Here is a 115,343-nt window from a genome sequence, read left to right as displayed (position 1 = left end):
ATCACAAAACGCTGATCAATACCCACCAGAAAGCGCTCATTGCCGAAGCTGCCGTAAAATTTATCCAGGACGGTGATTCCATCATTCTGGATGCAGGCAGTACCGTCCTGCAGATGATCCCGTTGCTCAGCCGCTTTAACAACATCACGGTGATGACCAACAGCCTGCACATCGTCAACGCCCTGTCGGAGTTCGACAGCGAGCAGACCATCCTGATGCCCGGCGGCACCTTCCGCAAAAAATCGGCGTCGTTTCACGGCCAGCTGGCGGAGAATGCCTTCGACCACTTCAGCTTTGATAAACTCTTTATGGGCACCGACGGCATCGACCTGAACGCGGGCGTTACGACGTTCAACGAGGTGTTCAGCGTCAGTAAAGCGATGTGCAACGCCGCGCGGGAAGTGATTTTGATGGCAGACTCGTCGAAGTTTGGCCGCAAAAGCCCCAACATTGTCTGTAGCCTTGAAAGCGTTGATAAGCTGATTACCGACGCGGGTATCGACCCGGCGTTCAAGAAAGCGCTGGAAGAGAAAGGAATCGACGTGATCGTAACCGGAGAAAGAGATGAGTGATTTTCTGTTAGAAACGGGCCGCCAGACGCTGATGCTGGAACTGCAGGAAGCCAGCCGCCTGCCGGAACGTCTGGGCGAGGATTTTGTCCGCGCGGCCAACACCATTATCCACTGCGAAGGCAAAGTGATCGTGGCGGGCATCGGTAAATCTGGCCATATCGGCAAAAAGATTGCCGCGACGCTCGCCAGCACCGGCACCCCGGCGTTCTTTGTGCATCCGGCAGAAGCGCTGCATGGCGATCTCGGGATGATTGAAAGCCGCGACGTGATGCTGTTTATCTCCTACTCCGGTTCGGCCAAAGAGCTGGACCTGATTATTCCACGCCTGCAGGAAAAATCGGTCGCCTTGCTGGCGATGACCGGGAAATCCCGTTCGCCGCTGGCGCTGGCCGCCAAAGCGACGCTGGATATTTCCGTTGAGCGTGAAGCCTGTCCGATGCACCTCGCCCCGACCTCCAGCACCGTTAACACCCTGATGATGGGCGACGCGCTGGCCATGGCGGTGATGCAGGCGCGCGGCTTTAACGAAGAAGATTTCGCCCGTTCGCATCCGGCAGGTGCGCTCGGCGCACGCCTGCTCAACAAGGTTCACCACCTGATGCGCACCGACGATGCCATTCCGCAGGTCAAACTCGATACCAGCGTCATGGACGCGATGCTGGAGCTCAGCCGCACCGGTCTGGGGCTGGTTGCGGTCTGCGATGACAACGGGAGCGTCAAGGGCGTGTTCACCGACGGCGACCTGCGCCGCTGGCTGGTGGGCGGCGGCAGGCTGGAAACAAAAGTGTCGGACGCCATGACCAAAGGCGGACTGACGCTCAACGCCGAGAGCCGCGCCATTGAAGCCAAAGAGGTGCTGATGAAGCGCAAAATCACCGCCGCTCCGGTGGTGGATGATGCCGGCAGGCTGTGCGGTGCTATCAACCTGCAGGATTTTTATCAGGCCGGAATTATCTAGCCCTTCAGTCCCAGACGCTTCGCCAGCCTGTGCAGGTTGGCGACGTCCATCTCCAGCGCCCGCGCGCACGCCGCCCAGCTGCGGTTATTCTGGTCCAGCGCGCGGGTAATCATCTGACGCTGAAACGCCTCCGTGGCTTCACGCAGATTTTCATTCGCTATCTCTGGTGCCGCCTGCGCGACAGCCGGTGCGGTTTCATCCTGAAACGCAAAATGCCGCGCGTGGATCACTACCTCGTCACCCGAGCGCGTCGCCCGCGCCAGCACCACCGCGCGGTGGATCGCATGCTCCAGCTCGCGTACGTTGCCTGGCCAGCCGTAGCTCAGCAGATGCGACCTCGCCCCCGGGCTCAGCACCACGCGGGAAAGCCCCATCCTGAGACGGCACTGCTCGCAGAAAAAGCCCGCCAGCAGCACCACGTCGTCCCCGCGCTCGCGCAGCGGCGGCACCGTAAGCGGGAACACGCTCAGGCGGTGGAACAGGTCAGCGCGGAAGTTCCCGGCCAGTACCTCTTCACGCAGGTCGCGGTTGGTGGCCGCCAGCACGCGCACGTCCACTCTGTGACTGCGATCATCCCCCACGCGCTGGATGTCGCCGTACTGCAGGACGCGCAGCAGCTTGGCCTGCAGCGACAGCGACAGCTCGCCAATTTCATCCAGAAACAGCGTGCCGTTATCGGCCATTTCGAACTTGCCGCTGCGGTTGCTGATGGCCCCGGTAAACGCCCCTTTTACGTGACCAAACAGCTCGCTTTCCGCCACGCTTTCCGGCAGCGCGGCACAGTTGAGGTACACCAGCGGGTTCACCGCGCGCGGCGAGGCTTCGTGAATAGACTTCGCCACCAGCTCCTTACCGGTGCCGGTTTCCCCGAAGATCAGCACGTTTAAATCTGAGGCGGCAACAATCTCAATCTCTTTTTTGAGCTGCGCCATGCCCGGAGAAAGGCCGATCATCTCCGTGTGCGTTACCTGTTCAAACGCCGCCGGGCTGCCGGGAAGAATGTTCTGGCTCTCCAGCTGTTCAATCAGCAGGGCATTGTTCAGCGCCCCAGCGGCCAGGGCGGCAATCAGGCGCAGCTCTTCGTCGCTAAAGGTGTCGAACTGGTCCGGCGACAGGCCGTCGAGGGTCAGTGCTCCGATCAGATTTTGTCCGGCAAACAGCGGCAGGCCGATACAGGCGTGCACCTTCAGGCTCTCCTGTCCGGGAATAAGCCCGTCGTACGGGTCGGGCAAGTCGCTGTCCGCCGGGAAGCGCACCACGTCACCCGCGCGGGCGATAGTTTCCAGACGCGGATGGCCTTCAAGGGTAAAACGCCGTCCGAGCACGTCCTTCGCCAGCCCGTCGATAGCCAGCGGAATAAACTGCCGCCCTTCATAGCGCAGCAGCGCCGAGGCGTCACACGCCAGCACGTGGCGCAGCGTGGAGATCAGCCGCTGAAAGCGGTCCTGATGGCCGATACCGGTTTGCAGCTCAATGGCGATCTTCGCCAGCACGTCGACGGAAAAGCTCATAGTGACCTCGCTGTCATTTTGACAATACATGTTGTCATATTGACACTGATTTTAATAGTCATAATGACTACCCTTTACGGATTATAAGAATTTTTATCAAACAAAATCAATATATTAAAAGTTGGCACGCAACTTGATATAGGCAAACCATCTTATTTGAAAATGCTGTATTACGTAGAGGTTGCTATGTCTATTCTGGTTAAAAATAACATTCATTGGGTCGGTCAACGTGACTGGGAAGTGCGCGATTTCCACGGGACGGAATACAAAACGCTGCGCGGCAGCAGCTACAACAGCTATCTCATCCGCGAAGGAAAAAACGTGCTGATCGATACCGTCGATCACAAGTTCAGCCGCGAGTTCGTGCAGAACCTGCGCAGTGAAATCGACCTGGACGCCATCGACTACATCATCATCAATCATGCGGAAGAAGATCACGCCGGCGCGCTGACCGAGCTGATGTCTTACATTCCGAACACGCCGATCTACTGCACCACCAACGCCATCGACTCGATCAACGGCCACCACCACCATCCGGAGTGGAACTTCCATACCGTGAAAACCGGCGACGCGCTGGATATCGGCAACGGCAAACAGCTGATCTTCGTGGAAACCCCGATGCTGCACTGGCCGGACAGCATGATGACCTACATGACCGGCGACGCGGTGCTGTTCAGCAACGACGCCTTCGGCCAGCACTACTGCGACGAGCGCCTGTTCAACGACGAAGTGGACCAGACCGAGCTGTTCGAGCAGTGCCAACGCTACTACGCCAACATCCTGACGCCGTTCAGCCGCCTGGTGACGCCAAAAATTAGCGAAATCCTCGGCTTTAACCTGCCGGTGGACATGATTGCCACCTCCCACGGCGTGGTGTGGCGTGAGAACCCGACCCAGATCGTCGAGCTGTACCTGAAGTGGGCGGCGGACTATCAGGAAGACCGCATCACGATCTTCTACGACACCATGTCCAACAACACCCGCATGATGGCGGACGCCATTGCCCAGGGCATCAACGAAGTTGACCCGAACGTGGCGGTGAAAATCTTCAACGTGGCGCGCAGCGATAAGAACGAGGTGTTGACCAACGTGTTCCGCTCTAAGGGCGTGCTGGTGGGCACCTCCACCATGAACAACGTAATGATGCCGAAAATTGCCGGCCTTGTGGAAGAGATGACCGGCCTGCGTTTTCGCAACAAGCGCGCCAGCGCCTTTGGCTCCCACGGCTGGAGCGGCGGCGCGGTAGACCGTCTGTCTACGCGTCTGCAGGATGCCGGTTTCGAAATGTCCCTGAGCCTGAAGGCGAAATGGCGTCCGGATATCGACGCCCTGGAGATCTGTCGCCAACATGGCCGCGACATTGCCCGTCAGTGGGCGCTCGCTCCGCTGCCGGAAGAGACGGCAAAACCAACCGAACAGCAGGAAGCCTGCGCCTGTGCCGCCGCGGCAGCCGCCGATCTCGGCCCGCGCATGCAGTGCAGCGTCTGCCAGTGGATTTACGATCCTGAACTGGGCGAACCGCTGCAGGATGTTGCCCCGGGCACGCCGTGGCGAGACGTGCCGGACAACTTCCTCTGCCCGGAATGTTCACTCGGTAAGGACGTCTTTGACGAACTGGGTACGGAGGCAAAATGAGCAACGGTATCGTCATCATCGGCTCGGGCTTTGCCGCCCGCCAGCTGGTGAAAAACATCCGCAAGCAGGATGCCAGCGTGCCGCTGACGGTGATTGCCGCCGACAGCATGGACGAGTACAACAAGCCTGATTTAAGCCACGTCATTAGCCAGAATCAGCGCGCCGAAGACCTCACCCGCCAGACGGCGGGGGAGTTCGCAGAGCAGTTTAACCTGCGTCTGTTCCCGTACACCTGGGTCACCGATATCGACGCCGATGCCCGCGTAGTGAAAGCAAAAGAGAAAACCTGGCAGTACGACAAGCTGGTGCTGGCCACAGGTGCCTCTGCCTTTGTGCCGCCGATTGAAGGCCGCGAGCTGATGATCACCCTCAACAGCCAGCAGGAGTACCAGGCCAGCGAAACGGGGCTTCGCGACGCTCAGCGGGTAATGATTGTCGGCGGCGGGCTGATCGGCACCGAGCTGGCGATGGATTTCTGCCGGGCGGGCAAATCCGTCACCCTGGTTGACCACGCGGCGAGCATTCTGTCGGCGCTGATGCCCGCAGAAGTAAGCAGTCGCTTGCAGCATCGCCTGACCGACATGGGCGTGCATCTGCTGTTGAAATCGCAGCTGCACAGCCTGAGCAAAACCGAAGGCGGCATTCGTGCCACGCTCGACCGCAGCCGCAGCGTTGAGGTGGACGTGGTTATTGCGGCGACGGGCCTGCGCCCGGAAACCTCGCTGGCGCATCGTGCAGGGGCAGAAACAGGCCGTGGTGTGAAGGTAAATAGCTATCTGCAGACCACGCAGCCGGATATTTACGCCCTGGGCGACTGCGCTGAAATTAACGGTCAGGTGCTGCCTTTTTTACAGCCAATTCAATTAAGCGCGATGTATCTGGCGAAAAACCTGCTCGGCGGCAGCGCGCCGCTGAAATTACCTGCCATGCTGATTAAAGTCAAAACGCCGGAATTACCGCTGCACCTTGCCGGTGAAACGCAGCGTCAGGATCTGAACTGGCAAATTACCCTCGAACCGCAGGGAATGGTCGCACGCGGTGCCGATAATGAGGGTCAACTACGCGCTTTTGTCGTCAGTGAAGACCGAATGAAGGAGGCTTTCGCTCTGCTGAAACTGTTACCTACCTGACCCTCTTTTTGCCGGGTGGCGCTTCGCTTACCCGGCCTACAGCATGACCACGCTTACTTAACCTTTGGATTTAATTATCCACCACCCCGATGTCCCGGGGCTTTTTTTTACGCATTCTATTCATCAAATAAATGCAAAGCAGGTATATCATCGCTATCAATCCCTTATTTATTATTTCCATTAATACTTAAATGCGGAACAGGTGAAAAACATCACCCTGTTTTATTATTCGCCGCTGGACTAGTCTGATAATTAATTAATCAGGCGGAGACAAATCATGGCGACTTTTAATACCGAACTCAAATATCTTTCTCGTTATTTCAAAGAAGCGAAGCATGCTGAGCACATTTTATTTCGCTGGCTTTATTTGAGCCCGGAGGCGCGCATTGAGCGTCTGCGCGAGCTGATGATGCCGGTCAGTGAACCTGAGCGGTGATTGCCGGGCAAAACCGGAACACTTTACGTATACCAGCACTTTTTCTTCCGCAAAAAAAACCTACACTCTCAGCATCCCTTTTTCACCGGTATGCCGCTATGCGCCAGCTTCAGAAAATCCGTCAGTATCAACGGCTTTATCAGCACTACGGCGCAGCGCCAGCGTCCACGACTATCGCGGAAGTCGCGGAGGTTGCGCTGTGCAGCGAACGTCATGCGCGCACCCTGCTGCGCCAGCTCGCGCAAAGCGGCTGGCTAAGCTGGGACGCGCAGCCGGGGCGCGGGCACCGTGCCACCCTGCACTGCCTGACAACCACCAGCGAACTGAGCGCGCCGCTGATGCACGCCTGTCTGGAAAAAGGCGATTACCAGAGCGCGCTGCAGCTGGCCGACGGCGATCCGGCCAGCCTGCACCACATCATCACCCCGTTTTTAGGCGGCAAATGGCTTAAGCACCAGCCGACGCTGCGCATTCCGTGGTATCGCCCGCTGACCTCGCTGCATCCTGCCCTTCAGCGTCGCCGCGCCGAACAGCATATTATCTGCGCGGTTCACGCCGGTCTGACACGCTATGCACCCGGTAACGCGCAGCCGGTAGCAGATTTAGCCCATCACTGGGATGCCTCCGAAGACACGCTTCGCTGGCGCTTTTACCTGCGCAGCGGCGCGCACTGGCATAACGGTCAGGCCATCAGCGACGAAGATATTCTCAGCGCGATGCAGCAGGTGCTGGACGATCCGGCGCGCAGCGCGGGGCTCGCGCACGTTCAAACGGTGTCGCTTGTCGCTCCCTGGTGCCTGGAGATTGCGCTGAACGTGCCCGATGCCATGCTGGCGCATCGTCTCGCGCATCACGCCTGTCGTCTGCCGCACCCGCAGCAGCCTGATATCGGCGCGGGCCCTTTTGCGATTGCCCATCACCACTCGCATTACCTGCGCCTTGAGCGTCAGCCCTGGTACTTTGCCGCGCACCCGCTGCTGCACGCGATTGAGTTCTGGCGCACCCGCAGCGAGGCGGAAAAAACCGCGTGGATCACCGTGGGTAAAGGCGACAATGCCCGGGAGGCCGTCACCTCCACCAGCGGCGGGTTTGCCTGGCTGATGCTGAACGCCGGGCTGCCGCAGCCGCTGGCCGCGTGGCTGCGTCAGGAGATTCAGCACATTAACCAGCAGCACCTCCGCCGGGAGGATGTCGATACCCGCACGGAGATCCTGCCCGGCATCACAACGCCCGCGTTTGCGGATGCCCCCGACGTGGCGCTCCCCGCGGCCCTTTCTCTGATCTGTTACGACACGCCGGGGCTGTGCGATCTGGCCAGCATGCTGCAAACGCGCCTGAAAAAGCGCGGCTGTGACGTTAACATCCAGCGGAAAGACCGCGAGGCGTGGCATGCGCCCGACGCGCTGGCGCAGGGAGATATCTTGCTGGGGGATTATCTGGCGGGTGAAGTACCGGTATTTGCACTGGCAGAGTGGTTTACTGAAGAGCCAGCGTGGGCCGCCGCGCTGGGGCAGACCGCCTGGCAAAAAGAAAAGCAGACACTGATGACATACTGCGAAAGCGAGGAGACGCTAAAATCACACCTGCCCGCTTTCTTTCAGCACCTGCTGGAAAGCGGCGCCTGCACGCCGCTGTTCCACTACCGCTATCGTCTTAACACCCTCGAAAACGTGCAGGACATTGTGCTGACCGCCAGCGGCTGGCTTGATTTTACCCGCGCCTGGCTGCCGCCGGTTCAGGAACGCACGACCAGCGCGTCGTAGCCGCGCCAGCGGTAGTTGACCATGGAGATCAGCCAGCAGGCAACGAAAAGCCCGACCACCACAAACCCGGCGTTGCCCAGATTATCGTTTACCGCACCAATCAGATCCCAGACGCCGCCGCTGAGGGCGAATTTGTCCATCAGCAGGCCCAGCGCTTCCAGCCCGCCGATAAACAGCGCCACCACCACGGAGGTGCCGGTGATGGTCATGTTGTAGTAGAGCTTGCGCTGCGGCTTGTTAAACGCCCAGCCGTAGGCACCGACCATCAGCAGGTTGTCGAGGGTATCCACCAGCGCCATGCCGCTGGCGAAGAGCGCCGGGAAGATCATGATTGACCACACCGACATCCCGCTGGAGGCGCTGGCAGCAGAGATCCCCAGCACGCCAATCTCGGTGGCCGTGTCAAAGCCGAGGCCAAACAGGAAACCAACCAGGTACATCTGCCAGCTTTTATTCACCAGGCGGAAGGTTTTGCCGAACAGCCAGTTCATAACGCCGCCCTGGGCAGGTAGCGTGATATCGCCCTGCACTGGCCTGCCGTGTTTCAGCGCCTGAAAACTGCGCCAGACGCCGCGCAGGATCACCATGTTCACCAGCGCCATCGCCAGCAGGAAGGTCGCCGACACCGCCGTGCCAATCAGGCTGCCAGTTTCGTGGAACCATTCCATGTTTTTCTGAAACGCCGTCGCGGTAGCGGCGATGGCAATCGAGGCCAGCACCACGATGGTGGAGTGCCCCAGCGAGAACCACGCCCCGACGCCGGACGGGCGTTTACCCTGCTGCATCATCTTACGCGTCACGGTATCAATGGCCGCGATGTGGTCGGCGTCCACCGCGTGACGCAGCCCGTAGCACCACGCCAGCAGGCTGGCGGCCATCAGCGCCGTGCTGCCGCTAAAGGCGTGCCATGCCCATCCCCAGGCCAGCAGGTTTGCCATTACCAGAGCCAGCAGCAGAAGCGCGGCGCGAGGTTCATTGCGTAAGAGTCGTAACATTTTAAGTCCTTTGTGAACATGACCGGGCGGCGGCGACCACCGCCTGCCCGAAGGAGATCGCTCCGTCACCTGCGGGCAGGTGCGAAGGAAAAAGAAGCGTAAAGTCAGAAAGATAATGACGCAGGCGCGCGCGCAGCAGACGGTTGTGCACCACGCCGCCGCTGAGGCAGATTGTCGACAGCGATAAGCGTCGGGCATGGAACGCGGCGAGTTCTGCCAACCCTTTTGCCAGCGTGTCGTGAAACGCCCAGGCGCGCGCGCTGGGCTCAGCCTGCCAGGCCAGCCACTGCCGCCAGAAAAGCGCGAGGTTGTCGACAGATAGGGTCACCGGATGGTCGACACCCGCGCACTGCGAGGCCAGCGCTTCCAGCCTGCAGGCGGCTTCCCCCTCCCAGGACTGCGCGTCGATACCGAGCGCGCAGGCGACCGCATCAAACAGGCGACCACATGACGAGGCCTGCGGCGCGTTGATGCCGCGCCCGATCGCCGTCGCCAGCAGCGGCCAGTTCTTGCGCTGCACCGCGCGCGTTTCCGGATACTGCTGCCAGTCAGGGACAAATGCCAGACAGTGGGCGAGTAAATTGCGCCACGGCTGCCGCGCCGCCAGATCGCCGCCCGGCAGCGCAACGGCAGGCAGCCCGCCCAGATGCTCGCACGCGAGATAGTTCACCCGCAGGCACTCCCCGCCCCACAGCGCACCGTTCTCGCCCATGCCGATCCCGTCCAGCGTGAGGGCGATAACGTCTCCGCCCTCACGCGGCCAGCCGTTTTCCGCCAGGCACGCCGCCGCGTGGGCGTGATGGTGCAGTACGGTTTCGACCGGCAGCGCCTGCGCTTGCGCCCATTGTTGCGTGTGATAGCCCGGATGGGCGTCGCACACCACACGCTCCGGCTGGAAGGCGTAGATGTCCTGCATCGTCGAGAGCGCGCCGCGCCACTGCGCTTCGACACCCTCGTCGCCGAGATCGCCAAAATGCTGGCTCAGCACCGCCTGGTTGCCACGCACCAGGCAGAAGGTGTTTTTCATCTCCGCACCGGTGCATAACATGGCGGGGATATTCTCAAAACCCGCAGGCAACGTGATGGCATCTGGTACAAAACCGCGCGCCCGGCGCAGCATCGCACCGTCCCGATCCATCACCGAATCGTCCATCCGCTGAAGAATATCGCGATTGTGCATCAGGAAGCCGTCCGCCATGTTGCCCAGTTCATCCAGCGCCTGTTGATTACTGATGGCAGGCGGCCTGCCGCTGAGGTTGCCGGAGGTCATCACCAGCGGGCGCTGGCAGTCCATCATCAGCAAATGTTGCAGCGGGTTTGCGGGAAGCATGATGCCCACGCTATCCAGACCCGGCGCGATTGCCTCGGGGAACACCGGCAGCCAGGCTTTTGGCGTGAGCACGACAGGTGCAGCGGGTGAGCGCAGCAGCGTCTGAATCGACTCAGGCAGCTTATCCGCCTGCGGGATCATCACCGCCAGCGGCTTCGACGGACGCAGCTTGCGTGACCGCAATGTCATTATCGCCTGCGGGTTGAGCGCGTCGCAGACGAGGTGAAAACCGCCCAGCCCTTTAACCGCGACGATACCGCCGTCCTCGAGTGTCGCCACCGCCGCACGCAGTGCCGCTTCGCGGGTGGCAACAACGTCGCCCGCACGCCATTCCAGCGCTGGCCCGCAGTCCGGGCACGCCACCGGCTGGGCGTGAAAACGTCGGTCGGCAGGATTGCGGTACTCCGTCTCACAGGGTGCGCACAGGGAAAATGCGGCCATCGACGTGGCCGGACGGTCATAGGGCATGGCGCGAATAATGGTAAACCGCGGCCCGCAGTGTGTGCAGTTGATAAACGGGTAGCGATAACGGCGCTCGCCAGGGTCGCGCATTTCAGCCAGACACGCCGGACAGGTGGCGGCATCCGGCACAATCTGGGTGTCCATCGCGCCGCCCGCACTGTGGCGGATAACAAACGCGTGCGGCAGGTTCGTCCAGGTGAACGGCTGCGTTTCAACGTGGTCAATGCGTGCCAGCGGTGGGCAGTCCTGATGCAGCCTCGCGGTAAAGGCCCCCCCATTACCCGCGAGGCGCACCAGCACGCCCTCTCCGTCGTTGCAGACATCGCCCGTTAGCTGAAGCTGATGCGCAAGCTGCCAGACGAAGGGCCGAAACCCCACGCCCTGCACCTTGCCGCGCACGCGCAGCTGTACGCCGTTACTGCTCATGGCGGATCAGAACAGCAGTGATGCTGACGTATCGAACGCCGCACGACGGCGCTTTTCGGCGCTCATCTGCTCAAGCTTGTCGCGATCCACGCAGACCAGCGCGTGCGTTGGGCAGGCTTCCATGCAGGCCGGGCCAGCGTCGCGGTGGTAGCACAGGTCACATTTGTTGGCTTCGGCTTTCTCCGCCCGCACGCTCAGCCCCAGACCGCTGTTGCGCACGACCGGACGGACAACCACCTCCATCGCGCCGTACGGGCAGGCGACCACGCAGGTTTTGCAGCCAATACAGCGTTCCTGCATCACGTGCACAAAGCCTTTCTCGCGTTTAATCGCCCCGTTCGGACAGACGTTCGCGCACGGCGCGTCTTCGCACTGGCGACAGATGGCGGCGGTAGAAATATTCACGCCTTTAATGACGTGGATGCGCGGCAGGAACGTGTCAGGCGTCAGTGACGCGCAGTCCTGCTCCGCCTGATGGGAAACCACGCACGCCACTTCACAGGTACGGCAACCTATGCACTTACTGGCATCGGCCATAATAAAACGGTTCATATGCTTCTCCAGCATTACAGTTATGCGCGGAGATATTCATAAACCGTGCCAATAATTAACTCTATGATTTTTAATGATTTTAAAAATGAGCGTGGTGCTGTCATCGTCACTTATGACGATAACAGCTGTCGACGTCACCGATGCGGACCGTCGATCACTGAGTCGCGCAGGATAAGCTCACCGGAGAAGGTTTGCTGGTATTTGAACTCACCGCCGTCAAGCATGAAGATGAGGCGGCTGATGGTCTCCTTGATCATCTCCGTCACCGGAATGCGCACGCTGGAGAGCGACGGCACCATATACGGCGCGATGGCCACATCGTCGAAACCAATCACCGACACCGCGTCCGGCGTGGCGACACCGCTGTCGTGCAGCTGCTTCATGGCACCAATCGCCATATCGTCATTACTCGCCACCAGCGCCGTAAAGCGTTCGCCCCGGGATAACAGCTCCACCACTGCCGCCGCACCGCTGGCCGGGTTCCATTTCCCCTGCGCAATCAGCTCCTGGCGCAGGGGAATGCCGTGCTGCATCAGTGCTGCCCGGTAACCGGAAAGACGCTCAACGCCGGTCGGGGAATCGAGTGAGCCGGTGATAAACGCAATATCCCGGTGGCCTTTCGCAATCAGCTTCGACACCGCATCCTGGCAGGAGGCGTTATGATCGGACCAGACGCTGTGGCTGCTGTTTTTCCGCAGTCGTCGGTTGAGCACCATAATCGGCTGCTCGCACTTTTCGACGATCTCGTCCATCTCCTCGACGCTCAGGAAACGCGGATAGATGATCACCGCGTCGCAGCGCATGTCGAGCAGATATTGAATTGCCTCGCGCTCCTCGTCGGCACTGTGCTTACCGTCCGCGAGGATCAGCTGCCGCCCTTTTTCTTCCGTCATGCGCGCGGCGTGGAACAGCAGTTCGCTAAAGTAAACTCCGTGGTAAAGGGTGTTCGTCACCACCAGCCCCAGCGTCTGGGTACGCCTGGTCGCCAGGTTGCGCGCCAGCAAATTCGGACGATAGCCGCTCTCTTCAATGGCCTGAAACACCCGGTCTTTGGTCTCCTGGCTAACGTAGCCATTTCCCGACAGCACCCGGGAGACCGTCGCTTTCGAAACGCCTGCCCGCTTCGCCACTTCCAGCATCGTGGTCATGTTGTTATTCCGTTTGAAACTGATGAGCGCAGTGTACTGCACTGCAAAAAAATTGTCGCAGCGGCGAAATCACGCTTTGACTGACGATAGGTGATCGTCATCACGAATGTGAAAAATGTACAAAAAGCGATCTTGTTTCATTCAAAGAAACTCATGATGATTATGTGAAACCGGTTTCCTACATTTCTCACAACGATAACAGGATCACATCCGATGGCCAAAAATTACGCCGCGCTGGCGAACGACGTTGTCAGCGCGCTGGGCGGCAAAGAGAACATTGTCGCCGTCACCCACTGCATGACGCGTCTACGCTTCGCCCTGAAAGACGAAAGCCTTACCGATGCCGCGCGCCTGAAAAGCATCAGCGGCGTGCTCGGCGTGGTACGCAATGACAACCAGTGTCAGGTCATTATTGGCAACACCGTTTCTCAGGCGTACCGCGAAGTGCTGAGCCTGCTGCCAGGCAGCCTGCAGCCTGCCGTACCGGAAGGCCCGCAGAAACTGACATTACGCCGCATCGGCGCCGGGATCCTCGACGCGCTGATCGGTACCATGTCCCCGCTGATCCCGGCGATCATTGGCGGCTCGATGGTCAAGCTGCTGGCAATGATCCTCGAGATGACCGGCGTGCTGGGCAAGGGCGATCCCACGCTGACCATCCTGACGGTCATTGGCGACGGCGCGTTCTTCTTCCTGCCGCTGATGGTGGCAGCCTCGGCGGCGGTGAAGTTCAAAACTAACATGTCGCTGGCGATTGCCATTGCGGGCGTGCTGGTGCACCCGAGCTTTATCGAGCTGATGGCGAAAGCCGCGCAGGGCGAGCACGTTGAGTTCGCCTTTATCCCGGTGACGGCGGTGAAATACACTTACACCGTCATCCCGGCTCTGGTCATGACCTGGTGCCTGTCATACATCGAACGCTGGGTGGATCGCATTACCCCGGCGGTCACCAAAAACTTCCTCAAGCCGATGCTGATCGTGCTGATTGCCGCTCCGCTCGCCATCGTGTTGATTGGCCCGCTGGGCATCTGGATCGGTAGCGCCATCTCTGCGCTGGTCTACACCATTCACGGCTATCTGGGCTGGCTCTCCGTCGCCATTATGGGCGCGCTGTGGCCGCTGCTGGTGATGACCGGGATGCACCGCGTGTTTACGCCGACCATCATTCAGACCATTGCCGAGACGGGCAAGGAAGGGATGGTGATGCCGTCGGAAATCGGCGCCAACCTGTCGCTCGGCGGCTCGTCGCTGGCGGTGGCGTGGAAAACGAAAAACCCGGAGCTGCGCCAGACTGCGCTAGCGGCGGCGGCCTCCGCCATCATGGCGGGGATCTCTGAACCGGCGCTGTACGGCGTGGCGGTGCGTCTGAAACGTCCGCTGATTGCGAGCCTGATCAGCGGCTTTATCTGCGGCGCGGTGGCGGGCATGGCTGGTCTTGCCAGCCATTCGATGGCGGCACCGGGGCTGTTCACCAGCGTGCAGTTCTTCGACCCGGCCAACCCGATGAGCATCGTATGGGTGTTTGGCGTGATGGGGCTGGCAGTGGTGCTGTCGTTTGTTCTGACTCTGATACTCGGCTTTGAGGATATCCCGGTCGAAGACGAGGCTGAAAAAGCGCGCGCCCTGCAGACCGCACCGGTTCAGAACAAAGCAGCAGAAGCATAAATTGAAAGCGAGGTAAGAATGTCTGTTTTTCCACAAGGATTTTTATGGGGCGGCGCGCTTGCCGCCAACCAGAGTGAAGGGGCTTACCGTGAAGGCGGCAAAGGGCTAACCACGGTCGATATGATCCCGCACGGCGCGAATCGCCTGGCGGTGAAGGTCGGTAAGGAAAAGCGTTTCTCGCTGCGTGACGACGAGTTCTACCCGAGCCACGAGGCGATTGATTTTTACCATCGCTATAAAGAAGACATCGCCCTGATGGCGGAGATGGGCTTTACGGTGTTCCGCACCTCGATTGCCTGGAGCCGCCTCTACCCGAACGGCGACGAGCCGCTGCCGAACAAAGAGGGTATTACCTTCTACCGCGCGGTGTTCGAGGAGTGCAAAAAGTACAACATTGAGCCGCTGGTGACCCTGTGCCACTTCGACGTGCCGATGCACCTGGTAACGGAGTACGGCTCCTGGCGCAACCGCAAGATGGTCGATTTCTTCGCCCGCTACGCCCGCACCTGCTTTGAAGAATTTAACGGGCTGGTGAAATACTGGCTGACCTTCAACGAAATCAACATCATGCTGCACAGCCCGTTCTCCGGCGCGGGGCTGGTGTTTGAGGAAGGTGAAAACGAGGACCAGGTGAAGTACCAGGCCGCGCACCACGAGCTGGTGGCGAGCGCGCTGGCGACCAAAATCGCCCACGAGGTGAACCCGGAAAACCAGGTCGGCTGCATGCTGGCGGGCGGCAATTTCTACCCGTACTCTTGCAAGCCGGAAGACGTGTGGATGGCGCTGGAGAAAGACCGCGAGAACCTGTTCTTTATCGACGTGCAGGCGCGCGGCAGTTACCCGGCCTACTCCGCCCGCGTGTTCCGCGAAAAAGGTGTGGTGATTGTGAAAGACCCGGGCGACGACGACCTGCTGAAAAACACCGTCGACTTTGTCTCGTTCAGCTATTACGCCTCGCGCTGCGCGTCGGCGGACATGAACGCGGGCAATACCAGCGCGGCGAACATCGTGAAGTCCCTGCGTAACCCGCATATTCAGGTGAGCGAATGGGGCTGGGGCATTGACCCGCTCGGCCTGCGCATCACCATGAACATGATGTACGACCGCTACCAGAAGCCGCTGTTCCTGGTGGAAAACGGGCTCGGGGCGAAGGACGAGATCGACGCGAATGGCGAGATTAACGACGACTACCGCATCAGCTACCTGCGCGAGCATATCCGCGCGATGGGCGACGCGATTGAGGACGGCGTGCCGCTGATGGGCTACACCACCTGGGGCTGCATCGACCTTGTGGCCGCCTCAACGGGCGAGATGAGCAAGCGCTACGGATTTGTGTACGTTGACCGGGACGACGCCGGAAACGGCACGCTGGACCGCAAGCGCAAGAAATCGTTCGGATGGTACAAGAAGGTGATTGCGAGTAACGGGGCGGATCTGGAGTAGCCTGTTGCCCTCACCCCAGCCCTCTCCCACAGGGAGAGGGAGATGGGTTTGGTAGGCCGGGTAAGGCGAAGCCGCCACCCGGCACTGCTCAGAGCCGGGAGAAATCCCCGTCCCCAACCCACTCCGCAAGCCGTGAATAGACCACGTCCACCGCCTCTTTCACCGGCGGCGTCATCGGGTAATAAAACCCAACGATGTCCGGCTGAATGCCTAAAAACAGCACCTCGCCCACGTCGTCTTTAATCTGATCTACCAGGTAGTTCAGCGGCATATTGTGCGTCGTCATCATAAACATCTCGGCGATGTCGTCCGGGTCAATCAGGCGGATCTCACCGGGGTTGAGCCCCATATCGGTGGCATCGACGATTAACAGCCTGTCAGGACGCAGTTCGCGAATGGCGACCACGTCGTTTTCCGGCGCGCTGCCGCCGTCAATCACTACCCAGCCGCCCTGCGGTTTCGCGGCGCACATCTCTGCCAGCAGCGGACCCGCGCCGTCGTCGCCCATCATGCTATTGCCGACACACAGTAAAACGTCAGTCACGTAATCTCCTCACCATCAGGTAGATGGCGCTCTCCTGATGAATATCGTGCAGCATGCTAAGTAGCGTTTTGCTCCACGCCTGCTGCTCGGGGGTTTGCCTGCTCAGCGCCGCGTCAAAGGCGTTGGCGAGCATCGCAATGTGGTTGGCGTCGATGACGATCTCGCCGTACTTCGGCACGCCCTCCATTTTGCGCCGCGCCGTGCTGCCCTCCTCCAGCGTGGCGATCCACGTCAGGTACTCGGGCCACGGGCAGCTTAACGCCGCCTCCAGGCAGTCGATCACCCCGAGGTGGTGCCCAATCGCCAGGCTGTAATAGACCACCTGCTGCGCCGCATCCGGGGTGGCATCGTTCTCATCAATAAACTTACGGCTCAGCTGGCTGAACACCACCGTTTCACTCATCGGATACGCGCCTCATCCACGATGCTGTTCAGGTTTGCCACGATCTCATTGAGACGCGGATCGTTTTCCGCCTCCAGCCAGCGCGCCACCTGATGGTCGCCCTGGCTCAGCAGGCGCAGATAATCGTCGGCAATCTGACGCCCGTAACGGTAGCCAGCCAGCCTGCGCGCCGTGCGGTCCACTTTCACCCGCAGCGGCTGCACCATGTCCGGGTGCAGGATGGCCGCAGGTTGGTTGTCCAGCTCGCCCGGCTCACGGGCGTGGATTTTTTGCTCCAGCAGGCCGAGCGCCATGGCAAATCCGTACAGCGTCGCGGCGGGCGTTGGCGGACAGCCCGGAATGTAGACGTCAACCGGCACGATTTTGTCGGTGCCACCCCAGACGCAGTAAAGATCGTGGAAGATGCCGCCGCTGTTGCCGCAGGCCCCGTAGGAGATGCAGATTTTCGGGTCCGGCGCAGACTGCCAGGCGCGCAGCGCGGGGGAGCGCATGGCGCGGGTGACGGCCCCGGTAAACAGCAGAATGTCCGCATGACGCGGAGACGGCACCACCTTGATGCCGAAGCGCTCGGCATCAAACAGCGGTGACAGGGTGGCGAAGATCTCAATCTCGCAGCCGTTGCAGCCGCCGCAGTCCACGCGGTAGACGTAGGCCGAGCGTTTGATTTTTTTTAGCAGCGACGCCTTCATGCTGGCGATGGATTCGTCCACCGTCATCGGCACCGGAATGCCGTTTGCGTCGCGCGGGCCGAGTAAATTGTCCATCAGCTGGCCTCTCTCATATGGCGGGTAATATCAATGCGGTCGGACGGCAGCAGGCACTTCTGCCGCTTGCACTCCGGGCAGGTTTCAAAGCTTTCACGATGATGCTCCGCGCGGGCGTCGCCGTTGTGCTGCAGCAGCGCGATGGCGTAGTCGATCTCTTTCTGCACGGCGAACGGGCGTCTACAGACGCGGCAGCTGCACAGGTCAAAGCGCGACTGCTGGAGGAAATCCTCTTTCTTCCACACCGCCAGCTCGTACTCCTGAGACAGGCGAATGGCGACCGTCGGGCAGACCTCCTCGCAGCGGCCGCAGAAGATGCAACGTCCGAGGTTAAACTGCCAGGCCAGCTCGCCGGTTTTGAGATCCGTTTCCACCGTTAAGGCATTCGACGGGCAGGCGTTGACGCAGGCCGCGCAGCCGATGCACTGCTGCGGATTGTGCTCCGGCTTGCCGCGAAAGTTTTTATCCACCGGCATCGGCTCCAGCGGATAGCTGCTGGTCTGCGTGCCGGTTTTGATCACTTTTTTGATAAAGGTAAACATGGCGAGTCCTTATTTCAGCGGCGAGTTCTTACGCTCGATGCTGTAGCGCTCAAGCTCTTTGTACGGCACCACCTGGCTTTTCTTATTGCGCACGTCCACGACGGTCATGCGGTCGGTGCAGGAGTAGCACGGGTCGAGGCTGCCGATGATCAGCGGCGCATCGGAAACCGTGTTGCCGCGCAGCATGTAGCGCAGGGTTGGCCAGTTGGCGTAGGTGGCCGCGCGGCAGCGCCAGCGGTAGAGCTTCTGATTGTCGCCGGTCATGCTCCAGTGAATGTCGTCCCCGCGCGGCGCTTCGGCAAAGCCGAGGGCAAAGCGGTTCGGGATGTAGGTGAAGCCCTCCACCATCAGCGGGCCGCCCGGCAGGTTATCGAGGCCGAAGTCGATCATATTCAGGGCGGTGAATACCTCGTTGATACGCACCTTGAGGCGCGAAATAACGTCGCAGCCCTGCTCGCTGTGCACGGTCATCGGCAATAAGCCGTAGCCGACAAACGGGTGATCGGCGCGGGTATCGCGGGCGTGACCGCTGGCGCGCACCATCGGGCCGACGTTGCTGAAGTCGCGGGCGATTTCCGGGTCAAGACGGCCGATGCCCACGGTGCGCTGCTCGATGTTTGGCGTGCTGAGCAGCATGTCCACCAGCTCCTGCACGTCGCGGCGCATCTGCTGCGCCAGCAGGCGGGTCTGGATCATGTCGTCCTTCAGCAGGTCGCGGCGGATCCCGCCAATCAGGTTCAGACCGTAGGTTTTACGCGCCCCGGTGAGGATCTCCGCCATCTTCATCGACGCCTCGCGCACGCGGAAGAACTGCATAAACCCGGAGTCAAAACCGACGAAGTGGCAAGCCAGGCCGAGGTTCAGCAGGTGCGAGTGCAGGCGCTCCACCTCCAGCAGAATGGCGCGGATCATCTGCGCGCGTTCGGGCACCACGATCCCCATGCCGTTCTCCACCGAGGTGGTGTAGGCGGTGCTGTGGGCGAAGCCGCAGATGCCGCACACGCGGTCAGAAAGAAACGTCACTTCGTTGTAGCCCATGCGGGTTTCCGCCAGCTTTTCCATGCCGCGATGGACGTAGAACAGGCGGTAGTCGGCGTCGATAATGTTTTCGCCGTCGACGAACAGGCGGAAGTGGCCCGGTTCGTCGGAGGTGACGTGCAGCGGGCCAATCGGCACCACGTTGTTCTTCTTGCTGCCCAGCTCGTTGATGAACTCGTAGGTTTCGCTGTCGGTGGTCGGCGCCGGACGCTGGCGGTAGTCCATGCTGTCTTTGCGCAGCGGGTAGAGTTCGTCCGGCCAGTCGTCCGGCAGCACCAGGCGGCGCTCGTCCGGCAGGCCGACCGGCACCAGGCCGTACATGTCGCGCACTTCGCGCTCGCCCCAGACGGCGGCAGGCACGCGCGGCGTGACGGACGGATATTCCGGCTTATTTGGGTCAACTTCGACGCGCACAGTGAGCCAGCACTTTTCGCCCTGCTCCATCGACATCACGTAGTACACGGCGTAATTGCCGCACAGCTGACGCTCGTCGTTGCCGAACAGCACCGACAGCCAGCCGCCCTGCTGGTAATAGAGGAACTCCACCACTTCCGGCAGGTAGTTCACCTTAATGGTGACGGTTATCTGGTCTTTGGTTTGCCAGGACTCCTCCAGCACTACGCCGGGGAAGGCCTGATGCAACGCGGCGAGATACTGCTGACCTTTCTTTTCTTCAGACATAAAAACTCTCTTTAATCACGCCACCAGCAAGGAGACGAACGCTAAAAATGCAAAACCAAAACCGGCCCAGGTGATGCGCGACGTTTCGACAAAACGCAGGCGCGCCATGCTGTTTTCAAACAGGGCAATCACCAGCACGCCGACCAGCAGCTTGAGGGCGGCAATCACGATGGCCAGCACCAGACCGCCCGCGGAGAAGTGCGTCATCTGCCCCCACGGGAAGAAGACGCCGACAAACATCTGCAGCACCACCAGCTGTTTGAGGCTGATGCCCCACTTCAGCACCGCAAAGCCGTAGCCGCTGTATTCGGTGAGCGGCCCTTCCTGCAGCTCCTGCTCCGCTTCTGCCAGATCGAACGGCAGTTTGCCCATCTCAATAAAGGTGGCGAACGCGCAGGCGCAGAGCGCCAGCACCAGCGGGATCGAGCGCGCCACAGGCCAGTGATAAACGGTGTCGGTGATAAAACTGATATGGGTTGAACCCGCGACCTGCGCGGCAACCCACAGCCCCAGCAGCAGGATGGGCTCAACCAGCACGCCCAGCATTGCCTCGCGGCTGGCACCGATGCCGGTAAATGGGCTCCCGGTGTCCAGGCCCGCAATCGCAAAGAAGAAGCGGGCGATGGCGAAGAGGTAGATAAGCGTAATCAGATCGCCAAGCACGGGCAGCGGCGACGCCACCGTGACCACCGGCAGCGCGGTGGCGATGGTCAGCATCACGCCCACCATCACGAACGGCGTCAGGCGGAAGACCCAGCCTGCGGCATCCGGGGCCACGCTCTGACGAGAAAGTAGTTTGAAGAGATCGCGATACTCCTGGAGCACCCCGGGCCCGCGACGGTTATGCATTCGGGCGCGTGCCACGCGCGTGATGCCCGACAGCAGCGGCGCAGCGGCGAACAGCACCAGCGCCTGAAGAATGGCCAGTAACAAACTCATGTCAGGCTCCTCGTGAAATCACAATGATCACCAGCACCGCCAGTTCGATCAGCGCCAGACGACGGAACAGCGCGGGCGCGGCGGCACTCTGCCAGCCCGGCACCCAACCCTTCGGGTTCAGCCAGTGGCGCAGCTTCAGCACGACGGCGAAGTTCTCCTTCACCGGCATGGCGAAACCGTGGGCGGTGATGACCATCGACTGTTCGTGTTCGTAGCCGCAGGCCCACGCCGCCCCGCGAGAGCGGGAGGCAAGGCGGTCGCGCCTGAAGAACAGCATCAGCACGAACGGCAGCAGCGGCGCGGCAATCAGCAACAGCGCCATCATCGGCTGGGATACGACGGTATGTGCCGTCGCGAGCGGCAGTGGAATGGCGTTACCCAGCAGCGGCAGCAGCCACGGTGCGGCGACCCCGCCCGCGATGCAGCACAGCGCCAGCGCGACCACGCTTACGCCCATCAGTACCGGTGCGCAGCAGGCGTTTTCCGCTTCGCGGGTGCGCGGCGCACCGAGGAAGGTCACGCCGTAGACTTTCGCCATACACATCACCGCCAGCGCCCCGGTAATCGCCAGCCCGACCGCCAGCAGCGGGCCGAGCAGGCGTGCGATAAAGACATCGCTCTGCCCGAGCGCGAAGAAGGACTGATAGATCACCCACTCCCCGGCAAAGCCGTTCAGCGGCGGCAGCGCGGCCATTGCCATCAGCCCGACCAGCATCGCCAGTGAAATCACCGGCATCTTTTTGCCAATCCCACCGAGCTTTTCGATATCCCGATGGCCGGTGCGGAACCAGACGCTTCCCGCGCCGAGGAACAGGGTGCTTTTAAACAGGCTGTGGTTGACGAGGTGATAAAGACCGCCGATAAACCCGGCCGCGATCAGCGCAGGATGATTGAGTACCAGCCCGGTCACGCCCGCGCCCATTCCGAGCAGGATGATGCCGATGTTTTCCAGCGTGTGGTACGCCAGCAGGCGCTGGATGTTGTGCTCCATCAGCGCGTACAGCCCGCCGACGAACGCGGTGATCATACCGGCAATCAGCAGCACGACACCCCACCACAGCGGCGGCTGGCCGCCAGCCAGCGTGATGCTCAGAATACCGAACAGTCCTACCTTCATGACGACGGTGGAAAACAATGCAGCGGCAGGTGCAGAGGCATTTGCATGCGCCTGCGGCACCCAGCCGTGCAGCGGGATGATCCCGGCCAGCAGGCCAAAGCCCACCACGCCCAGCAGCCAGACGTCGTTTCCCAGTGGCTGACCGTTAAGCGCAGCGAAGTCCAGCGTGCCGAAACGTTGCCACACCCGCCAGCAGGCCAGCGCCAGCAGCAGCGTGCCGAGGCGACCGAGCGCAAACCACAGCTTGCCGGAGGCGCTGCAGCCCGTCAGGAACACGCCGCACAGCGCCATGATCTCCGCCATCACCACCAGCGCGCCGAGGTTGCTGGCGATAACGGTACAGACCGCCGTTGCCATCAGCAGGTTAACCAGCAGGCCGTTGGCTTTGGCGTGCGCATGGCGGTGCCAGTCGATATTGAACAGGCTGATAAACAGTCCGCACAGGCCAAAGGTCACCAGCCAGATGGCATTCAGCGGAGTAATAGCCACGGTATGACGAATCAGCGGCATGAGTGTTTCCACAGATTGCCCGCCGATCAGAACGACACCGCCCGCAGCGAGCGTCATCACGCTACCGACCGCCCCGCCGATCCCGGCAATCCCGCCGCTCAGGGTTTTATGGAAAGAGAACACCAGCGCCAGCACGGCGGCGGCAGTGAAGCACGCCACGGCGCTGTTAATCATGAATATCGCGTTCATTTCGCCCCCTCGTTAAGCGCCTGCAAAAGCGAAAGATCGCCAAAATCGCTGTTGATGGTCAGCTCGCGCTTGCGCTTGCTGGTGCGGGCGATGTCGCGAATGTTGACCAGAATCAGCGCCCTGGTCGGGCAGGTGCGCACGCAGGCCGGACCCTGTTCGTCAAAGCTGCACAGATCGCATTTCACCGCGACGGCGCGGATGCCGGGCACCCAGTCCAATAGCGTGCTCACCTTCGCCGGTGCGGGTGGCGCGGGCGGGGCTTTCGGGGTATTTGCGTTTGCCGGAATATGCAGTGGGCGGCTACCGGAAAATTCAATCGCACCGAACGGGCAGGCAATGCCGCACAGTTTGCAACTTACGCACAGGCTTTCGTTGAGCTGGACAGCGCCATCAACGCGGGTGATGGCATTCACCGGGCAGACACCCGCGCAGGGGGCATCTTCACAGTGGTGGCAGAGCTGCGGAGCAGACTCTTTTTCATTACGCATGACGCGCAGACGCGGCATGGACTGCAGCCCGTGCAGGCGGTGGGTTTCCGAACACGCCGCCTCACAGGTTCGACAGCCAATACAGACCGTCGAGTCAGCAATTACAAAACGGTTCACCGGGCAATCCTCAGGTGATGGTCATTTTTGACGAAGAAAAACTGTCTTATCGACACTTTCGACACTTGGTGATCAGGCAACGTTTGCGGAGGCATTTCCCGCCGTCAGCTGTTTCAGATCGACCGGCAGGTCGTGCTCAACCGCGGTATAAAGCCCGTTATAAACCGGCGCGATTTTCTCCAGATAGTGCTCGAGCACCTGCTGGCGATCGCGGTTGCTGACGTAGCCATCGACCATGCCGTCAGCCATCAACTGCGCTTGCGCAATACATTGTTTTTCACCCTCTTTGTTCTCAACAAAGTACTCAATGGTGTGGCTGTTAAAGCTGTCCGCCAGGGTGACAAAGACCGTGAAGTGGCCAAAAAGGACAAAGCGCATATCGCCCTGCGCCGCGCAGCTCATCGCATGGTGCAGACGAGCTTTTGACAGGGTGATCCCCTGAACCAGAGAGTTGCAGTAGAGGTGCCACTGATCCTGGAGCTGCTGATGACGCTGCGCGATGTAATCCGCTTTTTCGCTGATTTCCCAAATAGTCATAAAAGGTATCCGGTTAATGGAGATAGCGGCTGTTAAGCAGATTCCATGCCAATTTTTAAGTTTATGATTTATATGATTTTTAACTCTTATCACACTGTCAACCGGGCGGTGTCGACGTGTCATTTCGACAGTGTTGACACCGTCACGCCCTAACAAAAATCAAGCTGGCACCGTTATTGCATTCAATGGCGCAATTCATTGAGGAGGCGTCATGCACGAAATCACCCTCTGCCAGCGGGCTCTGGAGCTTATCGAACAGCAGGCAGTGCAAAACCACGCGAAGCGCGTCACCGGCGTCTGGCTGAAGATCGGGGCGTTTTCCTGCGTCGAGACCAGCGCCCTGGCCTTCTGTTTTGAGCTGGTGTGTCGCGGCACGCTGGCAGAAGGCTGCGAGCTTCATATTGAAGAGCAGCAGGCGGAGTGCTGGTGTGAGCAGTGTCAGCAGTACGTAACCCTGCTGTCATCAAAGGTTCAGCGCTGCCCGCAGTGCCAGAATACCGGCCTGCGGATCGTGGCGGATGACGGTATGCAGATCCAACGCCTCGAAATTGAGAAGGAGTAATGTATGTGTAGCACCTGCGGTTGCGCCGAAGGCAACCTGTATATCGAAGGGGATGAACATCGTCCTCATTCCGCGTTTCGCTCCGCGCCCTTTTCACCGGCCCCGCGTCCTGCGGCGACGCTGACGGGTATCGCCTTTGCGCCGCAGCAATCCTCTGCGGGCGATCTGCACTACGGCCACGGCGAAGCGGGTACCCACGCGCCGGGCATCAGCCAGCGCCAGATGCTGGAGGTGGAAATCAACGTGCTGGACAAAAATAACCAGATTGCCGCCCGCAACCGCGCCCGCTTTGCCGCCCGTCAACAGCTGGTGCTGAACCTGGTCTCCAGCCCCGGCTCCGGCAAAACCACGCTGCTGACCGAAACCCTCAAACGCCTGAACGAACGCGTTTCCTGCGCCGTCATTGAAGGCGACCAGCAAACCGTTAACGACGCGGCGCGCATTCGCGAAACCGGCACGCCAGCAATTCAGGTCAACACCGGCAAAGGCTGCCATCTGGATGCGCAGATGATTGCCGACGCCACGCCGCGTCTGCCGCTGGCGGATAACGGCATCCTGTTCATTGAAAACGTCGGTAACCTGGTCTGTCCAGCGAGCTTTGACCTTGGCGAACAGCATAAAGTCGCGGTGCTCTCCGTCACCGAAGGGGAAGACAAACCGCTGAAGTACCCACATATGTTTGCCGCCGCCTCCATCATGCTGCTGAACAAAGTTGATCTGCTGCCGTACCTGAATTTCGACGTGGATAAATGCCTGTCCTGCGCCCGGGAAGTGAACCCGGACATTACGATCCTGCTGGTCTCCGCCACGCGCGGCGACGGGATGGATGCATGGCTGAACTGGCTGGAGAGCGAACGATGTGCATAGGCGTCCCCGGACAAATTCACACCATCGACGGTAACCAGGCCAAAGTTGAAGTCTGCGGTATCCTGCGCGATGTCGATCTCACGCTGGTGGGCAGCAGCGATGAAACGGGCGCATCGCGTCTCGGCCAGTGGGTGCTGGTCCACGTTGGGTTTGCCATGAGCGTGATTAACGAAGCGGAAGCCCGCGACACGCTCGACGCCCTGCAAAACATGTTCGACGTGGAGCCTGACGTGGGCGCGCTCCTGTACGGCGAGGAGCGATAGCACATGCGTTACGTTGATGAATACCGCGCGCCGGAACAGGTGATGCAGCTTATCGGGCACCTGAAAATGCGCGCGGCGCTGCTGGACTACACCAAAGAAAGACCGCTGCGGATCATGGAGGTGTGCGGCGGACACACGCACGCCATCTTCAAATTTGGCCTCGACCAGCTGCTGCCGGAAAACATCGAGTTTATCCACGGCCCCGGCTGCCCGGTCTGCGTTTTACCGATGGGGCGTATCGACAGCTGCATCGAGATTGCCAGCCAGCCCGACGTTATTTTCTGCACCTTTGGCGACGCGATGCGCGTGCCGGGGAAAAATGGCTCGCTGCTGCAGGCGAAAGCGCGCGGGGCCGACATCCGGATCGTCTATTCGCCGATGGATGCCCTGACGCTGGCAGCGGATAACCCCGCGCGCAAGGTCGTGTTTTTTGGCCTGGGGTTTGAAACCACCATGCCCGCCACCGCCATCACACTGCAGCAGGCTAAAGCGCGCAGCGTCGAGAACTTTTTCTTTTTCTGCCAGCACATCACGCTCATACCCACGCTGCGCAGCCTGCTGGAGGAGCCGGAAAACGGCATTGACGCCTTTCTGGCACCGGGCCACGTCAGCATGGTGATTGGCACAGACGCCTATGGTTTTATCGCTGAACAGTACAATCGTCCGTTAGTGGTGGCTGGTTTCGAACCGCTTGATCTACTGCAAGGCGTAACCATGCTGGTTGAGCAGAAAATAGCGGCTCTGAGCGCGGTGGAAAATCAGTATCGCCGCGTGGTGCCCGATACGGGTAATGAACGAGCGCAGCAGGCGATAGCCGACGTGTTTAGCGTTGAGGGCGACAGCGAATGGCGCGGTCTGGGGGTGATTGCCGAATCCGGCGTGCGCCTGACGCCCGCGTATCAATCCTTCGACGCAGAGGCGCATTTTCGCCCGCAGCCGCAGCAGGTGTGTGACGATCCGCGCGCGCGCTGCGGTGAGGTACTCACCGGCAAATGCAAACCTCATCATTGCCCGTTATATGGCAACACCTGTAACCCGCAAACCGCGTTTGGCGCGCTGATGGTCTCCTCCGAAGGAGCCTGCGCCGCGTGGTATCAGTTCCGCAATCAGGAGTGTGAAGCATGAACACGGTTGAAATGGCGCACGGCAGCGGTGGTCAGGCGATGCAGCAGCTCATTAATCAGCTGTTTATGGAAGCATTCAACAACCCCTGGCTGGCCGAACAGGAAGACCAGGCGCGCATTGACCTGTCAACGCTCACCGCTCACGGTGACAGACTGGCGTTCTCGACCGACAGCTACGTCATCGACCCGCTGTTCTTTCCCGGCGGTGATATCGGCAAGCTCGCCATTTGCGGTACGGCCAATGATATCGCCGTCAGCGGCGCGGTTCCGCGCTACCTCTCCTGCGGGTTTATTCTCGAAGAGGGTTTACCGATGGCAACGCTTAACGCGGTGGTCAGCAGCATGGCGCAGACCGCACGCGAAGCGGGCATTGCTATCGTCACCGGTGATACCAAAGTGGTCCAGCGCGGCGCGGCGGATAAACTTTTCATCAATACTGCAGGAATGGGGGCAATACCGGCCGATATTCACTGGGGCGCGCAGCAGCTTGGCGCAGGCGACGTGCTGATCGTGACCGGAACGCTGGGCTGCCACGGGGCAACCATTCTTAACCTGCGCGAAGGCTTAGGTCTGGACGGCGAACTGCGCAGCGACTGCGCGGTACTCACACCGCTGATTCAAACCCTGCGTACCCTTCCGGGCGTAAAAGCCCTGCGGGACGCCACCCGAGGCGGCGTGAATGCCGTCGTGCACGAGTTTGCGGCAAGCTGCGGATGCGGCATTGAGCTGACCGAGCGCGATCTGCCCGTCAAGCCTGCCGTGCGCGGACTGTGCGAACTGCTGGGACTTGATCCGCTTAACTTTGCAAACGAAGGTAAACTGGTGATCGGCGTGGAACGTACCGCTGCAGAAGCGGTGCTGGAACAGCTTCGCGCCCATCCCTCAGGAAAAAACGCCGCTATCATTGGCGAAGTGGTTAAGCGCAAAGGGGTGCGCCTGGCGGGGCTGTATGGCGTTAAACGCACGCTGGATCTGCCGCACGCGGAACCCTTACCCCGAATTTGCTAGAACCGCGCCATAAGCGGTCAGCACTGAATCTCTTTTTTTGCCAGTTTCTATTGGAAAGCAATATGCCGTATACACCGATGAGCGATCTTGGACAGCAGGGCCTGTTTGACATCACGCGCACACTTTTACAGCAGCCCGATCTCGGCGCGCTGAGCGATGCCCTGACCCGGCTGGTCAGGCAATCTGCGCTGGCGGACAGCGCCGCGATTGTGCTGTGGCATAGCGGAACGCATCGCGCGAGCTACTACTCAACGCGTGATAACGGCAAAGCGTTTGAGTATGAGGACGAAACGTACCTCGCGCATGGCCCGGTGCGCCGTATACTCTCCCGGCCTGAAGTGCTGCACTGCAATTTTGCGGAGTTCAGGATGGCGTGGCCAAGGCTGGCGGAGAGCAATCTCTATCAGCCTTTCGGGCATTACTGCATGTTGCCGCTGGCGGCAGAGGGCCAGATTTTTGGCGGCTGCGAGTTTATCCGCACGACCGACCAGCCCTGGAGCGAGGCGGAATACGAGCGCCTGCACACCTTTACCCAGATAGTGGCCGTGGTGGCTGAGCAGATCCAGAGCCGCGTCACCAACAACGTAGATTACGACCTGCTGAGCCGCGAGCGCGACAACTTCCGCATTCTGGTCGCCATCACCAACGCTGTGCTGTCGCGCCTCGACATGGATGAGCTGGTCAGCGAAGTCTCGAAAGAGATCCACCACTATTTCAAAATCGATGCCATCAGCATTGCGCTTCGCGGCCATCGCAAGGGCAAGCTGAACATCTACTCCACCCACTATCTTGATGAGGCCAATCCGGCACACGAGCAGAGCGAAGTCGATGAGGCCGGTACGCTCTCCGAGCGGGTGTTTAAAAGCAAAGAGATCCTGCTACTCAACCTGAACGAACAGGATCCGGTGGCCCCTTACGAGCGAATGCTGTTCAACACCTGGGGCAACAAAATTCAGACTCTGTGCTTGCTGCCGCTGATGTCCGGCAACACCATGCTGGGCGTGCTGAAGCTGGCGCAGTGTGAGGAAGGCGTATTCACCACCGCCAACCTGAAGCTGCTGCGCCAGATTGCCGAGCGTATCTCCATCGCGCTGGATAACGCCCTCGCCTACCAGGAGATCCACCGCCTGAAAGAGCGGCTGGTGGACGAAAACCTCGCCCTGACCGAACAGCTCAATAACGTGGACAGCGAGTTTGGCGAAATCATCGGGCGCAGCGATGCCATGTACAGCGTGCTCAAGCAGGTTGAGATGGTGGCGCAGAGCGACAGCACGGTGCTGATCCTCGGCGAAACCGGTACGGGTAAAGAGCTGATTGCCCGCGCTATCCATAACCTGAGCAACCGCAACAGCCGCCGGATGGTGAAGATGAACTGCGCCGCGATGCCTGCGGGACTGCTGGAAAGCGATCTGTTCGGCCACGAACGCGGGGCCTTTACCGGGGCCAGCAGCCAGCGGCTGGGCCGTTTTGAGCTGGCGGACAAAAGCTCGCTGTTCCTCGATGAAGTGGGCGATATGCCGCTGGAGCTGCAGCCGAAGCTGTTGCGAGTCCTGCAGGAGCAAGAGTTTGAGCGGCTTGGCAGCAACAAGCTGATTCAGACCGACGTGCGGCTGATTGCCGCCACCAACCGTGACCTGAAAAAAATGGTCGCCGATCGCGAATTTCGCAGCGATCTCTATTACCGCCTGAACGTCTTCCCGATCTGCCTGCCACCGCTGCGTGAACGCCCGGAAGATATCCCGCTGCTGGTCAAAGCGTTTACCGCAAAGATTGCGCGGCGGATGGGGAGAAATATCGACAGCATCCCAGCCGAGACGTTACGCACCCTCTCGTCAATGGAGTGGCCGGGCAACGTGCGAGAACTGGAAAACGTTATCGAGCGCGCGGTGCTGCTGACGCGCGGGAACGTGCTGCAGCTTTCTCTGCCCGAAATCTCCCTGCCGGACGAAACCCTCGTTGCGGCAGAAGTGGCGCAGAACGGCGAAGATGAGTATCAGCTGATTATGCGCGTGCTGAAAGAGACCAACGGCGTGGTAGCCGGGCCTAAAGGTGCCGCCCAGCGCCTGGGGTTAAAACGCACTACCCTGCTGTCGCGCATGAAGCGGCTTGGGATTGATAAAGAGAGCCTGGTTTAAGTCCGCATTCCGGCGGTGTTTTCTGACACCGCCTTTCGTTACCCTGCGCAATTGTCCCTCATTGACACCAAATCGTTTCCTCTGTATAAAATTCCGCCTTAATAATGAGTTTCATTTGCAACAACAATAATATTAATGAAGGGTAGCGTTTAATGAAAAAGGTCATCTGCGCGTTAGGCCTGGCGATTGCGTCGGTCGGTTCTGCTCTGGCAACCACATATCCCCTGACGATTGAAAACTGTGGCTATAAAGAGACGTTCACCAAAGCGCCGGAACGCGTCGTGGCCCTGGGTCAGAACACCGTCGAAATTTTGCTCCTGCTGGGCCTGGAAGATAAGGTGAAGGCCAGCGCCTTCTGGCCGACAAAAGTGCTGCCGCAGCTGGCTGAAAAGAATGCAAAAATCAAAACCCTGACGGTAGAAGTCCCGACGCTGGAATCCATCCTTTCGCAAAATCCCGATTTTGTTCCAGCCCAGCTTCCTCTGCTGCTCGGGCCGGAAAGTAAGGTCGCAAAACGTGAAGATCTGGCCACCGTCGGCGTGAACAGCTATTTATCACCAGGCATGTGCGCCACCAAAAAGGCCGCAGGCGATATGTACGGCAGCCGCCAGACGCTGTGGGATATGACGTACCTTTATAAAGAGATTGAAGATTTCGCGAAGATTTTCAACGTTGAAGCGCGCGGCCAGGCCGTCATTGCCGATTTCAAAAAACGCGAGGCCGACCTGCGTCAGGAATTTGGTAAAAACAAACAAGATCTCTCGTTTGTCTTCTGGTTCTCAAGCGCCTCGCCTTCGGCGGATGCCTATGTCGGCGGGAAAAACAGCGCCTCCGGTTTTATTGCCAACGTGCTGGGCGGCCATAACGCCATTACCGCTGAGACCGAATGGCCAACCGTTGGCTGGGAAAGCATTATCGCCGCGAACCCGGACGTGATTGTTGTCTCCAGCCTGGATCGTAACCGCTGGGCGCTGGATAACGCGGAAGAGAAAATCAAATTCCTGAAAAGCGATCCCGCCGTCAGCCAGCTGGACGCGGTGAAGAAAGGCCATATCGTGGTGATGGACGGCCAGGCCATGAACCCGACAATCCGCACGATTTACGGCGCTGAACAGGTGGGCGAGCAGCTCAGAAAGCTGGGGCTGAACTGATGACGGCAGCCGTACTTCAGGCCCGACAGGGCCTGTTCCTGACCACCTCTGCTCTGCTTGCCGTCGTCCTGCTGTTGCTGGTGATCGCCCTCGGCGTCAGCGTCGGCGAGCTGTCGATTCCGCTGTCCAACGTCTTTTACGCTATTGGCAATAAGCTGGGGCTGACCGACGTTCCGCTCAACCGCATCTATGAGAGCGTGATCTGGGACTTTCGCCTGAGCCGCGCGCTGGTGGCGGCCTGCTGCGGCGCGGGGCTAGCCATCTGCGGCGCCGTGCTGCAAAGCCTGCTGAAGAACGCGCTGGCGGAACCTTACGTGCTCGGCGTGTCGGCGGGTGCGTCAACCGGTGCGGTGTCGGTCGTCGTATTAGGAATGGGTACCGGCGCGGTGTCGCTCTCTGCGGGCGCGTTTGCCGGGGCGTTTGCCGCCTTTGCGTTTGTCGCCTTCCTGACGAACGGCGCGCGCGGCGGCAATGAACGCACTATTCTGGCGGGCGTAGCCGCCTCACAGCTGTTCAACGCCATTACCGCCTATACCATCAGCACCTCCGCCAGCGCGCAGCAGGCGCGCGACGTGATGTTCTGGCTGCTGGGCAGCTTCAGCGGCGTACGCTGGCCGGAATTCCAGCTGGCGCTGGTGGTCGTGCTGGCGGGCCTGGCCGTCTGTCTTTACTATTCCCGGGCGCTGGATGCGTTCACCTTCGGTGACGATGCCGCCGCCTCTTTAGGCATTGCCGTACCCTGGGTGCGTCTTGCCTTGTTCACCACCACCGCACTGATTACCGCGACCATCGTCAGCATGGCGGGCTCAATTGGCTTTGTGGGTCTGGTGGTGCCGCACGTCATGCGCTTCCTGTTCGGGCCGCTGCACCGCACGCTGCTGATTGCCAGCGCGCTGGCGGGCGCGATCCTGATGGTGCTGGCCGATATCGCCTCGCGCATGCTGATTGCCCCACAGAGCCTGCCCGTCGGCGTAGTCACCGCGCTGGTGGGCGTGCCGTTCTTTGCCGTAATTATCTACCGTTCAAGGAATAAGTGATGAGTATCTGCGCTGCAAATATTACCTGGAAGGTAGGCAAAAAGGTCATCGTCAACGGCGTCTCGCTGAAGGTTTCACGCGGCGAAACGGTAGGACTGCTCGGCCCTAACGGCTGCGGAAAATCGTCGCTTTTGCGCATTCTGGCAGGCCTGCGTCGCCCGGACAGCGGCAGCGTTACCCTGGACGGTCAGGACATCTCCCGCATCGCCAAAAAGCAGCTGGCGCGCCGCGTGGCGTTCGTTGAGCAGCACGGCATGACCGATGCCAACATGCGCGTGCGCGACGTGGTGAAGCTCGGGCGCATTCCGCACCACTCCCCTTTTTCGAACTGGAGCGCGCAGGATGACGAAACCGTCACTGCCGCCTTGCAGCGTGTCGATATGCTGGACCGCAGCGAGCAGGGCTGGATGAGCCTGTCCGGAGGAGAACGGCAGCGGGTGCATATCGCCCGCGCGCTGGCGCAAACACCAACCGAAATCCTGCTGGATGAACCCACCAACCACCTGGACATTCACCATCAGATGCAGCTGATGCATCTCATCAGCGAGCTGCCGGTGACCAGCATCGTCGCCATCCACGATCTTAACCACGCATCGATGTTCTGCGATTCGCTGATCGTTATGCAAAAAGGGCAGATCGTCGCAACCGGCACCCCGCAGGCGATCCTGTCGGAGAAGCTGCTATGGGACGTTTTCAGAGTGAAAACCAAAATTGAGATCTCGCCGTACCATGGTAAAAAGCACATTCACTTTATTGTGTAGAGCCGAGTAAACAGCATGCCATTGCGCCCTGCCGCCACCCTCTGGCCGCCCGTTCTGCTGGGCAGCCAATTTGTTTTCAACATTGGCTTTTATGCCGTTGTGCCCTTCCTGGCGATATTCCTGCGCGATGACCTGCTGCTCTCCGGCGGGCTGATCGGGCTGGTGCTTGGTCTGCGCACGTTTTCGCAGCAGGGGATGTTTATCGTTGGCGGCGCGCTGTCGGACCGCTACGGCGCGAAAATCGTTATCCTGAGCGGCTGCGTCATCCGCGTAGCGGGTTATCTGCTGCTGGCCTTCGGGCAATCGCTGTGGCCTATTATTCTCGGGGCGTGTCTGACCGGCATCGGCGGCGCGCTCTTCTCGCCCGCCATTGAAGCGCTGCTGGCGAAAGCGGGAACACAAAGTGAGGCAAAAGGTAAACGGAGCCGCGCAGAATGGTTTGCGCTCTTTGCCGTTTGCGGGGAACTGGGCGCGGTGCTGGGCCCGATTGCGGGTGCCCTGCTGACGGGGCTTGGCTTTCGTCAGGTTGCGCTGGCTGGCGCCGGCGTGTTTGTCGTCGCGCTCGCGGTGCTCTTCTTCTGCCTGCCGGCTGCCCGCCATAGCCAGCGTCCGCTCGCTATACAGCCCTGGTGGACAACATTTCGCCAGACGCGATTCGTCGCCTTTATCATCGCCTACAGCTCGTGGCTGTTGAGCTATAACCAGCTCTACCTGGCGCTACCGGTGGAGATCCAGCGCTCCGGAGGCAGCGAGAAAGATCTGGGCCCACTGTTTATGCTGGCCTCGGTGCTGATCGTCGCGTTTCAACTCCCCCTTGCGCGTGTTGCAAGGCGGATCGGCGCGGTCAGAATTTTGCCCGTGGGCTTTTTGCTGCTCTCCGCGGCCTTTGCCAGCGTGGCGCTGTTTGCCGCAAAGGAGCCGCCGGAAGGCTGGCTGCGGCTGTTGCCCTCTGCGAGCATGGTCACGCTGTTAACGCTGGGGCAGATGCTGCTGGTGCCGTCTGCAAAAGATCTCATCCCCCGCTTCGCCGAGGAATCGACGCTTGGGGCCCACTATGGCGCACTCTCAACCGCCGGGGGCATTGCGGTACTGGCAGGAAACCTGCTGTTTGGCAGCCTGCTGGATCGCGCGCTGGTGCCCTCGCTGGAGGCCGTTTATCCCTGGCTGCTGCTGGCCATTTTCCCACTCTGCAGCGCTGTCGCCTTGAATATTATCTGTCGACCGCTTCGGTAATAAATACGTTACGTTTTCGGACGATACTTTTGCGGCAACGCCGGTACTGGACGACGATCGTCAATCAGATGACGAAGAGTCAGAATCGGATGACGCCACAGCATTCTCGGCCCCGCCCAGCGCATCACCTGCTTCATCTCTTCTCGCTTCGCGGGCTGGTAGCAGTGAATGGGACACTGTTTACAGGCCGGCTTTTCTTCCCCAAACGCACATTTATCGAGACGCTTATCGGCATAGGCCCTAAGCGCCTGATAATGCCCCTCCTCTGTTGAAGCCTGAGGACATTTTTTCTCATATAAGGCGATCATTTTGGCGATCGTCACTTTTTCTCTTGCGATGCGTTTACCGGACATGGGAGATCACCCTCTCATAAATTGCATTCATGATACTCCTTTACACAGTGATTTTCAGTCGTTGCATTCCGCTTTCTGAAGACGCCTTCCGCTATTAAGCCAGCGCGAAGCCAGGGTTACTGGTATTTTATACAGCCAATACGTTCCCCTGTTAGCCAGCCAAGAGGAGTGCCTATGCAAGCGATTACCGCTACAAAAACGTACCGTCATTTAAAAGTCGGCTATTTTAGAAAGCGCCATGAAGATCGTAAAACCAAGATCCCGCGCCGCTATAGCATGCATGCCGCCCTGAGCCTGAAAGGTGATTGGCTAGAGAAAGCGGGCTTTACAACCCATTCGCGGGTCAGAGTGGGCGTCGAACAGGGGAAAATCATCATTGAGCTGGTGGAAGAAGACGGGAAATGACCATGCCGCCGTGCAGGCGGCGACATCACCTATTCCCGGCCAGTCAGCGCGAGCAGAAGAATATTGGGCGCTTACCCACGGAGAACATAAACCCCTTAGGCCCTTGTTTTGTAATTGAATAATTTAATTTTTTATTGGGGTAAACAAAGAAGTCAGGCAGAACATCGCTGATAACGTCATTGGGTAGTGATTCATCATCGTTCACATGAAGGATATTGAGCGACGTAAAGTGGAAGGAGTCCTTATTTTCCGTCCAGACGTAGGAGACATCCCTGCGGATAACGCCTGCCACTTTATCGTTCTTATAATACGTACCACTTACCGCAACGATGCCGGTTTGCGTCTTCATCGTGTACATGAAGTCGAGCGTAATGTGAGCGCGGGCATCCTCGTGATAAACCACGATTGACGCTGAGCAGGCCTCTGTGTTTTCCCGCTTTTCCAGACGTAAATGATACAGCCAGGAAATCAGCGCGCCCGCGGCAAAAAACATCAGGCACAGTAACACTATCGTCCGTTTCTTCATTGCATATACCCCCTGAAATACAATGCCGTGCATTCTGCATTGGGTTCTGCTTCATAAGGCTTTCTGCAGGCGAGCACGGACAGGGCAGGCGCATTGCTGGAAGAAGAGAAATAAATCCACGGATACTTTTTACAATCAAGCCCGGTTTTCATGATAATTTTAATAAAGCGCGAGAAATTACCAATACTTTTAATATCATCACTTTGCGAGAAATAGTGGCAACCGTTTTCGGTTCGGTTAATGGTGTAATTCTGGAAAAAATCTTTATCCGGATTATCTCGGAAGATGTGATGCAGCATGAAATAGCCCAGTGCAAAGGAGATAATCATTAAGAGCACAGGAAAAAACAGGCGACGTAATTTACGCGGCGATTTTTTTTCGACCAGCACCTGAGACGTATTCACCGCCGGTTGTTCGACAGGCACCGTCAGAGGCGCTTCGGGCAACGAAACCTCTGCTGGTTCTTCTGTATCCACCCCATCCGTTTCAACGCGGGTGACCTTTACGCTTTTATGAATCTGGAAACCTTTTCTCGGCACCGTCGCAACCAGCGTGTCGCTCGTTTCTCCAGCCGAACGCAAACCGCGCCGGATAATAGAGATATTCTGATAAAGCGTATTTGCCGGGACGATCATTCCGTCCTCGCCCCACACTTTATCGAAGAATTCTTTCTGGTTCACCACCTCTGGCGAGGATTCCAGTAAAAGCGCGAGACAACGACTTGCAGGCGTTGTCAGAATTACGCTTAATTCAGGTTTATTCAACGAGACAAGGACGTTTTTGTCAGGACAAAATTTAATATTATCGTTAATTATCCAAAACATACGCTACTCGCTCGACAGCAAACAGAATCGGGAAACTATTGATATGAATGATAATTATACGCCGCGGCTATTTCTTGTCAAAGCAAGAAGTTACGGTATAAGTGAGCGAAAGAATGCGTTCCTGAATGAATGAATAATATAACGAGTGCTCTTATGCGGAAGGTACGTGCAAAAAGCCCCGTTTTCGCATAGATGGAATCCGGTACGCACTTTAGTCGAAAGAGCCTTCTCCTTCTGTTTTCCTGCCCTACAGACTCCGTTATCATGGTCACCAAACATTGCATGATAAGACGCTCAGGATTTCATGAGTTCCAATGAGACAGGAAGACACCTGACAATAAAAACAAAAGCCAACTCATTGAAAGTTAATAAAATGGACACGATACGCTAATGAGTACACTAGAGAATTTCGACGCACATACCCCCATGATGCAGCAGTATCTGAAGCTGAAAGCACAGCATCCGGAAATTCTGCTGTTTTACCGTATGGGCGACTTTTACGAGCTCTTTTATGACGATGCTAAACGTGCGTCGCAGTTGCTCGACATCTCCCTGACCAAACGCGGCGCATCGGCAGGTGAGCCCATCCCTATGGCCGGTATCCCGCATCATGCGGTGGAAAACTATCTGGCGAAACTGGTGAATCAGGGAGAATCCGTCGCCATTTGCGAGCAGATTGGCGACCCCGCCACGTCAAAAGGCCCGGTTGAGCGCAAAGTCGTGCGCATCGTCACGCCCGGCACCATCAGCGACGAAGCGCTGCTGCAAGAACGCCAGGATAACCTGCTGGCCGCACTCTGGCAGGATATTAAAGGATTTGGCTATGCGACGCTGGATATCAGCTCCGGGCGTTTTCGCCTGAGTGAACCGGCTGACCGTGAGACGATGGCTGCCGAATTGCAGCGTACTAACCCGGCAGAGCTGCTCTACGCCGAAGATTTCGCTGAAATGGCGCTGATTGAAGGTCGTCGTGGTCTGCGTCGTCGTCCGCTGTGGGAATTCGAAATTGATACTGCGCGCCAGCAGCTCAACCTGCAGTTTGGCACGCGCGACCTGATTGGCTTTGGCGTGGAAAACGCCCCGCGCGGACTGTGTGCGGCAGGCTGTCTGCTGCAATATGTAAAAGATACCCAGCGTACTGCCCTGCCGCATATCCGCTCTATCACCATGGAGCGTCAGCAGGACAGCATCATCATGGACGCCGCCACGCGCCGTAACCTGGAGATAACCCAGAATCTGGCGGGCGGCGTTGAAAACACCCTGGCTTCCGTCCTCGACAGTACCGTTACGCCGATGGGCAGCCGCATGCTTAAGCGCTGGCTGCATATGCCGATTCGCGACACCAATACGCTTATCGGCCGCCAGCAAACCATCGCCGCATTGCAGGACAGTTACACCGAATTACAGCCGGTACTGCGTCAGGTAGGCGATCTGGAGCGTATCCTCGCCCGCCTGGCTCTGCGTACGGCACGCCCGCGCGACCTCGCACGTATGCGCCATGCCTTCCAGCAGCTGCCGGAACTGCGCGCTCAGTTGGGCAACGTCGACAGCGCACCGGTGCAAAAATTGCGTGAAACGATGGGCGAGTTCACCGAGCTCCGCGAACTGCTTGAGCGCGCCATCATCGATGCGCCTCCAGTACTGGTGCGCGATGGCGGCGTGATTGCCCCCGGATATAACGAAGAGCTGGACGAGTGGCGCGCGCTGGCAGACGGCGCAACGGACTACCTTGATAAGCTCGAGATCCGTGAACGCGAGCGTCTGGGTCTTGATACCCTGAAAGTGGGCTATAACGCGGTCCACGGCTACTACATTCAGATCAGCCGCGGGCAGAGTCACCTGGCGCCGATTCACTACGTGCGCCGCCAGACGCTGAAAAACGCTGAGCGCTACATTATTCCCGAGCTGAAAGAGTACGAGGACAAAGTCCTCACCTCGAAAGGAAAAGCGCTGGCGCTGGAAAAGCAGCTGTATGACGAGCTGTTCGACATGCTGATGCCGCACCTGGCCGATCTGCAGCTAAGCGCCGCCGCGTTGGCCGAACTGGACGTGCTGGTCAACCTTGCTGAACGCGCTGAAACGCTGAACTATACCTGCCCGACCTTTACCGACAAGCCCGGCATTCGCATTACCGAAGGGCGTCATCCGGTGGTGGAACGCGTACTGAACGAACCGTTCATCGCTAACCCGCTCAGCCTGTCGCCGCAGAGACGCATGCTGATCATTACCGGACCGAACATGGGCGGTAAGAGTACCTATATGCGTCAGACGGCGCTGATTGCGCTGCTCGCGTATATCGGCAGTTACGTCCCGGCGCAAAACGTGGAGATTGGCCCAATCGACCGCATCTTTACCCGCGTCGGGGCTGCGGACGATCTGGCGAGCGGTCGTTCAACCTTCATGGTCGAGATGACCGAAACGGCCAACATTCTGCATAACGCCACCGAGCACAGCCTGGTGCTGATGGACGAAGTCGGGCGCGGAACATCAACCTATGATGGTTTGTCCCTGGCGTGGGCCTGCGCGGAAAGCCTCGCGAATAAAATCAAGGCTATGACGCTGTTTGCGACCCATTACTTCGAACTGACGCAGCTGCCGGAGAAAATGGAAGGAGTGGCGAACGTGCATCTTGATGCACTGGAGCACGGCGACACCATCGCCTTTATGCACACGGTGCAGGATGGCGCGGCAAGCAAGAGCTATGGGCTGGCTGTAGCGGCGCTGGCAGGTGTACCGAAAGAGGTGATCAAGCGCGCACGTCAGAAACTGCGCGAACTGGAAAGCCTGTCGCCGAACGCGGCGGCGACGCAGATAGATGGTACGCAGATGTCGCTGCTGGTGCCTGCGGAAGAGACGTCGCCAGCCGTGGAAGCGCTGGAGAATCTCGACCCGGATTCACTGACGCCGCGTCAGGCGCTGGAGTGGATTTATCGGTTGAAGAGTCTGGTTTAGTTTTCTGCGGTCTTTTGCCCGGTGGCGCTACGCTTACCGGGCCTACGGGCTTTGTAGGCCGGGTAAGGCGAAGCCGCCACCCGGCAAAACAGACCGCACGATGTTATCCCCGGTAAGCGCAGCGCCACCGGGCTTTTTTTTACAGCAACGGTGGGATCGTCGGCACCTGCGGTGCCTCGTCAATATCCTTCTGCGTCATGCGAAACGCTTCAGGGTAGTGCTCGCGGCTGGTACGGCGCAGCGGTTCGGTATCGCGCCAGGTATACAAACAATGCTGGCACTGGTAAACGGTCCAGACCCCTTTCACCGGTGACGTCGCCATCACTTCAATATGCTCATCGGCACAACGTGGACAAATCATCTTTTCCTCCTTATTGGCGTGCTGCCAGCATCGCGGTCAATTTTTCAGCCCAGGCTTTGGTTTCAGGCAGATCCTGTACCGGCTGGCTGTAGTGGCCACGGGTGTCCGGTGCAACTGGCGTGGTGGCATCAATAATCAGCTTGTCGGTAATGCCCGCCGGGCTGGAACCTGGGTCAAGTTCAAGGACCGACATGTTCGGCAGCTGTACCAGATCCCCTGCCGGGTTCACTTTCGACGACAGCGCCCACATCACCTGCGGGAGGTTGAACGGATCGACATCTTCATCCACCATGATTACCATCTTCACGTAGCCCAGACCGTGCGGCGTGGTCATAGCACGTAAACCGACCGCACGGGCAAAACCGCCGTAGCGTTTTTTGGTGGAGATAATCGCCAGCAGGCCGTGGGTGTACATCGCGTTCACCGCCTGCACTTCCGGGAATTCTGCTTTTAGCTGCTGGTAAAGCGGCACGCAGGTTGCCGGTCCCATCAGATAATCAATCTCGGTCCACGGCATGCCGAGGTAGAGCGACTCAAAAATCGGTTTGGTGCGGTAAGAGACTTTGTCGATACGTACAACCGTCATGTTACGTCCACCGGAATAGTGTCCGGTAAACTCGCCGAACGGCCCTTCGATTTCACGCTTGCGGCCTTCGATGACCCCTTCAAGGATCACTTCAGAACCCCAGGGCACATCGAAGCCGGTCAGCGGCGCAGTGGCAATCGGGTACGGGCTTTCACGCAGTGCGCCCGCCATTTCATACTCGGACTGATCGTATTTCAGCGGCGTCGCGCCCATCAGCGTGATGATCGGATCGTTGCCGAGGGTAATCGCAATCGGCAGATCTTCACCACGCTCTTCCGCTTTATGCAGATGCAGAGCGATATCGTGCATCGGAACCGGCTGCAGGCCGAGCTTGCGCTTGCCCTTCACTTCCATGCGGTAGATGCCGACGTTCTGCTTGCCGAAGTGGTCCGGGTCGAGCGGATCGCGCGAGACGACGCACGCTTTATCGAGATAAAAACCGCCGTCACCGTCGTTCAGGCGAAATAGCGGCAGAATGTCGAACAGGTTGATCTCTTCACCGTCCACCGTATTCTGCGCCCAGGCGGGGTTAGCGCGGCGCTCTGGCGTAACGGGGAATTTATCCCAGCGGCGAATAAACTCGTCGATCTGTTTTTTAACCGGGGTGTTCGCAGGCAACCCCATCGAAATGGCGTGGTTCTGCCAGGAGCCGATGGTGTTCATCACCACGCGGGCATCGGTAAAGCCGCGAATGTTGTCGAACCACAGCGCGGGCGCGCCGTCGCCAATGCGGCCGGTCGCGTTAGCGGCCGCCGCCAGGTCCGGCTCGGCGTTCACCTCTTCCTCAATTTTCAGCAGTTGCCCTTGCTCATCGAGCGCCTGCAGGAAGCTTCTCAAATCATCAAATGCCATCTTTAGTCTCCTGTGAAAAATGTTTCGCCTCGCGCAATCCGTTCCAGCGGCGCGCCTTTTTATGCTCCAGACCGAACTGGTCGAGCACGCGGGTCACAATATGCTGGGTGATGTCATCAGCGGTTTGCGGGTGGTTGTAATAGGCAGGCATGGGCGGCACCATCGCCACGCCCATGCGGGAAAGTGCAAGCATGTTCTCCAGATGAATAGTGCTGAGCGGCGTTTCACGGGGGACTAGCACCAGCTTCCGCCCCTCTTTCAGCACCACATCCGCCGCACGCCCCACCAGCCCCTCGGCGTAGCCCGCGCGGATACCCGCCAGCGTTTTCATGCTGCAGGGAATGACGATCATGCCGTCGGTGCGAAACGAGCCGGAGGAGATGGTGGCGGCCTGGTCAGCCGGGCTGTGAACAACGTCAGCCAGTGCGGCAACGTCCTGCGCGGTGTAAGGCGTTTCCAGCTCAATGGTGGTTTTTGCCCACTTCGACATCACCAGATGGGTTTCCACCTCCGGCATGTCTCGCAGTGCCTGCAATAAAGCCACACCCAGCGGCGCGCCCGTTGCTCCCGTCATTCCTACTATCAATCTCATTCAGTACCTCAATCAATTTGTTCGTGCACGAACATATTGAGTAACCTACTCCTGGAACCTGTTCATGACAAGATCGTTCGCATACGATCACACTAAATGCTAAAAACTCCCGCGTTATAATCCAGGGCGTTAGCGGCTATCATAGAGAGTGATTTTTTTCGTCGGAGTGTTCATGGAACTAAGACAAGAAGCGTTCCACCTGTTGCGCCAGCTTTTTCAACAACATACTGCGCAATGGCAGCATGCTTTGCCGGAGCTGACCAAGCCGCAATATGCAGTTCTGCGCTCAATTGCCGAACATCCGGGTATCGAACAGGTGGCATTGACAGAAGTGGCAGTCAGCACGAAAGCGACGCTGGCAGAGATGCTCAGCCGCATGGAGGCGCGTGGGTTGGTAAAACGCGAGCACGATCCCGCAGATAAGCGCCGCCGGTTTGTCTTCCTGACGCCAGAAGGTGAAGCCCTGCTTGCAGGCTGTAGACCGGTCGGCAATGACGTGGATGAGGCGTTTTTAGGACGCCTGAGCAAGGCCGAACGCGAGCAATTTTCTGCGCTCATCAAAAAGATGATGCACGACTAATTCACCCTCGCACGCATAAAATCGATAAACTTTCGGACTTTCGCGGGCACGTGTTGGGCATCGGGATAAACCGCATAGATGCCCTGCTGTGCAAAGGTGTAGCCCGGTAATACCGACGCCAGTTGCCCGGCATCCAGCGCATTTCGCACCAGCCATTCAGGCAGTAACGCCACGCCGCTTCCGGCACGTGCGAAAGCCATCAGCGCCTGAGCACTGTCAGCATACAGACGCGGGGCTTTCGTGATTTCAAACGAGACAAGCTCTCCGCTGCTCGCTTTCACCTGCCAGCGCAGTGGAGAGGGCAAACGCTCGTGAATGATCCAGTCGGCTTTCGCCAGCTGTTCAAGGGTCTCTACCGGATGGTTAGCCAGCCAGTCCGGCGCTGCCACCGGCAATATGGCGAAAGAGGTAATCATCGCGGCGTGGTAGCGTGAATCGGCGAGCGTTCCCAGCCGGATGGCGACGTCAAAGCGCTCAGAGATAAGGTCGGCATGCAAAGAGGACGAAACGTGGCGCACGCGAAGTTCCGGGTGCTGCTGATTAAATTCCGCCAGCAAAGGCACCACAACCTGCGAGCCGTACTCAGGCGTGGTGGTTATCCGCAATTCTCCGGAGAGTCCCGCATGATTCGCGCGGACATCGTCCTGCAGCTGTTCTGCCTCCTTCAGAAGCGCGACGCTTCGCTGATGAAAAAGCGCGCCTGCCTCGGTTAACGTCAGACGGCGGGTTGACCGCAGCAGCAGTGTAACGCCCAGCTCGTCTTCAAGCTGGCGAATGTTGAAACTCACCACGGCTTTTGTCAGGCCCATTGCCTCTGCCGCGGCGGTGAAGCTGCCCGCCTCCGCGACTGCGATAAACATTGCCGTACGCTGTAGAGTAAACATCGTTAACCTTTATCACTGTCAAAAATATTTTGACAGTATATCGCTGTTTGTCGCGTTTATCCGTAGCTTGCGGGCCGATACGATACGCCACCTCACCGGAGGATCCACCATGACGTATCGCAGCAAAGTCGCCGTTGTCTATCTGCTCGGCTTTTTCCTTGATTTGATAAATATGTTTATTGCCAGCGTCGCCTTTCCGGCCATGGCGCGCGCGTTCAACACTACTCCCTCAGCACTTGCCTGGGTCAGTAACGGGTACATTGCCGGTCTGACGCTAGCGATCCCTTTCGGCAGCGCGCTGACGCGCCGCATCGGGCCAAAGCGCGTCATCCTCCTCTCTCTGGCTCTCTTTAGCGCGACCTCCGCTGCTGCGGGACTGTCTTCCTCGCTGGAAAGCCTGATTGCCTGGCGTGCACTGCAAGGGATTGGCGGTGGCTTGCTGATCCCGGTAGGACAGGCGCTGACCTGGCAACAGTTTAAGCCTCACGAACGCGCCAGGCTCTCCTCGGCGGTGATGCTGGTCGCGCTGCTTGCCCCTGCCTGCTCCCCTGCTATCGGGGGACTGCTGGTGCAGACGCTAAGCTGGCGCTGGATCTTTTTTGCGACGTTGCCCGTCGCCATCGTCACCTTTGTTTTAGCCTGCGTATGGCTTAACGCTGAAATGCCGCCGAAGAAAACAGCCAGGCTGTTAAACCTCTCCTTGCTGACCGATCCACTTTTGCGTTTTTCCATGCTTGTCTACGTGTGCGTGCCCGGCATCTTTATCGGGGTAAACGTAACGGGCATATATTATCTTCAGAGCGAAGCCAGCATGACGCCCGCCGCAACGGGCATGCTTATGCTGCCATGGTCCGCGGCATCGTTTATGGCCGTTATGGTAACAGGACGCTATTTTAACCGCGTCGGTCCCCGGCCTCTGGTGGTGATCGGGTGCCTTTTGCAGGCGACGGGCATTCTGCTTTTACTGAACGTCAGTTCGGCATCGCCAGCGCTGTTATCTGTCGCGGCCTTTGTGTTGATGGGGGCCGGAGGCAGTCTTTGCAGCAGCACGGCGCAGAGCAGCGCGTTTCTGACGACAGCCCGGGACGATATGCCTGACGCCAGCGCCCTGTGGAATCTTAATCGTCAGCTAAGCTTTTTTGCGGGAACACTGCTACTGGCGCAGGCGCTGAGCATTGCGCAGGTTTATCTTGCGCCGCTCGTCGCCTGGCACGGGATGTTTATTTTTGCCGCAGGCATCACTTTAGTGCCTGTATTGTACGTTTCTCGTCTTAACACGATGCAGGTGCTCAGCCAGCTGCGACAGGAGAATTCATGACGCTTTTTGAACACGACATTATCGACCTCCACATTGCGCTTGAAAACTGGTTAGGCAAAGGTGAAGGTGAGGCTGAAACCTTGCTCACCCGCTTTCGACCGGATTTTCTGATGATACCACCGGGCGGCGCACATCTTGACTATCACGCCCTTGCCCATTTTCTCGACACCCAGCGCGGAAGCCGACCCGGCCTGAAAATCGTCATTGATGAACTCGCCACGATAGAAGCCTGGGATAACGGCGCAGTACTTCACTATCGCGAGACACAAACCCGCCCCGATATACCGGTAAACGTGCGCTGGTCGACGGCGGTGCTGAATCAGGAAGGCGACAGAATTACGTGGCGTCTGCTGCACGAAACAGCACAGCCGTAGCACCAAAGAAAAATGGCCCGTCTTACGACGAGCCATTTTTTGACGAAAGGTTGCTTATTCGCGGAACAGCGCTTCGATATTCAGACCTTGCCCCTGCAGGATTTCACGCAGGCGACGCAGACCTTCAACCTGAATCTGACGAACACGTTCGCGGGTCAGGCCAATTTCGCGGCCGACGTCTTCCAGTGTCGCAGCTTCATACCCCAGTAAACCGAAACGACGTGCCAGCACTTCACGCTGTTTGGCGTTCAGTTCGAACAGCCATTTGACGATGCTCTGTTTCATGTCATCGTCCTGCGTGGTGTCTTCCGGGCCGTTGTCTTTTTCGTCGGCCAGGATGTCCAGCAGCGCTTTTTCGGAGTCGCCACCCAGCGGGGTGTCAACCGAGGTAATGCGCTCGTTGAGACGCAGCATACGGCTTACGTCATCAACCGGTTTATCAAGCTGTTCGGCAATCTCTTCCGCACTCGGTTCGTGGTCCAGTTTATGGGACAACTCACGCGCGGTACGCAGATAGACGTTCAGCTCTTTGACGATGTGGATCGGCAGTCGAATCGTACGGGTTTGGTTCATAATTGCCCGTTCGATGGTCTGACGAATCCACCAGGTCGCGTAGGTTGAGAAGCGGAACCCGCGTTCCGGGTCAAATTTCTCAACTGCGCGGATGAGCCCTAAGTTGCCCTCTTCAATCAGGTCCAGCAGAGCCAGACCACGATTGCCGTAACGGCGAGCAATTTTCACGACCAGTCGCAGGTTACTTTCAATCATGCGACGGCGCGAGGCAACATCACCACGCAAAGCACGACGTGCGAAATAGACTTCTTCTTCGGCCGTTAACAGTGGGGAGTAACCGATCTCCCCAAGGTAAAGCTGAGTCGCGTCCAGTACACGCTGTGTGGCGCCCTGCGATAACAGCTCTTCTTCAGCCAAATCGTTATCACTGGGTTCCTCTTCTACTAAGGCTTTTTCGTCAAAAGCCTCTGCTCCGTTCTCATCAAATTCCGCATCTTCATTTAAATCATGAACTTTCAGCGTATTCTGACTCATAAGGTGGCTCCTACCCGTGATCCCTGAACGAGACACCCTGGCTGGCATGCCCCGTCAAATTATCGCTGCGGCAGATACTGCAGCGGGTTTACGGATTTCCCCTTGTAACGAATTTCAAAATGCAAGCGTGTAGAACTGGTTCCGGTGCTACCCATGGTAGCGATTTTTTGCCCCGCCTTAACTTCTTGTTGTTCCCGGACCAGCATTGTGTCGTTATGGGCGTAGGCACTCAGGTAATCATCGTTATGTTTGATGATAATAAGATTACCGTAACCGCGCAGAGCGTTACCGGCATAGACAACGCGTCCGTCTGAGGTCGCGATGATAGCCTGTCCCTTACTCCCTGCGATATCGATCCCTTTATTTCCTCCCTCGGAGGAAGAGAAGTTTTCGATAACCTTGCCATCAGTCGGCCAGCGCCATGCAGAGATAGGCGAACTGGTGGAGGTACTGCTGGCAGTCGGTTCAGTAGAGCTAACCACAGGTGCCGTAACCGGTGCTGTGACAGCAGTCGCAGTCCCTTTATTATTCGGCAACATTTTGTTAGCACTCTGATCACCTGAATCCTCAGAATACGTAATTACAGGTTGTGAAGCAACCACCATGGTGGATTTTTGTGCAGGCATAACGCTGTTATTTTGCGCGGTCACATCCGCCGCAGAAACTGTGTTCCCCGGCGTGAGTGGCGTACCCGTCGCGTTGCCCACCTGGAGCGTTTGGCCGACTTCCAGTCCATACGGGGCCTGCACGTTATTGCGTTGTGCCAGGTCACGGAAATCGTTCCCGGTGATCCAGGCGATATAGAACAGCGTGTCGCCGCGCTTCACGGTGTAGGTGCTGCCGCCGGTATAGCTCCCTTTCGGAATGTTCCCATACTTGCGGTTGTATACTATGCGGCCATTTTCCGTCTGAACAGGTTGTTCAACTGGCTGAATCTGTGTTGGCTGCGTGGTTGGACGCTGAACCGGCTGGATCTGCGGAGTTTGCTGCGCCGTAGAGGTGCCCATTTTCGGCGGAGGAGTGATCAACATTCCGCTGGACGTGTTACCCGAGCCGCTGTTCCCGCCGACGGAGCTTACAGGCGCAGGTGCGTTATTCGAACTTGTACAGCCTGCCAGCCAGAGCGAAACCAGTGATAATGCCGCAACACGGCTGATGGTGAATTTTGGGCTTCCCGCGCTCATTTATCCCCCAGGAATGTGTTAACTACCAGTGACTTAAAAATAACCGTGATGGCACGAACCTTTTGCGCCACACAATACGCTGAATTTGCCTTAATAACCCTGGATAAATCCGAGTCTCAGGCCAGCTCTCCCTTAACCAGAGGCACAAAGCGTACGGCTTCTACGGTATCGATAATAAACTCGCCGCCACGCCGACGAACACGCTTCAGAAGCTGGTGTTCATCGCCCACGGGCAAGACGAGAATGCCGCCTTCATCCAGCTGCGACAAGAGTGCTGCAGGGATCTCCAGCGGTGCGGCCGTGACGATAATGGCATCAAACGGGGCGCGAGCCTGCCAACCCTGCCATCCATCACCGTGACGTGTTGAAACATTATGTAAATCAAGTTGTTTCAGGCGACGACGCGCCTGCCACTGTAAACCTTTGATGCGTTCGACGGAACAAACATGGCGAACAAGATGCGCGAGGATCGCGGTTTGATACCCTGACCCGGTGCCAATCTCCAGCACGCGGGACTCCGGTGTTAACTCCAGCAGTTCCGTCATGCGCGCCACCATGTAGGGCTGAGAAATGGTCTGGCCTTGCCCAATAGGCAGCGCCACGTTTTCCCACGCTTTGTGCTCAAACGCCTCGTCTACAAACTTCTCGCGCGGAACCTGGGCAAGCGCATCCAGCACCTCCTCGTTGGTGATCCCCTGAGCGCGAAGTTGTTCCAGAAGAGTTTGTACACGTTTGCTTACCATTGCACGTTCACCCCGACCCGATCTAACCAGTCCGACACCACATCATGCGCGCTATACGCGGTTAAATCTACGTGCAGTGGCGTAACGGAAACATACCCTTCATCTACAGCAGCGAAGTCCGTATCTGGACCGGCATCGCATTTTTCGCCCGGAGGCCCAATCCAGTAGAGGGTATTGCCGCGCGGATCCTGCTGCGGAATAACCTGGTCAGCAGGATGACGGCTGCCACAGCGCGTCACGCGGATCCCCTTGATCTCATTGAGCGGGAGGTCGGGTACGTTGATATTCAGGATACGGCCCGTACGCAGGGGTTCACGCCCCAGCGCGCGAAGAATCGAACAGGTGACCGACGCCGCCGTGTCGTAATGCGTATGGCCGTTAAGCGAAACCGCCAGCGCCGGGAAGCCCAGATGACGGCCTTCCATCGCTGCCGCCACGGTACCGGAGTAGATCACGTCATCGCCGAGATTCGGTCCGGCATTGATACCTGACACCACAATGTCCGGGCGCGGGCGCATCAGCGCATTCACGCCGAGGAACACGCAGTCGGTCGGCGTGCCCATCTGTACGGCGATATCGCCATTTTCAAAGGTAAAGGTGCGAAGCGACGACTCCAGCGTCAGTGAGTTAGACGCTCCACTGCGGTTACGATCGGGAGCCACAACCTGCACATCCGCAAATTCGCGAAGGTGTTTCGCCAGGGTCTGTATACCTGGCGCGTGGATCCCGTCATCGTTACTCAGCAATATTCGCATAATCACCCGAGGTGTTGATAAGTTCCCTGACAACACTGGTGGCAAAGCTACCTGCAGGTAGCCAGAAGCGTAACTCAACGGTCACGTCATCCCACCAGTTCCAGCTTAACTGCTGCGGGTAGAGCAACATCGCGCGGCGTGCTGCTTCGACTTTTTCCCGCACCAGCAGTGATTGTAATTCTGGCGCGTCCGCGACGGCTGACTGCTCGGCAGCGAGCGCGTCGCCCTGCGTGCCCCAGTCTCCCGTTCCGGGCAGCGCGGCCGTAATCATCAGCGCTTTGGCGTCCACACGAGACTGGACATCGGCCATTTCCTCGGCCGTTGCCACAAACCAGCTTCCGCGTCCCGCTAATTGTAGCGCATCGCCGACAACAACTTGATTAGCGTCCGATTTTTTCAGACGCTCGCTCACAATCTGATTAAACAACGCACTGCGGGCCGCAGACAACCAAAAACTGCGTTTATTCCTGTCGCGTACCGGTGCATCGCTTTGCGCCCAGCGCAGTGCGCCCTGCAGGTTGCTGCCACCGATACCAAAACGCTGTGCGCCAAAGTAGTTCGGTACGCCGCGTTCGTTTATCGCCTGTAGGCGTTTTTCAACGTCTTCGCGGTCAGTCACTTCACGCAGCACCAGCGTAAAGGCGTTGCCCTTCAACGCGCCCAAGCGCAGTTTGCGCTTGTGACGGGCGTACTCCAGCACCTTACAGCCTTCAAGCTCAAACTGGCTTAAATCCGGCATCGTATTGCCCGGCACGCGCGCGCAGATCCACTGTTCAGTGACCGCATGTTTATCTTTCTGTCCGGCAAAGCTCACTTCGCGGGCATGAATTTTCAGGAATTTTGCCAGCGCGTCGGCCACAAACCGTGTGTTGCAGCCGTTTTTCAGAATGCGCACCAGAATGTGCTCGCCTTCGCCATCCGGCTCAAAGCCCAGATCTTCCACCACGAGGAAATCTTCCGGGCTGGCTTTCAGCACCCCGTTCCCCTGCGGTTTACCGTGCAGGTATGTCAGGTTGTCAAAGTCTGTCATTTGCTCGCCTTCACCAGAAGCGCCACGGCTTCACAGGCAATGCCTTCACCACGGCCCGTGAAGCCCAGCTTCTCGGTGGTGGTCGCTTTGACGTTGACGTCGTCCATATGGCAGCCCAGATCTTCCGCGATAAACACACGCATCTGCGGAATGTGCGGCAGCATTTTAGGTGCCTGAGCGATGATGGTCACATCGACGTTACCCAGGGTGTAGCCTTTAGCCTGAATGCGGCGCCACGCTTCGCGCAGCAGTTCGCGGCTGTCTGCCCCTTTAAATGCCGGGTCGGTGTCCGGGAACAGCTTGCCGATATCCCCCAGCGCGGCAGCGCCCAGCAGCGCGTCGGTTAGCGCATGCAGCGCCACGTCGCCATCAGAATGCGCCAGCAGTCCTTTTTCGTAAGGAATACGCACGCCGCCAATGATAATTGGGCCTTCTCCGCCAAAGGCGTGTACATCAAAACCGTGTCCAATTCGCATTATGCCTTCTCCTGATGGGTCGAACGGGTAAGATAAAATTCCGCGAGCTGCAAATCTTCCGGGCGCGTCACTTTTATATTATCAGCGCGCCCTTCAACAAGCTCAGGGTGAAAACCGCAATACTCCAGCGCTGAGGCTTCGTCCGTGATGGTCGCACCATCTTTAAGCGCACGCGTCAGGCAGTCGTGGAGCAGTTCGCGGGGGAAAAATTGTGGCGTCAGCGCGTGCCATAAATCAACGCGCTCAACGGTATGGGCGATAGCCTGTTTGCCCGGCTCGGCGCGTTTCATGGTGTCACGCACGGGGGCAGCCAGAATCCCGCCGACCTTGCTTGTTTCTCTCAGGGCCAGCAGACGCGCAAGATCGTCCTGATGCAGACACGGACGCGCCGCGTCATGTACCAGTACCCACGAGGCGTTTCCGGCAGCCTGAATGCCCGCCAGCACGGAATCGGCGCGCTCGGCGCCACCGTCAACGACGGTAATCTGTGGGTGGTTTGCCAGCGGGAGCTGCGCGAAGCGCGCATCGCCTGGGCTGATGGCGATGACCACGTGCGTCACCCTCGGGTGCGCCAGCAGCGCCGCCACGGCGTGCTCAAGGATCGTTTTATCGCCAATTGAAAGGTACTGCTTGGGACATTCTGTCTGCATGCGCCGGCCAAAACCTGCGGCCGGCACCACGGCACAGACGTCCGAAAAAGTTGCTGCCATGTCGTAATCCTGGGCCTGATTATCGATTGTTTTGTGCTGAGCCCTGATTGCGTTTAGACGCATCCGGAACCAGACGATAAAAAGTTTCGCCCGGCTTAGTCATACTGAGTTCATTGCGTGCGCGTTCCTCAATCGCCTCTTGCCCGCCATTGAGGTCATCAATTTCAGCAAAGAGTTGATCGTTTCGCGCCTTGAGTTTGGCGTTTGTTGCCTGCTGAGCCGCGACGTCATCGCTTACCCGGCTATAGTCGTGCAGTCCGTTCTTACCGAACCACAACGAATATTGCAGCCAGACCAGCAAAGCCAGCAACAGCAGCGTTAGTTTACCCATCCTGCCCCCTGAAAAAACGGCATCATCATCCCATAACTTTCCGTTCGACTCTACTCCGGGGTTTTAATTATGTCGCAAGTTAGCCCATCAGCCATAAAAACAGCAGGCCAAACATCACCACAACGGTCACAATCGTGATAACCGTACTATACAGGAGTCGGCCATTGAAGAGGGAGTGCAGCGCAATACCCACCACGACCGCCACAGGCATCAGCGCCAGGAAGAAAGGCCAGGTATAGAGGAAGAAGAACAGCGTGTTACCGCCGTAAATGAGAAACGGGATGCCCAGCGCCAGTAACCACGAGATAAAGCCGACAATGGCCCCAGGGAAGGACCAGGTCGTCTCGTCGTCGGTCGTTAACGGCTCCGACCCGGTGGTGATAATGTAGTTTTCACTGTTGCGCATAGCTGATCCTGTGACCATGACTCATCGTTCGGGAAGACAGCTCCCGAACGATACCGTCTCAGGATCTGATAATATCGTCCCGTCTGAGCAGGTCTAATAATTGGCTTACTAAATTTGTTACCAATTGTTGACCTTCCAGGTGAATCTCTGGCGATTCAGGCGCTTCGTAGACCGCGTCAATGCCGGTGAAATTACGCAGTTCTCCGGCACGGGCTTTTTTGTACAGCCCTTTCGGGTCGCGCGCTTCGCAAATCTCCAGCGGCGTATCGACAAACACCTCAATAAAGCGATCCTGACCCACGCGTTCGCGCACCATCTGGCGCTCGGCGCGGTGCGGTGAGATAAACGCGGTCAGCACCACCAGCCCGGCATCCGCCATCAGGCTGGCGACTTCGCCCACCCGGCGGATGTTCTCTTTGCGGTCATCGTCGCTAAACCCCAAATCGCTGCACAGCCCGTGGCGCACGTTGTCGCCGTCCAACAGGTACGTGCTTACGCCCTGCTGATGCAACGCCTCTTCCAGCGCGCCCGCCACCGTGGATTTACCTGAGCCGGACAGCCCGGTAAACCACAGTACAACCCCACGGTGGCCGTGGAGCTGTTCGCGCTGGGCGACGGTGACCGGATGAGGATGCCAGACGACGTTCTCATCATGGGCGGCCATTACTTGCCTCCCAGCAGATCGCGTGCGCCCCAGTGCGGGAAGTGCTTACGCACCAGCGCGTTCAATTCCAGCTCGAAGGCGCTGAATTCAGACGCCACGGCAGCCTGTTCTTTAGGCTCGCGCACCATACCGGCCCCGACGGTCACGTTGGTCAGCCTGTCGATAAAGATCAGCCCGCCCGTAACCGGATTCTGCTGATACGGATCCAGCACCAGCGGTTCGTCAAAGGTCAAATCGACCAGACCAATGCCGTTCAGCGGCAGTTCGGTGACGTCACGATGGGTCAGGTTGTTGATATCCACCTGGAACTGAATACCGTCCACGCGGGCGCGGGTTTTCTTACCGGCAATTTTGATGTCATAGCTTTGGCCTGCGGTCAGCGGCTGTTCGGCCATCCACACCACATCCACGGACGCGCCCTGCACTGCCGCCAGCGTTTCGTGGGCATCCACCAGCAGATCGCCCCGGCTGATATCAATTTCGTCTTTCAGCACCAGCGTTACTGCTTCACCGGCGCCCGCTTCCTGCAGGTCACCGTCGAAGGTGACAATGCGGGCGATGGTGGATTCCACGCCGGATGGCAGCACCTTAACGCGCTGGCCAACCTTCACGAAGCCTGACGCGAGGGTGCCGGAGAAGCCGCGGAAATCGAGGTTAGGACGGTTCACGTACTGTACCGGGAAGCGCATCGGCTGGGTGTCGACCACGCGCTGAATTTCAACGGTTTCCAGCACTTCCAGCAGCGTCGGGCCGCTGTACCACGGCATGTTTGTGCTCTGGGAGGCGACGTTATCTCCTTCCAGCGCCGAAAGCGGTACAAAGCGAATATCCAGGTTGCCCGGCAGCTGTTCGGCAAAGGTCAGGTAGCTCTGGCGGATCTCCTCGAACTTCTCTTCGCTGAAGTTCACCAGATCCATCTTGTTGACCGCCACCACCAGGTGTTTGATCCCCAGCAGCGTCGAGATAAAGCTGTGACGACGGGTCTGATCCAGCACGCCTTTACGCGCGTCCATCAGCAGGATCGCCAGGTCGCAGGTAGACGCTCCGGTCGCCATGTTACGGGTGTACTGCTCGTGCCCCGGGGTGTCGGCAATAATAAATTTGCGCTTCTCGGTGGAGAAGTAGCGGTAGGCCACGTCAATGGTGATGCCCTGCTCGCGCTCCGCCTGCAGGCCGTCCACCAGCAGGGCCAGGTCGAGTTTTTCACCCTGGGTGCCGTGACGCTTACTGTCGTTATGCAGGGAAGAGAGCTGATCTTCGTAAATCTGGCGCGTATCGTGCAGCAGGCGGCCAATCAGGGTACTTTTCCCGTCATCCACGCTGCCGCAGGTCAGAAAACGCAGCAGGCTTTTATGTTGTTGCGCGTGCAGATACGCTTCCACGCCGCCTTCGTTGGCAATTTGTTGAGCAATAGTGGTATTCATGGCGGCTCCTTAGAAATAACCCTGACGTTTCTTCAGCTCCATGGAGCCTGCCTGGTCGCGGTCAATCACGCGCCCCTGTCGCTCGCTGATGGTGGACACCAGCATCTCTTCGATGATCTCCGGCAGCGTCTGCGCGCTGGATTCCACCGCGCCGGTCAGCGGCCAGCAGCCGAGGGTACGGAAACGCACCATCTGTTGTTTGATTACCTCGCCCGGCTGCAGGTCGATGCGATCGTCGTCGATCATCATCAGCATGCCGTCGCGCTCCAGCACCGGGCGCTCAGCGGCCAGATACAGCGGAACGATTTCGATGTTTTCCAGGTAGATGTACTGCCAGATATCCAGCTCGGTCCAGTTGGAGAGCGGGAAGACGCGAATGCTTTCGCCTTTGTTGATCTGACCGTTATAGTTGTGCCACAGCTCCGGGCGCTGGTTTTTTGGGTCCCAGCGGTGGAAGCGGTCGCGGAAGGAGTAGATACGCTCTTTGGCGCGGGACTTCTCCTCGTCGCGGCGCGCGCCGCCGAAGGCCGCGTCAAAACCGTATTTGTTCAGCGCCTGCTTCAGCCCTTCGGTTTTCATGATGTCGGTATGTTTGGCGCTACCGTGCACGAACGGGTTAATGCCCATCGCCACCCCTTCCGGGTTTTTATGCACCAGCAGCTCGCAGCCGTAGGCTTTCGCGGTACGGTCGCGGAACTCGTACATTTCGCGGAATTTCCAGCCGGTATCCACGTGCAGCAGCGGGAACGGCAGCGTACCCGGATAAAACGCTTTACGCGCCAGATGCAGCATGACGCTGGAATCTTTACCGATGGAGTACATCATCACCGGGTTAGAAAACTCGGCGGCCACTTCGCGGATAATATGGATACTCTCCGCTTCAAGCTGCCGCAGGTGTGTAAGACGTTTTTGGTCCATAACCGTTCCTTAAGCCAAATTTACGACAGAAGAACCAAAGCCTTCTGTATCGGTTGTGTTCTGAAACCAGGCGAGCGTGCTGTGCAACTGCACCACTTCCCCCACCACGATCAGGGCGGGCATCGGGGCGTCTTTCGCCAGGGTTGCAAGATGTTCCAGGGTGCCCGTCGCAACGTGCTGATCGACGCGCGTGCCGCGAGAAATCACGGCAACGGGCGTCGTCGCCTCGCGACCGTGCTGAATAAGTTGTTCGCTGATGTCTGCCGCTTTCATCGTGCCCATGTAGATCGCCAGCGTCTGGCGGCTCTGGGCGAGATGCGACCAGTCAAACGGCGTGCTGTCGGCCTTGTAGTGTCCGGTCACAAAGGTCACGCTCTGGGCGTAATCGCGATGGGTTAGCGGGATACCGGCGTAGGCCGTCACCGCAGAGGCCGCCGTGATGCCGGGCACCACCTGGAACGGTACGCCCGCTTCGGCTGCCGCCTGCAGCTCTTCGCCGCCGCGACCGAAAATAAACGGATCGCCCCCTTTCAGGCGCACCACGGTTTTACCCGCTTTGGCGGCGTCAACCAGCATCTGGTTAGTGTCGTGCTGCGGCACCGAGTGCTCGCCAGCCCGTTTGCCGACGCAGATTTGCTCCGCGTCGCGACGGATCAGCTCGCGCACGCCGTCGGTGACCAGATGGTCGTAGAACACCACGTCCGCGTCCTGCAGCACCTGCAGGCCACGCAGCGTCAGCAGACCGGCATCTCCCGGCCCAGCCCCCACAAGAATGATCTCCCCGCTCGTGCTGCCGGGGTTATCCAGTTCGTCCTCGAGGATTTTCTGCGCCGCCGTCTCATTACCGGTATGCATCAGGCTGGCAAAGCGGCCGCGAAACACGCGCTCCCAGAAGCGACGACGTTCCGCCACGCTGGTCAGGCGAGTTTTCAGGTGGTTACGCCAGAAGCTGGCTTTTTCCGCCATGCGCCCGAGGCTGGTCGGCAACAGCGCTTCGATTTTTTCCCGCAGCACGCGCGCCAGCACCGGCGCGGTGCCGCCGGAGGAGATCGCCACCAGCAGCGGCGAGCGGTCAACAATCGACGGGAAGATAAACGAGCACAAAGGCTGGTCGTCCACCACGTTCACCAGGCGGTAACGGGCTTGCGCCGCGTCAGAAATTCGACGATTGAGTTCACGATTTTCGGTGGCCGCAATCACCAGCACCACGCTGTCGATTTGCGACTCCTCGAAATCCGCCTCTTCGACTACCCGTACCTGCGCGCCTGCCCGTTGCAGGAACGCGATTTTGCGATCGGCAATGTCACCCGTACCAACAACCAGCACCGGTCTCTCTTTAATTGCGGCAAATAAGGGCAGATAGTCCACAGGCAACAACTCACTAACAACAGGAATAGTGGGACTATAGGGGGCGACTTAGACCGAATGAAATTACGAATTGGAATGAGTAGTTACTCAATGGAATAACGCCCTGGAAAAGCAAATATCAAAAAGTGCTTAACACGCGAAATTTCGGGCATTTAAGAGCAATTCAAATTGTGTATGCACGATCACAGTTTCATACTAAGCGGGTTAAAAATTTGCTCTGTTTTTAAGGACTCACTATGTTTTCCGCAACGCGCCACCGTATTGCTGCCCTGGCGCTCGGCGTTTGCTTCATCCTTCCGGTTCAGGCAAAAAACCAACCTTATGGTGAAATCGCCAATATGCAGGCGCGGCATATTGCCACGGTCTTCCCTGGACGCATGACCGGCACACCGGCCGAGATGCTCTCCGCAGACTATATTCGTCAGCAGTTTGCCGATATGGGCTACCAGAGCGATATCCGCTCGTTTCACAGCCGCTACATCTATACCTCACGTAATAAAACAAAAAACTGGCACAACGTGACGGGCAGTACGGTCATTGCCGCACACGAAGGGAAAGCGGCTGAGCAGATCATCATCATGGCGCATCTCGATACCTTCGCCCCGATGAGCGACGCCGACACCGACAATAACCTCGGCGGTTTGACGTTGCAGGGGTTGGACGACAACGCGGCGGGTCTGGGCGTCATGCTTGAACTGGCCGAGCGAATGAAAAATATCCCAACGAAATACGGGATTCGCTTTATTGCCACCAGCGGAGAAGAAGAAGGAAAGCTTGGCGCTGAGAATCTCCTTAAACGCATGAGCAATGAGGAGAAAAAAAATACGCTGCTGGTGATCAATCTCGATAATTTGATCGTCGGCGATAAGCTCTATTTTAATAGTGGGCAGAGCACCCCCAGCAGCGTGCGTAAATTAACGCGCGACCGGGCATTAGCCATCGCCCGTAGCCACGGTGTGTATGCCACCACCAATCCCGGCGGCAACCCGGATTATCCGAAAGGAACGGGCTGTTGTAACGACGGCGAAGTGTTTGATAAAGCGGGCATTCCGGTGTTGTACGTTGAGGCGACGAACTGGGGTCTGGGCAAGAAAGATGGGTATCAACAGCGGGCGAAAACGAAAGCGTTCCCGGAGGGGACAAGCTGGCATAACGTGATGCTGGACAATCAGCAGCACATTGACCGCGCGCTGCCTCAACGAATTGAGCACCGCAGCCGTGATGTGGTGAAGGTGATGCTGCCGCTGGTGAAGGAGCTGGCGAAAGCCGGGAAAGCCTGAGGTTTTTAAGTATATCGAGGCCTGATGCCCTCACCCCACCCCTCTCCCACAGGGAGAGGGAGTAAATGGGATTTACCCTTCGTGCAGCCCGCACTCGCGCTTCAGCCCAAAGAATCGCGTCTCTTCTTCCGCCATTCCTGGTTCCCATTTACGCGTGGTGTGGGTATCCCCCACCGACAAATAGCCCTGGTCCCACAGCGGATGGTACTTCAGCCCGTGTTTTTGCAGGTACTGGTACACGGTGCGGTTATCCCAGTCGATGATCGGCAGCACTTTGAACACGCCGCGTTGAACCGCCAGCACCGGTAGCGTAGCGCGGCTTCCCGACTGCTCGCGGCGCAGACCCGCAAACCAGGTCTGAGCCTTCAGCTCTTTCAGCGCGCGGTTCATCGGCTCGACTTTGTTGATCTCATTGTATTTCTCAATGCCCTCAACGCCCTGCTCCCACAGCTTGCCGTAGCGTGCCTCCTGCCAGGCCGCACTTTCCGTCGCGCGGTAGACTTTCAGGTTCAGCTTGAGCTTGTCCGTGAGCTCATCGATAAACTGGTAGGTTTCCGGGAACAGGTAGCCGGTATCGGTGAGGATCACCGGAATGTCCGGGCTGATCTGATTCACCAGATGCAAGCTGACCGCCGCCTGAATACCAAAGCTCGACGACAGCACATAGTCTCCCGGCAGGTTTTCCAGCGCCCACGCCACGCGCCCTTCGGCGTCCAGTTTTTCCAGCTGAGCGTTGGTTTCTGCCAGCGCCAGAATGCGTTCGACTTTTGGCAGGTCATTAAGGGCGTTTAGATCGAGTACGGACATAATTACCTCTCGTGGTTACTCCCAGAAATCCCGTGCGGGATCGAGTACCGGGCGAATGATGCCCGCACGCACCGTAAAGTCGCCGAAGCCTTCACCCGCTTCGCGCTCTTTCGCCCAGCGCCCGACAAGCTCGTCGATGGAATCGAGAATTTCCGGTTCCGTAATATTTTCACGGTACATACGCGGAATGCGCGTCCCCATACGATTGCCGCCAAGGTGCACGTTGTAACGACCCGGCGCTTTGCCAACCAGTCCCAGCTCGGCCAGCATTGCACGTCCGCAGCCGTTCGGGCAGCCGGTGACGCGCATCACGATATGCTCGTCCGGAATACCGTGTTTTTCCAGAATCGCTTCTACCTTGTCAGTAAATGACGGCAGGAAACGTTCCGCTTCGGCCATCGCCAGCGGGCAGGTCGGGAACGACACGCAGGCCATCGAGTTTTCACGCTGCGGTTTAACCGCATTCATCAACCCATGATCACGCGCCAGCTTCTCGATTTTAGCCTTCTGGCTCTCCGGCACGCCGGCAATGATGAGATTCTGGTTGGCGGTAATGCGGAACTCACCTTTATGGATCTTAGCAATTTCCAGCAGACCGGTTTTCAACGGGCGGCCCGGATAATCCAGAATACGACCGTTTTCAATAAACAGCGTCAGGTGCCATTTATTGTCGATACCTTTCACCCAGCCAATGCGATCGCCGCGACCGGTGAATTCGTAAGGGCGGATCGGCTCAAATTTGATGCCTGCGCGACGCTCCACTTCCTCTTTGAACGTCTCTACGCCCACGCGCTCCAGGGTGTATTTGGTTTTCGCGTTTTTACGGTCGGTACGGTTACCCCAGTCGCGCTGAGTAGTCACTACCGCTTCCGCCACGGCCAGCGTGTGCTCCAGCGGCAGGAAGCCGAACTCGCTCGCGGTGCGGGCATAGGTTTTCTTGTTACCGTGCTCAATGGACAGGCCGCCGCCCACCAGCAGGTTAAAGCCAATCAGCTTGCCGTTTTCGGCAATTGCCACGAAGTTCATGTCGTTGGCGTGCAGGTCGATATCGTTCTGCGGCGGGATCACGACAGTAGTTTTAAACTTACGCGGCAGATAGGTCTGGCCAAGGATCGGTTCTTCGTCCGTGGTCGCGACTTTTTCCTGATCGAGCCAAATCTCTGCGTAGGCGCGCGTGCGCGGCAGCAGGTGCTCAGAGATCTTCTTCGCCCACTCATACGCTTCGGCGTGCAGCTCGGACTCATACGGGTTCGAGGTGCAAAGCACGTTACGGTTCATGTCGTTGGCGGTTGCCAGCGCGTCCAGCCCGACCGAGTGCAGCATCTGATGCACCGGCTTTACGTTCTTCTTCAGAATGCCGTGGAACTGGAAGGTCTGGCGGTTGGTCAGGCGGATGCTGCCGTAAATCGTGTTTTCACCCGCGAACTTGTCGATGGCCTGCCACTGTTTGGTGGTGATCACCCCGCCCGGCAGACGGCAGCGCAGCAGCATCGCGTGACGCGGCTCCAGCTTCTGTTCTGCACGCTCGGCGCGGATGTCGCGGTCGTCCTGCTGATACATACCGTGGAAGCGGATCAGCAGGAAGTTGTCGCCTTTGAAACCGCCGGTCAGACCGTCATTTAAATCTTCGGCAATGGTACCGCGCAGGTAGTTGCTCTCTACCTTCATGCGCTCGGCATCAGTCAGTTTGCCTTCGACCACCAGTGGGCCGGGATGTTTTTCGCTCATTAGTAGACATCTCGCTGATAACGGCGCTCTACGCGCAGCTCACTTAAAAATTCATCCGCCGTTTCGGCATCCATACCGCCGAATTCGGCAATCACTTCCAGCAGTGCCTGCTCAACGTCCTTCGCCATGCGATTGGCGTCGCCGCAGACATAAATGTGGGCACCGTCATTGATCCAGCGCCACAGCTCTGCGCCCTGTTCGCGCAGTTTGTCTTGTACGTATACTTTTTCTTTCTGGTCGCGGGACCAGGCCAGATCGATGCGGGTCAGTACGCCTTCTTTCACATAGCGCTGCCATTCAACCTGATAGAGGAAATCTTCGGTAAAGTGCGGGTTGCCGAAGAACAGCCAGTTTTTACCCGGCGCTTCATCTGCCGCGCGCTGCTGCATAAAGGCGCGGAACGGCGCAATGCCGGTGCCTGGGCCAATCATGATGACCGGCGTTTCCGGGTTCGCAGGCAGGCGGAAGTTGTCATTGTGCTCAATGAAGACGCGCACTTCGCCCTCTTCTTCCACGCGGTCCGCCAGGAAACTTGATGCCCCACCCGCGCGGGCGCGGCCTTCGATGTCGTAGCGCACCACGCCGACGGTAACATGCACTTCGCTCTCCACTTCAGCCTGCGAAGAGGCGATGGAGTACAGGCGCGGGGTCAGCGGACGCAGCAGGCCAATCAGCGCATCGGCATCCAGTTGAGCCGGAGAGAAACGCACCATATCGACAATTGGCGTCGTCGCGGCGTAATGCTGCAGTTTCGCTTTGTCGCCCACCAGCGGCAGCAAGGATTCGCTGCGCGTTAGGGTGGCATAATTTTCGACGATATTCGGGGTGTTCACCGTCAGCTCGAAATGCCACTGCAGCGCGTCTGAAAGCGGCTGGGTTTTGCCGTCAACGGTGACAGGCTCGTCACCCTTCAGCCACAGCAGCTCAACCAGCTCTTTCACCAGCGCCGGATCGTTCTGATACCAGACGCCCAGCGCATCGCCCGGCTGATAGCGCAGGCCAGAATCACCGAGATCGATCTCGATATGGCGCACGTCTTTTTCGGAGTCGCGGCCGGTAATTTTCTGATTCACCGACAGGCTTGCCGTCAGCGGTGCCTCTTTGGTGTACGGGCTGGTGTGAATGTCGTTGACGGCACCCGTTGCGGTGAAGGCGGCCTGCGCCGACGTCTCTTTCGGCACGCGCGCTTTCAGCACCTCAACAATGCGGGCACGCCATTCCGCGGCGGCGGTCTGGTACTCGACGTCCGCGTCAACGCGGTCCAGCAGGCGCTCCGCGCCCAGCTCCGCCAGCTTGCTGTCGAAGTCTTTACCGGACTGGCAGAAGAATTCATAGGAAGTATCGCCAAGGCCGAACACGGCAAAAGCCGTGCCGTCCAGCTTCGGCGCTTTTTTCGAGAACAGGAACTTGTGCAGCGCCACCGCTTCTTCAGCGGGTTCACCTTCGCCCTGCGTTGAGGCCACAACCACCAGCAGTTTTTCTGACGCGATTTGTTTAAATTTATAATCCCCGGCATTGACCAGGTTCACGTTCAGTTTAGCGGCGAGCAGGTCATCACGCAGCGCTTCGGCCACGCGGCGGGCGTTACCCGTTTGCGAGGCGGAAATGAGCGTAATGGCAGGAATTTCAACGGCCGTTGCCGGTACACCCGCCACAGCGCCAGGCTGCTGATTGAGCATTCCCCAGAAATAACCGGAGACCCAGGCAAGCTGAGTGGGAGAAAAATCAGAGGTGGCAGCCTGAAGGCGCGCCAGTTGCTCCGGGTTCAGGGGAAGCAAATTTGAAGGTGGGGCCTGTGTTGTCATGCGTCGTTATGTTCCAGTAGCCAAGCGGACTTTAAGCGAATAAATCCAAACTGAAGATAAGGTTAACGGCGAGGATAATAACAATTAAAGAAGGGATGGAAATAATAAATAACCAAATGGACTAACCTGTTTTACTTATCGTTCTTAACAGTAAAAACGATTAATTAACCCATTGAAATATAATACGAAAACTAACAAAAAAAGGGCATATCGCGCTTCAGTACCTATTGAGCCGTTTTAGTTAATGCTAAAAATTGTGCTTTCCGGTACTATGCGGCGGTTTTTTCCGCATTACTGAGAGCGATCATGTCCACCACACTGTTTAAAGATTTCACCTTCGAAGCCGCCCACCACCTTCCGCATGTCCCTGAAGGGCATAAATGTGGCCGCCTGCACGGACACTCGTTTATGGTGCGTCTTGAGATCACCGGTGAAGTCGATCCGCATACCGGTTGGATCATGGATTTTGCCGAGCTGAAGGCCGCGTTTAAGCCGACCTACGATCGTCTGGATCACTACTATCTGAATGATATTCCTGGCCTTGAAAACCCGACCAGCGAAGTGCTGGCAAAATGGATTTGGGATCAGATGAAGCCGCTGGTGCCGTTGCTGAGCGCGGTAATGATCAAAGAGACCTGCACGGCAGGCTGCGTGTATCGCGGGGAGTGATGCTTGCCGGGTGGCGCTGACGCTTACCCGGCCTACAAGAGCCTCGAACCCTAGGCCCGGTTAGCGCTAGCGCCACCGGGCTTTTTTTATGCAATATTCAGGTACTTGTGCGTTTGCATCGACAGGCGCCAGTTACGCGCAATACAGGTTTCAATGCACAGGCGCGTCGCGTCGTCTTTCTGACTGATCGGCTGTAGCGCAATGACGCGCTGCTTTTCATCGGTCAGCGTTGCCAGCAGTTCATCCAGCGCTTCGATATCACGTACGCGCCCTACCGGGTGTTTGATCTCATCAGCACGCTCAAGTGCCTGAGACAGCACGTCATACCCGCCGCGCATATTCACTTTTGGCGATACCGTCACCCAGGTGGTGTGTGAACAGCGCACTTCATGGGTGCCGCTGGTTTCAATCTGGCAGCTGTAGCCGTTCTTTTCGAGCAGCTCGGTCAGCGGCGTCAGATCGTGGATGCAGGGTTCACCGCCGGTGATCACCACGTGGCGCGCCGTCCAGCCCTGACGACCAATAATGGCCAGCAGATCTTCTGGACTGCCCGCGCCCCACTTATCGCTCTCTTTGGTTTTCGCCAGTATGCTAAACAGCGACACTTCCCGATCTGCGAGCTTATCCCACGTATGTTTGGTATCACACCAGGCACAGCCAACCGGGCATCCCTGTAAACGAATGAAAATAGCGGGAACGCCGGTAAAGTAACCCTCGCCTTGCAGGGTCTGGAACATCTCGTTAATCGGGTACTGCATAGTCATCTCAGTAAAGGGGATAAACGATAAGTATCGCAGATCCCCGCCGGATGGTCATGCTCCATCGGTGCTTTACGCGCCAATCGCCGCCATAAAACGCTCGGTAATTTGCTGTGGACGGGTGATTGCGCCGCCGACAACAACCGTATGCGCGCCCAGCGCCAGGCATCTGGCCGCGCGTTCAGGGGTATCCACGTTGCCTTCGGCAACCACGGGAACTGTCACGGCAGCCAGCACTGCCTTCAGGAACTCGCAGTCATTCTCAGGAAGCGAATGACCCGCCGTTTCCGCCGTATAGCCGTAAAGCGTGGTGCCGACGCAGTCAAAGCCAAGCGCCTGCGCCGTCACGGCTTCACCCACGGTGGCGATATCCGCCATCAGCAGTACCGCGGGATACCGTGAGCGGATGCGCGTGACCAGCGTTTCCAGGGATTCCCCACCGGGGCGCTCCCGCGCCGTCGCATCAAGCGCTATGATTTCCGGCGAGACGGTCATCAGCTCATCCACCTCTTTCATCGTGGCGGTGATAAACACCTCGCTTTCCGGGTAATCCCGTTTGATGATGCCGATAACAGGCAAAGAGACCTGCTGCTTAATGGCCTCAATATCTACTACGCTGTTGGCACGAATGGCGGCGGCCCCGCCCTGCGCCGCCGCCAGCGCCATCCGCGACATAATAAACGGGCTGTGCAGCGGTTCATTCTCAAGCGCCTGACAGGAGACGACCAGTTTTCCCTTCAGGTTATCCAGTACAGTTTTCATTACGATAAGATCTCTTCCACTTCGTTTTTGATAATCGTGACGTGCGGGCCATAAATGACCTGAACACCGTTACCGCGCACGATAACGCCGCGCGCGCCGGTGGCTTTCAGCGCCGCGTCATTCACTTTGCTGCCGTCCTTCACCGTGACGCGAAGACGCGTAGCGCAGCAGTCCACCTCTTCCAGATTCTCTTTTCCGCCTAATCCAGCGATCACCGCAACGGCGCGCTCGCTCTGCGAAAAAGTCACTTCATTGGCCATCGCCTCCTTTTCCCGACCCGGCGTGGCAAAATCAAAGCGGTTAATCAGGTAGCGGAAGGTGAAGTAGTAAAGGAAGAACCACGGCACGCCGACCAGCGGAACGAACATCCAGTTGGTTTTGGCCTCCCCCTGCAAAATGCCGAACAGCACGAAGTCAATAAAACCGCCGGAGAAGGTTTGTCCGATGGTGATATGCAGCATGTGTGCGAGCATGAACGCCAGCCCGTCAAACAGTGCATGAATGACGTAAAGTACCGGCGCAATAAACAGGAAGGAGAACTCGATAGGCTCGGTAATCCCGGTCAGGAACGAGGTTAACGCCGCAGAGAGCAGCAGCCCGGCAACGCGCTTTTTATTTCTGGTTTTGCCGTGTGGTACATCGCCAGACAGGCGCCGAGCAGGCCAAACATCATCGTAATAAAGCGCCCGGACATGAAACGTGACGTGCCTTCGTAAAACTGACGCGTGGTGGGATCGGCCAGCTGGGCGAAGAAGATCCGCTGTGTGCCCTCAACCAGGTGACCGTTGACAATCTCACTGCCGCCGAGGGCGGTGGTCCAGAACGGCAGATAGAAGATATGGTGCAAACCAAACGGGCCCAGCATGCGTAAAATGAAGCCGTACAGCAGAGTGCCCAGATAGCCGGTGGCATCCACCAGCCCGCCGAGACCAAAAATCAGTTTCTGGAAATGCGGCCAAACCACGGTCATGAGCGCGCCGACGAGTATCGCCGCCAGCGAGCTGATTATGGGGACAAAGCGCGAGCCGCCAAAGAACCCGAGGAACTGCGGAAGCGCAATTTTATTAAACCGATGATGGAGCGTGCAGGTCACCAGACCAATCACCACGCCGCTAAACACGCCGGTTTCCAGCGTCTGAATCCCCAGCGTCATGCCCTGCCCCACAGCGCCCGGGTTCGCGTGCGCCAGTTTGCCGGTGAGGATCAGCAGCGCGTTGATGGTGGCATTCATCACCAGAAACGCGAGAAGCGCCGCCAGCCCAGCCGTGCCCTTATCGCTTTTTGCCAACCCGACGGCAACCCCAACCGCAAACAACACCGAGAGGTTCGCAAAGACGATTGAACCTGCGCTGCTCATGATAGTGAAAATGGCCTGAAGCCAGCCGACATCTAAAAACGGATAAGCCGCCAGCGTATTCGGATTCGATAACGCACCGCCTATCCCCAGCAGCAGACCCGCCGCGGGCAACACGGCTATGGGCAACATAAAGGACTTACCAAAGCGCTGCGCTTTTTCAAACCATCCCCCCGAAGAAGCGCCACTGAACATTTGCATCATTTTTCTCATCTCCCCATTAAACGATGAAAATTTTTACCATATAAATATTATTTAGTGAAAATTACCATCAAAAACCAGGAAGCCGATCATACTTTTTCAAAATGACTGGCATCTTTCCCCCGCTTTCCGCCACACTAGGCGCAGAGAAACACATTAAGGACCTGGCATGTCGGACCATGAAAACCTGCTGCTGAAGCTCCGCCAGGAGGCTTCCGGATACAGCCCAACGCAACAAAAACTCGGCGAGTTTGTCCTCAACGATCCTGCCCGGGTGCTCTACCTGACGATCACGGAACTGGCGCGCGAGAGCCACACCAGCGAGGCCAGCGTAACGCGTCTTTGCCGCACGCTGGGCTGCAAGGGCTATAACGAATTCAAAATGGCGCTTGCGCTGGATATTCAGCAGGGCCAGCCCGCGCGTCAGTCGGGGGATGACATTGATAACGTCGTGGATGAGTCGGTGCAGGCTTTGCAGGATACCGCCAGACTCCTCGACCGCGGGCTGCTTGAAAAGGCCGCGCTGGCGCTGCATCAGGCGCAGTCCGTACAGATTTACGGTGTCGCGGCCAGCGCGATCCTCGGGGAGTATCTGCACTACAAGCTGCTGCGGCTGGGAAAACCCGCGCAGCTGTTTAGCGATATGCACCGCGCGGCCATGAATGCGACAACGCTTTCGAAAGAGACGCTGGTTGTGGCCATCTCCAGTTCGGGTTCAACGCGGGATTTACTCCACGTGGTGAAACTTGCCCGCAAGCGCGGCGTTAAGGTTCTGGCACTCAGCAATACACCCCGCAGCCCGCTGGCGTCTCTGAGCGACATGCAGCTGGTTGCCGCCAAACCAGAGGGTCCCCTTAGCGCAGGCGCACTCAATGCTAAAGTTGGGGTGATGCTGCTGGTCGAGCTGCTGACCACGTCCATGATTGCGCTGGATGGTCATTACGGCGACGTTAGCCAACAAACGGCAAGCGCCACGCTGCCGCTTCTGCTTTAGAAAATAAAAAACCCGCCGAAGCGGGTTTTTTCATAAGAACGAAAGTTCAGGCTTATGCCTGGCCTTTGATCTCTTTCAGACCGTTGTATGGTGCTTTTTCGCCCAGCGCTTCTTCGATACGAATCAGCTGGTTGTATTTAGCAACACGGTCAGAACGGCTCATAGAACCGGTTTTGATCTGGCCTGCAGCGGTACCCACAGCCAGGTCGGCAATGGTAGCGTCTTCAGTTTCGCCAGAACGGTGAGAGATAACAGCGGTGTAACCAGCGTCTTTCGCCATTTTGATCGCAGCCAGAGTTTCGGTCAGAGAACCGATCTGGTTGAATTTGATCAGGATGGAGTTAACGATGCCTTTCTCGATGCCTTCTTTCAGGATCTTGGTGTTGGTTACGAACAGATCGTCACCAACCAGCTGGATTTTGTCGCCCAGTACTTTGGTCTGGTATGCGAAGCCAGCCCAGTCAGACTCGTCCAGACCGTCTTCGATAGACACGATTGGGTACTGTTTGGTCAGGTCTTCCAGGAAGTGAGTGAACTCTTCGGAGGTGAATGCTTTGTTGCCTTCGCCAGCCAGAACGTATTTACCGTCTTTGTAGAATTCAGATGCTGCACAGTCCATCGCCAGGGTGATGTCTTTGCCCAGCTCGTAGCCTGCTGCTTTAACTGCTTCAGCGATTACAGCCAGAGCTTCTGCGTTAGAACCCAGGTTTGGCGCATAGCCACCTTCGTCACCAACAGCAGTGTTCATACCTTTAGCTTTCAGAACTTTAGCCAGGTTGTGGAACACTTCAGAACCCATACGTACTGCTTCTTTCAGGGATTTCGCGCCAACTGGCTGAATCATGAATTCCTGAATATCAACGTTGTTGTCTGCGTGCTCACCACCGTTGATGATGTTCATCATTGGTACAGGCATGGAGTATTTGCCTGGGGTGCCGTTCAGTTCAGCGATGTGCTCGAACAGTGGCTGGCCTTTCGCTGCTGCTGCTGCTTTGGCGTTAGCCAGGGAAACAGCCAGGATTGCGTTCGCACCGAAGTTAGATTTGTTTTCAGTACCGTCCAGATCGATCATGATCTTGTCGATGCCAGCCTGGTCTTTGGCGTCTTTGCCAAGGATTGCCTGAGCAATAGGACCGTTTACAGCGCCAACCGCTTTCAGTACGCCTTTGCCCAGGAAGCGGGATTTGTCGCCATCGCGCAGTTCCAGCGCTTCGCGGGAACCAGTAGAAGCACCTGATGGAGCAGCAGCCATACCAACGAAACCACCTTCCAGGTGAACTTCCGCTTCAACGGTCGGGTTACCACGGGAGTCGATGATTTCACGACCGATGACTTTAACGATTTTGGACATTAGATTTTCCTCAGTACAAGTTAAACTAAAACTCCAGACAAACAACGCGTACCAGAGGTACGCGTTGCCGTTCTAACTTTTTTTACTTCGCCTGACGCTTCTGGTAGTCGCTGGCGGCCTTCACGAAGCCTGCAAACAGCGGATGCCCGTCGCGCGGCGTAGAAGTAAATTCCGGGTGGAATTGGCAGGCAACGAACCATGGATGGTTAGGCACCTCGATGATCTCGACTAACTGATCATCCCCGGAACGGCCCGCAACACGCAGACCCGCAGCTTCAATCGGTTTCAACAACATGTTGTTGACTTCATAGCGGTGACGATGGCGCTCGGTGATGGTTGGCTCGCCATACAGCTTGCGAACCACGCTATCGTCGGACAGCTGGCAGGCCTGTGCGCCAAGACGCATAGTGCCACCCAGATCGCTCTTCTCGGTACGGACTTCGACGTTACCTTCTTCGTCGCGCCATTCAGTGATAAGCGCCACTACAGGGTACTTACAGTCTGGCACAAATTCCGTAGAGTTCGCGTTTTCCATTCCCGCTACGTTGCGCGCAAATTCGATCAGCGCAACCTGCATACCCAGGCAGATGCCGAGGTATGGAATATTGTTTTCACGCGCATAGCGCGCGGTGGCGATCTTGCCTTCTACACCACGGTAGCCGAAGCCGCCAGGGATGAGAATCGCATCCAGATCTTTCAGAATTTCGACGCCACGCGTTTCAACATCCTGCGAATCAATCAGCTTGATGTTCACGGAGACGCGGTTCTTCAGACCACCGTGCTTCAGCGCTTCGATGACTGACTTATAGGCGTCCGGCAGTTCAATGTACTTGCCGACCATACCGATAGTCACTTCACCAGCCGGATTGGCTTCTTCGTAAATAACCTGTTCCCATTCAGACAGGTTAGCTTCCGGACAGTTCAAGCTGAATCGTTTACAAATATAATCGTCCAGGCCCTGTGATTTCAACAGGCCCGGGATTTTATAAATGGAATCGACGTCTTTCATTGAAATAACGGCTTTTTCAGGCACGTTACAGAACAATGCAATTTTCGCACGTTCGTTCGCTGGAACCGCGCGATCGGAGCGGCAAACCAGGATGTCTGGCTGAATACCGATGGAGAGCAGTTCTTTTACTGAGTGCTGAGTCGGCTTGGTTTTCACTTCACCTGCGGCGGCCATGTACGGCACCAGGGTCAGGTGCATGAACAGCGCGTGCTCACGACCAATATCGACAGCCAGCTGACGAATCGCTTCAAGGAATGGCAGGGATTCGATATCACCTACGGTTCCGCCGATTTCGACCAGCACCACGTCGTGCCCTTCGCCGCCCGCAACGATGCGTTCTTTGATTGCGTTAGTGATGTGCGGGATAACCTGAACAGTTGCCCCCAGGTAGTCACCGCGGCGCTCTTTACGCAGAACGTCTGAGTAGATGCGGCCAGTCGTGAAGTTGTTACGACGGGTCATTTTGGTGCGGATGAAACGCTCGTAGTGGCCAAGATCCAGATCGGTTTCAGCGCCGTCTTCAGTAACGAACACTTCCCCGTGTTGGATTGGGCTCATGGTGCCCGGATCGACGTTGATGTACGGATCCAGTTTCATCATGGTCACATTGAGGCCACGGGCTTCAAGAATGGCTGCGAGGGAGGCTGCGGCAATGCCTTTACCCAGAGAGGATACGACCCCGCCGGTCACAAAAATATAGTTCGTTGTCATGCTGAACCTGAGAAGTTAGGGTGAAACGATGGAATAACCAGGACGGGAAAGTAGTATACCCGAACACGGCGAGCGCCACAAACTTTCATTCTCCGTCTCCATTCCAAGCCATGACAAACATAAGGAGTGAGAAAATAGCCCCTTTTGGGTAAATGTTTTTGACGCAAATCAAGCGCTTGTCATTTAAAAAATCACACAAATTGCGCTTGATCGCAAAATCTCGTTAGAGATCATGTTCCTGGCGTTTTACTTCCTGCCAGACTTCTTCCATGGCTTCGAGGTCGATTCCGGTCATTTCCAGGCCGCGTGAGGCCACAATCCGCTCAACTTCGCGAAAGCGTCGCTCGAACTTAATGTTGGCTTTTTGCAGGGCGGTTTCCGCTTTTACACCCAAATGGCGCGAAAGATTTACGGTCGCGAAAAGCAGGTCTCCCATCTCCTCTTCCAGCTTTGCTTCATCCACAACCGCCTGCTGCGCTTCATGCATCACTTCGTCGATCTCTTCATGCACTTTATCCAGCACCGGCCCCAAGGAGTCCCAGTCAAAACCCACGGCGGAGCAGCGTTTCTGGATTTTATGCGCGCGCATCAGCGCGGGCAGACTTAGCGGAATATCATCTAGCGCCGAGTGCTGGGATTTTTCGGCCCGCTCGGCGCTTTTTATCTGCTCCCAGCGAGCCAGCACTTCCGCGCTGTTGCCTGCGGTGGCATCGCCAAAAATATGCGGATGGCGGCGCTCCAGCTTCTCGCTGATGGCAGCGCAGATGTCGTCAAAGTTAAAGCGCCCTTCTTCCTGTGCCATCTGCGCATAGAACACCACCTGGAATAACAGGTCGCCCAGCTCGCCGCGCAGGTCGTCAAAATCCTCGCGTGAAATGGCGTCCAGCACTTCATAGGTTTCTTCGAGGGTGTACGGGGCGATGGTGGCGAAAGTCTGCTCCTTGTCCCACGGGCAACCGTTCTCCGGGTCGCGCAGGCGTTTCATGATGCCGAGCAGGCGGTCGATTTGAGTCATAATCTGTTCCATTAAAAAACAAGCCGGGTGGCGGCAAAGCCTTACCCGGCCTACATAAGAAAGTGCAGTTAACCGCCGTGCAGACGACGCGCGTCTATCACATCCGGCACCTGGTTCAGTTTGCCGAGCACACGGCCCAGCACCTGCAGGTTGTAAATTTCGATGGTCATATCAATGGTGGCAAGCTGCTCGCGGGTATCGCTGCGGCTGGCAACGCCCAGCACGTTAACCTTCTCGTTGGCGAGAATGGTCGTGATGTCGCGCAGCAGGCCGCTGCGGTCATTGGCGGTGACGCGCACCACCAGCGAGTAGCCTGCAGAGTAGCTTTCGCCCCAGACCGCTTCCACGATACGCTCCGGCGCATGTGACTGCAGCTCTGCAAGCTGGTCACAGTCTGAACGGTGGATCGAAATCCCGCGCCCCTGAGTGATAAAGCCAACGATATCATCACCTGGAATAGGCTGGCAGCAGCGGGCAATGTGGTGCATCAGATTGCCCACGCCTTCCACGACCACCCGGCCGTTATCTTTGCTGCGCTGCTGCGGCGCATGGGTTTTCTGCTGCAGCTGCTTCAGCGCCGCCGCATCCTGCTCCGCCGCACTTGGCTTGTTGAACTGCGCCTGCAGGAAGTTCACCATCTGATTCAGACGGATATCTCCGCCGCCAATGGCCGCTAACAGTTCGTCAAGCTCGTTGAAGTTGTAGCGTGGCAGCAGGAATTTCTCCGCCTCTTTCAGGCTGATCCCCACATGCTCCAGTTCGTCATCGAGGATCTGGCGACCGGCAAGGATGTTTTTATCGCGATCCTGCTTGCGGAACCAGGCGTGGATCTTGGAGCGCCCGCGGCTGGTGGTGACATAGCCCAGGTTCGGGTTCAGCCAGTCGCGGCTCGGGTTGGGCTGCTTCTGGGTGATGATCTCAATCTGATCACCCATCTGCAGCTGATAGGTGAATGGCACGATTCGTCCGCCGATTTTCGCCCCGATGCAGCGGTGCCCCACATCGCTGTGGATGTGGTAGGCGAAGTCGAGCGGCGTGGAGCCCGCGGGCAGGTCGACAACGTCCCCTTTCGGGGTAAAGACGTAGACCCGGTCGTCAAAGACCTGGCTGCGCACTTCATCGAGCATTTCGCCGGAATCAGCCATCTCTTCCTGCCACGCAATCAGCTTACGCAGCCAGGCGATGCGGTCTTCGTGGCCAGAACGCGCGCCGCCGGACGTACCCTCTTTGTATTTCCAGTGCGCGGCCACGCCCAACTCGGCGTCTTCGTGCATCTGTTTGGTGCGGATCTGGATCTCAACCGTTTTGCCGCCGGGGCCAAGCACCACGGTATGAATAGACTGGTAGCCGTTCGGTTTCGGGTTCGCCACATAGTCGTCGAACTCGTCCGGCAGGTGGCGGAAGTGAGTATGTACTATCCCCAGCGCGGCGTAGCAGTCCTGCAAACGCTCCGCCACAATACGCACGGCGCGCACGTCAAACAGCTCGTCAAAGGCGAGGTGTTTCTTCTGCATTTTGCGCCAGATGCTATAGATGTGCTTAGGTCGACCGTAGACTTCGGCGCGCACGTTCTCTTCTTTCATTGACTGACGCAGCCCGCTGACAAACTCGTCGATGTAGTGTTCACGATCGATACGGCGTTCATGCAGAAGTTTGGCAATGCGCTTGTATTCCGCCGGGTGCAGATAGCGGAAGCAGTAATCTTCAAGCTCCCATTTCAGCTGACCGATACCTAAGCGGTTCGCCAGCGGCGCATAGATATTTGTACACTCCTTGGCGGCAAGGACGCGCTCGTCTTCCGGCGCATCCTTCACTTCGCGCAGGTGCGCAATACGTTCGGCAAGCTTGATGACCACGCAGCGGAAGTCATCCACCATGGCTAGCAGCATTCGCCGGACGTTATCAACCTGTTCTGAGGAGACGGAATCGGTATGGGCAGCTTTAAGCTGGCGGATGGCCGCCATATCGCGCACGCCGTGGATCAGCGCGACGACGGAGGTTCCGACGCTGTCACGCAGCACGTCTTCGCTGACCACGTCAGCATCGGCAAGCGGGAACAGAAGCGCGGCCTGCAGCGTTTCGATATCCATGTTCAGCATGGAGAGAATTTCGACCATTTCGATGCCGCGCCACAGCAGCAGCTCGGCGTCAGGATGTCCCTGCGTGGTGCGCAGACAATAGGCCCAGGTTTCGGTTAAGCGTTCACACGACTGCTGGCTGGAAATCCCCAGACTTGCGATCCATTTTTGAGGGTCAAACTCACCAGCTTTATTAAGATGTGCACTTCTTACCGCAACCATCGTCCTCTCCTTTAGGGACCAGGGCCTGTCGAAGTCGACAAGCCAAACAAATTAGATGTGCTCAAACAACGCCATCGATTCCAGATGTCCAGTGTGCGGGAACATGTCCAGCATTGCCAGACGCTGAATCTGGTAACCCGCACTGATTAATGCCTCGCTGTCCCGGGCAAGCGTCGCCGGATTACAGGAAACATAGACCACACGCTTCGGCGCGAGTTTAATAATATGTGCCATTACGCCCGGAGCACCGGCACGTGCCGGGTCGAGCAAAATTTTATCAAAGCCCTGTTTTGCCCACAGCTGTTGAGTCACATCTTCCTCAAGGTTTTGATGAAAAAATGTCACATTTTGCAAGCCATTCTGTAGAGCGTTTTCCTGTCCTTTGGCGACCAGCGCCTCAACGCCTTCCACACCCACCACGTTTGCCGCTTTCTGCGCCAGGGGCAGCGTGAAATTACCCATACCGCAGAAGAGATCGAGCACCCGGTCGGTCGGCTGGATATCGAGCCAGTCCAGCGCTTTTTCAATCATCTGCTGATTCACGCCGTCATTGACCTGGATGAAATCCCGCGGGCTGAACGTTAAGCGTAGCCCGTTTGACGCATACCAGGGAGCCTCTCCCGTAACCTGCTCAAGTATCTCGCTTTGTGGTGCCAGGAAAAGCGCAAGCTTGTGGGAATGCGAAAAGCGTTCCAGTTTTTCGCGATCTTTTTCGGACAGCGGCGCAGTATGGCGCAGCACCATCAGCGGGCCGTTGTTAGCCAGAACCAGCTCCACGTGCCCGAGATGGCGAACACCTTCGAGCCCGGACAGACACTGGTGCACATCAGGGAGCAATGCCTCAAGTTGGGGCACCAAAACAGGGCACTGCTTTATATCCACGATATCGCTGGCGCTGGATTTACGAAATCCCATCTCCAGCCGCTCGGTTTTTAGCTGATAACTGAGGCTCAGGCGCGCGCGCCGACGGTAGCCCCAGGGCTGCCCGGCGATAATCTCGTTAACCTCATGCTTAAGCTGACGCGCCAGCGCGCTGCTTTTACTTTTTTGCTGTAAAACTACGCTGGCATGCTGTTGCTGGCAGCCCCCGCAGACGCCAAAATGGGGGCAGCGAGGCACTTCGCGTTCCGGGCTATCGCTCAGTCGGCGCTTTACCTGGCCGCGCGCGTACTGGCGTTTATCTTCCGTCAGCGTAATTTCTGCTCGTTCTGATGGCAGCAAACCTGTTATAAACAGTGTCTTACCGTTGTGCCGCGCCACACCCTGCCCAAAGGGATCGAGGTCCGTGGCTTCAACAGTTATGATCTGACGCGTCGTCACGCGTCGCTTTGCAGAGTAGAATTGCGCCATCGCTGAGATTTTTCTCACATATAAACATAATTGTCCTAATTGTCCCATAACGGAACGCCATGACCAACTACAGCCTGCGTGCACGCATGATGATTTTGATCCTCGCCCCCACCGTATTGATCGGTTTGCTGCTGAGTATCTTCTTTGTGGTGCATCGCTATAACGATTTGCAGCGACAGCTGGAAGACGCCGGAGCCAGCATTATCGAACCGCTGGCGGTCTCCAGCGAGTACGGGATGAACCTGCAAAACCGGGAATCCATTGGTCAGTTAATTAGCGTCCTGCATCGTCGTCATTCGGACATCGTGCGGGCTATCTCCGTTTATGATGAAAACAACCGTCTGTTTGTTACCTCGAATTTTCACCTTGACCCGACGTCCCTGAAAATTCCTGACGGCACGCCGTTCCCGCGCCATCTCACCGTATTGCGGCGAGGGGATATTATGATCCTGCGCACGCCAATCATCTCCGAGAGCTATTCTCCAGATGAATCCGCTCAGTCTGAAGCCAAATCCAGCAACAACATGCTGGGATATGTGGCGCTGGAGTTGGATCTCAAGTCAGTCCGGCTGCAGCAGTACAAAGAAATATTTATCTCCGGCGTGATGATGCTCTTCTGTATCGGCATTGCGCTGATTTTCGGCTGGCGACTGATGCGTGATGTGACGGGGCCGATTCGAAACATGGTCAACACCGTTGACCGTATCCGTCGCGGCCAGCTCGACAGCCGCGTGGAAGGGTTTATGTTGGGCGAGCTGGATATGCTGAAAAACGGCATCAACTCAATGGCGATGTCGCTGGCGGCGTATCATGAAGAGATGCAGCACAACGTTGACCAGGCCACTTCCGACCTGCGCGAAACGCTGGAGCAAATGGAGATTCAGAACGTCGAGCTGGATCTGGCCAAAAAACGCGCCCAGGAAGCCGCGCGCATTAAATCCGAATTCCTTGCCAATATGTCACACGAGCTGAGAACCCCGCTGAACGGCGTAATCGGCTTTACCCGTCTGACGCTGAAAAGCGAGCTTAACCCCACCCAGCGCGACCACCTGCATACTATCGAACGTTCGGCCAACAACCTGCTGGCGATCATTAACGACGTGCTGGACTTCTCGAAGCTGGAGGCGGGCAAGCTGATCCTCGAGAGTATTCCGTTCCCGCTGCGCGGCACGCTGGATGAGGTGGTGACGCTGCTTGCGCATTCGTCACACGATAAGGGGCTGGAGTTGACGCTCAATATCAAAAACGATGTGCCGGATAACGTCATTGGTGACCCGCTGCGTCTGCAGCAGGTCATAACCAATCTGGTGGGTAACGCGATCAAGTTTACCGAGAGCGGCAATATCGACATTCTTGTCGAAAAGCGGGCGCTCAGTAATAACAAGGTACAGATTGAGGTGCAGATCCGCGATACCGGTATCGGCATACCGGAGCGCGATCAGTCGCGTCTGTTCCAGGCATTCCGTCAGGCGGACGCCAGTATTTCCCGCCGCCACGGGGGGACCGGCCTGGGGCTGGTGATCACCCAAAAACTGGTAAAAGAGATGGGCGGCGATATCTCCTTCCACAGCCAGCCTAACCGGGGTTCAACCTTCTGGTTCCATATCAATCTCGATCTCAACCCGAACGTCATGACCGATGGGCCAGTGACTGACTGCCTGAAAGGGATGCGTCTGGCCTACGTTGAGCCAAATGCCGCAGCGGCACAGTGCACGCTGGACGTGTTAAGCACCACGCCGCTGGAGGTTGTGTACAGCCCGACCTTCTCTGCGCTTGCCGTTGAGCACTACGATATCCTGCTGATGGGGATCCCGGTCACCTTTACGGGCGAACTGACCATGCAGCAGGAGCGCCTGGCGAAAGCGGCATCAATGACTGACTACCTGCTGCTGGCTCTGCCTTGCCATGCACAAATTAACGCCGAAGAGCTGAAAAACGATGGGGCCGCCGCCTGTCTGCTCAAACCGCTCACGGCCACACGCCTGCTGCCTGCACTCACCGAATACTGTCGTCTAAGCCAGCACGCGCTGCCGCTCGTCAGCGACGAGCAAAAGCTGCCGATGAGCGTGATGGCGGTGGACGATAACCCGGCAAACCTGAAGCTGATTGGCGTGCTGCTGGAGGATCAGGTTCAGCATGTGGAACTGTGTACTAGCGGTGCGCAGGCAGTGGAACAGGCTAAACAGATGCAGTTCGATTTGATTCTGATGGATATTCAGATGCCGGGTATGGACGGAATTCGCGCCTGCGAGCTTATCCGCCAGCTCCCGCATCAGCAGCAAACGCCGGTTATTGCGGTGACCGCGCACGCCATGGCCGGACAGAAAGAAAAATTGCTGAGCGCCGGGATGAATGATTATCTGGCCAAGCCTATCGACGAAGAGAAACTGCATAGCCTGCTGGTGCGCTACAAACCGGGGCATATTGGCGGGACGTACATGGTTGCAACAGAATCGCCGGAGATTAGCGTCAACCAGAATGCCACCTTCGACTGGTCGCTGGCGCTGCGCCAGGCGGCAGGGAAAACCGATTTAGCCCGCGACATGTTGCAAATGCTGGTCGCCTTCCTGCCGGAAATCCGTAATAAAGTTGAAGAACAACTGGTGGGAGAAAACCCCGAAGAACTGCTGGAAGCCATCCACAAGCTGCACGGCAGCTGCGGCTACAGCGGGGTGCCGCGGTTGAAGAACCTTTGTCAGTTGCTGGAGCAACAGTTACGCGCCGGTACGCCAGAATCCGAGCTTGAACCCGAGTTTCTGGAGCTGCTGGATGAAATGGATAACGTGACGCGGGAAGCGATGAAGGTGTTAGGGAGCTGATATAAAAGCCCGGTGGCGCTACGCTTACCGGGCCTACAATTGCGGGTGCGGCCTGATGCCCTCCCACAGGGAGAGGGAAAACTACATTCCCTGCCCCACTTTCAGCGCCGCCGCGATATTCCTTGCGGCCATCCTGACATTCTCGCTGGCATTTTCCAGCGCATCCTCCAGTGAACAGATGGTGTAAATCACGCTAAACACGGCGTCGATACCGTGCTCATGCACCACACCGACATCCGCCGTCAGGCTGCCCGCAATCCCGATAACCGGTTTGTTAAAGCGTTTTGCGACTTTCGCCACTCCAACGGGCACTTTACCGTGGATAGTCTGACTGTCGATGCGGCCTTCGCCGGTGATCACTAAATCAGCATCGGCGACCTGATCCGCGAGATGCAAGGCATCGGTGACGATCTCAATCCCCTGACGCAGCTGAGCGCCGCAAAAGGCGTATAACGCGGCCCCCATCCCGCCCGCCGCACCGCCGCCGGACAGGTTCAGAACGTCGATATCCAGATCGCGGGCGATAACCTGCGCATAATGGGCAAGCGCGTTGTCCAGGGTGACAATCATCTCTGGCGTCGCCCCTTTCTGCGGGCCAAACACCGCAGTGGCTCCCTCCTCCCCCGTTAACGGGTTGGTGACATCGCAGGCAACCTCAATCCGGCACGCTTTCAGCCGTTTATCGAGACCGGTAAGGTCAATATGTGCCAGCGTGGCAAGTTCGCCGCCCCCGAGTCCGACAGGCTTCTGAGCGGCATCCAGCAATTTCGCGCCCAGCGCCTGGACCATGCCCGCGCCGCCGTCGTTGGTGGCACTGCCGCCAATGCCGATAATGATATGCTTAACGCCCGCGTCCAGCGCATGACGGATGAGCTCGCCGGTTCCCCACGAGGTCGTTTTCAGCGGGTTGCGCTGCGAGGGTGGCACAAGCTCCAGACCGCTCGCCGCCGCCATTTCAATAAACGCGCTTTGATCGTCACCGGATAACCCGTAGAACCCTTCAACAGGCTCCCCCAGCGGACCTGTCACCGGGACATGAATGATTCGCCCCTGAGTGGCCGCAACCATCGCCTCGACGGTGCCTTCGCCCCCATCGGCAACCGGTAATTTTACGTAGTTAGCCGAGGGAAAAATCTCGCGAAAGCCGCGTTCTATCGCTGTCGCTACCTCAAGAGCACTCAAACTTTCCTTATACGAGTCCGGTGCGATAACAATTTTCATAAGCCATCCTTACGCATAGTCATTACGTTAAGCATACACCACGTAAACGACCGCTCATGGGAGCGGTCCCAATGCGTTTATCGTACCATGCACGGACGTTTATTGTCGAATGTCCAGTCCGGGATCAAATACTGCATGGCTATCGCATCGTCGCGCGCGCCCAGACCGTGTTTCAGGTACAGTTCGTGGGCTTTCATCACCTGGTCCATATCCAGCTCAACGCCCAGGCCCGGCGTGGTTGGCACCTGCACCATGCCGCCTTTGATTTCAAACGGCTGCTTAGTAAGACGCTGATTGCCCTCCTGCCAGATCCAGTGGGTATCTATGGCGGTGATCGTGCCCGGCGCGGCAGCGGCAACGTGAGTGAACATTGCCAGCGACACGTCGAAGTGATTGTTGGAGTGCGAGCCCCAGGTCAGGCCGAACTCGTGGCACATCTGCGCCACGCGAACTGAACCCTGCATCGTCCAGAAATGCGGGTCCGCCAGAGGAATATCGACGGACTGAAGGGATAAGGTATGCCCCATCTGGCGCCAGTCGGTGGCGATCATATTGGTTGCCGTTGGCAAACCGGTGGCGCGGCGAAACTCGGCCATCACCTCGCGCCCGGAGAAGCCCTGCTCGGCCCCACACGGATCTTCCGCGTAGGCCAGCACGCCTTTAAGCTGCTTACCAATTTTAATCGCTTCATCAAGCGACCATGCGCCGTTCGGATCCAGCGTGACGCGCGCCTGCGGGAAACGTTTTGCCAGCGCGGTAATGGCCTCCGCCTCTTCTTCCCCTGCCAGTACGCCGCCCTTCAGTTTGAAGTCGTTGAAGCCATATTTTTCGTAAGCGGCTTCGGCCAGACGCACCACCGCGTCAGGAGTCATCGCTTCATCGTGGCGAACGCGGTACCAGTCGCAGTGCTCATCCGGCTGGCTCTGGTACGGCAGTGGCGTCAGCTTACGGTTGCCGACAAAGAACAGATAGCCCAGCATTTCCACTTCGGTGCGCTGCTGACCCTCGCCCAGCAGGGACGCAACGTTCACGCCAAGATGCTGACCAAGCAGATCCAGCATTGCCGCCTCAATACCGGTGACCACGTGGATAGTCGTACGCAGGTCGAAGGTTTGCAGCCCGCGCCCGCCCGCATCGCGGTCCGCAAAGGTGCTACGCACGCCATTGAGAACATTTTTGTATTCGCCGAGGGTTTTCCCCACCACCAGCGGAATGGCGTCCTCCAGCGTTTTGCGGATCTTTTCCCCGCCCGGAATTTCGCCCACGCCCGTATGGCCGGAATTGTCTTTGATAATCACGATATTGCGGGTAAAGAACGGCGCATGCGCGCCGCTCAAATTCATCAGCATGCTGTCATGGCCCGCAACCGGAACGATCTGCATGGAAGTGACTACAGGGGTAGAAAATGTGCTCATGGTTCAATCCTTTTATCAGTGACGTCCAAAAACAGGGCGCTTACGGTCAAATGTCCAGCCGGGGATCAGGTACTGCATCGGGCCCGCGTCGTTACGCGCGCCGCCTGGTAACCTCTTATACGCCTCGTGCGCTTTGTGGATCTGATCCCAGTCAAGCTCCACGCCCAGCCCCGGCGCATCCGGTACGGCAATGCTGCCGTTTTTGATCTCCAGCGGATTTTTCGTCAGTCGGGCTTCCCCCTCCTGCCAAATCCAGTGGGTGTCGATGGCGGTCGGGTTACCCGGCGCCGCCGCGCCAACGTGGGTAAACATCGCCAGCGAAATGTCGAAATGGTTGTTGGAGTGACAGCCCCAGGTCAGCCCCCAGTCGTCGCACAGCTGCGCCACGCGCACCGCACCGGACAGCGTCCAGAAGTGCGGGTCAGCCAGCGGAATATCCACCGAATTGAGCATGACCGCATGGCCCATTTCACGCCAGTTGGTGGCGATCATGTTAGTGGCGACCGGCAGCCCGGTGGCGCGTCGGAACTCGGCCATCACTTCCCGACCAGAGAAACCCTGTTCGGCACCGCACGGATCTTCCGCGTAGGTCAGTACATCGCCCAGACCTTTACACAGCGAGATGGCTTCATCCAGTAACCATGCACCGTTCGGATCCACGGTGATCCGCGCATCGGGGAAACGCTTTTTCAGCGCGCGGGCAGTTTCAATTTCCTGCTCGCCGGGCAGCACACCGCCTTTCAGTTTGAAATCCTTAAAGCCGTAGCGGTCCTGTGCGGCTTCCGCCAGACGCACCACCGCCTCGCCGGTCAGCGCCTCCTGATGGCGCAGGTGATACCACTCATGGTTGCCCGGCGAACGGTCCAGATAAGGCAGATCGGTTTTATTACGGTCGCCTACGTAGAACAGGTAGCCCAGCACCGTTACCGCATCGCGCTGTTTGCCTGGGCCCAGCAGTTCGCAGACCGGGACATTCAGCGCCTTACCGAGCAAATCGAGCAGAGCGGCTTCCAGCGCGGCAACCGCGTTGACGCGCAGTTCAAACGTCCAGGCACCTTTTCCGAAGGTATCAAAGTCAGCAGACTGGTTACCCTTATGCACCCGCTGAACCACTTTGTTCAGACGGGCCACTTCCTGGCCCTCCACCTGTGGAATGGCATCAACCAGCGTCTGGTAAATCACCTCTCCGCCCGGCGCTTCGCCAACGCCGGTATTCCCCGCGCTGTCGGTTAGTACTACGATATTGCGGGTAAACCAGGCGTTATGCGCGCCGCCAATATTGAGCAGCATGCTGTCCTGTCCGGCCACCGGGATGACCTTCATCTCAGTGACGACAGGGCTTGATTGCGTTGTCATCATCCACGCTCCCCTACAGGTTTAAGTTCGACGCGTTTGATATCGCCGACCAGCACCAGGTAACTCAGCACCGCCACCAGCGCATGCACCCCTACGTAAATCAGCGCACCGTTAAAGGAGCCGGTGGTGCCGACGATGTAGCCGATAGCGATTGGCGTAACAATCCCCGAAATATTGCCGAACATATTGAACAGACCGCCGCTCAGGCCGCTGATCTCCTTCGGTGCCGTATCCGCCATCACCGCCCAGCCCAGCGCGCCAATGCCTTTGCCGAAGAAGGCCATCGCCATAAAGCCGATAATCATCCACTCAGCGCTCACGTAGTTACAGAACACCATGGTCATGGAGAGCAGCATCCCGAGCACGATAGGCGTTTTACGCGCGATATTGAGAGAGCCGGTGCGGCGCATCAGCCAGTCGGAAATCACCCCGCCGAGCACGCCGCCCACGAAGCCGCAGATGGCCGGGATCGAGGCAACAAACCCCGCTTTCAGAATCGACATACCGCGCGCCTGTACCAGGTAAACCGGGAACCAGGTGATGAAGAAGTAGGTTAAGGCGTTGATGCAGTACTGGCCCAGATAGATACCGATCATCATGCGCGAGCCAACGAGCTGTTTGATCTGCGCCCATTTCTGGCTGAACGGAACTTTTGCTTTTGCGGATTTCTGATCCATGTTGATCAGCGCCCCGCCCTCTGCGATGTACTCCAGCTCCTTCTTGTTCACGCCCGGGTGTTGATTGGGTTCATGGATCACTTTCAGCCAGATAAAGCTGATGACGATCCCAAGCCCACCCATGAAGAAGAAGACGTGTGACCAGCCCACCTCATGCGTCAGCCAGCCCATGATTGGCGCGAAGATCACCGTGGCGAAGTATTGTGCGGAGTTGAAAATCGCGACCGCGGTTCCCCTCTCCTGTGCCGGGAACCAGGCTGCGACAATGCGGCTGTTCCCCGGGAAGGAAGGCGCTTCCGCTAAGCCAACCAGGAAGCGCAGCGTGAAGAGCGCAACGATAATGCCGAAGCCGCTGAAGATATCGACGAACCCCTGCAGCAGGGTAAACATCGACCAGATAAAGATGGACCAGAAATAGACCCGTTTTGAGCCAAAGCGGTCAAGCAGCCAGCCGCCAGGAATTTGGCCGATGACATAGGCCCATGAAAACGCCGAGAAAACGTAACCCATGCCGACCGGATCAAGTCCGATATCTTTTGCCATCTCAGAACCAGCAATCGACAGCGTGGCGCGGTCACCGTAGTTGAAGGATGTGACGATAAACAGCATCACCACTATCCAGTAGCGAGCGTTAGTGCGCTTCTCTGCGCTGCTCGCCGCCTGGCTTAATGAACTCATAGTTGCACTCCTGAATCATAGCTTTCGCCTGGTTCATTCTGTACAGCACCTGTAGGGTAATCAGAATGAGAGATAAGTGTTCGGCAGTTTTGGTACGGCTGAAGGCCGTTTTATGGTGAAGCGCTGCCTTATTGGGTAACTGACGGGAAAAGTATATGAAGGAGTGGCGCTCTTCCTCACCGTGCATCGACACAACATTGAAGGGGGAGTGAGACGTGGTTTGGGGCATAAGCCCAAAGCAGTGGAAGATGGTTCACGGAATTGAGGTTTTCGGGCGGCTTTGTTGCCGGGTGGCGGCTTCACCTGACCCGGCCAACAAACTATAAAACTAGTTAAGCAGCGTTGCCCAGTGCTCAACCCACGGGTTTGATTCGCTTTCTGGCTCCGGGTGTTCGCCTGCGTCAATCAGCAGCATCTCGCCGACGCGCTGGGCGCTCTGCTCCTGCAAAAGGGCATCGAACTGTTTACCGCCGCCACAGAAGTTGGCGTAAGAGCTGTCGCCCAGGGCAATGATGCCGTAGTGCACGTTCGGCTGATAGCCAAGCTGGTCTTTAATGCCCTGGAACAGCGGCACGATGCTGTCCGGCAGATCGCCCTGCCCGGTCGTGGAGGTCACCACCAGAATGTATTTATCTTGATACTTTTCCCAGTCTGCCAGTTCCGGGTCTTCATAGACCGTGGCTTTATGGCCCTGGCTGGCGAGTATTGCCTCAGCTTCTTCCGCTACCAGCAGCGAGTTGCCGTACATTGTGCCGACAAAAATGCCTACTTCAGCCATGCTTTGCTCCCTTAATTATTGCGCTTGCTGTTCATCCTGAACGTTGCCTGATACAAACTCAACCCTTTCATTTTCGGGGAGTTGCCCCAGCCAGCCAAATTGTGACAGCGCCTGCATCCAGACGTCGTCCAGCCCCGCGCGGATAGTCAGCGGTTCGCCGGTGAACGGGTGCGTCAGGCTCAGCTCGCTGGCGTGCAGCATCAGGCGATGACAGCCAAAATGCTCGGCCGCGCTGCGGTTCTGGCGCAAATCACCGTGCTTGCTGTCGCCAATAATCGGATGGCGCAGATGCGCAAGGTGGCGGCGAAGCTGGTGCTTGCGCCCGGTTTTAGGCAAAAGCTCAACCAGGCTGTAGCGTGTGGTCGGAAACTTACTGGTCGCCACCGGCATTTCGGTCGTCGCCATGCCACGATAATCCGTCACCGCTGGCTGCGGACCTTTATCATCACGGGCAAATTTATCGGCGATTTTATCCAGTTCTTCCACCAGCGGATAATCGAGCGTGGCGGCTTCCGTCAGCCAGCCGCGCACAATCGCATGGTAGCGCTTTTGCATCTGATGCTGTTCAAACTGCTGCGAAAGCAGACGTCCCGCCTCGCTGGAAAGCCCCATCAGCAGTACGCCGGAGGTTGGACGGTCCAGACGATGGACGGTAAATACATGCTGACCAATCTGGTCGCGAACGGTCTGCATCACCACCACTTTTTCATCGCGATCGAGCCAGCTGCGGTGCACCAGCCAGCCTGACGGCTTGTTGACTGCCACCAGCCACTCATCCTGATAGAGGATCTCAAGCGTCATGCATCGTCACCGGCAAAGAGCGCATCTAGGCGTTCTAACTCAACCAGCATAACCTCGCGGGCGGGATGGGTCGCTTCCAGCGCCATTTCATAATAGGGAGAGACAGCAAATGCCTGCGGCAGCGGATGACCACCGTCCAGCAGAGCGTGCATGCGCGGAATTAATACCCATTGCAGCCACTCAAAGGGAGCCAGCTTATCCAGGCAGAATGGCTGGGTACTTGCGAATGCTTCTGGCTGCGGCGCGATCTCCTGCCACAGCTGATGTTGGCGCAAAAGTGCTTCGATGGCGTGCAACTGGGCACGAACGCTATCGTGTTGCGTCATAGTCACCTCAACTGAAAAACTGAACGGCGCGCAGCATAGCATTGCAGAACGCAGAAATAAAAAAAGGGAGCACTGTAAAAACAGTGCTCCCGGTTCGTTCCGCAGCATTCCAGCTACAATTCGTGCTCCCTGCTCATCCGTGACAACTTTTCCTGAAGCCCGAAGGCCCGGTCATCCGTCTACCTTTCGCATCCTGCTCACATCATCCTGACGTGATTGTTTCATCCTGAAACGTCCTGGCCGTCCTGACCCACCGACCATCCTGACCGGCTCTCGTTCTCCTTCCTGGAGGTGTCCTTTACGCATCCTGCGCGATCCAATTTGCTTCATCCTGAAGCCTTCCTGCAGCGCCATCCTGACGAGTCCTGAGTAAGAAACGCCATCATCCTGATGTTCGTTTCTCGTGTCGGCTTCCTGTCGACGGAGATAGAATCCGCTATTCCGCTTCGTCTTACAACCCACCCCGTGAGCGCAGTAAGACGTCAGAAATCCCTAATAACGATACGATGAACAAGTAATCCATTGAAAAACAGCGTAATATTAATCTTAACTAAATGAGGTAATACTGAATGATCCAGCGATCTCTCACAAACCTTGTAAGAGATCTCTCACACGCGCCGTAGCATCATGGATTACAGAAGTGGCTCAAGTTGGGTGAGGAAATCCGCAAGAGAGGGGGCGAGAGTCTCGCGATTGCGGGTACCGATTGTCTCTTTAACCACTTCACCGGACAGGTTGCAGACGGAGATAACATCCAGTTCGCTGTCCAGCGTGGCAATAAAGAGCGTCGGAGAAAGCTTAAGGCGCTTTTGCGTGACCAGGTGACCAATCAGGTTTTCCTGTACACGCTGCAGATCGTCTTCGCTCCAGGTCTGCAACAGCGTCAGCGGAATATCGGCAAAGCGCGCAGGCATATCCCCTGCAAACTGCGCGGTATAAAACGCGTGAACCGCTGGTTGTACCACAATGTCCATTGCCCGTTCAACCGCATTTACATTTTGCTCGCCTGTAAAGGGTTTCGGCTGCCAGATAACGTAATCGTCGAGCGAAGAGATAATGCACGGCGAGGGTACGCCATATAAATCAGCGCTTTGCGGCCACGTCCCCTGTTTTTCATGCCATGCATCGCAATAGCGGGTCGTAAAGGTCGTCAGGGCATTTGCAGTTTCGATATCCACCGATTTCTCTCTTCTTGTAAGACAGGATAAACTCAGGCCATAAGTGTACCTGTAAAGTGGCTATGAAACATGTCTTACGAAAATCATCAGGCGTTAACCGGCTTAACGCTGGGTAAATCGACCGATTACCGCGACACCTACGATGCAAGCCTTCTGCAGGGCGTGCCCCGCAGCCTGAACCGCGACCCGCTTGGGTTACACGCGGACGCGCTGCCGTTTGTCGGCGGCGACATCTGGACGCTGTACGAACTCTCCTGGCTTAACGCGCGCGGGCTGCCGCAGGTGGCCGTCGGCCATGTGGAACTGGACTACGCCAGCGTTAACCTTGTCGAGTCGAAAAGCTTCAAGCTTTATCTCAACAGTTTTAACCAGACAACATTCAACAGCTGGGAAGACGTCCAGGCTACGCTGGAGCGGGATTTACGCGCCTGTGCGCAAGGAAACGTTGCCGTATCGCTGTATCGCCTGAATGAGCTGGAAGGGCAGCCTATCGCCCACTTTAACGGTGCCTGCATTGACGATCAGGACATTGAAGTTGAAAGCTATGAGTTCAGTACCGACTACCTCGAAAACGCGGCGAGCGGAAAGGTGGTTGAAGAGACACTGGTGAGCCATCTGCTGAAGTCCAACTGTCTGATCACTCACCAGCCAGACTGGGGCTCGGTGCAGATCCAGTATCGCGGGCCGAAAATCGACCGGGAAAAATTGCTGCGCTACCTGGTGTCGTTCCGCCATCACAACGAATTCCACGAGCAGTGCGTGGAGCGCATTTTTAACGACATTATGCGTTTCTGCCAGCCAGAAAAGCTGAGCGTTTATGCGCGCTACACCCGCCGTGGTGGACTGGACATCAACCCGTGGCGTACCAACACCGATTTTGTGCCTGCAACGGGCCGTCTGGTGCGTCAATAATATAAATATTTTCACAATATGCGCGGTATCTTCCGCGCTTTAGGTTGTGAAACGTCACGCGCCAGGGCTATTGTAATCAACAGGGAAAGACGATAATCGTCCCGTAAGGAGCTCACTTGATTACACATATTAGCCCGCTTGGCTCAATGGATATGTTGTCGCAGCTGGAAGTGGACATGCTTAAACGCACGGCCAGTAGCGATCTCTATCAACTGTTTCGTAACTGTTCACTTGCCGTACTGAACTCCGGAAGCCTGACCGACAACAGTAAAGAGCTGCTGTCTCGCTTCGAAAGCTTTGATATCAACGTGCTGCGCCGCGAGCGTGGCGTGAAGCTTGAAGTCATCAACCCGCCGGAAGACGCCTTTGTCGACGGGCGCATTATTCGCTCTCTGCAGGCCAACCTGTTTGCCGTGCTGCGCGACATTCTGTTCGTGAACGGGCAGATCCACAACGCTGGCCGTTTCCAGCATCTCGACCTGGAAAGCTCGGTCCATATCACCAACCTGGTGTTCTCGATTCTGCGTAACGCCCGTGCTCTGCACGTGGGCGAAGCACCGAACATGGTCGTCTGCTGGGGCGGTCACTCCATTAACGAGACCGAATACCTGTATGCACGTCGGGTGGGCACCCAGCTTGGCCTGCGCGAACTGAATATCTGTACCGGCTGTGGTCCGGGCGCGATGGAAGCGCCAATGAAAGGTGCCGCAGTGGGACACGCGCAGCAGCGCTATAAAGAAGGACGTTTTATCGGTATGACCGAGCCGTCCATCATCGCGGCTGAGCCGCCTAACCCGCTGGTTAACGAATTGATTATCATGCCGGATATCGAGAAACGTCTTGAGGCGTTTGTCCGTATCGCTCACGGCATTATCATCTTCCCGGGCGGCGTGGGCACGGCGGAAGAGCTGCTTTATCTGCTGGGTATTCTGATGAACCCGGCCAACAAAGATCAGGTTCTGCCGCTGATCCTGACCGGGCCGAAAGAGAGCGCAGACTACTTCCGCGTACTGGACGAATTTATCGTGCACACGTTGGGTGAAGCCGCGCGTCGTCACTATCGCATCATCATTGACGATGCCGCAGAAGTGGCTCGCCAGATGAAGAAAGCAATGCCGCTGGTGAAAGAGAACCGTCGTGATACCGGGGATGCTTACAGCTTTAACTGGTCAATCCGCATCGCGCCGGATCTGCAGATCCCGTTTGAACCTTCGCATGAAAATATGGCGAACCTGAAGCTCTATCCCGATCAGCCAGTGGAAGTGCTGGCCGCCGATCTGCGCCGCGCCTTCTCCGGCATTGTGGCGGGTAACGTGAAAGAGGTGGGGATCCGCGCCATTGAAGAATTTGGGCCGTATAAGATCCACGGTGACCCGGAGATGATGCGTCGCATGGATGACATGCTGCAGGGCTTTGTCGCACAGCACCGCATGAAGCTGCCGGGCTCGGCCTATATTCCTTGCTACGAAATCATCAAATAAGATTTAAACCTGCGCTTTTAAAGCCGGATCCTGTTCATCAGGGTCCGGCTTTTTTATTACTGATGCAATTCATAGACATCATTTATGTTATTTATATCTTTCCCCCATACGCAAACGATTACCTCGTTTTCGGAACCGTAAAATATCAGCCTTAATCTAAATTACCTGCCAGAAAATCCTAAAAACCCATTTCTTTACAGCGTAACCCTCCTAACTCGCGGGCCAGCCTTTCAAGCTACATGTCGTTAATGGTAGCCTTCGCGCCCGTAAATTCTCTTTGACGTTTTTTTGACAGATAAATGGTCTAAACATGCCCACATAGAGAGTGGATTATTGCAATTGGGATCAGGATCACTGAAGGATTCATAACGAAAATGTATCTTTCCGCCCGCCAATAGTTACGGGTGAAAATTATTAAAAAACCGTCACTGAACGAATTTCATATTACCGTCAGGCACTTTTTCATCGGATTTGACTAAAAACCTGACAATTTGCTTCCTCCAGGAGATACAGATGGAAACCACTCAAACCAGCACCGTTGCTTCGATTGATTCCCGAAGTGGTTGGCGCAAAACGGATACCATGTGGATGCTTGGCCTTTACGGCACAGCAATCGGCGCTGGTGTACTGTTCCTTCCTATCAACGCAGGCGTCGGCGGTCTGATCCCGCTGATCATCATGGCTATCATCGCTTTCCCGATGACCTTCTTTGCACACCGCGGCCTGACCCGCTTCGTGCTGTCCGGTAAAAACCCGGGCGAAGACATCACTGAAGTGGTTGAAGAGCACTTTGGCGTCGGCGCGGGTAAACTGATTACCCTGCTCTACTTCTTCGCGATTTACCCAATTCTGCTGGTTTACAGCGTGGCGATCACTAACACCGTTGAAAGCTTCATGACGCACCAGTTGCAGATGACGCCGCCACCGCGCGCCATTCTGTCTCTGATCCTGATCGTCGGCATGATGACCATCGTGCGCTTCGGTGAGCAGATGATTGTAAAAGCAATGAGCGTACTGGTCTTCCCGTTCGTTATTGCTCTGATGGTACTGGCCTGCTACCTGATCCCGCAGTGGAACGGTGCCGCGCTGGAAACCCTGTCCCTGAGCAGCGCATCCGCAACCGGTAACGGCCTGCTGATGACCCTGTGGCTGGCCATTCCGGTCATGGTGTTCTCCTTCAACCACTCGCCAATCATCTCCTCCTTCGCAGTAGCGAAGCGCGAAGAATACGGCAATGGCGCAGAGAAGAAGTGCTCCAGCATCCTGGCTCGCGCTCACGTGATGATGGTACTGACCGTGATGTTCTTCGTCTTCAGTTGCGTACTGAGCCTCTCCCCGGTGGATCTGGCGGCAGCGAAAGAGCAGAACATCTCTATTCTGTCTTACCTGGCGAACCACTTTAACGCACCGGTCATTGCCTGGATGGCGCCAATCATCGCGATTATCGCTATCACCAAATCCTTCCTGGGCCACTATCTGGGCGCGCGTGAAGGCTTCAACGGTATGGTGATTAAATCTCTGCGCGGTAAAGGCAAGAGCATTGAAATCAACAAGCTGAACAAAATCACTGCACTGTTCATGCTGCTCACCACCTGGGCGGTAGCGACCCTGAACCCAAGCATCCTGGGCATGATTGAAACCCTGGGCGGCCCGGTTATCGCGATGATTCTGTTCCTTATGCCGATGTACGCGATTCAGAAAGTCCCTGCGATGCGTAAATACAGCGGCCATATCAGCAACGTATTCGTTGTGATTATGGGCCTGATTGCCATCTCCGCCATTTTCTTCTCGCTGTTCAGCTAATATCTCCAGCGCCGTCCTCGGGCGGCGCACTCCTCCCCTCTGACTGATAGCAATGGACGCATCATGATTAGCGTATTCGATATTTTCAAAATCGGTATTGGTCCTTCCAGCTCTCACACCGTCGGACCAATGAAAGCCGGTAAACAATTCACGGATGACTTGATTGCACGCGGCATCTTGCACGACATCACCCGCGTGGTCGTCGATGTATACGGTTCCCTTTCCCTGACCGGTAAAGGCCACCATACCGATATCGCCATTATCATGGGCCTGGCGGGTAACCTGCCGGATACCGTTGATATTGATGCGATCCCTGGCTTCATCCAGGACGTAAACACCCACGGTCGCCTGCTGCTGGCGAACGGCGAGCATGAGGTTGAATTCCCGGTTGACCACTGCATGAATTTCCATGCGGACAACCTGTCGCTGCACGAAAACGGCATGCGCATTACCGCGCTGGCGGGCGACAAAGCGGTATACAGCCAGACGTATTACTCTATCGGCGGCGGTTTTATTGTCGACGAAGACCACTTTGGTCAAACCAACACTTCCGCTGTTGACGTGCCTTATCCGTATAAAAACGCGGCGGATTTGCAGCGTCACTGCCAGGAGACAGGCCTCTCCCTTTCCGGCCTGATGATGAAAAACGAACTGGCGCTGCACAGCAAAGAAGAGCTGGAACAGCACTTTGCAAACGTCTGGGACGTGATGCGCGGCGGTATCGAGCGCGGGATCACCACGGAAGGCGTCCTGCCGGGTAAACTGCGCGTACCGCGCCGTGCGGCAGCGCTGCGTCGTATGCTGGTGAGCACCGACAAAACCACGACTGACCCGATGGCGGTGGTGGACTGGATCAACATGTTCGCGCTGGCGGTAAACGAAGAGAACGCCGCGGGCGGCCGCGTTGTTACCGCACCAACCAACGGTGCGTGCGGTATCGTTCCGGCGGTGCTGGCGTACTACGACAAGTTTATCCGCGAAGTGAACGCAAACTCACTGGCGCGCTATATGCTGGTCACCAGCGCAATTGGCTCACTGTATAAAATGAACGCCTCCATTTCCGGTGCGGAAGTGGGCTGTCAGGGTGAAGTCGGCGTAGCCTGCTCCATGGCGGCGGCGGGTCTGGCTGAACTGCTGGGCGCAAGCCCGGCGCAGGTGTGCATTGCGGCTGAAATCGGCATGGAGCATAACCTGGGGCTGACCTGCGACCCGGTCGCCGGACAGGTGCAGGTACCGTGCATCGAACGTAACGCGATTGCCTCCGTGAAGGCGGTGAACGCGGCACGTATGGCGCTGCGCCGCACCAGCGAACCGCGCGTCTGCCTCGATAAAGTTATCGAAACCATGTACGAAACGGGTAAAGATATGAACGCCAAATACCGCGAGACCTCACGCGGTGGCCTGGCGATGAAGATCGTGACCTGCGATTAAGCCTCTCAGGAAGCCTCGTTTTGCGAGGCTTCTTCCTGTTTTCCCCACCATTCATAGTTTCATGCTGCTGACAGTGTTACCCTTCACGCATTAGATAGAAGGGAGATTATCTGTGGCCGTTCATTTACTTATCGTCGATGCACTCAACCTGATTCGCCGTATCCATGCGGTACAGGGCACGCCCTGTAAGGACACTTGCCTGCACGCGCTGGAACAGCTTATCCGCCACAGTGAACCTACCCACGCGGTCGCGGTATTTGATGACGAAGCCCGCAACACGGGCTGGCGACACCAGCGTCTGCCCGACTACAAAGCCGGACGCGCGCCGATGCCGGACGATCTTCATGCAGAGTTACCCATGATACGCGCGGCATTTGAACAGCGCGGCGTCCCCTGCTGGGGCGCTCACGGAAATGAAGCCGACGATCTCGCGGCCACCCTGGCCGTAAAGGTAGCGAGCGCCGGGCATCAGGCCACTATCGTTTCAACTGACAAAGGCTACTGTCAGCTGCTATCGCCGACTGTCCGCATTCGCGACTATTTTCAAAAACGCTGGCTGGACGCGCCGTTTATTGCCGGTGAGTTCGGCGTCTCGCCTGAGCAACTGCCGGATTACTGGGGGCTGGCAGGCATCAGCAGCTCTAAGGTTCCGGGTGTTGCCGGTATTGGGCCGAAAAGCGCCGCGCAGCTGCTAACGGATTTTCAAAGTCTGGAAGGGATTTACGCCCGTCTGGATGAGGTACCGGAAAAGTGGCGCAAGAAGCTGGAGGCGCATAAAGAGATGGCGTTTATCTGCCGGGAAATCGCAACGCTACAGACGGATTTACAGCTGGACGGGAATTTACAGCAGTTGCGGTTAGAACGCAGCTAGTTCCCTCTCCCCAGTGGGGCTGAGGAATCCCCAGTAATCTTTTAACCGGAAGCGATGAATGTTGTTTCAGGATAATTAATGACTTACAGCGACGCCCTGATCCGGCTGTAAATCGCTGAGGCGTTTCCTGGAGGCCGGGGCGAGGCGCAGGGATGCGCCGAGAGGGCGGGCTTTACACGGACGTTACCTCCGCCCGTCCCCGATAAGCCGGAAGGAATAAGCCGAAGGTACCGCGTAGCGGCGATTTACCGCCGGGAGCCCGGGTCGCCAGGGCGGCGGCGATTGAGCCGCCATGGCACGTTCACAGGTTATGTCGTTACAGAGTAGCGAGGAACATAAAGTGAACGGAATAACCTCCACAGTCGTATGTTCCCCCTCACCCCCGCCCTCTCCCTCAAGGGAGAGGGAGTCGTCTTTGCCGGCGTTATTTTGTGGGGATCCCTCAACCTATGGGGAGAGGGTTAGGGTGAGGAGACTATCGCTCATCGCGACGTCCGCCGACCGCAGCCCACCAGCGACGAATATGCACCGTCACTTCTTCACGGTCGTGATACAGCTGACGCGCCTGAATCTCCACGTTAATACCGTGTTCATCCATCTGCTCCTGAATGTACGCCAGATTCTGAGAGACTTCCTCGTAGCGCTTTTTCATCGGCAGCTTAAGGTTGAAGATTGTCTCACGACACCAGCCGTTCACCAGCCAGGAGGCCATCAGCGCGGCCACTTTCGCCGGTTTCTCAACCATATCACACACCATCCAGGAGATGTTGTTGCGGGTTGGACGGTAGCGGAAACCGTCTTCACGCAGCCAGGTGACCTGTCCGGTATCCATCAGGCTTTGCGCCATTGGGCCGTTATCGACAGACGAAACCCACATATTGCGTTTCACCAGTTGATAGGTCCAGCCGCCCGGGCACGCGCCAAGGTCGACGGCGTACATGCCGTTTGCCAGACGCTCATCCCACTCATCCGCCGGGATAAAGACGTGGAACGCCTCTTCCAGCTTGAGCGTGGAACGGCTCGGCGCATCGGACGGGAAGCGCAAACGCGGGATGCCCATAAAGAAGGGCGAGTTGTTGGTGGTATAGGAATAGCCGGTATAGCAGCAGCCAGGGGCGATAAAGAAGATATGCACCACCGGACGCTTCGGCGTTTCGTAGTTCGTCAGCACGCCCGCGTCACGCAGCGCCGCACGCAGCGGCACGGTAAATTTGCGGCAGAACTTCATCAGCTCTTTGCTTTCGTTGGTATCGGCAACCTCAACGCGCAGATCGCCCCCCTTCTCCACCACGCCCTGCAGCATGCCGACAATCGGCGTGATGCGGTCTTCCGGCGGCAGATCTTTCAGCAGCTCGCCCGCGACAAACATCTGACGCGCGAAGATCAGCGAGCTAAACGGCAGCTCACGTGCCAGCTTGTCGGCGTCTTCAGGCTGATAACATTCGAATATCACATAACCCGCGTTCTCTTTTACGCGAGCAAAACCGAAGACTTCGCGCTTCGCAGCTTTATCCGTAATTTCCGCGGCGCACTCTTTCTCAAACCCCGGGCGACAATATAAAACAACCTTATTCATGAACAACGCCCTTGCGTTTCAGACGGATAGCTCCGATAAACATTAATACCCATCCCGCCAGGAAGCTGACGCCGCCGACAGGAGTAACAAACGCCCACAGGCGCAAATGAGAGAGCGCAAGGCAGTACAGGCTACCGCTGAACAGCACGGTACCCAGCGCCATAAACACGCTACTCCAGTAAAACCAGATGCTGATGCGGCGCTGCATTGCCACCGCCAGCCCAAAGATTGCCAGGGTGTGAAACGCCTGATATTCGAGGCCGGTCTGGATCCAGCCCATCTCTACCACCCCTAAAGTTTTGCTTAACACATGCGCGCCAAAAGCACCCAGTGCCACAAAAATAAAGCCACTCACCGCGGCAAAAATCAGCATGAATCGGCTGGTCATGTTTCAGTCCTAAAGTGATGCGTGCACAGCACACAAAAGTTATTGTTCATACCTGAAGCGGAATTTTTCTTGCTCGTTTGCCGCTTTAGACAGGATCCACTGTCGGAAGGCGGCTATTTTACCCAGTTCTGCCTGACTGTCATGACAAACCAGATAAAACGCATTCTTGCTGACCAGAACATCATTAAACGGGCAGACCAGACGGCCAGCCTCAATTTCGGACTGTGCCATCACGTTGTTCGCCAACGCGACGCCCTGCCCGTGAATAGCAGCCTGTAACACCATCGCGCTGTGGCTAAAAATGGGTCCCTGCTGCACATTTATATGGTTAAGACCTAATTGGCGGGTATAAGTTTGCCAGTCACGGCGAGAAGCATCATGCAAAAGCGTATGTTGCGCCAAATCAGCGGGCGTTTTCAGCGCCTTGTCGCCTGTCAGCAGCAGCGGCGAACAAACAGGCAGCAGATATTCTGCGTATAATTTTTCAACACGCAAGCCCGGCCAGTTGCCGCGGCCATAAAAAATAGCGACATCCACATCGTCAGCCAGTTTATCTTCCTGACGATCCACGGCCTGGATTCGGACGTCGATTCCCGGATAAGCTGAGTTAAAGCTTGAGAGTCTTGGCACCAGCCACTGAATGGCAAAACTGGGCAATAAACTGACCGTCAGCGCGCCTTTGGCACTCCTGGCCTGCAGTTTCCGCGTGGCTTCCGTCAGTTGGGAAAAAATCTCTTTAATATCCTGAAAATAGCTCTGGCCTTCTTCTGTAAGAAGCAAGGAGCGGTTGCGTCGACGGAACAGCTTAAGCCCCAGAAAATCCTCCAGGGACTTGATTTGATGACTTACTGCGGCCTGAGTCACAAAAAGCTCATCTGCTGCGCGGGTGAAACTCAGGTGACGTGCTGCTGCATCAAAAACACGTAATGCATTAAGAGGTGGCAATCGCTTCGACATGGTTATCTGGCTTAGATGTTAACAAGATTTAACATATAGGAAACAACGTTTAACCTATTAGTTTTTTTTATCTGAGCCATTATAATTTGTCCGTTGAGGAACTACCAGCAAATACCTATAGTGGCGGCACTTCCTGAGCCGGAACGAAAAGTTTTTTGGAATGCGTGTTCTGAAGGGCTTTTGGCTTACGGTTGTGATGTTGTGTTGTTGTGTTTGCAATTGGTCTGCGATTCAGACCACGGTAGCAACGCTACCAATTTTTCACTTCCTGTACATTTACCCTGTCTGTCCATAGTGATTAATGTAGCACCGCCAACTTGCGGTGCTTTTTTTTCACTTATCTTGCTGTTAATGCTCGATTTCTTTCATCTCTTTCACATCACTGCGATTGATTTGCTGTTTGTTCCCGTTTGCATCTTTGTACGAAATCATCCCAGTATCATTATCGGTAGACGGTTTCCCTTCCGAAACGATAGATCGACCATCGTTGGTATGCATCACGTAGTTATTACCGGAACAAGCGCTCAGGGCAAAAGTAAACACACAGGCTGAGATGATTGCGGCTGTCTTTTTCATGATTATTCTCCTTTAGCAATTAATGCTATTCAAACCTCGATTTATAACAGGCTAAAACATCCACCTAACACTATTTAGCATAACCTGCTTTTTCGAGGTCGCCAGGATATGCAGACAAATCTTATAGATACCAACCTCCTTGCCCTGCCGATGAAATTGCGCGACGATCTCTTTATCGACACGAGGAATTCCATGAACGCTTTCAGTCCTGCGCACTTTCGCGCACAGTTTCCGGCGCTGGCCGATGCCGGTATTTACCTTGATAGCGCTGCCACGGCCCTGAAGCCTCAGGCGGTCATTGAAGCAACGCAGCAATTCTACAGCCTGAGTGCAGGCAATGTGCATCGCAGCCAGTACGCTGAAGCGCAGCGTCTTACTGCGCGCTATGAGGCTGCTCGCGATCGGGTCGCACGGCTGATTAATGCCGAAAGCGGGAAAAATATTGTCTGGACGCGCGGCACCACCGAGTCCATCAATATGGTGGCCCAGTGCTACGCACGTCCGCGGCTTCACCCGGGCGATGAAATCATCGTCAGCGAGGCTGAACATCATGCCAACCTGGTGCCGTGGCTGATGGTGGCAGAGCAAACGGGCGCGCGCATTGTGAAGCTCCCGCTGGGTGCCGATTTACTGCCGGACGTGGCGCGTTTACCAGAGCTTACCACCCCCCGCAGCCGGATTCTGGCGCTGGGGCAGATGTCTAACGTTACCGGTGGCTGTCCAGATCTGGCTAAAGCCATTGCGATCGCCCATGCCAGCAATATGGTGGTGATGGTCGACGGTGCGCAGGGCGTGGTGCATTTTCCGGCGGATGTGCAAACGCTGGATATTGATTTCTATGCCTTTTCAGGACACAAGTTGTACGGGCCAACCGGCATCGGGGCCTTGTACGGCAAGCCTGAACTGCTGGCGCAGATGACGCCGTGGCTCGGCGGCGGAAAGATGATCGCCGAAGTCACCTTCGACGGCTTTAAAACCCAGGAAGTGCCTTACCGTCTGGAAGCCGGTACGCCGAACGTGGCGGGCGTGATTGGCTTAAGCGCGGCGCTTGAGTGGCTGGAAGAAACGGACGTGGCTCAGGCTGAAAGCTGGAGCCGGGGTCTGGCTACGCTTGCAGAAGAAGAGCTTAAAAAACGCCCCGGTTTCCGCTCGTTCCGCGTGCAGGATTCCAGCCTGCTCGCCTTTGATTTTGCAGGCGTGCATCACAGTGATATGGTCACGCTGCTGGCGGAATATGGCATCGCCCTGCGCGCCGGACAGCACTGCGCCCAGCCGCTGCTGACGGCGCTTGGCGTTAGCGGTACGCTACGAGCTTCCTTCGCGCCTTACAACACACAAAGCGATGTTGACGCTCTGGTTGCCGCCGTTGACCGCGCCCTTGAATTACTGGTGGATTAATGACTAGCGCTGCTTTAGCCGGGCATCCGTTCGGCACGGTCATCACAGAAGAGACCTTAAAACAGACCTTCGCCCCGCTTACACAGTGGGAAGATAAATATCGTCAGTTGATCCTGCTGGGTAAACAGCTCCCTGCGCTTTCAGACGATCTCAAAGCGCAGGCGAAAGAGATTGCAGGCTGTGAAAACCGCGTCTGGCTGGGGTATAGCCTCTCCGGCGAGAAACTGCACTTCTTTGGCGACAGCGAAGGCCGTATCGTCAGAGGGCTGCTGGCGGTGCTGTTAACCGCAGTGGAAGGGAAAAACGCGGCAGAATTGCTGGCACATTCGCCGCTGGCGTTGTTTGATGAGCTTGGGCTGCGCGCGCAGCTCAGCGCCTCGCGCGGTCAGGGGTTGATCGCGCTCAGCGACGCGGTACAGGACGCAGCGCGTCAGGCTCAGGCCTGACGTTCCGCCTTCGCCATCATCTTCTTCAGGGCGTGAGAGACCGCCACAAAGCCAAAGGAGGCGGTCACCATGGTGGCCGCACCAAAGCCGGAGGCGCAATCCATTCGTTTTGGCCCTTCCGCCGTACTCTTCATCGCACAGACAGACCCATCTGCCTGGGGATAAACCAGCGCTTCAGTTGAGAACACACAGTCAACACCCAGCTTGCCTTTGCTGTTCTTCACCACGTTGAAGTCGCTTTTCAGGCGTTCGCGAAGCTTGGCGGCCAGCGGATCCTGGATCGTTTTCGCCAGATCGGCCACTTGGATCTGCGTCGGATCAATTTGACCGCCCGCCCCGCCCGTCGTGACCAGCGGCACCTTGTAGCGACGGCAGTATGCGATCAGCGCCGCTTTTGGCCGCACGCTGTCGATGGCGTCAATCACATAGCTGTAGCCTTTGCTCATGTACTCCGCGACGTTATCTGCCGTCACAAAGTCGTCGATCACCGTCACGCGGCACTCGGGGTTGATGAGACGAATACGCTCCGCCATCACCTCAGACTTCGCCAGGCCGACGTTATCACGCAGGGCGTGAATTTGACGGTTGGTGTTGGTCACGCAAACGTCATCCATGTCAATCAGCGTGATTGCGCCAATACCGGTTCTCGCCAGCGCTTCCGCCGCCCACGACCCTACACCACCAATGCCCACGACGCAGATATGCGCATCCGCAAACAGCTGGAGGGCTTTTTCACCATATAAACGTGCCGTACCGCCAAAACGCTGGCGCCAGGCGTCGCTGATTACCACAGACATAAAACCTCAGATGTAAAAAGGGTGAGGTTTTCCTCACCCTGAACAGTAATCCGTATTGCGCTCAGAATACCACAATCAGCCGCTGAATACGTTTCCGGCACCCGGTGCCGCCTTCAGCACCCATACGCGTCCGTAGTGGTTATACCAGCCCGCACGATGGCCTGCGTCAGGGCCAATACCCTGATAGATGTCGAAGTGCTGGCCTTTGATTGCGCCGCCGACGTCCAGCGCCACCATCAGGCGTAACTCATACTTGCCGTTAAATTTGCCGTTGTTGTCCAGCAGAGGAACCTCAGCAAGCAGCGTGGTGCCCGCAGGAATAATCGACCGATCCGAGGCGACCGATGCGCGACCAATCAACGGTACCGCACTCGCCCCTTTCACCGGCGCGAAGTTTTGCGGTTTAAAGAAGACGAACGACGGGTTCTGCTCCAGCAGCTCACGCACTTCGGCTTCGCTGTGTTTTTCTCCCCACTCGCGGATCGCCTGCATCGACATATCTTCTTTCTTTACTTCGCCACGGTCGATCAGCACCTTACCGATGCTGCGATAGGCATGACCGTTTTTACCGGAATAGCTGAAGAAATTAAGTGGCGAACCATCACCGAAATCAATGTACCCGCTGCCCTGAACATCCATGATGAAGTTATCCATCAGCGAGTTGCTGTAGGCCAGGATGTAATTTTCACTCAGCGCACCGGAGTAGATCTCAGCACGAGACGGCAAGCGGCCGCGTTTTGGCGGCATACGGTAGATAGGATACTGGAACTCGCCCTGGCGGGTATGTCTCGCCTGAATCACTGGCGTGTAATACCCGGTGAACTGAACGTTGCCGTAATTATCCGCCCCTTCCATCTGCCAGGCATCAATACCAAACTGGCGCATATTGCGCGTATCACCGCCCGCACGCAGCCAGTCCTGTACCGCGCTATAGACATTATTCTGTGAGCCATACAGACGCGGTGACGCATTGCGGATCTGGTAGACCTGTTCGGAGAAATCTCCGGCATTGATCGGTGCGCCGACCGCATCAGGTTGATTAACTAAAGAGAAAGGCTGGGATAACTTCCCGTCTTTATACTGTTGACCGCGATCGGTCGGTTTGGAAGAACAGGCCGCAAGAATCGCTACCATTGCGCCCGTCATCAGATACTTCGCCCAACGTCCTTTCATTATATCTCGTCTTTAAGTTGCCCTTATCCGCGTGATGAAGATAACAAACCGCCAGGGCTAATGAAATGCAATCACATGCCCTTTGGCAAATTTTGCGCAAAAAATAGTCCAAACCAAGCCATGTCGTTCAATTTGCATACAAAATCATGATTTATGTGAAAAAGGGGTTGCATCACAAACCTATCCGAGTATAGTGCGCATCCACGGACGCGGGGTGGAGCAGCCTGGTAGCTCGTCGGGCTCATAACCCGAAGGTCGTCGGTTCAAATCCGGCCCCCGCAACCAATTAAAATTTGATGAAGTATCTTCTACGACTGTAGAAAGACGGACGCGGGGTGGAGCAGCCTGGTAGCTCGTCGGGCTCATAACCCGAAGGTCGTCGGTTCAAATCCGGCCCCCGCAACCAATCAAATTTGAAGAAGTAAGTTTCTACGACTGTAGAAAGACGGACGCGGGGTGGAGCAGCCTGGTAGCTCGTCGGGCTCATAACCCGAAGGTCGTCGGTTCAAATCCGGCCCCCGCAACCAACACATCTAAAAACAATAAACACCCTTAAGGGTGTTTTTTTGTATCTGCAGTTTGTGAAACTGCCGGGCGATAACCCGGCGTACAGCGCTAACCACGTCGCGCCAGCGTCGCCCCGTCTGAGAAATACGCCCGTATCCCTGCCAGAATCGACTCCGCCACTTCCTGCTGGAACTTAGCGGTCTTCAGCTTGCGCTCCTCTTCCACGTTACTGATAAACGCGGTTTCGACCAGGATGGACGGAATATCCGGCGCTTTCAGTACCGCAAACCCGGCCTGCTCGACGCTGTTTTTATGCAGCTTATTGATATTGCCCAGCTTGCCCAGCACCGCTTTGCCAAATTTCAGGCTGTCGGTGATGGTTAATGATTGCACCATATCGAACATGGTGTGATCGACGTAGCGGTCGCCGCTCTTGCCCACGCCACCAATTAAGTCCGAGGCGTTCTGCGTATCCGCCAGGTATCTTGCCGCAGTACTGGTCGCCCCTTTGGTCGAGAGTGCAAAAACCGATGAACCACTCGGTTGGCGACTGGTAAAGGCATCCGCATGGATGGAGACGAACAGATCCGCGCGCTGCTTCTGCGCTTTTGCCACGCGAACTTTTAGCGGAATAAAGACATCCTCATTACGCGTCATGTAGGCGCGCATATTGCCTTCTTTATCAATCAATGCCTTCAGGCGACGGGCGATCTGCAGCACCACATCTTTTTCACGGGTGTGATATTTCCCGACGGCACCGGAGTCTTCCCCGCCGTGGCCGGGATCGAGCATGATCACAATAGGACGATCGCGCCCTGCTTTACCCGGCTGTGGGCCGCTTTGCGCGGGCGGAACCTGACGTTCGAGATCGCCTTTGTTGTAATCCTCCAGAAGCGCCAGAAGCGGATCCTGGATGTCCGTTGCGTTGGCGGGATAAAGATCCATCACCAGACGTTCTTTAAACGTTGCTACCGGCGCAAGCGCAAACAGCTGCGGTTTCACGTTCTGCTTCAGTTCAAACACCATACGAACCGTCTGCGGATCAAACTGGCCAACGCGCGCTGACTTGATAAAAGGATCGTCACCGCGGATCTGCGCCGCCATCCCCTTAAGCACGGAATTGAGGTTTACACCTTCGAGATCCACGACCACACGTTCAGGATTGCTGAGGGCAAATTGCTTATATTTCAGCACGCGATTGGATTCGACCGTCACGCGCGTATAGGTCGACGACGGCCAGACGCGCACCGCCACCACCTGGCTTGTGGCAGCAAGACCGACCTGACTGACGCTAAGCAACCACATTGCCCCGGCCCCTTTTAACAAACGGCGGCGGCTTATTGCTGAATTGGATCCCGACATGCTTCTCCCGAGCAAGAAAACGAACTGATATACAAAATGTCCAGATTGACCGAAAACTTTAACGAATGACGCATAAACTGTCATCTATAAAAGGGTAAACAATCATACGTTAACGCACGGATTACTTATTCTTTTCTGTGTGTCGCGGAAAATTTAGGCTTGCACACGCGGCCATAATCGAATAAAAATACAGAAATTACGAATAAACATTCATTAAGGGTTGTGCCATGGTGAAGGAACGTAGAACCGAACTGGTCCAGGGATTCCGCCATTCTGTTCCCTATATCAACGCCCATCGGGGGAAAACGTTCGTCATCATGCTCGGCGGCGAAGCCATTGAGCATGAAAATTTTTCCAGTATCGTCAATGATATAGGTCTTCTGCACAGCCTTGGCATCCGCCTGGTTGTTGTGTATGGCGCACGCCCGCAGATCGATGCCAATCTGGCCTCTCATCAGCATGAGCCTATTTATCACAAACATACCCGCGTGACGGATGCGAAAACGCTTGAACTGGTGAAACAGGCTGCGGGTCTGCTGCAGCTGGACATCACCGCCCGCCTGTCGATGAGCCTGAACAATACGCCGCTGCAAGGCGCGCATATTAACGTCGTGAGCGGCAACTTCATCATCGCTCAGCCGCTTGGCGTGGACGACGGCGTGGATTATTGCCACAGCGGTCGTATTCGTCGTATCGATGAAGAGGCTATTCACCGCCAGCTGGACAGCGGTGCCATCGTGCTGATGGGTCCGGTCGCGGTTTCTGTAACGGGCGAAAGTTTTAACCTGACGTCTGAAGAGATAGCCACCCAGCTTGCTATCAAGCTGAAAGCGGAAAAAATGATTGGGTTTTGTTCCTCACAGGGTGTCGAAAACGATGAAGGGATGATTGTGCCTGAACTATTTCCCAACGAAGCGCAGGCGCGCGTTGAAGCGCTCGAAGAAGCGGGAGATTACCACTCCGGCACCGTGCGCTTTCTGCGCGGAGCAGTGAAAGCCTGCCGCAGCGGCGTGCGCCGTAGCCACCTGATCAGCTATCAGGAAGACGGTGCGCTGCTGCAAGAGCTGTTCTCCCGCGACGGTATTGGTACGCAGATTGTGATGGAGAGCGCCGAGCAGATCCGCCGCGCGACCATCAACGATATTGGCGGCATTCTGGAACTGATCCGTCCGCTGGAACAGCAGGGAATTCTGGTTCGCCGTTCACGCGAGCAGCTGGAGATGGAGATCGACAAATTCACCATCATCCAGCGCGATAACCTGACCATCGCCTGTGCCGCGCTCTATCCATTCCCGGAGGAGAAGATCGGCGAAATGGCCTGCGTTGCCGTGCATCCTGACTACCGCAGCTCTTCCCGCGGCGAGATGCTGCTGGAGCGTGTGGCAGCTCAGGCGCGGCAGATTGGGCTCAGCAAGCTGTTTGTTCTGACGACCCGCAGCATTCACTGGTTCCAGGAACGCGGCTTTACGCCGGTCGACATTGATTCACTGCCGGAAAGCAAGAAAGAGATGTACAACTATCAGCGTCGTTCAAAAGTGCTGATGGCTGACCTGGGATAATACAGCGCCCTCACCGTCCGGTGAGGGCGTTTTATTTAGAGGGACTCGAATATCGCACTTAAGCCGCTTCGACGTTCCGTTCGCGCGGCAATGGCCTGTATCAGAACGCGTTCATCGGTATAGAGCGACAGCCGCTGGCGCGCGCGGGTAATGGCGGTGTAAATCAGCTCTCGGGTGATGACGGGTGACAGCTGCGTAGGCAGGATCAGCGCCGCATGATTAAACTCAGAGCCCTGGGATTTGTGGACCGTCATCGCCCACGCCGTATCATGCTCGGGCAGACGGCTTGGCTGTACCGACTTCACGCTTCCCTCCGGCATCATGAACCAGACGCGCAGCCCCTGACCGCGATCAAGCGCAATTCCGATATCCCCGTTAAACAAGCCCAGCGCGCTGTCATTGCGGGAGATCATTACCGGTCGCCCCTCATACCAGCGCGAATGCGGCAAACGGTTGATTTTACGCTTCTGCGCCAGCAGCTGTTCCAGCCTGTCGTTTAGCCCACTGACGCCAAACGGCCCCTCCCTCAGCGCACACAGGAGCTGATATTCACCGAACGCGGCAATGACCTGCTCCGGCGTATTCTGCTGTTGTACACAGGTCAGGAAGTACTGATATCCCTCCAGCGCGTCATCCAGCATCGCCTGATACTCTTCAGTGCTTTGCAGCGATTTTTTCTCGATGTCGGTAAAGGTGCCGTCAAACACACCGCGCGTGCTATGCCGATCGCCGCGGTTTACCGCAGCAGCCAACTGGCCGATGCCGGAGTCGCTGCCGAAACGGTAACTTTTTTGCAGCAGGCACAGGCTGTCGCGCAGCGCCCCCGCTACCGGAGAGTTATCGGGCTCGAGCGCGCAGCCGGTCAGGCGTGCCAGCTCCTGAGCACGCGCAGCGGTATAGCCAAAACTGGCGTAGGTGCAAATATCCCCCAGCACCGCTCCGGCTTCCACAGAGGCAAGCTGATCGCGATCGCCAAGGAAAATAACCCGCGCGTGAGGCGGCAGCGCATCAACCAGCCGCGACATCATCGTCAGGTCGATCATTGAGGCTTCATCCACCACCAGCACGTCCAGATGCAGCGGGTTGCCGGCATGATATCGCAGCCGCTGGCTGCCCGGCTGTGCGCCAAGCAGACGGTGTAAGGTGCTGGCCTCATTGGGGAAAAGTGCAAGCTGCGCCTCGGTTAGCGGCAGTTTTTGCAGCGCCCCACCCAACGACTCCGTGAGTCGAGCCGCGGCTTTACCGGTAGGTGCGGCCAGCCGGATACGGCATTTCTGCTCGCCAGATAGCTGAATCAGCGCCGCGAGGAGTTTTGCCACCGTAGTGGTTTTCCCCGTGCCCGGGCCGCCAGAAATCACCGAAATCCGCCGCGTTAAGGCCACGGCCGCCGCCACTTTTTGCCAGTCGATGGCCTCACCCGAGCTAAACAGGCCATCCAGCGTTTGTCGAAGCTGCGTTTCATCACACGGAAGCGGGGCATTCGTTTCGCTGAAAAAGCGCGCCACCGTCAGCTCGTTGCGCCACAGGCGGTTAAGGTATAAACGCTCGCCGGTCAGGATCATCGGCGTTTGCGTTTCGGCCCCGCTGACAGCGGAAGAGCGGAGTAATACAGCCTGCCAGTCCACCGATTCCCCCAGCAGAACGAAACAGGACTGCAATGCCGCAGGCATTTGTTCATCTGGCACGAGACGCGAAAGCGGCAGGCAAACGTGCCCTTCTCCCGCGTCTTTGCTGAGGAGAGCGGCAGCGAGCATCACCTCCGGCTCCTCGCCCGCCACCATCATGGCGAACTGAACGTCAAGGGGGCGCAGCACGCGTTGTTCCACGGCTTCCAGCAATAGTTCCTGCATCGTCATGCCATCTCCTCCGTGGTTGTGGCAAACAACTCATCCATCTTTTCTATCAATGCCGCGTCCGGGCGTGTGCTGAAAATGCCGGAGTTGGGATCCGTAGCGTCCACCCCGCGCAGGAAGAGATAAATAACGCCGCCGAAATGATCTTCATAACGGTAATCGGCAATGCGGTGGCGCAGATAGCGATGCAGAGCCAGCGTATAAAGCTGATACTGCAAATCGTAGCGATGCTGCTGCATGGCAGATGCCATCGCGTCTTGCGTGTAGGCGTCGCTGCTGTCCCCCAGCCAGTTCGATTTGTAATCCAGCAGGTAGTAACGTCCTTCGTGGCGGAAAACCAGGTCGATAAAACCTTTTAACATCCCCTGAACCTGGCGGAAGTTCAAGGGCGGGCAGCCAGCGGAAAGCGGATCGTACTCACGGATCAACGCATCAAGCGCATCGGCTTTAAGCGGGCTGGCGATAGGGAGATAAAACTCCATTTCCACCTGTTTGTCTTTAGCGGTCAACTGGTTGAGCGAAATCCCCTGCTGCGTGAGCGATGCCTGTAAAATCGCAGTGACCCAGTCGGTGAGGACAGGCTGCCATTTCTCGTCAAAGCCGCCGCTCTGGAGCATTTTCAGCACCCACTCAGTAGAAACCGGCTGGGTGAAATCCAGTTCTTCAAACAGGCTGTGTAAAAAGGTACCGGGTGACGCGCCGCGTGGGAACTGATGCGGAGTCAGGGCAGGCTCAGGAAGTACGTCTCCCACTCCGGCGGCATCCACATCCAACTTCGGCATCAGATCCTGCGCAATGCTCTGCCCATGCTGCTGTAAACCGGAGTAACTGGTTACGCGCCAGTCGTCAGCGAGAGTTCGCTTGATTTGCCGGGCATTCAGATCGGCAACAGGCTGCTCCGGCATCTGCCAGCGGCTGTTATCCGGCGATGAGGGAATATGCAGAGCAATATGGTCACCACACAGCGCCTCGATGCACTGGCGCAGCCCTGCCGCATCTTTTGGCTCTCCGAGCTGAATAAGACGTCCCAGCGCGCTTAAATGGAAATCGGTCTCTCCTGACTTCTCACCACGGCGACGAAACAGCGGCGCAATACCCAGACTGCAATGCCAGACCGAGCGGGTCAGCGCCACGTAGAGCAGGCGTAAATCCTCTGCCAGACGTTCAGCCTCCGCCAGCTCAACGCTGGATTCCGCTTTACTGAGATCGAGCACGGCTTCAAATGATTCACGGTCGTGGTAAAAGGCCTGGTCCTGCACGCGGTAGTTGGCGATAAACGGGAGCCAGACCAGCGGATACTCAAGACCTTTCGACTTGTGAATGGTGACGATCTGCACCAGATGTTTATCGCTTTCGAGGCGCATCTGCTGACTGGATGAGTTGCTGTTCGGATCGGCAATCTGCTGTGACAGCCAGCGCACCAGCGCATGCTCGCTTTCGAGCTGCGTTCCCGCTTCCTGCAACAGCTCGCTGATATGCAGAATATCGGTCAGGCGGCGCTCGCCGCCTGCCGTGGCGAGCATATTCTCCGCAATCTGACGCTTCGCCATCAGCTCGCGCAGCATGGCCATTACGCCGCGTTTTTGCCAGCGTTCCCGGTAGTGGGCAAACTCTTCAACGACATTATCCCAGGCTTCCTCGTCGTTGTTTAGCGCGTCAATATCACGGGCATTCAGCCCCATCATTGCGCTGGCCAGGGCGCTGCGAAGCGTGCTTTCACGCTCGGGGGCCAACACGGCCTGCAGCAGCCATAGCATCTCCTGAGCTTCCAGAGTTTCAAAGACGCTGTCGCGATTCGAGAGATAGACGGACGGGATGTTGAGCAAGGTCAGCGCATCGCGGACCAGCGCCGCCTCCTGGCGACTGCGCACCAGCACCGTAATATCGGATGCCTTGACGGGGTTCGCCTGCTCCCCTCGCCATAACACGGCTTCGCCACGCGCTCCGGCACTCAGCCAGTCGCGGATCTGTGCGGCGCAGTGCTGCGCCATCGCACTTTGATAATCCCCAACGCCACAGCCTTCACCGTCGAGCAGCCAAAGGTTCATGGCTGGCTGAGTCACGCCATTGAACTCAAAGCGCAACGAGGCATTTTTTTCAGCAAACTTGACCGGCAGGAAAGGAATTTCACGAAACATAAACGCCGCGTCCATCTGCTTAAAGAGCGTGTTGACGCTTTCCACCATACCCGGAGCGGATCGCCAGTTAGTCTCTAAGGTGTAATGGGCTGTAACTTCGCTACGGGCCTTCATGTAGGTAAAAATGTCGGCGCCACGGAAGGCGTAAATCGCCTGCTTCGGGTCACCGATCAACAGCAGCGCAGTGTCGGGCTGCTGACGCCAGATACGGCGGAAAATACGGTACTGCTGGGGGTCCGTATCCTGAAACTCATCGATCATGGCCACCGGAAAACGCGTGCGGATTGCCGCAGCGAGCGCTTCGCCATTTTCACTGCACAGCGCGGCGTCCAGACGGCTTAGCATATCGTCAAAGCCCAGCTCACCCCGACGGCGTTTTTCACGCGCCACGGCTTCACGGATTTCCGTCATGGCGCGGGTAATCATTAAGTCGTTAAGCGTTAACGGCTCAGCCAGTAGACTCTCGATGGCAACAAAAAGAGGATGCTCTGGCACGATGCCATCGGCTTTCGTCCGCTCGGTCAAAAAACACTGGGAGAACTTTTCCAGAGCATCCGGAAGCTGATAGCCTCGCGTCTCTTCCTGTGCCCAGGCGCTGATCTTGTCGATCCATTTGCCCTGATTGCCGCGGTTAAATTTTTTCCTGTCAATACCGGAGTTTTCGAGGATCGAGGCAATTTCACTGACGGACGCATTCCACTTTTGCTTCAAGGTCGCAATTTGCGTGACGATCTTTTCATGGCGTGATGTGAGCGTTTCGTCCGCTGGCGGCGGTGATTTGATGACGGGCGCTTCCCCCTGTAGATAGCGATCGATAGCACGCAAAAGCTCTTCAGGGCCTTTCCACAACGCATGCACCGCTTCGGCGATGTCACGCTGCAGGGGGTAGCAGTGGCGGCGCCAGAAATCTGCGCAGGCCTGATAGCGAAGCTCAGACTCGTCTTCAATGAGCTGCTGTTCAAACAGCATGCCGGACTCAAAGGCATTCAGGCTCAGCATGCGCTGACAAAAGCCGTGGATGGTGAAAACGGACGCTTCATCCATTTGCCGTTCCGCCAGCAGCAGCCAATGCGCAGCCTGCTGCTTATCGGCAATTTCTTCCAGAAGGCTGGCGTAAAGCGGGTTATCGGTGCTCTGTCGCAGGCAAGAGATGCGCAGCTCGTGAATATTGGCACGGATACGGCCACGCAGCTCGGCGGTAGCTGCTTCGGTGAAGGTCACCACCAGCAGCTCCTCCACGCTTAACGGACGCGGAAAAGCGGCAGTACCGCCAAGCCCTAACAGCAGACGCAGATAGAGCGCGGCAATAGTGTAGGTTTTTCCCGTTCCCGCTGAGGCTTCAATCAATCGTTCACCCTGTAGAGGTAAACGTAAGGGATCAAGGGACTCAGCGGTATCGGTCATTCTTTCTTACTCCAGGGCATTGATTGCTGCAACGCAGTGACGCTCTTCCAGATTTTCCAGCCTTTCGGGTTTACGTAATCCGTTTTGCCATTTTGGCTGCCGGAAACCTGAGACAGAATGGCGATCCCCTGCGGTTTAATCACCGCCTGATGGAAGAAGTCGGCAACCTTCTGAGGCGTCAGCTGTTTTATTTCGGCCACTACTTTATCACGCGAATCAAACTTCAGATTACCCCGATCAAAATCTTTGCTCAGTTGAGAAGCTTCCTCACCCAGCGTTTGCGGTGCCTGCATCACCTGCGCAATGACCGCCTGCTGGATCTGGGCAAACTCGTCTGGCTTCATGGCGCGCAGTTTTGCTTCCGCCTGCGGGAAGAAAGCCTGATAGCGCTGCCAGAGGTAGGCAGGCTGTTTATCACTGCTTTGCAGCAGGAAGCCAAGACCCCACTGGCGGCCCACGTTCATGGAAAAGGCGAAGACCGCATAGCCAAGCTGCTCTTCAGTACGCAACTGGTTGTAGAACCATGGCTGGATGATTTGTCCGAGAACAGCACTCTGCGCAGAGCTGGCAAACTCATCATACCCGGTCGGAACAAACACGGCGGCCAGCGCGGAATCGGTGCTGCTACCCGCTTTTTCGAAAATCACATTCTGCTTTTTCTCAACCAGCACGTCCTGATTGCGACACCACTCGTCACCTTTTGAACCCAGCTGTGTACGGACATTTTGCGCCAGCGTTTTGGCCTGATCCTCACTCATGTTGCCGACGATCAGGAACTCCGGACGCGTGTTGGTTTTCAGCCCGTCACGGTAAGCCAGCACGTCTTTTAAGGTGATCGAAGGCAACAGCGCGCGGCGGTCTTCTCGCTGGAAATAAGGAACTTGCGAAAGCATTTGCGCTGGCATAAGCGCCAGATCGTAAGCTTTGCCCTTCTCCGCAGAATCCATCATCTGCGCATACCACGATTTGGCCTGCTCAAGCTGCTCTTCCGTCGGCGTGTAGCTGAAATACCCTTCCAGCAGTGCCTGGAACAGCTGAGGCAAACGCTGGGTATAGCCGTTGGCATTGAGCATCAAACCGTTGTTGGCGTTGGTGGAGAAACTGATGCCACCCACGGCCGCCTGGTTGCTAAGCTGATCGAGCGCAATCCCGGCGAGATAGTCATTGAGCGCGAACATCACCTGATTTTTAGCGCTATTCATCGCTTTCGGGTTACGCAGCACCACGCTGACATCGGCTTTTGGCTCGCTTGCGAAATAGCGGCTGGGGGTATACACCACGCGCAGCGTCGGCTCATCAATGATAAGCGCCGGATGCGGGTAATCTTTAGTCGTTTTGGTCAGCGAGAAGTCATCCGGAATATAAGGGTTCAGCTCCGGCAGCTTTAACGCAATTTCTTCGGCCTTCTTCTGCCAGTCGGCGAAGGTCTGCGCGCTTATTTTATCCACCTGATAGGGGGCATCGACAAAATACGCCGTCTTGTTATGCGGTTCGTTCGGGCTGATGTTCCAGATGCGGGCATTCTCCGGCGTCATCATCGCCAGGCGGGCTTTTACCGCCTCGGCGTCATACCGGTCGGCAATATTGACCGCATCAAGAGTGTGTTCCACCGGCACGCGGATCATGGTGTCCGCCAGCCACTCAACGTAATCCATGTCGCGGGTAATGGACGGGTAACGGAAATCGAGATCCAGCACGTGGGCGAGTTCATCAAAGTAGCGCTTATCGACGCCTTTCTCGCGCAGTAAAGAGAGGTAGCTGAAAATCGCTGCTACCACTTCATCACGGTTTGCCAGCCCTTTGTCGGTCAGGGTGGCGGAGATCGCCAGCACGCCGCTATTGCCGTTCACAACCGGATCGGAATCGGCGCGAATACCTTCCACCAGCCCCTGTTTTTGCAGCCAGTCAGAAAGCGTACCCGGGCTACGGTTACCTATCAGGTAGGTCACGAGCTCATCGGTTTTACTGCGAAACTGTGCGGTGTTGTTATCGATGCGGAATTCCACGCGCAGCACTTTGCGCGGCAGCGCCGGCACGTAGTGGATAACGATCCCTTTTTGCGCGTCCGTGACCACCGGGACGTCTATCTGCGGCCGGTCGATATTTTTATTCGGCACCCGACCAAATGTTTTAGCCGCCATGCCTGCCAGTTCTGGCAACGGTTTATTGCTGTAGATGACCGCTTTCATCAGGTTGGCGGAGTAGTATTTATCGCGGAACGCGTGCAGGGCATCAAGCACCGGGCTGTTCGGTTTGTCGCTTAACGTCTCCAGGTTACCGCCGGAGAAACGCGACCCTGGGTGCGCAGGGTTGATGGTTTCAGCGCTAACCTGGGCCATGCGCATACCATCTCGCGTGCGGGCCATGGTCAGCTCGGCATTCACCGCATTGCGTTCACGATCGGCATACTTTTTATCCAGCAAGGGGGCGGCGATGGAATCAGCAAGGCGATCGACTGCGCCTTCCAGCGCATCATTTTCGACTTCAAGATAAAAAGCCGTGCGGTACGGTGCCGTGCTGGCATTGTGGCTGCCGCCATGCATTTTCAGAAATTCGGACAGGCTATCAGGCTGCGGGTATTTTTTTGACCCCATCAGGGTCATATGTTCCAGATAGTGTGCAAGCCCAGGATGAGCCTCAGGATCTTCCAGCGATCCAACCGGCACCACTAATGCCGAAAGGGATTTCACCGCCTGCGGATCGGAAACCAGCAGTACGGTCATGCCGTTATCAAGACGAATAGCCTGATACTGGCGGGTATCTTTTTCGCTTTTACGAATAGTTTCCTGAACGGGTTGCCAACCGGAGTCTGCCTGAGTGACGGGTACCCAGAGGGCGAAAAACAAAACAAACGCTTTAAACAAGGTGCTACCTCTTTATCACGGCTACATCATTAATACATTGCGTGCTGGGCACGCCAACATCTTTTTATTGGGTACATCAGTCCGTGATAAGAAGTGCATCATAAATGAACACCTCATACTGCGCAATTTTTATACAGCGCTCAGGACTGATTAAATTTGAACAACGGTAACAGGTAGCGCTGTGCCTCTACAGTGATCATGTCGAAGTATTCTGGCTCAAGCGTTCGCCACAAACGTTGATACCAGACATCTTCCCCTTCGCCACGCACCATCATGTTACCTTCGTAGGCCTGCACAAACTTATTCCGCGCTTTCTGCAGTGAAGCATCATCCGTTAACATGGCATCATTCTGCGCGTCATAACAGGCTTTTATCCACGCGCCACCGCTTTCCGGCAACAGGAGCAGAGGTTTATTCATTCCCCGGCGGTAACCGTCGATGTAAAGCGACAAATAACACAAAGCCTGCTCAGCCTCCATCGGCGGAAAACGCCATTCGCCCTCTTTGCGCACGAAAATTCGGCTTTCACCCGTATTGCCGCCAGCACTGTAGACAAGATGTTCGAGCCAGAGTTGCAAACCCTGTGAAACGCTGAGCATCGAGGGCCGCCATCGCAGCAGTCCGTCCGGCTGAACCTGCGTCAGCCAGCCGGTCAAATGGACACCGTTACAGTCAAGGTCAATTTCGATGCTTTTACCGGGTTGTCTGCACTCAATAACGCGTTCAGCAAGTGCCTTCATTTCCTGACACTGCGCCTCCCAGACAATCTCCCCGAATGCACCGTAAGGCAACTGACCCGCGGCACGGTAGCGGCGAAATAGAGTGGCAGCATCTTCCTGTTCGACCAGGGCATTCAGGAGCTGGAGATTCAGCTTGTAGCGCTCCAACCCATCCAGAATAAAGGGTTCGGCGTCAGGAATTTCACTCTCTTCAGAACGGAAGTTGACCTGCAAACGCTGCTGGAAGAACGCGCGCACCGGGTGTGCCCAAAAACGCTGAAGCTGTTCGAAGGTCAACGTTTCCAGGGGGAGTTCATCCAGTTCCTGAATGAAATTGGTATGCGCCATCCCTTCTTTCTTCGCAGCCGGAAGCCACTCGCGCGCATAACTCTGGTGTTCATTGGCGACATAGTTCACCGGATCGAAAGGCATACGGCTGTGACAGAAGGTGATGTGGGCCTTCACCCGCTGCTCGCTCTCATCACAATTACGCGCTTCGTCTCCCGGCAAATAGTGGCTCTGCCCGATATAGTCCACCAGCTCCTGCACAAGAACCGACGGGAAACGTTCACTGTTGTCCTGAATCGACCGGCCGATGTAACTGATATACAGTTTGCTCTGCGCTGAAATAAGCGCTTCCAGGAATAGATAACGGTCGTCATCACGGCGGCTGCGGTCGCCCCGCTTCGGTTTAGGACTCATCAAGTCAAAGCCTAACGGCGGCAGTGCCCGAGGATAAATGCCGTCATTCATCCCGAGCAGACACACCACTTTGAACGGGATGGATCGCATCGGCATCAGGGTACAAATATTGACCGGCCCTGCCAGGAAACGCTGGCTAATACGCTCCTGATCGAGACGCAGGGTCAACTCATCACGCAGAAGCGACAAAGGCACCGCCTCCTGATAGTGCGAATTCACGCCCTCATCCACGATGGCCTGCCACTGCTTTTCAATGAGCGCCATCGCCGCTTCGGTTTCACTGTCCGGCAGGAAGAAATCCGTGAGCATTTCCCGGCACACCGGCAGCCAGGCATCCAGCGGGCGCGGCTGCATCAGCTCCCGTCGCCAGCGGTTGAGCTGCATCAGCAACGAGGCTAAATGCCCGACCAGCTCCGCGATTAACCCGGTGGACTCGTCGTATGGCAGAACGTCATTCCATTCACCCTGGCTGCTCTCCATTGCGTACCCGAGCAGCATTCGCGTCAGGCCAAACTGCCAGGTGTGCTGCCCCGTTGGTGGGAGTTCAAACTCCTGCACGTTGTCGTCATCAATCCCCCAGCGAACGCCGGATTCGTTAACCCACTGGCGAAGATAGCGTAGCCCCTCTTCATTGATGTTGAAACGGGCAGCCAGAACAGGGACATCCAGCAGCGCCAGCACATCTTCAGAGATAAACCGGCTGTCCGGCAGCGACAGCAGGGAGATAAATGCCTGCAAGGCCGGATGGGACTGACGTGCCCGACGGTCAGAAATGGCGTAAGGAAGGTATCGCTCCCCCGTCGCGCTGCCAAAAACGGCCTGAATAAAGGGGCTATAGCTGTCGATGTCTGCCACCATCACCACAATGTCGCGCGGCGTGAGCTCAGGATCGTCCTGTAGCATTGCCAGCAAGCGATCGTGCAGGATTTCCACCTCACGCTGTGGGCTATGGCAAACGTGAAGGGTAATACTCCGATCGCCAGGATCCAGCTTCCGTTTCCTGCCGCTGCGTTCGAACTCTTCTTCCGTCACGCCCATAACGGCCCGGTTTTCCAGATCCAGAATATCTAACTGAATGTTGTGCAACAGGCTGTCAGATTCGATTTCGACAAAGGCGTCCACGTCCCCCTCGCCAGATGACGTAATGTCAGAAAGCATGTGAATGTAGTCACGTCCCAGCTTGCCCCATGAGGCCAGCAACGGATTCGGCAGGTTCTGAATGCCCTCTTCATCGAAAAGCTGCGCGGCTGTCGAGCTATCCTTGAACAAGGGCACGGAGCGGTCTTCAAAGAGACGTCGACGCTGCCGCGTGACCAGCCGTGAAAGCCAGCGCGCATCCTGGATATCACCCCAGTAGTGGCGGCAGGGATTCGTGAACAAAATATGGATATCAATGTGTTTACCCAGCGCTTTTAGCGCATCCAGATAGACCGGCGGCAAAGCCGAAATACCGCAGATAAACACGCGTGACGGCAGACGAGCCGGTCGCTCCGACGCATTTTCGAGTATCGAGATAAACCGTTGGTAGAGGTTTGCACGGTGCCACTTTGGTTGACCGAGCGCCTCAGTATGTTCCACCAGTGCTTTCCATAACGGTGCCTGCCAGACTTGTGCTTCCGGCAAGCCCTCCACCCGTTCACCCGCTTCCCAAGCTGTCAGCCATTCAGGCCGGTACACTAAATACTGGTCGTAGAGATCGGCCGTGCGCGACGCCAGCTGGAACAGCTTGCGCTTATCGGTATCGTCATTAAGGTAGTGGCGCAGCATGGCGAACGCATCGCCTGACAGCATATCGGGCAGCAGGGCCATCAGCTTCCAGCTCATGCTCTGCTTGTTGAAGGCGCTCTGTTCAGGGATGTCGGGCAGTACGCGCACAAACATCTCCCAGATAAAACTCGCGGGCAGCGGGAAATCAATGTTTGCCGCTATGCCAAATTTCCGGGAAAGCGACATTTGCAGCCACTGCGCCATACCGGTGCTCTGCACCAGCACCATTTCAGGCTCAAAAGGATCGTCAAGCCGCTCGCGCTCAACGATAAATTCCATCAGTGCTTCCAGCACATCCAGACGATTTGAGTGGTAGACCCTTAACATAGACGCTCCCGACTACTGGCTAACCGGGCAATGCAGACGCGTCATCGCGCCGCGCCGCCCCAGAGGAGAAATAAGTGTAACCGTGATGCTGACACATCTGGCGTGCGTTGTCTGCCCCCGACTGGCCTGCCAGCCTTCGGGGAGAACGGGGGTTGAGAGCTGAGCCTGATTCCAGGCATGATGCCAAAGCTGACGATACTGGTTATACAGGGTAAATCGCGCCGCCAGTGCCCGATGATAACCCGACAGTGCCGTGACGATTATCACCAGCAGCATCATCGCAAGCAGAACCTCAACCAGGCTAAATCCTTTTTCTCTGTTTACGGCAACTGGCATAGCGCCTTCTCCTTAAGTGGACAAAAATCACTCCAGCCGTGTGGCAAAAAATGAATCTTCCCGTCGATTACCTCTCCTGCACGCCAGAGCAAAAGGTCATTATTTCCGGCGATGAGCAAAACACGCGACTCGCTCAGCCACCGCATGCATGCTTGCCACGTCGACGCCTTTTTGCACTGAACCCCTGGGGAGACCAGCCAATCCTGAACGCGCCCCCACTCAAGCGCGGATTGCACAGATGCCTGCTGCTGGAGTGAACGGCTCTCGCCGCCAACGAGTGCGCTAAATGTTGTCAGTTGCTGATTAAGTCCCGTGAGGATCAGCGTGCCTAACACCAGTAAAAGCAGTACCAGCGCCAGCGAAGACATCCCGCGCTGACGGTTCACAAGTTATACCCCGTGACGCCATAAATAGCCTGGAAGGGCTCACCTTTTTCACCCTGGCGAATGGCGGCCAGCTCGATATTCAACTCAGGCGCGAAACCGGCGTGTTCAACCTTATCGACCCTAAAGTGCTGGATCACCAGCCTGTTCGGGTCAGTGAGTTTTTCCCATCCTTTTCCTTCACAGGATGTCGCCCCACGCAGCGTTTCTAGCGCACCAGACTCAAGACGAAACCCTGTGCTGTCGTTTTCTGCTGCAGAGGCATCCCAGATGCCGTTACTGTTTGCATCCCACTGCACAATGACGCAGCTCCCCTGCCTTGCCGTCACCAGGCCTTGCCCTGGACAGTTACCCGCGCAATATCCCGCTCTCTGCAGCTGTTTGCCGAGGGCAAAAAGCCTTTGCCAGACCTCTTCTTCCACCTCCCGCTGACCGGACTGCAGTAATACCGCCCGCTGTAAACCCGGTAAAAAACGCGATGCGCTTATGAGCAAAAGGCTGCTGATAGCCGTGGCAATCAAGACCTCTGTAAGTGAGAAACCGTGCTGGTTCATTGACATCCCCCTCCCTC

At 57.1% G+C, this 115,343-nt stretch carries 102 protein-coding genes, 3 tRNA genes and 1 pseudogene (2 of these 106 only partly in view); 38 read left to right on the top strand and 68 right to left on the bottom strand.

Going from position 1 to position 115,343, the window contains the following annotated elements; translation table 11 throughout:
- Both KW829_RS13990 and gutQ read left to right on the top strand, forming a co-directional pair.
- A protein-coding gene (locus tag KW829_RS13990; protein WP_010434430.1) for a DNA-binding transcriptional repressor crosses the window boundary here: on the top strand, positions 1–572 show its 3' portion. It extends 202 nt beyond the left edge of the window; only the last 572 of its 774 coding nucleotides appear in the window; the start codon falls outside the window, past its left edge; it ends in the stop codon at positions 570–572.
- Positions 565–1,530, top strand: a complete 966-nt coding sequence (gene gutQ, locus KW829_RS13985; RefSeq protein ID WP_042717136.1) for an arabinose-5-phosphate isomerase GutQ — start codon at positions 565–567, stop codon at positions 1,528–1,530. The genes KW829_RS13990 and gutQ overlap by 8 nt, the downstream gene beginning before the upstream one ends.
- Here gutQ and norR read toward each other — a convergent pair.
- The gene (gene norR / locus KW829_RS13980; RefSeq protein WP_089601263.1) at positions 1,527–3,041 is read right to left on the bottom strand and encodes a nitric oxide reductase transcriptional regulator NorR; all 1,515 of its coding nucleotides are present in this window, start codon (positions 3,039–3,041) and stop codon (positions 1,527–1,529) included. The two genes, gutQ and norR, sit on opposite strands and share 4 nt — an antisense overlap.
- Before the next feature lie 186 nt (positions 3,042–3,227).
- On the opposite strand from norR, the gene norV reads away from it, so the two are divergent.
- The 4 genes from norV to KW829_RS13960 all read left to right on the top strand — a co-directional run bounded on the left by norV (position 3,228) and on the right by KW829_RS13960 (position 8,005).
- A complete protein-coding gene (norV, locus tag KW829_RS13975) occupies positions 3,228–4,676 on the top strand; it encodes an anaerobic nitric oxide reductase flavorubredoxin (RefSeq protein WP_218308440.1) in 1,449 nt (482 codons plus the stop codon).
- Positions 4,673–5,806 (top strand): NADH:flavorubredoxin reductase NorW, encoded by a 1,134-nt coding sequence (gene norW, locus KW829_RS13970; RefSeq protein WP_218308439.1) that lies wholly within the window; start codon positions 4,673–4,675, stop codon positions 5,804–5,806. Before norV ends, norW begins: the two co-directional genes overlap by 4 nt.
- A 277-nt stretch (positions 5,807–6,083) precedes the next feature.
- The gene (locus tag KW829_RS13965) at positions 6,084–6,242 is read left to right on the top strand and encodes a hypothetical protein (RefSeq protein ID WP_010434440.1); all 159 of its coding nucleotides are present in this window, start codon (positions 6,084–6,086) and stop codon (positions 6,240–6,242) included.
- Between the two features lie 98 nt (positions 6,243–6,340).
- Positions 6,341–8,005 carry an SgrR family transcriptional regulator gene (locus KW829_RS13960; RefSeq protein WP_218308438.1) on the top strand — a complete coding sequence of 555 codons (1,665 nt, stop codon included), beginning with the start codon at positions 6,341–6,343 and terminating at the stop codon, positions 8,003–8,005.
- On the opposite strand, the gene KW829_RS13955 is transcribed toward KW829_RS13960, so the two are convergent.
- The 4 genes from KW829_RS13955 to KW829_RS13940 form a co-directional block, all read right to left on the bottom strand.
- Positions 7,978–9,000, bottom strand: a complete 1,023-nt coding sequence (locus KW829_RS13955; RefSeq protein WP_010434446.1) for a HoxN/HupN/NixA family nickel/cobalt transporter — start codon at positions 8,998–9,000, stop codon at positions 7,978–7,980. The two genes, KW829_RS13960 and KW829_RS13955, sit on opposite strands and share 28 nt — an antisense overlap.
- A gap of 1 nt (position 9,001) precedes the next feature.
- Positions 9,002–11,218: a carbamoyltransferase HypF gene (gene hypF, locus KW829_RS13950; RefSeq protein ID WP_218308437.1), complete on the bottom strand. Its 2,217-nt coding sequence runs from the start codon at positions 11,216–11,218 to the stop codon at positions 9,002–9,004.
- A 6-nt stretch (positions 11,219–11,224) separates the two neighbouring features.
- On the bottom strand, positions 11,225–11,770 hold the full coding sequence (gene hydN / locus KW829_RS13945) for an electron transport protein HydN (protein ID WP_042717120.1): 546 nt from the start codon (positions 11,768–11,770) through the stop codon (positions 11,225–11,227).
- Positions 11,771–11,904: 134 nt separating this feature from the next.
- Positions 11,905–12,918, bottom strand: coding sequence for a LacI family DNA-binding transcriptional regulator (locus KW829_RS13940; protein WP_214606284.1), 1,014 nt, complete (start codon positions 12,916–12,918; stop codon positions 11,905–11,907).
- 213 nt (positions 12,919–13,131) lie between these two features.
- On the opposite strand from KW829_RS13940, the gene ascF reads away from it, so the two are divergent.
- Complete coding sequence (ascF, locus tag KW829_RS13935; RefSeq protein ID WP_218308436.1) at positions 13,132–14,583, top strand: PTS cellobiose/arbutin/salicin transporter subunit IIBC; 1,452 nt, start codon at positions 13,132–13,134, stop codon at positions 14,581–14,583.
- Between the two features lie 18 nt (positions 14,584–14,601).
- The gene (locus KW829_RS13930) at positions 14,602–16,026 is read left to right on the top strand and encodes a 6-phospho-beta-glucosidase (RefSeq protein ID WP_218308435.1); all 1,425 of its coding nucleotides are present in this window, start codon (positions 14,602–14,604) and stop codon (positions 16,024–16,026) included.
- An 88-nt stretch (positions 16,027–16,114) separates the two neighbouring features.
- Here the strand turns inward: KW829_RS13930 and hycI are convergent, their stop codons facing one another.
- From hycI to hycA, 9 genes are all read right to left on the bottom strand, one after another.
- The gene (gene hycI / locus KW829_RS13925; RefSeq protein WP_218308434.1) at positions 16,115–16,570 is read right to left on the bottom strand and encodes a hydrogenase maturation peptidase HycI; all 456 of its coding nucleotides are present in this window, start codon (positions 16,568–16,570) and stop codon (positions 16,115–16,117) included.
- Positions 16,563–16,973 carry a formate hydrogenlyase maturation HycH family protein gene (locus KW829_RS13920; protein WP_148401027.1) on the bottom strand — a complete coding sequence of 137 codons (411 nt, stop codon included), beginning with the start codon at positions 16,971–16,973 and terminating at the stop codon, positions 16,563–16,565. The genes hycI and KW829_RS13920 overlap by 8 nt, the downstream gene beginning before the upstream one ends.
- Entirely contained in the window at positions 16,970–17,737 is a 768-nt protein-coding gene (locus KW829_RS13915; RefSeq protein WP_063622348.1) for an NADH-quinone oxidoreductase subunit B family protein, read from the bottom strand. The genes KW829_RS13920 and KW829_RS13915 overlap by 4 nt, the downstream gene beginning before the upstream one ends.
- Positions 17,737–18,279, bottom strand: coding sequence for a formate hydrogenlyase complex iron-sulfur subunit (locus KW829_RS13910; protein ID WP_023308967.1), 543 nt, complete (start codon positions 18,277–18,279; stop codon positions 17,737–17,739). The genes KW829_RS13915 and KW829_RS13910 overlap by 1 nt, the downstream gene beginning before the upstream one ends.
- Positions 18,280–18,288: 9 nt before the next feature.
- Positions 18,289–19,998: an NADH-quinone oxidoreductase subunit C gene (locus KW829_RS13905; RefSeq protein ID WP_218308433.1), complete on the bottom strand. Its 1,710-nt coding sequence runs from the start codon at positions 19,996–19,998 to the stop codon at positions 18,289–18,291.
- Between the two features lie 15 nt (positions 19,999–20,013).
- Positions 20,014–20,937 (bottom strand): respiratory chain complex I subunit 1 family protein, encoded by a 924-nt coding sequence (locus tag KW829_RS13900; protein WP_218308432.1) that lies wholly within the window; start codon positions 20,935–20,937, stop codon positions 20,014–20,016.
- 1 nt (position 20,938) lies between these two features.
- Entirely contained in the window at positions 20,939–22,753 is a 1,815-nt protein-coding gene (gene hycC, locus KW829_RS13895) for a formate hydrogenlyase subunit 3 (RefSeq protein WP_218308431.1), read from the bottom strand.
- Entirely contained in the window at positions 22,750–23,358 is a 609-nt protein-coding gene (locus KW829_RS13890; RefSeq protein ID WP_089601242.1) for a 4Fe-4S dicluster domain-containing protein, read from the bottom strand. Before KW829_RS13890 ends, hycC begins: the two co-directional genes overlap by 4 nt.
- Positions 23,359–23,430: 72 nt before the next feature.
- Positions 23,431–23,895, bottom strand: coding sequence for a formate hydrogenlyase regulator HycA (gene hycA / locus KW829_RS13885; RefSeq protein ID WP_010434482.1), 465 nt, complete (start codon positions 23,893–23,895; stop codon positions 23,431–23,433).
- A gap of 211 nt (positions 23,896–24,106) precedes the next feature.
- Here hycA and hypA point away from each other — a divergent pair, with 211 nt between their 5' ends.
- The 10 genes from hypA to KW829_RS13835 all read left to right on the top strand — a co-directional run bounded on the left by hypA (position 24,107) and on the right by KW829_RS13835 (position 34,036).
- Positions 24,107–24,457: a hydrogenase maturation nickel metallochaperone HypA gene (gene hypA / locus KW829_RS13880; protein ID WP_218308430.1), complete on the top strand. Its 351-nt coding sequence runs from the start codon at positions 24,107–24,109 to the stop codon at positions 24,455–24,457.
- Positions 24,458–24,460: 3 nt separating this feature from the next.
- Positions 24,461–25,324 carry a hydrogenase nickel incorporation protein HypB gene (gene hypB / locus KW829_RS13875; RefSeq protein WP_218308429.1) on the top strand — a complete coding sequence of 288 codons (864 nt, stop codon included), beginning with the start codon at positions 24,461–24,463 and terminating at the stop codon, positions 25,322–25,324.
- The gene (locus KW829_RS13870) at positions 25,315–25,587 is read left to right on the top strand and encodes a HypC/HybG/HupF family hydrogenase formation chaperone (protein ID WP_010434489.1); all 273 of its coding nucleotides are present in this window, start codon (positions 25,315–25,317) and stop codon (positions 25,585–25,587) included. The genes hypB and KW829_RS13870 overlap by 10 nt, the downstream gene beginning before the upstream one ends.
- Before the next feature lie 3 nt (positions 25,588–25,590).
- The gene (hypD, locus tag KW829_RS13865) at positions 25,591–26,712 is read left to right on the top strand and encodes a hydrogenase formation protein HypD (protein WP_218308428.1); all 1,122 of its coding nucleotides are present in this window, start codon (positions 25,591–25,593) and stop codon (positions 26,710–26,712) included.
- Positions 26,709–27,719: a hydrogenase expression/formation protein HypE gene (gene hypE / locus KW829_RS13860; RefSeq protein WP_218308427.1), complete on the top strand. Its 1,011-nt coding sequence runs from the start codon at positions 26,709–26,711 to the stop codon at positions 27,717–27,719. Before hypD ends, hypE begins: the two co-directional genes overlap by 4 nt.
- Positions 27,720–27,781: 62 nt before the next feature.
- Complete coding sequence (gene flhA / locus KW829_RS13855) at positions 27,782–29,854, top strand: formate hydrogenlyase transcriptional activator FlhA (RefSeq protein WP_218308426.1); 2,073 nt, start codon at positions 27,782–27,784, stop codon at positions 29,852–29,854.
- A 152-nt stretch (positions 29,855–30,006) separates the two neighbouring features.
- On the top strand, positions 30,007–31,005 hold the full coding sequence (locus KW829_RS13850; protein WP_218308425.1) for an ABC transporter substrate-binding protein: 999 nt from the start codon (positions 30,007–30,009) through the stop codon (positions 31,003–31,005).
- Positions 31,005–32,042, top strand: coding sequence for an iron ABC transporter permease (locus KW829_RS13845; protein ID WP_010434499.1), 1,038 nt, complete (start codon positions 31,005–31,007; stop codon positions 32,040–32,042). Before KW829_RS13850 ends, KW829_RS13845 begins: the two co-directional genes overlap by 1 nt.
- Positions 32,042–32,803 carry an ABC transporter ATP-binding protein gene (locus KW829_RS13840; RefSeq protein ID WP_218308424.1) on the top strand — a complete coding sequence of 254 codons (762 nt, stop codon included), beginning with the start codon at positions 32,042–32,044 and terminating at the stop codon, positions 32,801–32,803. The genes KW829_RS13845 and KW829_RS13840 overlap by 1 nt, the downstream gene beginning before the upstream one ends.
- Before the next feature lie 15 nt (positions 32,804–32,818).
- The gene (locus KW829_RS13835; RefSeq protein ID WP_089601227.1) at positions 32,819–34,036 is read left to right on the top strand and encodes an MFS transporter; all 1,218 of its coding nucleotides are present in this window, start codon (positions 32,819–32,821) and stop codon (positions 34,034–34,036) included.
- A gap of 8 nt (positions 34,037–34,044) precedes the next feature.
- Here KW829_RS13835 and KW829_RS13830 read toward each other — a convergent pair whose 3' ends face one another.
- Positions 34,045–34,389 carry a nitrous oxide-stimulated promoter family protein gene (locus tag KW829_RS13830; RefSeq protein WP_010434508.1) on the bottom strand — a complete coding sequence of 115 codons (345 nt, stop codon included), beginning with the start codon at positions 34,387–34,389 and terminating at the stop codon, positions 34,045–34,047.
- 174 nt (positions 34,390–34,563) lie between these two features.
- On the opposite strand from KW829_RS13830, the gene KW829_RS13825 reads away from it, so the two are divergent.
- Positions 34,564–34,794 (top strand): SymE family type I addiction module toxin, encoded by a 231-nt coding sequence (locus KW829_RS13825; RefSeq protein WP_010434511.1) that lies wholly within the window; start codon positions 34,564–34,566, stop codon positions 34,792–34,794.
- 43 nt (positions 34,795–34,837) lie between these two features.
- Here the strand turns inward: KW829_RS13825 and KW829_RS13820 are convergent, their stop codons facing one another.
- Complete coding sequence (locus tag KW829_RS13820) at positions 34,838–35,320, bottom strand: hypothetical protein (protein WP_218308423.1); 483 nt, start codon at positions 35,318–35,320, stop codon at positions 34,838–34,840.
- Complete coding sequence (locus tag KW829_RS13815; protein ID WP_089601224.1) at positions 35,317–36,144, bottom strand: transcriptional regulator; 828 nt, start codon at positions 36,142–36,144, stop codon at positions 35,317–35,319. The genes KW829_RS13820 and KW829_RS13815 overlap by 4 nt, the downstream gene beginning before the upstream one ends.
- Positions 36,145–36,534: 390 nt before the next feature.
- Between KW829_RS13815 and mutS the strand changes: the two genes are divergently transcribed.
- Positions 36,535–39,096: a DNA mismatch repair protein MutS gene (gene mutS, locus KW829_RS13810; RefSeq protein ID WP_218308422.1), complete on the top strand. Its 2,562-nt coding sequence runs from the start codon at positions 36,535–36,537 to the stop codon at positions 39,094–39,096.
- Positions 39,097–39,235: 139 nt separating this feature from the next.
- On the opposite strand, the gene KW829_RS13805 is transcribed toward mutS, so the two are convergent.
- Genes KW829_RS13805 through KW829_RS13795 form a run of 3 tightly spaced genes read right to left on the bottom strand, consistent with a single transcriptional unit; the run spans position 39,236 to position 41,487 of the window.
- Positions 39,236–39,457 carry a non-oxidative hydroxyarylic acid decarboxylases subunit D gene (locus KW829_RS13805; protein WP_003862116.1) on the bottom strand — a complete coding sequence of 74 codons (222 nt, stop codon included), beginning with the start codon at positions 39,455–39,457 and terminating at the stop codon, positions 39,236–39,238.
- Positions 39,458–39,467: 10 nt separating this feature from the next.
- The gene (locus tag KW829_RS13800; protein WP_010434519.1) at positions 39,468–40,895 is read right to left on the bottom strand and encodes a non-oxidative hydroxyarylic acid decarboxylases subunit C; all 1,428 of its coding nucleotides are present in this window, start codon (positions 40,893–40,895) and stop codon (positions 39,468–39,470) included.
- The gene (locus KW829_RS13795; RefSeq protein ID WP_010434522.1) at positions 40,885–41,487 is read right to left on the bottom strand and encodes a non-oxidative hydroxyarylic acid decarboxylases subunit B; all 603 of its coding nucleotides are present in this window, start codon (positions 41,485–41,487) and stop codon (positions 40,885–40,887) included. Before KW829_RS13795 ends, KW829_RS13800 begins: the two co-directional genes overlap by 11 nt.
- A 172-nt stretch (positions 41,488–41,659) precedes the next feature.
- Between KW829_RS13795 and KW829_RS13790 the strand changes: the two genes are divergently transcribed.
- Entirely contained in the window at positions 41,660–42,067 is a 408-nt protein-coding gene (locus KW829_RS13790; RefSeq protein ID WP_218308421.1) for a MarR family winged helix-turn-helix transcriptional regulator, read from the top strand.
- Here the strand turns inward: KW829_RS13790 and KW829_RS13785 are convergent.
- Entirely contained in the window at positions 42,064–42,951 is an 888-nt protein-coding gene (locus tag KW829_RS13785) for a LysR family transcriptional regulator (protein ID WP_218308420.1), read from the bottom strand. The two genes, KW829_RS13790 and KW829_RS13785, sit on opposite strands and share 4 nt — an antisense overlap.
- A gap of 109 nt (positions 42,952–43,060) precedes the next feature.
- Here KW829_RS13785 and KW829_RS13780 point away from each other — a divergent pair, with 109 nt between their 5' ends.
- A complete protein-coding gene (locus KW829_RS13780) occupies positions 43,061–44,269 on the top strand; it encodes an MFS transporter (protein WP_218308419.1) in 1,209 nt (402 codons plus the stop codon).
- Positions 44,266–44,643 carry a DUF4440 domain-containing protein gene (locus KW829_RS13775; RefSeq protein ID WP_120159359.1) on the top strand — a complete coding sequence of 126 codons (378 nt, stop codon included), beginning with the start codon at positions 44,266–44,268 and terminating at the stop codon, positions 44,641–44,643. The genes KW829_RS13780 and KW829_RS13775 overlap by 4 nt, the downstream gene beginning before the upstream one ends.
- 54 nt (positions 44,644–44,697) lie before the next feature.
- Here the strand turns inward: KW829_RS13775 and rpoS are convergent, their stop codons facing one another.
- From rpoS to cysG, 13 genes are all read right to left on the bottom strand, one after another.
- Complete coding sequence (gene rpoS, locus KW829_RS13770; RefSeq protein ID WP_013098493.1) at positions 44,698–45,690, bottom strand: RNA polymerase sigma factor RpoS; 993 nt, start codon at positions 45,688–45,690, stop codon at positions 44,698–44,700.
- A 59-nt stretch (positions 45,691–45,749) separates the two neighbouring features.
- Positions 45,750–46,874: a murein hydrolase activator NlpD gene (gene nlpD / locus KW829_RS13765; RefSeq protein ID WP_218308418.1), complete on the bottom strand. Its 1,125-nt coding sequence runs from the start codon at positions 46,872–46,874 to the stop codon at positions 45,750–45,752.
- 116 nt (positions 46,875–46,990) lie between these two features.
- A complete protein-coding gene (locus tag KW829_RS13760) occupies positions 46,991–47,617 on the bottom strand; it encodes a protein-L-isoaspartate(D-aspartate) O-methyltransferase (RefSeq protein ID WP_214606274.1) in 627 nt (208 codons plus the stop codon).
- Positions 47,611–48,372 (bottom strand): 5'/3'-nucleotidase SurE, encoded by a 762-nt coding sequence (gene surE / locus KW829_RS13755; RefSeq protein ID WP_010434534.1) that lies wholly within the window; start codon positions 48,370–48,372, stop codon positions 47,611–47,613. The genes KW829_RS13760 and surE overlap by 7 nt, the downstream gene beginning before the upstream one ends.
- Positions 48,353–49,402 carry a tRNA pseudouridine(13) synthase TruD gene (gene truD / locus KW829_RS13750; protein ID WP_218308417.1) on the bottom strand — a complete coding sequence of 350 codons (1,050 nt, stop codon included), beginning with the start codon at positions 49,400–49,402 and terminating at the stop codon, positions 48,353–48,355. Before truD ends, surE begins: the two co-directional genes overlap by 20 nt.
- Positions 49,399–49,878 carry a 2-C-methyl-D-erythritol 2,4-cyclodiphosphate synthase gene (ispF, locus tag KW829_RS13745; RefSeq protein ID WP_008499607.1) on the bottom strand — a complete coding sequence of 160 codons (480 nt, stop codon included), beginning with the start codon at positions 49,876–49,878 and terminating at the stop codon, positions 49,399–49,401. Before ispF ends, truD begins: the two co-directional genes overlap by 4 nt.
- On the bottom strand, positions 49,878–50,588 hold the full coding sequence (gene ispD / locus KW829_RS13740) for a 2-C-methyl-D-erythritol 4-phosphate cytidylyltransferase (protein WP_218308416.1): 711 nt from the start codon (positions 50,586–50,588) through the stop codon (positions 49,878–49,880). Before ispD ends, ispF begins: the two co-directional genes overlap by 1 nt.
- A 19-nt stretch (positions 50,589–50,607) precedes the next feature.
- Positions 50,608–50,919, bottom strand: a complete 312-nt coding sequence (ftsB, locus tag KW829_RS13735; protein ID WP_003862095.1) for a cell division protein FtsB — start codon at positions 50,917–50,919, stop codon at positions 50,608–50,610.
- Between the two features lie 79 nt (positions 50,920–50,998).
- Complete coding sequence (locus tag KW829_RS13730) at positions 50,999–51,325, bottom strand: DUF3561 family protein (RefSeq protein ID WP_042716229.1); 327 nt, start codon at positions 51,323–51,325, stop codon at positions 50,999–51,001.
- 58 nt (positions 51,326–51,383) lie between these two features.
- Complete coding sequence (cysC, locus tag KW829_RS13725; protein ID WP_010434543.1) at positions 51,384–51,989, bottom strand: adenylyl-sulfate kinase; 606 nt, start codon at positions 51,987–51,989, stop codon at positions 51,384–51,386.
- Positions 51,989–53,413, bottom strand: coding sequence for a sulfate adenylyltransferase subunit CysN (gene cysN, locus KW829_RS13720; protein WP_218308415.1), 1,425 nt, complete (start codon positions 53,411–53,413; stop codon positions 51,989–51,991). Before cysN ends, cysC begins: the two co-directional genes overlap by 1 nt.
- A gap of 9 nt (positions 53,414–53,422) precedes the next feature.
- The gene (cysD, locus tag KW829_RS13715; protein WP_218308414.1) at positions 53,423–54,331 is read right to left on the bottom strand and encodes a sulfate adenylyltransferase subunit CysD; all 909 of its coding nucleotides are present in this window, start codon (positions 54,329–54,331) and stop codon (positions 53,423–53,425) included.
- Between the two features lie 9 nt (positions 54,332–54,340).
- A complete protein-coding gene (gene cysG, locus KW829_RS13710; protein ID WP_010434552.1) occupies positions 54,341–55,699 on the bottom strand; it encodes a siroheme synthase CysG in 1,359 nt (452 codons plus the stop codon).
- 236 nt (positions 55,700–55,935) lie between these two features.
- Here cysG and KW829_RS13705 point away from each other — a divergent pair, with 236 nt between their 5' ends.
- Positions 55,936–56,979: an aminopeptidase gene (locus KW829_RS13705; RefSeq protein ID WP_010434555.1), complete on the top strand. Its 1,044-nt coding sequence runs from the start codon at positions 55,936–55,938 to the stop codon at positions 56,977–56,979.
- Positions 56,980–57,051: 72 nt separating this feature from the next.
- Here the strand turns inward: KW829_RS13705 and cysH are convergent, their stop codons facing one another.
- Genes cysH through cysJ form a run of 3 tightly spaced genes read right to left on the bottom strand, consistent with a single transcriptional unit; the run spans position 57,052 to position 61,319 of the window.
- A complete protein-coding gene (cysH, locus tag KW829_RS13700; protein ID WP_010434558.1) occupies positions 57,052–57,786 on the bottom strand; it encodes a phosphoadenosine phosphosulfate reductase in 735 nt (244 codons plus the stop codon).
- Positions 57,787–57,801: 15 nt separating this feature from the next.
- Positions 57,802–59,514, bottom strand: a complete 1,713-nt coding sequence (cysI, locus tag KW829_RS13695; RefSeq protein ID WP_089601195.1) for an assimilatory sulfite reductase (NADPH) hemoprotein subunit — start codon at positions 59,512–59,514, stop codon at positions 57,802–57,804.
- Positions 59,514–61,319: an NADPH-dependent assimilatory sulfite reductase flavoprotein subunit gene (cysJ, locus tag KW829_RS13690; protein WP_042713883.1), complete on the bottom strand. Its 1,806-nt coding sequence runs from the start codon at positions 61,317–61,319 to the stop codon at positions 59,514–59,516. Before cysJ ends, cysI begins: the two co-directional genes overlap by 1 nt.
- 306 nt (positions 61,320–61,625) lie before the next feature.
- Between cysJ and queD the strand changes: the two genes are divergently transcribed.
- The gene (queD, locus tag KW829_RS13685; protein ID WP_010434567.1) at positions 61,626–61,988 is read left to right on the top strand and encodes a 6-carboxytetrahydropterin synthase QueD; all 363 of its coding nucleotides are present in this window, start codon (positions 61,626–61,628) and stop codon (positions 61,986–61,988) included.
- Between the two features lie 86 nt (positions 61,989–62,074).
- Here the strand turns inward: queD and queE are convergent, their stop codons facing one another.
- From queE to KW829_RS13670, 3 genes and pseudogenes are all read right to left on the bottom strand, one after another.
- Positions 62,075–62,746, bottom strand: a complete 672-nt coding sequence (gene queE, locus KW829_RS13680) for a 7-carboxy-7-deazaguanine synthase QueE (protein WP_010434572.1) — start codon at positions 62,744–62,746, stop codon at positions 62,075–62,077.
- A gap of 72 nt (positions 62,747–62,818) precedes the next feature.
- A complete protein-coding gene (locus tag KW829_RS13675; protein WP_218308413.1) occupies positions 62,819–63,508 on the bottom strand; it encodes an N-acetylmannosamine-6-phosphate 2-epimerase in 690 nt (229 codons plus the stop codon).
- Positions 63,508–65,066 (bottom strand): annotated as a pseudogene (locus KW829_RS13670) (PTS transporter subunit EIIC). The gene KW829_RS13675 and the pseudogene KW829_RS13670 overlap by 1 nt, the downstream one beginning before the upstream one ends.
- Before the next feature lie 166 nt (positions 65,067–65,232).
- Between KW829_RS13670 and KW829_RS13665 the strand changes: the two are divergent.
- Positions 65,233–66,057, top strand: a complete 825-nt coding sequence (locus KW829_RS13665) for a MurR/RpiR family transcriptional regulator (protein ID WP_218308412.1) — start codon at positions 65,233–65,235, stop codon at positions 66,055–66,057.
- Positions 66,058–66,109: 52 nt separating this feature from the next.
- Here the strand turns inward: KW829_RS13665 and eno are convergent, their stop codons facing one another.
- From eno to rlmD, 5 genes are all read right to left on the bottom strand, one after another.
- Positions 66,110–67,408, bottom strand: coding sequence for a phosphopyruvate hydratase (eno, locus tag KW829_RS13660; RefSeq protein WP_010434599.1), 1,299 nt, complete (start codon positions 67,406–67,408; stop codon positions 66,110–66,112).
- 82 nt (positions 67,409–67,490) lie between these two features.
- Entirely contained in the window at positions 67,491–69,128 is a 1,638-nt protein-coding gene (pyrG, locus tag KW829_RS13655) for a glutamine hydrolyzing CTP synthase (RefSeq protein ID WP_010434601.1), read from the bottom strand.
- Positions 69,129–69,351: 223 nt separating this feature from the next.
- A complete protein-coding gene (gene mazG, locus KW829_RS13650; RefSeq protein WP_089601188.1) occupies positions 69,352–70,143 on the bottom strand; it encodes a nucleoside triphosphate pyrophosphohydrolase in 792 nt (263 codons plus the stop codon).
- A 68-nt stretch (positions 70,144–70,211) separates the two neighbouring features.
- Entirely contained in the window at positions 70,212–72,443 is a 2,232-nt protein-coding gene (gene relA / locus KW829_RS13645) for a GTP diphosphokinase (RefSeq protein WP_109082232.1), read from the bottom strand.
- A 51-nt stretch (positions 72,444–72,494) separates the two neighbouring features.
- Positions 72,495–73,793, bottom strand: coding sequence for a 23S rRNA (uracil(1939)-C(5))-methyltransferase RlmD (gene rlmD / locus KW829_RS13640; RefSeq protein ID WP_218308411.1), 1,299 nt, complete (start codon positions 73,791–73,793; stop codon positions 72,495–72,497).
- A 59-nt stretch (positions 73,794–73,852) separates the two neighbouring features.
- On the opposite strand from rlmD, the gene barA reads away from it, so the two are divergent.
- Entirely contained in the window at positions 73,853–76,612 is a 2,760-nt protein-coding gene (gene barA, locus KW829_RS13635) for a two-component sensor histidine kinase BarA (protein ID WP_218308410.1), read from the top strand.
- 81 nt (positions 76,613–76,693) lie between these two features.
- On the opposite strand, the gene KW829_RS13630 is transcribed toward barA, so the two are convergent.
- The 8 genes from KW829_RS13630 to syd all read right to left on the bottom strand — a co-directional run bounded on the left by KW829_RS13630 (position 76,694) and on the right by syd (position 85,042).
- Positions 76,694–77,833: a glycerate kinase gene (locus KW829_RS13630; RefSeq protein WP_218308409.1), complete on the bottom strand. Its 1,140-nt coding sequence runs from the start codon at positions 77,831–77,833 to the stop codon at positions 76,694–76,696.
- Positions 77,834–77,910: 77 nt separating this feature from the next.
- Positions 77,911–79,248 carry a glucarate dehydratase gene (gene gudD, locus KW829_RS13625; RefSeq protein WP_218308408.1) on the bottom strand — a complete coding sequence of 446 codons (1,338 nt, stop codon included), beginning with the start codon at positions 79,246–79,248 and terminating at the stop codon, positions 77,911–77,913.
- A 15-nt stretch (positions 79,249–79,263) separates the two neighbouring features.
- Positions 79,264–80,604, bottom strand: a complete 1,341-nt coding sequence (locus KW829_RS13620; RefSeq protein WP_010434631.1) for an enolase C-terminal domain-like protein — start codon at positions 80,602–80,604, stop codon at positions 79,264–79,266.
- Entirely contained in the window at positions 80,604–81,959 is a 1,356-nt protein-coding gene (gene gudP, locus KW829_RS13615; RefSeq protein WP_089601178.1) for a galactarate/glucarate/glycerate transporter GudP, read from the bottom strand. The genes KW829_RS13620 and gudP overlap by 1 nt, the downstream gene beginning before the upstream one ends.
- A 328-nt stretch (positions 81,960–82,287) precedes the next feature.
- Entirely contained in the window at positions 82,288–82,737 is a 450-nt protein-coding gene (locus KW829_RS13610; RefSeq protein WP_010434637.1) for a flavodoxin, read from the bottom strand.
- Positions 82,738–82,752: 15 nt separating this feature from the next.
- On the bottom strand, positions 82,753–83,538 hold the full coding sequence (gene truC / locus KW829_RS13605) for a tRNA pseudouridine(65) synthase TruC (RefSeq protein ID WP_218308407.1): 786 nt from the start codon (positions 83,536–83,538) through the stop codon (positions 82,753–82,755).
- Positions 83,535–83,864, bottom strand: a complete 330-nt coding sequence (locus KW829_RS13600) for a YqcC family protein (protein WP_089601302.1) — start codon at positions 83,862–83,864, stop codon at positions 83,535–83,537. Before KW829_RS13600 ends, truC begins: the two co-directional genes overlap by 4 nt.
- 632 nt (positions 83,865–84,496) lie before the next feature.
- Positions 84,497–85,042 carry a SecY-interacting protein gene (syd, locus tag KW829_RS13595; RefSeq protein WP_010434653.1) on the bottom strand — a complete coding sequence of 182 codons (546 nt, stop codon included), beginning with the start codon at positions 85,040–85,042 and terminating at the stop codon, positions 84,497–84,499.
- A gap of 69 nt (positions 85,043–85,111) precedes the next feature.
- Between syd and queF the strand changes: the two genes are divergently transcribed.
- The 5 genes from queF (at position 85,112) to xni (ending at position 91,540) form a co-directional block, all read left to right on the top strand.
- On the top strand, positions 85,112–85,954 hold the full coding sequence (queF, locus tag KW829_RS13590; RefSeq protein WP_010434663.1) for an NADPH-dependent 7-cyano-7-deazaguanine reductase QueF: 843 nt from the start codon (positions 85,112–85,114) through the stop codon (positions 85,952–85,954).
- Positions 85,955–86,070: 116 nt separating this feature from the next.
- The gene (ppnN, locus tag KW829_RS13585; protein WP_100166313.1) at positions 86,071–87,435 is read left to right on the top strand and encodes a nucleotide 5'-monophosphate nucleosidase PpnN; all 1,365 of its coding nucleotides are present in this window, start codon (positions 86,071–86,073) and stop codon (positions 87,433–87,435) included.
- 513 nt (positions 87,436–87,948) lie between these two features.
- Positions 87,949–89,238 (top strand): HAAAP family serine/threonine permease, encoded by a 1,290-nt coding sequence (locus tag KW829_RS13580; protein WP_218308406.1) that lies wholly within the window; start codon positions 87,949–87,951, stop codon positions 89,236–89,238.
- Between the two features lie 63 nt (positions 89,239–89,301).
- Positions 89,302–90,669, top strand: a complete 1,368-nt coding sequence (locus KW829_RS13575; protein WP_089601170.1) for an L-serine ammonia-lyase — start codon at positions 89,302–89,304, stop codon at positions 90,667–90,669.
- 112 nt (positions 90,670–90,781) lie between these two features.
- Positions 90,782–91,540, top strand: a complete 759-nt coding sequence (gene xni, locus KW829_RS13570) for a flap endonuclease Xni (protein WP_089601168.1) — start codon at positions 90,782–90,784, stop codon at positions 91,538–91,540.
- Positions 91,541–92,015: 475 nt separating this feature from the next.
- On the opposite strand, the gene rlmM is transcribed toward xni, so the two are convergent.
- The 4 genes from rlmM to KW829_RS13550 all read right to left on the bottom strand — a co-directional run bounded on the left by rlmM (position 92,016) and on the right by KW829_RS13550 (position 95,037).
- Complete coding sequence (rlmM, locus tag KW829_RS13565; RefSeq protein ID WP_010435097.1) at positions 92,016–93,116, bottom strand: 23S rRNA (cytidine(2498)-2'-O)-methyltransferase RlmM; 1,101 nt, start codon at positions 93,114–93,116, stop codon at positions 92,016–92,018.
- Positions 93,109–93,504 (bottom strand): DUF423 domain-containing protein, encoded by a 396-nt coding sequence (locus KW829_RS13560; protein WP_010435099.1) that lies wholly within the window; start codon positions 93,502–93,504, stop codon positions 93,109–93,111. Before KW829_RS13560 ends, rlmM begins: the two co-directional genes overlap by 8 nt.
- Before the next feature lie 39 nt (positions 93,505–93,543).
- Positions 93,544–94,461, bottom strand: coding sequence for a glycine cleavage system transcriptional regulator GcvA (gene gcvA / locus KW829_RS13555; RefSeq protein WP_010435102.1), 918 nt, complete (start codon positions 94,459–94,461; stop codon positions 93,544–93,546).
- A gap of 348 nt (positions 94,462–94,809) precedes the next feature.
- Positions 94,810–95,037, bottom strand: coding sequence for a YgdI/YgdR family lipoprotein (locus tag KW829_RS13550; protein WP_010435104.1), 228 nt, complete (start codon positions 95,035–95,037; stop codon positions 94,810–94,812).
- Between the two features lie 192 nt (positions 95,038–95,229).
- On the opposite strand from KW829_RS13550, the gene csdA reads away from it, so the two are divergent.
- Positions 95,230–96,435 carry a cysteine desulfurase CsdA gene (gene csdA / locus KW829_RS13545; protein WP_218308485.1) on the top strand — a complete coding sequence of 402 codons (1,206 nt, stop codon included), beginning with the start codon at positions 95,230–95,232 and terminating at the stop codon, positions 96,433–96,435.
- Complete coding sequence (gene csdE, locus KW829_RS13540; protein ID WP_100166317.1) at positions 96,435–96,881, top strand: cysteine desulfurase sulfur acceptor subunit CsdE; 447 nt, start codon at positions 96,435–96,437, stop codon at positions 96,879–96,881. Before csdA ends, csdE begins: the two co-directional genes overlap by 1 nt.
- On the opposite strand, the gene tcdA is transcribed toward csdE, so the two are convergent.
- Both tcdA and mltA read right to left on the bottom strand, forming a co-directional pair.
- Positions 96,872–97,678, bottom strand: a complete 807-nt coding sequence (gene tcdA / locus KW829_RS13535; protein WP_148244295.1) for a tRNA cyclic N6-threonylcarbamoyladenosine(37) synthase TcdA — start codon at positions 97,676–97,678, stop codon at positions 96,872–96,874. The genes csdE and tcdA overlap by 10 nt on opposite strands.
- Before the next feature lie 75 nt (positions 97,679–97,753).
- Positions 97,754–98,851 carry a murein transglycosylase A gene (gene mltA, locus KW829_RS13530; RefSeq protein ID WP_010435113.1) on the bottom strand — a complete coding sequence of 366 codons (1,098 nt, stop codon included), beginning with the start codon at positions 98,849–98,851 and terminating at the stop codon, positions 97,754–97,756.
- A 208-nt stretch (positions 98,852–99,059) separates the two neighbouring features.
- On the opposite strand from mltA, the gene KW829_RS13525 reads away from it, so the two are divergent.
- The 3 genes from KW829_RS13525 to KW829_RS13515 all read left to right on the top strand — a co-directional run bounded on the left by KW829_RS13525 (position 99,060) and on the right by KW829_RS13515 (position 99,378).
- Positions 99,060–99,136 (top strand) — tRNA-Met (locus KW829_RS13525).
- A 44-nt stretch (positions 99,137–99,180) separates the two neighbouring features.
- Positions 99,181–99,257, top strand: a tRNA-Met gene (locus tag KW829_RS13520).
- Between the two features lie 44 nt (positions 99,258–99,301).
- Positions 99,302–99,378 (top strand) — tRNA-Met (locus tag KW829_RS13515).
- Between the two features lie 88 nt (positions 99,379–99,466).
- Here KW829_RS13515 and amiC read toward each other — a convergent pair.
- Positions 99,467–100,720: an N-acetylmuramoyl-L-alanine amidase AmiC gene (amiC, locus tag KW829_RS13510; RefSeq protein WP_089601161.1), complete on the bottom strand. Its 1,254-nt coding sequence runs from the start codon at positions 100,718–100,720 to the stop codon at positions 99,467–99,469.
- A 227-nt stretch (positions 100,721–100,947) separates the two neighbouring features.
- Here amiC and argA point away from each other — a divergent pair, with 227 nt between their 5' ends.
- Positions 100,948–102,279 (top strand): amino-acid N-acetyltransferase, encoded by a 1,332-nt coding sequence (gene argA, locus KW829_RS13505; RefSeq protein WP_010435120.1) that lies wholly within the window; start codon positions 100,948–100,950, stop codon positions 102,277–102,279.
- 35 nt (positions 102,280–102,314) lie between these two features.
- Here the strand turns inward: argA and recD are convergent, their stop codons facing one another.
- From recD to KW829_RS13465, 8 genes are all read right to left on the bottom strand, one after another.
- Positions 102,315–104,135, bottom strand: a complete 1,821-nt coding sequence (recD, locus tag KW829_RS13500) for an exodeoxyribonuclease V subunit alpha (RefSeq protein WP_218308405.1) — start codon at positions 104,133–104,135, stop codon at positions 102,315–102,317.
- Entirely contained in the window at positions 104,132–107,674 is a 3,543-nt protein-coding gene (gene recB / locus KW829_RS13495; RefSeq protein ID WP_218308404.1) for an exodeoxyribonuclease V subunit beta, read from the bottom strand. The genes recD and recB overlap by 4 nt, the downstream gene beginning before the upstream one ends.
- Complete coding sequence (gene ptrA, locus KW829_RS13490) at positions 107,671–110,538, bottom strand: pitrilysin (RefSeq protein WP_218308403.1); 2,868 nt, start codon at positions 110,536–110,538, stop codon at positions 107,671–107,673. The genes recB and ptrA overlap by 4 nt, the downstream gene beginning before the upstream one ends.
- 140 nt (positions 110,539–110,678) lie before the next feature.
- Positions 110,679–114,053: an exodeoxyribonuclease V subunit gamma gene (gene recC / locus KW829_RS13485; RefSeq protein ID WP_218308402.1), complete on the bottom strand. Its 3,375-nt coding sequence runs from the start codon at positions 114,051–114,053 to the stop codon at positions 110,679–110,681.
- Between the two features lie 12 nt (positions 114,054–114,065).
- Positions 114,066–114,389: a prepilin-type N-terminal cleavage/methylation domain-containing protein gene (locus KW829_RS13480; protein WP_218308401.1), complete on the bottom strand. Its 324-nt coding sequence runs from the start codon at positions 114,387–114,389 to the stop codon at positions 114,066–114,068.
- Entirely contained in the window at positions 114,374–114,775 is a 402-nt protein-coding gene (locus tag KW829_RS13475) for a DUF2509 family protein (RefSeq protein ID WP_218308400.1), read from the bottom strand. The genes KW829_RS13480 and KW829_RS13475 overlap by 16 nt, the downstream gene beginning before the upstream one ends.
- Positions 114,772–115,332 (bottom strand): prepilin peptidase-dependent protein, encoded by a 561-nt coding sequence (locus KW829_RS13470; protein ID WP_218308399.1) that lies wholly within the window; start codon positions 115,330–115,332, stop codon positions 114,772–114,774. The genes KW829_RS13475 and KW829_RS13470 overlap by 4 nt, the downstream gene beginning before the upstream one ends.
- Positions 115,323–115,343, bottom strand: partial view of a prepilin peptidase-dependent protein gene (locus KW829_RS13465; RefSeq protein ID WP_218308398.1) — the 3' end only. It continues 444 nt past the right edge of the window; 21 of the gene's 465 nt are visible here — the last part of the coding sequence; the start codon falls outside the window, past its right edge; it ends in the stop codon at positions 115,323–115,325. The genes KW829_RS13470 and KW829_RS13465 overlap by 10 nt, the downstream gene beginning before the upstream one ends.

The sequence above is a fragment of the Enterobacter sp. ENT02 genome (assembly GCF_019219165.1).
Taxonomy (GTDB): Bacteria; Pseudomonadota; Gammaproteobacteria; order Enterobacterales; family Enterobacteriaceae; genus Enterobacter; species Enterobacter mori.
This window is presented reverse-complemented; position numbering and strand designations above follow the sequence as displayed.

Excerpts from the sequence above, each read along its gene's own strand:
- gutQ (WP_042717136.1), top strand. The coding sequence starts at position 565 with ATGAGTGATTTTCTGTTAGAAACGGGCCGCCAGACGCTGATGCTGGAA.
- norR (WP_089601263.1), bottom strand. The coding sequence starts at position 3,041 with ATGAGCTTTTCCGTCGACGTGCTGGCGAAGATCGCCATTGAGCTGCAA.
- norV (WP_218308440.1), top strand. The coding sequence starts at position 3,228 with ATGTCTATTCTGGTTAAAAATAACATTCATTGGGTCGGTCAACGTGAC.
- norW (WP_218308439.1), top strand. The coding sequence starts at position 4,673 with ATGAGCAACGGTATCGTCATCATCGGCTCGGGCTTTGCCGCCCGCCAG.
- KW829_RS13965 (WP_010434440.1), top strand. The coding sequence starts at position 6,084 with ATGGCGACTTTTAATACCGAACTCAAATATCTTTCTCGTTATTTCAAA.
- KW829_RS13960 (WP_218308438.1), top strand. The coding sequence starts at position 6,341 with ATGCGCCAGCTTCAGAAAATCCGTCAGTATCAACGGCTTTATCAGCAC.
- KW829_RS13955 (WP_010434446.1), bottom strand. The coding sequence starts at position 9,000 with ATGTTACGACTCTTACGCAATGAACCTCGCGCCGCGCTTCTGCTGCTG.
- hypF (WP_218308437.1), bottom strand. The coding sequence starts at position 11,218 with ATGAGCAGTAACGGCGTACAGCTGCGCGTGCGCGGCAAGGTGCAGGGC.
- hydN (WP_042717120.1), bottom strand. The coding sequence starts at position 11,770 with ATGAACCGTTTTATTATGGCCGATGCCAGTAAGTGCATAGGTTGCCGT.
- KW829_RS13940 (WP_214606284.1), bottom strand. The coding sequence starts at position 12,918 with ATGACCACGATGCTGGAAGTGGCGAAGCGGGCAGGCGTTTCGAAAGCG.
- ascF (WP_218308436.1), top strand. The coding sequence starts at position 13,132 with ATGGCCAAAAATTACGCCGCGCTGGCGAACGACGTTGTCAGCGCGCTG.
- KW829_RS13930 (WP_218308435.1), top strand. The coding sequence starts at position 14,602 with ATGTCTGTTTTTCCACAAGGATTTTTATGGGGCGGCGCGCTTGCCGCC.
- KW829_RS13920 (WP_148401027.1), bottom strand. The coding sequence starts at position 16,973 with ATGAGTGAAACGGTGGTGTTCAGCCAGCTGAGCCGTAAGTTTATTGAT.
- KW829_RS13915 (WP_063622348.1), bottom strand. The coding sequence starts at position 17,737 with ATGGACAATTTACTCGGCCCGCGCGACGCAAACGGCATTCCGGTGCCG.
- KW829_RS13910 (WP_023308967.1), bottom strand. The coding sequence starts at position 18,279 with ATGTTTACCTTTATCAAAAAAGTGATCAAAACCGGCACGCAGACCAGC.
- KW829_RS13905 (WP_218308433.1), bottom strand. The coding sequence starts at position 19,998 with ATGTCTGAAGAAAAGAAAGGTCAGCAGTATCTCGCCGCGTTGCATCAG.
- KW829_RS13900 (WP_218308432.1), bottom strand. The coding sequence starts at position 20,937 with ATGAGTTTGTTACTGGCCATTCTTCAGGCGCTGGTGCTGTTCGCCGCT.
- hycC (WP_218308431.1), bottom strand. The coding sequence starts at position 22,753 with ATGAACGCGATATTCATGATTAACAGCGCCGTGGCGTGCTTCACTGCC.
- hycA (WP_010434482.1), bottom strand. The coding sequence starts at position 23,895 with ATGACTATTTGGGAAATCAGCGAAAAAGCGGATTACATCGCGCAGCGT.
- hypA (WP_218308430.1), top strand. The coding sequence starts at position 24,107 with ATGCACGAAATCACCCTCTGCCAGCGGGCTCTGGAGCTTATCGAACAG.
- hypB (WP_218308429.1), top strand. The coding sequence starts at position 24,461 with ATGTGTAGCACCTGCGGTTGCGCCGAAGGCAACCTGTATATCGAAGGG.
- KW829_RS13870 (WP_010434489.1), top strand. The coding sequence starts at position 25,315 with ATGTGCATAGGCGTCCCCGGACAAATTCACACCATCGACGGTAACCAG.
- hypD (WP_218308428.1), top strand. The coding sequence starts at position 25,591 with ATGCGTTACGTTGATGAATACCGCGCGCCGGAACAGGTGATGCAGCTT.
- hypE (WP_218308427.1), top strand. The coding sequence starts at position 26,709 with ATGAACACGGTTGAAATGGCGCACGGCAGCGGTGGTCAGGCGATGCAG.
- flhA (WP_218308426.1), top strand. The coding sequence starts at position 27,782 with ATGCCGTATACACCGATGAGCGATCTTGGACAGCAGGGCCTGTTTGAC.
- KW829_RS13850 (WP_218308425.1), top strand. The coding sequence starts at position 30,007 with ATGAAAAAGGTCATCTGCGCGTTAGGCCTGGCGATTGCGTCGGTCGGT.
- KW829_RS13845 (WP_010434499.1), top strand. The coding sequence starts at position 31,005 with ATGACGGCAGCCGTACTTCAGGCCCGACAGGGCCTGTTCCTGACCACC.
- KW829_RS13840 (WP_218308424.1), top strand. The coding sequence starts at position 32,042 with ATGAGTATCTGCGCTGCAAATATTACCTGGAAGGTAGGCAAAAAGGTC.
- KW829_RS13835 (WP_089601227.1), top strand. The coding sequence starts at position 32,819 with ATGCCATTGCGCCCTGCCGCCACCCTCTGGCCGCCCGTTCTGCTGGGC.
- KW829_RS13830 (WP_010434508.1), bottom strand. The coding sequence starts at position 34,389 with ATGTCCGGTAAACGCATCGCAAGAGAAAAAGTGACGATCGCCAAAATG.
- KW829_RS13825 (WP_010434511.1), top strand. The coding sequence starts at position 34,564 with ATGCAAGCGATTACCGCTACAAAAACGTACCGTCATTTAAAAGTCGGC.
- KW829_RS13820 (WP_218308423.1), bottom strand. The coding sequence starts at position 35,320 with ATGAAGAAACGGACGATAGTGTTACTGTGCCTGATGTTTTTTGCCGCG.
- KW829_RS13815 (WP_089601224.1), bottom strand. The coding sequence starts at position 36,144 with ATGTTTTGGATAATTAACGATAATATTAAATTTTGTCCTGACAAAAAC.
- mutS (WP_218308422.1), top strand. The coding sequence starts at position 36,535 with ATGAGTACACTAGAGAATTTCGACGCACATACCCCCATGATGCAGCAG.
- KW829_RS13805 (WP_003862116.1), bottom strand. The coding sequence starts at position 39,457 with ATGATTTGTCCACGTTGTGCCGATGAGCATATTGAAGTGATGGCGACG.
- KW829_RS13800 (WP_010434519.1), bottom strand. The coding sequence starts at position 40,895 with ATGGCATTTGATGATTTGAGAAGCTTCCTGCAGGCGCTCGATGAGCAA.
- KW829_RS13795 (WP_010434522.1), bottom strand. The coding sequence starts at position 41,487 with ATGAGATTGATAGTAGGAATGACGGGAGCAACGGGCGCGCCGCTGGGT.
- KW829_RS13790 (WP_218308421.1), top strand. The coding sequence starts at position 41,660 with ATGGAACTAAGACAAGAAGCGTTCCACCTGTTGCGCCAGCTTTTTCAA.
- KW829_RS13785 (WP_218308420.1), bottom strand. The coding sequence starts at position 42,951 with ATGTTTACTCTACAGCGTACGGCAATGTTTATCGCAGTCGCGGAGGCG.
- KW829_RS13780 (WP_218308419.1), top strand. The coding sequence starts at position 43,061 with ATGACGTATCGCAGCAAAGTCGCCGTTGTCTATCTGCTCGGCTTTTTC.
- KW829_RS13775 (WP_120159359.1), top strand. The coding sequence starts at position 44,266 with ATGACGCTTTTTGAACACGACATTATCGACCTCCACATTGCGCTTGAA.
- rpoS (WP_013098493.1), bottom strand. The coding sequence starts at position 45,690 with ATGAGTCAGAATACGCTGAAAGTTCATGATTTAAATGAAGATGCGGAA.
- nlpD (WP_218308418.1), bottom strand. The coding sequence starts at position 46,874 with ATGAGCGCGGGAAGCCCAAAATTCACCATCAGCCGTGTTGCGGCATTA.
- KW829_RS13760 (WP_214606274.1), bottom strand. The coding sequence starts at position 47,617 with ATGGTAAGCAAACGTGTACAAACTCTTCTGGAACAACTTCGCGCTCAG.
- surE (WP_010434534.1), bottom strand. The coding sequence starts at position 48,372 with ATGCGAATATTGCTGAGTAACGATGACGGGATCCACGCGCCAGGTATA.
- truD (WP_218308417.1), bottom strand. The coding sequence starts at position 49,402 with ATGACAGACTTTGACAACCTGACATACCTGCACGGTAAACCGCAGGGG.
- ispF (WP_008499607.1), bottom strand. The coding sequence starts at position 49,878 with ATGCGAATTGGACACGGTTTTGATGTACACGCCTTTGGCGGAGAAGGC.
- ispD (WP_218308416.1), bottom strand. The coding sequence starts at position 50,588 with ATGGCAGCAACTTTTTCGGACGTCTGTGCCGTGGTGCCGGCCGCAGGT.
- ftsB (WP_003862095.1), bottom strand. The coding sequence starts at position 50,919 with ATGGGTAAACTAACGCTGCTGTTGCTGGCTTTGCTGGTCTGGCTGCAA.
- KW829_RS13730 (WP_042716229.1), bottom strand. The coding sequence starts at position 51,325 with ATGCGCAACAGTGAAAACTACATTATCACCACCGGGTCGGAGCCGTTA.
- cysC (WP_010434543.1), bottom strand. The coding sequence starts at position 51,989 with ATGGCCGCCCATGATGAGAACGTCGTCTGGCATCCTCATCCGGTCACC.
- cysN (WP_218308415.1), bottom strand. The coding sequence starts at position 53,413 with ATGAATACCACTATTGCTCAACAAATTGCCAACGAAGGCGGCGTGGAA.
- cysD (WP_218308414.1), bottom strand. The coding sequence starts at position 54,331 with ATGGACCAAAAACGTCTTACACACCTGCGGCAGCTTGAAGCGGAGAGT.
- KW829_RS13705 (WP_010434555.1), top strand. The coding sequence starts at position 55,936 with ATGTTTTCCGCAACGCGCCACCGTATTGCTGCCCTGGCGCTCGGCGTT.
- cysH (WP_010434558.1), bottom strand. The coding sequence starts at position 57,786 with ATGTCCGTACTCGATCTAAACGCCCTTAATGACCTGCCAAAAGTCGAA.
- cysI (WP_089601195.1), bottom strand. The coding sequence starts at position 59,514 with ATGAGCGAAAAACATCCCGGCCCACTGGTGGTCGAAGGCAAACTGACT.
- cysJ (WP_042713883.1), bottom strand. The coding sequence starts at position 61,319 with ATGACAACACAGGCCCCACCTTCAAATTTGCTTCCCCTGAACCCGGAG.
- queD (WP_010434567.1), top strand. The coding sequence starts at position 61,626 with ATGTCCACCACACTGTTTAAAGATTTCACCTTCGAAGCCGCCCACCAC.
- queE (WP_010434572.1), bottom strand. The coding sequence starts at position 62,746 with ATGCAGTACCCGATTAACGAGATGTTCCAGACCCTGCAAGGCGAGGGT.
- KW829_RS13675 (WP_218308413.1), bottom strand. The coding sequence starts at position 63,508 with ATGAAAACTGTACTGGATAACCTGAAGGGAAAACTGGTCGTCTCCTGT.
- KW829_RS13665 (WP_218308412.1), top strand. The coding sequence starts at position 65,233 with ATGTCGGACCATGAAAACCTGCTGCTGAAGCTCCGCCAGGAGGCTTCC.
- eno (WP_010434599.1), bottom strand. The coding sequence starts at position 67,408 with ATGTCCAAAATCGTTAAAGTCATCGGTCGTGAAATCATCGACTCCCGT.
- pyrG (WP_010434601.1), bottom strand. The coding sequence starts at position 69,128 with ATGACAACGAACTATATTTTTGTGACCGGCGGGGTCGTATCCTCTCTG.
- mazG (WP_089601188.1), bottom strand. The coding sequence starts at position 70,143 with ATGACTCAAATCGACCGCCTGCTCGGCATCATGAAACGCCTGCGCGAC.
- relA (WP_109082232.1), bottom strand. The coding sequence starts at position 72,443 with ATGGTTGCGGTAAGAAGTGCACATCTTAATAAAGCTGGTGAGTTTGAC.
- rlmD (WP_218308411.1), bottom strand. The coding sequence starts at position 73,793 with ATGGCGCAATTCTACTCTGCAAAGCGACGCGTGACGACGCGTCAGATC.
- barA (WP_218308410.1), top strand. The coding sequence starts at position 73,853 with ATGACCAACTACAGCCTGCGTGCACGCATGATGATTTTGATCCTCGCC.
- KW829_RS13630 (WP_218308409.1), bottom strand. The coding sequence starts at position 77,833 with ATGAAAATTGTTATCGCACCGGACTCGTATAAGGAAAGTTTGAGTGCT.
- gudD (WP_218308408.1), bottom strand. The coding sequence starts at position 79,248 with ATGAGCACATTTTCTACCCCTGTAGTCACTTCCATGCAGATCGTTCCG.
- KW829_RS13620 (WP_010434631.1), bottom strand. The coding sequence starts at position 80,604 with ATGACAACGCAATCAAGCCCTGTCGTCACTGAGATGAAGGTCATCCCG.
- gudP (WP_089601178.1), bottom strand. The coding sequence starts at position 81,959 with ATGAGTTCATTAAGCCAGGCGGCGAGCAGCGCAGAGAAGCGCACTAAC.
- KW829_RS13610 (WP_010434637.1), bottom strand. The coding sequence starts at position 82,737 with ATGGCTGAAGTAGGCATTTTTGTCGGCACAATGTACGGCAACTCGCTG.
- truC (WP_218308407.1), bottom strand. The coding sequence starts at position 83,538 with ATGACGCTTGAGATCCTCTATCAGGATGAGTGGCTGGTGGCAGTCAAC.
- KW829_RS13600 (WP_089601302.1), bottom strand. The coding sequence starts at position 83,864 with ATGACGCAACACGATAGCGTTCGTGCCCAGTTGCACGCCATCGAAGCA.
- queF (WP_010434663.1), top strand. The coding sequence starts at position 85,112 with ATGTCTTACGAAAATCATCAGGCGTTAACCGGCTTAACGCTGGGTAAA.
- KW829_RS13580 (WP_218308406.1), top strand. The coding sequence starts at position 87,949 with ATGGAAACCACTCAAACCAGCACCGTTGCTTCGATTGATTCCCGAAGT.
- KW829_RS13575 (WP_089601170.1), top strand. The coding sequence starts at position 89,302 with ATGATTAGCGTATTCGATATTTTCAAAATCGGTATTGGTCCTTCCAGC.
- rlmM (WP_010435097.1), bottom strand. The coding sequence starts at position 93,116 with ATGAATAAGGTTGTTTTATATTGTCGCCCGGGGTTTGAGAAAGAGTGC.
- KW829_RS13560 (WP_010435099.1), bottom strand. The coding sequence starts at position 93,504 with ATGACCAGCCGATTCATGCTGATTTTTGCCGCGGTGAGTGGCTTTATT.
- gcvA (WP_010435102.1), bottom strand. The coding sequence starts at position 94,461 with ATGTCGAAGCGATTGCCACCTCTTAATGCATTACGTGTTTTTGATGCA.
- KW829_RS13550 (WP_010435104.1), bottom strand. The coding sequence starts at position 95,037 with ATGAAAAAGACAGCCGCAATCATCTCAGCCTGTGTGTTTACTTTTGCC.
- csdA (WP_218308485.1), top strand. The coding sequence starts at position 95,230 with ATGAACGCTTTCAGTCCTGCGCACTTTCGCGCACAGTTTCCGGCGCTG.
- csdE (WP_100166317.1), top strand. The coding sequence starts at position 96,435 with ATGACTAGCGCTGCTTTAGCCGGGCATCCGTTCGGCACGGTCATCACA.
- tcdA (WP_148244295.1), bottom strand. The coding sequence starts at position 97,678 with ATGTCTGTGGTAATCAGCGACGCCTGGCGCCAGCGTTTTGGCGGTACG.
- mltA (WP_010435113.1), bottom strand. The coding sequence starts at position 98,851 with ATGAAAGGACGTTGGGCGAAGTATCTGATGACGGGCGCAATGGTAGCG.
- amiC (WP_089601161.1), bottom strand. The coding sequence starts at position 100,720 with ATGTCGGGATCCAATTCAGCAATAAGCCGCCGCCGTTTGTTAAAAGGG.
- argA (WP_010435120.1), top strand. The coding sequence starts at position 100,948 with ATGGTGAAGGAACGTAGAACCGAACTGGTCCAGGGATTCCGCCATTCT.
- recD (WP_218308405.1), bottom strand. The coding sequence starts at position 104,135 with ATGACGATGCAGGAACTATTGCTGGAAGCCGTGGAACAACGCGTGCTG.
- recB (WP_218308404.1), bottom strand. The coding sequence starts at position 107,674 with ATGACCGATACCGCTGAGTCCCTTGATCCCTTACGTTTACCTCTACAG.
- recC (WP_218308402.1), bottom strand. The coding sequence starts at position 114,053 with ATGTTAAGGGTCTACCACTCAAATCGTCTGGATGTGCTGGAAGCACTG.
- KW829_RS13480 (WP_218308401.1), bottom strand. The coding sequence starts at position 114,389 with ATGCCAGTTGCCGTAAACAGAGAAAAAGGATTTAGCCTGGTTGAGGTT.
- KW829_RS13470 (WP_218308399.1), bottom strand. The coding sequence starts at position 115,332 with ATGTCAATGAACCAGCACGGTTTCTCACTTACAGAGGTCTTGATTGCC.